At 64.8% G+C, this 115,343-nt stretch carries 95 protein-coding genes and 1 riboswitch (2 of these 96 cut by a window edge); of the genes, 52 read left to right on the plus strand and 43 right to left on the minus strand.

Annotation, left to right across the window (positions count from 1 at the left end; translation table 11 throughout):
• Positions 1-465, plus strand: partial view of a cytochrome c gene (locus DBR47_RS18620; protein ID WP_231512392.1) — the 3' portion only. 12 nt of this gene lie to the left of the window's left edge; 465 of the gene's 477 nt are visible here — the last part of the coding sequence; its start codon lies off the left edge, out of view; its stop codon occupies positions 463-465.
• A 57-nt stretch (positions 466-522) separates the two neighbouring features.
• Here DBR47_RS18620 and DBR47_RS18625 read toward each other — a convergent pair whose 3' ends face one another.
• The 5 genes from DBR47_RS18625 to DBR47_RS18645 all read right to left on the minus strand — a co-directional run bounded on the left by DBR47_RS18625 (position 523) and on the right by DBR47_RS18645 (position 4,785).
• Positions 523-867, minus strand: coding sequence for a PilZ domain-containing protein (locus DBR47_RS18625; protein ID WP_124452845.1), 345 nt, complete (start codon positions 865-867; stop codon positions 523-525).
• A 323-nt stretch (positions 868-1,190) separates the two neighbouring features.
• On the minus strand, positions 1,191-1,925 hold the full coding sequence (locus DBR47_RS18630) for an alanyl-tRNA editing protein (protein WP_124452847.1): 735 nt from the start codon (positions 1,923-1,925) through the stop codon (positions 1,191-1,193).
• Positions 1,926-1,953: 28 nt separating this feature from the next.
• Entirely contained in the window at positions 1,954-2,802 is an 849-nt protein-coding gene (locus tag DBR47_RS18635; protein WP_197047169.1) for a PhzF family phenazine biosynthesis protein, read from the minus strand.
• A gap of 2 nt (positions 2,803-2,804) precedes the next feature.
• Complete coding sequence (locus DBR47_RS18640; RefSeq protein WP_124452860.1) at positions 2,805-4,025, minus strand: PLP-dependent aminotransferase family protein; 1,221 nt, start codon at positions 4,023-4,025, stop codon at positions 2,805-2,807.
• A 94-nt stretch (positions 4,026-4,119) separates the two neighbouring features.
• Entirely contained in the window at positions 4,120-4,785 is a 666-nt protein-coding gene (locus tag DBR47_RS18645; RefSeq protein ID WP_231512393.1) for a LysE family translocator, read from the minus strand.
• Positions 4,786-4,850: 65 nt separating this feature from the next.
• Between DBR47_RS18645 and DBR47_RS18650 the strand changes: the two genes are divergently transcribed.
• The 3 genes from DBR47_RS18650 (at position 4,851) to DBR47_RS18660 (ending at position 8,345) form a co-directional block, all read left to right on the plus strand.
• Positions 4,851-6,278 (plus strand): PLP-dependent aminotransferase family protein, encoded by a 1,428-nt coding sequence (locus DBR47_RS18650; protein ID WP_124452862.1) that lies wholly within the window; start codon positions 4,851-4,853, stop codon positions 6,276-6,278.
• Positions 6,279-6,343: 65 nt separating this feature from the next.
• Positions 6,344-7,528, plus strand: coding sequence for a low temperature requirement protein A (locus tag DBR47_RS18655; RefSeq protein WP_124452864.1), 1,185 nt, complete (start codon positions 6,344-6,346; stop codon positions 7,526-7,528).
• Between the two features lie 22 nt (positions 7,529-7,550).
• Complete coding sequence (locus DBR47_RS18660) at positions 7,551-8,345, plus strand: fumarylacetoacetate hydrolase family protein (protein WP_124452866.1); 795 nt, start codon at positions 7,551-7,553, stop codon at positions 8,343-8,345.
• 41 nt (positions 8,346-8,386) lie between these two features.
• On the opposite strand, the gene DBR47_RS18665 is transcribed toward DBR47_RS18660, so the two are convergent.
• Positions 8,387-8,785 carry a hypothetical protein gene (locus tag DBR47_RS18665; RefSeq protein ID WP_124452868.1) on the minus strand — a complete coding sequence of 133 codons (399 nt, stop codon included), beginning with the start codon at positions 8,783-8,785 and terminating at the stop codon, positions 8,387-8,389.
• 165 nt (positions 8,786-8,950) lie between these two features.
• Here DBR47_RS18665 and DBR47_RS18670 point away from each other — a divergent pair, with 165 nt between their 5' ends.
• Positions 8,951-9,301, plus strand: a complete 351-nt coding sequence (locus DBR47_RS18670) for a DUF1428 domain-containing protein (protein ID WP_124452870.1) — start codon at positions 8,951-8,953, stop codon at positions 9,299-9,301.
• A 79-nt stretch (positions 9,302-9,380) separates the two neighbouring features.
• On the opposite strand, the gene DBR47_RS18675 is transcribed toward DBR47_RS18670, so the two are convergent.
• Positions 9,381-11,270 carry an ATP-binding cassette domain-containing protein gene (locus tag DBR47_RS18675; protein WP_124452872.1) on the minus strand — a complete coding sequence of 630 codons (1,890 nt, stop codon included), beginning with the start codon at positions 11,268-11,270 and terminating at the stop codon, positions 9,381-9,383.
• Between the two features lie 282 nt (positions 11,271-11,552).
• On the opposite strand from DBR47_RS18675, the gene DBR47_RS18680 reads away from it, so the two are divergent.
• The 4 genes from DBR47_RS18680 (at position 11,553) to yidD (ending at position 18,375) form a co-directional block, all read left to right on the plus strand.
• Positions 11,553-12,272: a choice-of-anchor J family PEP-CTERM protein gene (locus DBR47_RS18680; RefSeq protein WP_124452874.1), complete on the plus strand. Its 720-nt coding sequence runs from the start codon at positions 11,553-11,555 to the stop codon at positions 12,270-12,272.
• Between the two features lie 160 nt (positions 12,273-12,432).
• Positions 12,433-13,416 (plus strand): tripartite tricarboxylate transporter substrate binding protein, encoded by a 984-nt coding sequence (locus DBR47_RS18685; RefSeq protein WP_124452876.1) that lies wholly within the window; start codon positions 12,433-12,435, stop codon positions 13,414-13,416.
• Positions 13,417-14,973: 1,557 nt separating this feature from the next.
• On the plus strand, positions 14,974-17,802 hold the full coding sequence (locus tag DBR47_RS18690) for a pitrilysin family protein (RefSeq protein WP_124452878.1): 2,829 nt from the start codon (positions 14,974-14,976) through the stop codon (positions 17,800-17,802).
• A gap of 108 nt (positions 17,803-17,910) precedes the next feature.
• A complete protein-coding gene (gene yidD, locus DBR47_RS18695; protein ID WP_124452880.1) occupies positions 17,911-18,375 on the plus strand; it encodes a membrane protein insertion efficiency factor YidD in 465 nt (154 codons plus the stop codon).
• On the opposite strand, the gene DBR47_RS18700 is transcribed toward yidD, so the two are convergent.
• Both DBR47_RS18700 and DBR47_RS18705 read right to left on the minus strand, forming a co-directional pair.
• Positions 18,372-18,779, minus strand: coding sequence for a VOC family protein (locus DBR47_RS18700; protein WP_124452883.1), 408 nt, complete (start codon positions 18,777-18,779; stop codon positions 18,372-18,374). The two genes, yidD and DBR47_RS18700, sit on opposite strands and share 4 nt — an antisense overlap.
• A 13-nt stretch (positions 18,780-18,792) precedes the next feature.
• The gene (locus DBR47_RS18705; protein ID WP_124452885.1) at positions 18,793-19,773 is read right to left on the minus strand and encodes an AraC family transcriptional regulator; all 981 of its coding nucleotides are present in this window, start codon (positions 19,771-19,773) and stop codon (positions 18,793-18,795) included.
• A gap of 82 nt (positions 19,774-19,855) precedes the next feature.
• Here DBR47_RS18705 and DBR47_RS18710 point away from each other — a divergent pair, with 82 nt between their 5' ends.
• The 4 genes from DBR47_RS18710 (at position 19,856) to DBR47_RS18725 (ending at position 23,497) form a co-directional block, all read left to right on the plus strand.
• The gene (locus DBR47_RS18710; RefSeq protein WP_231512394.1) at positions 19,856-21,289 is read left to right on the plus strand and encodes a cytochrome P450; all 1,434 of its coding nucleotides are present in this window, start codon (positions 19,856-19,858) and stop codon (positions 21,287-21,289) included.
• A gap of 269 nt (positions 21,290-21,558) precedes the next feature.
• Positions 21,559-21,951, plus strand: coding sequence for a hypothetical protein (locus tag DBR47_RS18715; RefSeq protein ID WP_124452889.1), 393 nt, complete (start codon positions 21,559-21,561; stop codon positions 21,949-21,951).
• A gap of 305 nt (positions 21,952-22,256) precedes the next feature.
• Positions 22,257-22,859, plus strand: coding sequence for a GNAT family N-acetyltransferase (locus tag DBR47_RS18720; RefSeq protein ID WP_124452891.1), 603 nt, complete (start codon positions 22,257-22,259; stop codon positions 22,857-22,859).
• A gap of 128 nt (positions 22,860-22,987) precedes the next feature.
• Positions 22,988-23,497, plus strand: coding sequence for a hypothetical protein (locus DBR47_RS18725; protein ID WP_124452894.1), 510 nt, complete (start codon positions 22,988-22,990; stop codon positions 23,495-23,497).
• Here the strand turns inward: DBR47_RS18725 and fghA are convergent.
• From fghA to DBR47_RS18750, 5 genes are all read right to left on the minus strand, one after another.
• On the minus strand, positions 23,494-24,330 hold the full coding sequence (gene fghA, locus DBR47_RS18730) for an S-formylglutathione hydrolase (RefSeq protein WP_124452896.1): 837 nt from the start codon (positions 24,328-24,330) through the stop codon (positions 23,494-23,496). The genes DBR47_RS18725 and fghA overlap by 4 nt on opposite strands.
• Before the next feature lie 2 nt (positions 24,331-24,332).
• Positions 24,333-25,439 carry an S-(hydroxymethyl)glutathione dehydrogenase/class III alcohol dehydrogenase gene (locus DBR47_RS18735; RefSeq protein ID WP_124453191.1) on the minus strand — a complete coding sequence of 369 codons (1,107 nt, stop codon included), beginning with the start codon at positions 25,437-25,439 and terminating at the stop codon, positions 24,333-24,335.
• Between the two features lie 77 nt (positions 25,440-25,516).
• Positions 25,517-27,718 carry an FUSC family protein gene (locus tag DBR47_RS18740; RefSeq protein ID WP_197047152.1) on the minus strand — a complete coding sequence of 734 codons (2,202 nt, stop codon included), beginning with the start codon at positions 27,716-27,718 and terminating at the stop codon, positions 25,517-25,519.
• Between the two features lie 13 nt (positions 27,719-27,731).
• Positions 27,732-28,679 (minus strand): glutathione synthase, encoded by a 948-nt coding sequence (gene gshB, locus DBR47_RS18745; RefSeq protein WP_124452900.1) that lies wholly within the window; start codon positions 28,677-28,679, stop codon positions 27,732-27,734.
• Positions 28,680-28,720: 41 nt separating this feature from the next.
• The gene (locus tag DBR47_RS18750) at positions 28,721-29,902 is read right to left on the minus strand and encodes a benzoate/H(+) symporter BenE family transporter (RefSeq protein WP_124452902.1); all 1,182 of its coding nucleotides are present in this window, start codon (positions 29,900-29,902) and stop codon (positions 28,721-28,723) included.
• A gap of 225 nt (positions 29,903-30,127) precedes the next feature.
• On the opposite strand from DBR47_RS18750, the gene DBR47_RS18755 reads away from it, so the two are divergent.
• Both DBR47_RS18755 and DBR47_RS18760 read left to right on the plus strand, forming a co-directional pair.
• Positions 30,128-31,150: a serine hydrolase gene (locus DBR47_RS18755; RefSeq protein WP_124452905.1), complete on the plus strand. Its 1,023-nt coding sequence runs from the start codon at positions 30,128-30,130 to the stop codon at positions 31,148-31,150.
• Between the two features lie 248 nt (positions 31,151-31,398).
• Positions 31,399-32,169: a class II glutamine amidotransferase gene (locus tag DBR47_RS18760; RefSeq protein ID WP_124452907.1), complete on the plus strand. Its 771-nt coding sequence runs from the start codon at positions 31,399-31,401 to the stop codon at positions 32,167-32,169.
• Between the two features lie 65 nt (positions 32,170-32,234).
• On the opposite strand, the gene DBR47_RS18765 is transcribed toward DBR47_RS18760, so the two are convergent.
• The 3 genes from DBR47_RS18765 to DBR47_RS18775 form a co-directional block, all read right to left on the minus strand.
• Positions 32,235-34,118 carry a potassium transporter Kup gene (locus tag DBR47_RS18765; RefSeq protein ID WP_124452909.1) on the minus strand — a complete coding sequence of 628 codons (1,884 nt, stop codon included), beginning with the start codon at positions 34,116-34,118 and terminating at the stop codon, positions 32,235-32,237.
• Positions 34,119-34,255: 137 nt separating this feature from the next.
• The gene (locus DBR47_RS18770; RefSeq protein ID WP_197047153.1) at positions 34,256-36,298 is read right to left on the minus strand and encodes a prolyl oligopeptidase family serine peptidase; all 2,043 of its coding nucleotides are present in this window, start codon (positions 36,296-36,298) and stop codon (positions 34,256-34,258) included.
• Between the two features lie 123 nt (positions 36,299-36,421).
• Complete coding sequence (locus DBR47_RS18775; protein ID WP_124452913.1) at positions 36,422-39,379, minus strand: TonB-dependent siderophore receptor; 2,958 nt, start codon at positions 39,377-39,379, stop codon at positions 36,422-36,424.
• 123 nt (positions 39,380-39,502) lie between these two features.
• Between DBR47_RS18775 and DBR47_RS18780 the strand changes: the two genes are divergently transcribed.
• On the plus strand, positions 39,503-40,480 hold the full coding sequence (locus DBR47_RS18780; RefSeq protein WP_197047154.1) for a LysR family transcriptional regulator: 978 nt from the start codon (positions 39,503-39,505) through the stop codon (positions 40,478-40,480).
• On the opposite strand, the gene gshA is transcribed toward DBR47_RS18780, so the two are convergent.
• Positions 40,471-41,766 (minus strand): glutamate--cysteine ligase, encoded by a 1,296-nt coding sequence (gshA, locus tag DBR47_RS18785; RefSeq protein ID WP_124452917.1) that lies wholly within the window; start codon positions 41,764-41,766, stop codon positions 40,471-40,473. The two genes, DBR47_RS18780 and gshA, sit on opposite strands and share 10 nt — an antisense overlap.
• Positions 41,767-41,898: 132 nt before the next feature.
• Here gshA and DBR47_RS18790 point away from each other — a divergent pair, with 132 nt between their 5' ends.
• Positions 41,899-42,303, plus strand: coding sequence for a response regulator transcription factor (locus DBR47_RS18790; RefSeq protein ID WP_197047155.1), 405 nt, complete (start codon positions 41,899-41,901; stop codon positions 42,301-42,303).
• Between the two features lie 106 nt (positions 42,304-42,409).
• On the opposite strand, the gene amt is transcribed toward DBR47_RS18790, so the two are convergent.
• The 3 genes from amt to DBR47_RS18805 form a co-directional block, all read right to left on the minus strand.
• Complete coding sequence (gene amt / locus DBR47_RS18795; RefSeq protein WP_124452920.1) at positions 42,410-43,939, minus strand: ammonium transporter; 1,530 nt, start codon at positions 43,937-43,939, stop codon at positions 42,410-42,412.
• 66 nt (positions 43,940-44,005) lie between these two features.
• A complete protein-coding gene (gene glnK, locus DBR47_RS18800; RefSeq protein WP_124452922.1) occupies positions 44,006-44,344 on the minus strand; it encodes a P-II family nitrogen regulator in 339 nt (112 codons plus the stop codon).
• A 46-nt stretch (positions 44,345-44,390) separates the two neighbouring features.
• Complete coding sequence (locus DBR47_RS18805) at positions 44,391-45,146, minus strand: TorF family putative porin (RefSeq protein WP_124452924.1); 756 nt, start codon at positions 45,144-45,146, stop codon at positions 44,391-44,393.
• Between the two features lie 345 nt (positions 45,147-45,491).
• Between DBR47_RS18805 and DBR47_RS18810 the strand changes: the two genes are divergently transcribed.
• Positions 45,492-47,000: a YifB family Mg chelatase-like AAA ATPase gene (locus DBR47_RS18810; RefSeq protein ID WP_124452926.1), complete on the plus strand. Its 1,509-nt coding sequence runs from the start codon at positions 45,492-45,494 to the stop codon at positions 46,998-47,000.
• A 27-nt stretch (positions 47,001-47,027) separates the two neighbouring features.
• Here DBR47_RS18810 and DBR47_RS18815 read toward each other — a convergent pair whose 3' ends face one another.
• Positions 47,028-47,744 (minus strand): glycine zipper 2TM domain-containing protein, encoded by a 717-nt coding sequence (locus DBR47_RS18815; protein ID WP_124452928.1) that lies wholly within the window; start codon positions 47,742-47,744, stop codon positions 47,028-47,030.
• A 191-nt stretch (positions 47,745-47,935) separates the two neighbouring features.
• On the minus strand, positions 47,936-50,668 hold the full coding sequence (gene metH, locus DBR47_RS18820; protein WP_124452930.1) for a methionine synthase: 2,733 nt from the start codon (positions 50,666-50,668) through the stop codon (positions 47,936-47,938).
• A gap of 53 nt (positions 50,669-50,721) precedes the next feature.
• Positions 50,722-50,815, minus strand: a riboswitch (S-adenosyl-L-homocysteine riboswitch).
• 202 nt (positions 50,816-51,017) lie between these two features.
• Between metH and DBR47_RS18825 the strand changes: the two genes are divergently transcribed.
• Complete coding sequence (locus tag DBR47_RS18825; RefSeq protein ID WP_124452932.1) at positions 51,018-52,211, plus strand: hypothetical protein; 1,194 nt, start codon at positions 51,018-51,020, stop codon at positions 52,209-52,211.
• Between the two features lie 12 nt (positions 52,212-52,223).
• Here DBR47_RS18825 and DBR47_RS18830 read toward each other — a convergent pair whose 3' ends face one another.
• The 5 genes from DBR47_RS18830 to DBR47_RS18850 all read right to left on the minus strand — a co-directional run bounded on the left by DBR47_RS18830 (position 52,224) and on the right by DBR47_RS18850 (position 56,888).
• On the minus strand, positions 52,224-53,273 hold the full coding sequence (locus DBR47_RS18830) for a homocysteine S-methyltransferase family protein (protein WP_124452934.1): 1,050 nt from the start codon (positions 53,271-53,273) through the stop codon (positions 52,224-52,226).
• A gap of 112 nt (positions 53,274-53,385) precedes the next feature.
• Positions 53,386-54,117: a PEP-CTERM sorting domain-containing protein gene (locus DBR47_RS18835; RefSeq protein ID WP_124452936.1), complete on the minus strand. Its 732-nt coding sequence runs from the start codon at positions 54,115-54,117 to the stop codon at positions 53,386-53,388.
• 217 nt (positions 54,118-54,334) lie between these two features.
• The gene (locus tag DBR47_RS18840; RefSeq protein ID WP_124452938.1) at positions 54,335-55,087 is read right to left on the minus strand and encodes a ProQ/FINO family protein; all 753 of its coding nucleotides are present in this window, start codon (positions 55,085-55,087) and stop codon (positions 54,335-54,337) included.
• Positions 55,088-55,182: 95 nt separating this feature from the next.
• Positions 55,183-55,860 (minus strand): DUF4197 domain-containing protein, encoded by a 678-nt coding sequence (locus tag DBR47_RS18845; RefSeq protein ID WP_124452940.1) that lies wholly within the window; start codon positions 55,858-55,860, stop codon positions 55,183-55,185.
• Between the two features lie 20 nt (positions 55,861-55,880).
• On the minus strand, positions 55,881-56,888 hold the full coding sequence (locus tag DBR47_RS18850) for a fumarylacetoacetate hydrolase family protein (protein ID WP_124452942.1): 1,008 nt from the start codon (positions 56,886-56,888) through the stop codon (positions 55,881-55,883).
• Between the two features lie 65 nt (positions 56,889-56,953).
• Here DBR47_RS18850 and DBR47_RS18855 point away from each other — a divergent pair, with 65 nt between their 5' ends.
• From DBR47_RS18855 to DBR47_RS18905, 11 genes are all read left to right on the plus strand, one after another.
• On the plus strand, positions 56,954-57,994 hold the full coding sequence (locus DBR47_RS18855) for a DUF3108 domain-containing protein (protein WP_197047156.1): 1,041 nt from the start codon (positions 56,954-56,956) through the stop codon (positions 57,992-57,994).
• 151 nt (positions 57,995-58,145) lie between these two features.
• Positions 58,146-58,439, plus strand: a complete 294-nt coding sequence (locus DBR47_RS18860) for a DUF3567 domain-containing protein (RefSeq protein WP_124452946.1) — start codon at positions 58,146-58,148, stop codon at positions 58,437-58,439.
• A 182-nt stretch (positions 58,440-58,621) separates the two neighbouring features.
• Entirely contained in the window at positions 58,622-60,988 is a 2,367-nt protein-coding gene (locus DBR47_RS18865) for an ATP-binding protein (RefSeq protein WP_124453193.1), read from the plus strand.
• A gap of 21 nt (positions 60,989-61,009) precedes the next feature.
• The gene (locus DBR47_RS18870; protein WP_124452947.1) at positions 61,010-61,501 is read left to right on the plus strand and encodes a TIGR02281 family clan AA aspartic protease; all 492 of its coding nucleotides are present in this window, start codon (positions 61,010-61,012) and stop codon (positions 61,499-61,501) included.
• 5 nt (positions 61,502-61,506) lie between these two features.
• Complete coding sequence (locus DBR47_RS18875; RefSeq protein WP_197047157.1) at positions 61,507-62,451, plus strand: TraB/GumN family protein; 945 nt, start codon at positions 61,507-61,509, stop codon at positions 62,449-62,451.
• A gap of 65 nt (positions 62,452-62,516) precedes the next feature.
• On the plus strand, positions 62,517-63,302 hold the full coding sequence (locus DBR47_RS18880) for a PhaM family polyhydroxyalkanoate granule multifunctional regulatory protein (protein ID WP_124452951.1): 786 nt from the start codon (positions 62,517-62,519) through the stop codon (positions 63,300-63,302).
• 93 nt (positions 63,303-63,395) lie between these two features.
• Entirely contained in the window at positions 63,396-64,892 is a 1,497-nt protein-coding gene (locus DBR47_RS18885; protein WP_124452953.1) for an FAD-linked oxidase C-terminal domain-containing protein, read from the plus strand.
• Entirely contained in the window at positions 64,892-65,983 is a 1,092-nt protein-coding gene (glcE, locus tag DBR47_RS18890; protein WP_124452955.1) for a glycolate oxidase subunit GlcE, read from the plus strand. Before DBR47_RS18885 ends, glcE begins: the two co-directional genes overlap by 1 nt.
• Complete coding sequence (locus tag DBR47_RS18895) at positions 65,970-66,656, plus strand: class I SAM-dependent methyltransferase (protein WP_231512396.1); 687 nt, start codon at positions 65,970-65,972, stop codon at positions 66,654-66,656. The genes glcE and DBR47_RS18895 overlap by 14 nt, the downstream gene beginning before the upstream one ends.
• Before the next feature lie 15 nt (positions 66,657-66,671).
• The gene (gene glcF, locus DBR47_RS18900) at positions 66,672-67,928 is read left to right on the plus strand and encodes a glycolate oxidase subunit GlcF (RefSeq protein ID WP_124452957.1); all 1,257 of its coding nucleotides are present in this window, start codon (positions 66,672-66,674) and stop codon (positions 67,926-67,928) included.
• Positions 67,929-68,190: 262 nt separating this feature from the next.
• Positions 68,191-69,144 (plus strand): DMT family transporter, encoded by a 954-nt coding sequence (locus DBR47_RS18905; protein ID WP_124452959.1) that lies wholly within the window; start codon positions 68,191-68,193, stop codon positions 69,142-69,144.
• 1 nt (position 69,145) lies between these two features.
• On the opposite strand, the gene DBR47_RS18910 is transcribed toward DBR47_RS18905, so the two are convergent.
• Positions 69,146-70,615, minus strand: a complete 1,470-nt coding sequence (locus DBR47_RS18910) for a PLP-dependent aminotransferase family protein (protein WP_124452961.1) — start codon at positions 70,613-70,615, stop codon at positions 69,146-69,148.
• A gap of 152 nt (positions 70,616-70,767) precedes the next feature.
• On the opposite strand from DBR47_RS18910, the gene DBR47_RS18915 reads away from it, so the two are divergent.
• Positions 70,768-71,064, plus strand: coding sequence for a DUF2917 domain-containing protein (locus DBR47_RS18915; RefSeq protein WP_197047158.1), 297 nt, complete (start codon positions 70,768-70,770; stop codon positions 71,062-71,064).
• On the opposite strand, the gene pssA is transcribed toward DBR47_RS18915, so the two are convergent.
• The 6 genes from pssA to DBR47_RS18945 all read right to left on the minus strand — a co-directional run bounded on the left by pssA (position 71,061) and on the right by DBR47_RS18945 (position 75,781).
• Positions 71,061-71,684 carry a CDP-diacylglycerol--serine O-phosphatidyltransferase gene (pssA, locus tag DBR47_RS18920; RefSeq protein WP_124452965.1) on the minus strand — a complete coding sequence of 208 codons (624 nt, stop codon included), beginning with the start codon at positions 71,682-71,684 and terminating at the stop codon, positions 71,061-71,063. The genes DBR47_RS18915 and pssA overlap by 4 nt on opposite strands.
• A 27-nt stretch (positions 71,685-71,711) precedes the next feature.
• Positions 71,712-72,809 carry a nucleotidyltransferase family protein gene (locus tag DBR47_RS18925; RefSeq protein WP_124452968.1) on the minus strand — a complete coding sequence of 366 codons (1,098 nt, stop codon included), beginning with the start codon at positions 72,807-72,809 and terminating at the stop codon, positions 71,712-71,714.
• On the minus strand, positions 72,806-73,738 hold the full coding sequence (locus DBR47_RS18930; RefSeq protein ID WP_124452970.1) for an HprK-related kinase A: 933 nt from the start codon (positions 73,736-73,738) through the stop codon (positions 72,806-72,808). Before DBR47_RS18930 ends, DBR47_RS18925 begins: the two co-directional genes overlap by 4 nt.
• Positions 73,735-74,043 carry an HPr-rel-A system PqqD family peptide chaperone gene (locus DBR47_RS18935; protein ID WP_124452971.1) on the minus strand — a complete coding sequence of 103 codons (309 nt, stop codon included), beginning with the start codon at positions 74,041-74,043 and terminating at the stop codon, positions 73,735-73,737. The genes DBR47_RS18930 and DBR47_RS18935 overlap by 4 nt, the downstream gene beginning before the upstream one ends.
• A 19-nt stretch (positions 74,044-74,062) precedes the next feature.
• A complete protein-coding gene (locus DBR47_RS18940; RefSeq protein WP_124452973.1) occupies positions 74,063-74,665 on the minus strand; it encodes a hypothetical protein in 603 nt (200 codons plus the stop codon).
• A 222-nt stretch (positions 74,666-74,887) separates the two neighbouring features.
• Positions 74,888-75,781 carry a neutral zinc metallopeptidase gene (locus DBR47_RS18945; RefSeq protein WP_124452975.1) on the minus strand — a complete coding sequence of 298 codons (894 nt, stop codon included), beginning with the start codon at positions 75,779-75,781 and terminating at the stop codon, positions 74,888-74,890.
• Between the two features lie 130 nt (positions 75,782-75,911).
• Between DBR47_RS18945 and DBR47_RS18950 the strand changes: the two genes are divergently transcribed.
• Positions 75,912-76,712, plus strand: coding sequence for a head GIN domain-containing protein (locus DBR47_RS18950; protein WP_197047159.1), 801 nt, complete (start codon positions 75,912-75,914; stop codon positions 76,710-76,712).
• Positions 76,713-76,770: 58 nt separating this feature from the next.
• The gene (locus DBR47_RS18955) at positions 76,771-77,700 is read left to right on the plus strand and encodes a GGDEF domain-containing protein (RefSeq protein WP_124452979.1); all 930 of its coding nucleotides are present in this window, start codon (positions 76,771-76,773) and stop codon (positions 77,698-77,700) included.
• 10 nt (positions 77,701-77,710) lie between these two features.
• Here DBR47_RS18955 and DBR47_RS18960 read toward each other — a convergent pair whose 3' ends face one another.
• The gene (locus DBR47_RS18960; protein WP_124452981.1) at positions 77,711-78,364 is read right to left on the minus strand and encodes a hemolysin III family protein; all 654 of its coding nucleotides are present in this window, start codon (positions 78,362-78,364) and stop codon (positions 77,711-77,713) included.
• A gap of 85 nt (positions 78,365-78,449) precedes the next feature.
• Between DBR47_RS18960 and DBR47_RS18965 the strand changes: the two genes are divergently transcribed.
• The gene (locus tag DBR47_RS18965; protein WP_124452983.1) at positions 78,450-79,286 is read left to right on the plus strand and encodes an ABC transporter substrate-binding protein; all 837 of its coding nucleotides are present in this window, start codon (positions 78,450-78,452) and stop codon (positions 79,284-79,286) included.
• A 7-nt stretch (positions 79,287-79,293) separates the two neighbouring features.
• On the opposite strand, the gene DBR47_RS18970 is transcribed toward DBR47_RS18965, so the two are convergent.
• The 3 genes from DBR47_RS18970 to DBR47_RS18980 all read right to left on the minus strand — a co-directional run bounded on the left by DBR47_RS18970 (position 79,294) and on the right by DBR47_RS18980 (position 85,974).
• Positions 79,294-80,994 (minus strand): alkaline phosphatase family protein, encoded by a 1,701-nt coding sequence (locus DBR47_RS18970; RefSeq protein WP_124452985.1) that lies wholly within the window; start codon positions 80,992-80,994, stop codon positions 79,294-79,296.
• A 55-nt stretch (positions 80,995-81,049) separates the two neighbouring features.
• Positions 81,050-85,279, minus strand: a complete 4,230-nt coding sequence (locus tag DBR47_RS18975) for a two-component regulator propeller domain-containing protein (protein ID WP_231512397.1) — start codon at positions 85,277-85,279, stop codon at positions 81,050-81,052.
• Between the two features lie 92 nt (positions 85,280-85,371).
• Entirely contained in the window at positions 85,372-85,974 is a 603-nt protein-coding gene (locus DBR47_RS18980) for a diguanylate cyclase domain-containing protein (protein ID WP_124452988.1), read from the minus strand.
• 307 nt (positions 85,975-86,281) lie between these two features.
• Between DBR47_RS18980 and DBR47_RS18985 the strand changes: the two genes are divergently transcribed.
• The 8 genes from DBR47_RS18985 (at position 86,282) to DBR47_RS19020 (ending at position 95,711) form a co-directional block, all read left to right on the plus strand.
• A complete protein-coding gene (locus DBR47_RS18985) occupies positions 86,282-86,923 on the plus strand; it encodes an ECF-type sigma factor (RefSeq protein WP_124452990.1) in 642 nt (213 codons plus the stop codon).
• Between the two features lie 314 nt (positions 86,924-87,237).
• Positions 87,238-89,784 carry a protein kinase gene (locus DBR47_RS18990; protein WP_124452992.1) on the plus strand — a complete coding sequence of 849 codons (2,547 nt, stop codon included), beginning with the start codon at positions 87,238-87,240 and terminating at the stop codon, positions 89,782-89,784.
• Positions 89,785-89,787: 3 nt separating this feature from the next.
• Entirely contained in the window at positions 89,788-90,138 is a 351-nt protein-coding gene (locus tag DBR47_RS18995; protein WP_124452994.1) for a hypothetical protein, read from the plus strand.
• A gap of 151 nt (positions 90,139-90,289) precedes the next feature.
• Entirely contained in the window at positions 90,290-91,447 is a 1,158-nt protein-coding gene (locus DBR47_RS25510) for a transposase (RefSeq protein WP_197047160.1), read from the plus strand.
• Positions 91,369-92,271 (plus strand): ion transporter, encoded by a 903-nt coding sequence (locus tag DBR47_RS19005; RefSeq protein ID WP_124452996.1) that lies wholly within the window; start codon positions 91,369-91,371, stop codon positions 92,269-92,271. Before DBR47_RS25510 ends, DBR47_RS19005 begins: the two co-directional genes overlap by 79 nt.
• Positions 92,272-93,170: 899 nt before the next feature.
• Complete coding sequence (locus DBR47_RS19010) at positions 93,171-94,187, plus strand: methionine ABC transporter ATP-binding protein (RefSeq protein WP_124452997.1); 1,017 nt, start codon at positions 93,171-93,173, stop codon at positions 94,185-94,187.
• Between the two features lie 15 nt (positions 94,188-94,202).
• The gene (locus tag DBR47_RS19015; protein ID WP_124452999.1) at positions 94,203-94,868 is read left to right on the plus strand and encodes a methionine ABC transporter permease; all 666 of its coding nucleotides are present in this window, start codon (positions 94,203-94,205) and stop codon (positions 94,866-94,868) included.
• A 45-nt stretch (positions 94,869-94,913) separates the two neighbouring features.
• Positions 94,914-95,711, plus strand: coding sequence for a MetQ/NlpA family ABC transporter substrate-binding protein (locus tag DBR47_RS19020; RefSeq protein ID WP_124453001.1), 798 nt, complete (start codon positions 94,914-94,916; stop codon positions 95,709-95,711).
• A 694-nt stretch (positions 95,712-96,405) separates the two neighbouring features.
• Here the strand turns inward: DBR47_RS19020 and DBR47_RS19025 are convergent.
• A complete protein-coding gene (locus tag DBR47_RS19025; protein ID WP_124453003.1) occupies positions 96,406-97,338 on the minus strand; it encodes an RDD family protein in 933 nt (310 codons plus the stop codon).
• Positions 97,339-97,473: 135 nt separating this feature from the next.
• Here DBR47_RS19025 and DBR47_RS19030 point away from each other — a divergent pair, with 135 nt between their 5' ends.
• Positions 97,474-97,986 carry a molybdopterin-dependent oxidoreductase gene (locus tag DBR47_RS19030; protein ID WP_124453005.1) on the plus strand — a complete coding sequence of 171 codons (513 nt, stop codon included), beginning with the start codon at positions 97,474-97,476 and terminating at the stop codon, positions 97,984-97,986.
• Positions 97,987-98,055: 69 nt separating this feature from the next.
• Entirely contained in the window at positions 98,056-101,850 is a 3,795-nt protein-coding gene (locus DBR47_RS19035) for a response regulator (protein WP_231512404.1), read from the plus strand.
• On the opposite strand, the gene DBR47_RS19040 is transcribed toward DBR47_RS19035, so the two are convergent.
• Complete coding sequence (locus tag DBR47_RS19040; protein ID WP_124453009.1) at positions 101,781-102,782, minus strand: LysR family transcriptional regulator; 1,002 nt, start codon at positions 102,780-102,782, stop codon at positions 101,781-101,783. The genes DBR47_RS19035 and DBR47_RS19040 overlap by 70 nt on opposite strands.
• A 112-nt stretch (positions 102,783-102,894) precedes the next feature.
• Here DBR47_RS19040 and DBR47_RS19045 point away from each other — a divergent pair, with 112 nt between their 5' ends.
• The 3 genes from DBR47_RS19045 (at position 102,895) to DBR47_RS19055 (ending at position 107,568) form a co-directional block, all read left to right on the plus strand.
• Positions 102,895-104,016 (plus strand): YeiH family protein, encoded by a 1,122-nt coding sequence (locus DBR47_RS19045; RefSeq protein WP_124453012.1) that lies wholly within the window; start codon positions 102,895-102,897, stop codon positions 104,014-104,016.
• Positions 104,017-104,130: 114 nt separating this feature from the next.
• Positions 104,131-106,959, plus strand: a complete 2,829-nt coding sequence (locus DBR47_RS19050) for a 7TM diverse intracellular signaling domain-containing protein (protein ID WP_124453014.1) — start codon at positions 104,131-104,133, stop codon at positions 106,957-106,959.
• 42 nt (positions 106,960-107,001) lie between these two features.
• Positions 107,002-107,568, plus strand: a complete 567-nt coding sequence (locus DBR47_RS19055; protein WP_124453016.1) for a hypothetical protein — start codon at positions 107,002-107,004, stop codon at positions 107,566-107,568.
• Here the strand turns inward: DBR47_RS19055 and DBR47_RS19060 are convergent, their stop codons facing one another.
• Positions 107,569-109,644 carry a TonB-dependent siderophore receptor gene (locus tag DBR47_RS19060; RefSeq protein WP_124453018.1) on the minus strand — a complete coding sequence of 692 codons (2,076 nt, stop codon included), beginning with the start codon at positions 109,642-109,644 and terminating at the stop codon, positions 107,569-107,571.
• A 199-nt stretch (positions 109,645-109,843) separates the two neighbouring features.
• Here DBR47_RS19060 and DBR47_RS19065 point away from each other — a divergent pair, with 199 nt between their 5' ends.
• The gene (locus DBR47_RS19065; protein WP_124453020.1) at positions 109,844-110,281 is read left to right on the plus strand and encodes a cupin domain-containing protein; all 438 of its coding nucleotides are present in this window, start codon (positions 109,844-109,846) and stop codon (positions 110,279-110,281) included.
• Positions 110,282-110,285: 4 nt separating this feature from the next.
• Here the strand turns inward: DBR47_RS19065 and DBR47_RS19070 are convergent, their stop codons facing one another.
• A complete protein-coding gene (locus DBR47_RS19070) occupies positions 110,286-110,834 on the minus strand; it encodes a Crp/Fnr family transcriptional regulator (RefSeq protein ID WP_197047161.1) in 549 nt (182 codons plus the stop codon).
• An 89-nt stretch (positions 110,835-110,923) separates the two neighbouring features.
• Between DBR47_RS19070 and DBR47_RS19075 the strand changes: the two genes are divergently transcribed.
• The 4 genes from DBR47_RS19075 to DBR47_RS19090 all read left to right on the plus strand — a co-directional run.
• Positions 110,924-111,712 (plus strand): SDR family NAD(P)-dependent oxidoreductase, encoded by a 789-nt coding sequence (locus DBR47_RS19075; protein WP_124453024.1) that lies wholly within the window; start codon positions 110,924-110,926, stop codon positions 111,710-111,712.
• Positions 111,709-112,047 (plus strand): darcynin family protein, encoded by a 339-nt coding sequence (locus tag DBR47_RS19080; protein WP_124453026.1) that lies wholly within the window; start codon positions 111,709-111,711, stop codon positions 112,045-112,047. The genes DBR47_RS19075 and DBR47_RS19080 overlap by 4 nt, the downstream gene beginning before the upstream one ends.
• A gap of 296 nt (positions 112,048-112,343) precedes the next feature.
• Complete coding sequence (locus DBR47_RS19085; protein WP_124453028.1) at positions 112,344-115,067, plus strand: TonB-dependent receptor; 2,724 nt, start codon at positions 112,344-112,346, stop codon at positions 115,065-115,067.
• Between the two features lie 66 nt (positions 115,068-115,133).
• Positions 115,134-115,343, plus strand: the 5' end (the start) of a protein-coding gene (locus tag DBR47_RS19090) for a 2OG-Fe(II) oxygenase family protein (protein WP_124453030.1). The gene runs 492 nt beyond the window's last position; only the first 210 of its 702 coding nucleotides appear in the window; the start codon lies at positions 115,134-115,136; the stop codon falls past the right edge of the window.

The following is a 115,343-nucleotide window of genomic DNA, read 5'->3' on the forward strand; positions in this document are numbered from 1 at the left end:
ATGAAACCCAGCCTGATCGCTCTGGGCGCGGTACTCGGCCTCTGCGCCGCCCTGCCCGCCAGTGCCCAGTTCCAGAAAGCCGAGGACGCGATCAAATATCGCCAATCCAGCTTCACCCTGATGGGCACGCACTTCAGCCGCATCGCCGCCATGGCTCAGGGCAAGGTGGCTTTCGACGCCAAGGCCGCGGCCGAGAATGCCGACATCCTCAACACCATTGCCAAGCTGCCCTACAGCGCTTTTGGCGAAGGCACGGACAAGGGGGCACCGAACCGGGCCAAGCCGGAAATCTGGAAAGAGTCGGCCAAGTTCAAGGAGGCGGCCGACAAGATGGTGGCCGAGGTCGGCAAGCTGGACGCCGCGGCGCGCGGCGGCAATCTGGACCAGATCAAGGCCGCCGTGGGTGGCGTGGGCCAAAGCTGCAAGGCCTGCCACGACAACTACCGCGCCAAGGAAACCAACTGAAGCCGATGGGCTGATGCGCGGATGCCGGGTCGGCGCGGGCTGCCGCGCTGATCCGGCTCAGCCTTTGATGTACTGAGCCACCTCGGCCGCCGCTTGGGTGCTGAGGTTGAGGAACTGCAGGCTGATGCGGAAGCCGTCGTCATGGCGGGCCAGCACGCTGTCGATCACCCGCACCCGGCCCGACAAGGCAAAGGCGCCGGACGGCTTTTTGGGCAAGTTCAGCTGAAAACCGCACTGCACATTGGGCGGCGGATTGGCCGAGGCCACGATGCACATGCCGTTGACGCTGATGTCGATGGTGCGCACGGGAATGGGCGCCATGCCAGGGAATACCAGGAAGGCGAGCACGCGCAGGCTTTTTCTTTCCGCTCCGCGTTTTTCGGTTACCTGCTGCTCAGCCATCGTGTCATCGACCCGCTCTTGTTGTGCTCACAGGTGATAGCTTAGCTGAGCAGCGCGAGAGTGACTGCGGAAGGTTTCACGATTGCTTGGCAGCGCATGCCAATACCGCAGCAGCGGCTGCGCAATAGGTCTCAGGCTTCGCCTGGCTGGGCGAAGCCTAGGATGACCCGGCCGCTGGTATCGCGGCCAGGCCTTCGGCAGCCACGCATCGGCTTCCGCCGACGCGTGCGCGGCCTCAGCCCATGCGGGTCATCGCGGGGCTCTTCTGGTGATCACTCACATCCGCTGCGCGGATATGAGTGCTCCCCGAAGAAATCCGCCCCTCAAGCTTCGCTTGGCTCGGCAAAGCCGAGCACGACCCTTCGGGTCTTGGCGGATTTCTTCTCAATCTTGGTCACGATCAGCGCGCCGATCTCGGCGGTATTGGCCACATGCGTGCCGCCGCAAGGCTGCAGATCCACGCCCTCGATCTCCAGCAATCGAACCTGGCCCGTGCCGCGCGGCGGCTGCACGCTCATGCTGCGCACCAGGCCGGGGTTGGCGTCCAGCTCAGCATCGCTGATCCAGCGGTGCCGCACCGGATGCGCCTCGGCGATCAAGCAGGCCAGGCCGGCGGTCAACAGCTCTTTGTCCAGCGGCTCGCTCATATGAAAGTCCAGGCGCGCGTACTGCGCGGTGATGGAGCAGCCGTCAACCGGATGCGGCACCAGAGCGCAGAGCAGATGCGTAGCGGTATGGAAACGCATATGGGCGTGGCGGCGCGCCCAGTCGATGCGCGCCGTCAGCGCCTGGCCTGGGGAGAGCAAGGCCAGCAAAGCCTCCTGACCGGCAGCGGGCAGATGCAGGATCTCGCCGGCCTGCGCGCCCTTGCGGGTGTCAGCGATCTTCAGCACGGCGCCATCGGGCAAGAGGAACTCGCCCGCATCGCCGGCCTGGCCGCCGCCTTGCGGATAGAACACCGTGCGGTCCAGCAGCAGACCTTGCTCGTCGACGCGAACCAGGCGGGCCAGACATTCGCGCAGCTGCGCGTTTTCTCGGAACAAGTCTTCGCTGCTCATGACCGCCTTTCTTTTGCCGGACAGCTAACTACAAACGCACCTGGCCTTCGATCAGCGGCGTCACATCACCACCAATCCAGACCTCCTCGCCCTCGCGCTGCACATGGATGCGCCCGGCGCGACCCAGGGCCGCGCCTTGCGCCGCCACATAGCGGGCGGGCGCCAGCCCGGCGGCCTGCAGCCACAGGGCAATGCCGGCATTGAGGCTGCCGGTGACGGCGTCCTCGGGCACGCCCAGCCCGGGCACAAACGCACGCACCTCAAACTGCTGCGGCGAACCCGGAGGATGAGCCCCGACCACGCCGAGCTTGAGCCCGGCCATGGCCTGGAAGTCGGGCTTCAGCGCCAGCACGGCCTCGGCATTCTTGAGGCGCGCCACCATCCATTCGGGGCCGTTGTCCACCCATTGCACATCCAAAACGTCTTCGGCAGGCAGGCACAAAGCCTGCAAGACCTGGGCATGGTGCTCGGGCTCGACTGGGCCGGAACGCAGCAGGGGCGGCGCCGCAAAAGCCAGCCGCTCCTTGTTGCGATCGGCCGTGCGCTTGATGCGCACCAGGCCGATGCCGCACTCCTGCACCAGCATGCCCTTGCTCTTGGGCACGCCACCGCTGGCCAGCCAGCAATGCGCCGTGCCCAGGGTCGGGTGGCCGGCAAAAGGCAGCTCGCCACCGGGGGTGAAGATGCGCACGCGGTAATCAGCCGTCGCATCGGTGGGCGGCAGGATGAAGGTGGTCTCGCTCAGATTGGTCCAGCGTGCGAAGGCCGCCATGGCGGCATCGCTCAGACCTTCACCGTCGATGACCACAGCCAAGGGGTTGCCCCGCAAGGCCATGGCCGTGAACACATCTACTTGGGCAAAGCGACGGGACTGCAAACTCATGGAGTCACTTCACCCTGCGCATCCAAGGCTTCGCGCAGCACGCGACCCAGGATGGCCACGCCTTCGCCGATTTGCGAGGGGGTCAGCGTCACAAAAGAGAGCCGCAGCGCGCGTGGATCGGGCGAGGCCGCATAGAAGGCCGCACCCGGCACGAAGGCGATGCCGGCGTCCACCGCCTTGGGCAAGAGCGCCATCGCATCCAGGCCTTCGGGCAGGCGGATCCAGAAGAACATGCCACCCTTGGGCATCTGCCATTCGCAGCCGGCCGGCAGATGCTGTTTGATCGCCTCGGCCATGGCATCCCGATTGGCCTTGTAGAGGGCGCGGATGCGCGGCACATGTTGGTCGAGGAAACCGTTGCGCACCACCTCGTAGACCACGCGCTGGTTGAAGCCGGGCGTGTGCAGATCGGCCGCCTGCTTGGCTTGCAAGAGCTTGGGGTAAAGCTCGGGCGGGGCAATCATGTAGCCCAGACGGAAGCCGGGCGTCAGCACCTTGGAGAAAGAACCCAGATAAATCGAGCCCTCGGGCCACAGGCTGCTGAGCGAGGGCAGCGGCGGCTCGTCGAACCACAGATCGCCGTAAGGGTTGTCTTCCACGATGGGCACGCCGGCGCTGCGGGCTGCGGCCACGGCCTCCTGGCGGCGGCCGGCACTCATCACCCGACCGGTGGGGTTTTGGTAATTGGGCAGCAGATAGGCAAAACGAGTGCCCGGCGCATCATGCGGCAGGCGGGCCAGGGCCTCGGGCGAGACGCCTTGCTCATCGCTCTCCAAGCTGGCGAAGATGGGTTCATAAGGCGTGAAGGCCTGCAGCGCACCCAGATAGGTGGGCGTCTCCACCGCCACCGGCGCGCCGGCGTCGCAAAGAATCTTGCCGACCAGGTCCAGGCCTTGCTGCGAGCCGCTGGTGATCAGGACCTGATCGGGCGACACCGTCATGCCCAATGATGCCGAGCGCGCGGCCACCCATTCGCGCAGCGGCGCGAAGCCTTCGCTGGCCGCGTATTGCAAGGCCTCGCGCGGGTTGTGCGTCAGCACGCGGTCGCAGGCCGCCTTCAACTCTTCGACCGGAAAGGTGTCGCTGGAAGGCAGGCCGCCGGCCATGGAGAGGATGCCGGGCTTCTCGGTGACCTTGAGGATCTCCCGAATGATGGAGGGGTTCATGCGCGCAGCGCGGCGGGCAAGGTGGAAGGCGCTGGGGTTCTTGGACAACATCGAGCTTGTCTCCGTTTTTATGCAATAGGGCTTGGGGGACTTTGAACAGGTGCTTGATTGTGGGGCCTGGCGCCGACTTTGAAAGTCAGCGCACTCAGCCTTGCAACATGGGCCAGATCGTGAGCAGGAGTGCGGCGGCCATCACCGCGTTGAAGGCCTTGCGGCGCTCAGGGATGGCCAACCAACGGCTGAGCTTGGCGCCAGCATAGGCCCAGATACTCACGCAAGGCAGATTGACCGCCGCGCACAACAGGGCCAGAGCCCACAGGGCGCTCCCGCCCTCTTGCGGGCCGACAAAAGCGGCAATCGCACCCAGTGCCATCATCCAGGCCTTGGGGTTGACCCACTGAAAGGCGGCGGCGCCCCAGAAGCCCAGTGGGCCGGTGGTGCTGGCGGCGGCTGCCGCCGTGCCCTCGCTCGCAAGCGCGGGGCTGGGCGCGGCATCGGCCCGCCACAGCTTCCAGGCCAGCCAGACCATATAGCCGGCACCCAGTATCTTCAGGCCCAGATGCAATTCAGGCCAGCGCTGCAGCAAGGCACCTAGCCCTAAGCCGGCGGCCAGCAAGAGCAGCAAAAAGCCCGCGCTGATGCCCAGCATATGGGGCACGGTGGCGCGAAAACCGTAGTTCACGCCCGAGGCCAGCAGCATCATATTGTTGGGGCCGGGCGTGACCGAGGTCACCGTGGCAAAGGCCACTACGGCAATCAGCGTGTGCATCTCCATCATCGTGTGGCCCTGGGTGATCTCGGTTGCGAGCAAGTCTAGATTGCGCAGCAATACAGAACCAGTACACTTTGCCGTACATACAACGCCTCTGTATCGGCATGAGCACCAACACAGCCCTGTCCCGCAGTGCCCGGCTTTCGCTGGCCCAGCAGTTGGCCGCGCGCTATGCCGAACAGATCCAGCAACGCCTGATCCTGCCCGGCGCCCGCCTGCCCTCGGTGCGCGAGTGCGCCCGCCATCATGGCGTCAGCCCCTACACGGTGGTGGCGGCCTATGACCAGCTGCTGGCCCATGGCCTGCTCGAAGCCCGCAAGCAGCGCGGCTTTTTTGTGCGAGAACTCGCCGGCAACAACACCGGCGCCAGCCGTCAGCTCGGCAAACCCGCCCTGCCGCCCGCCCTGGGCGAGCCGGTGGACGCCAGCGCCTTGATACGCGGCATGTTCCAGGCCGATGCCAAGCGCGCGCCGGGCCTGGGCACCTTGCCCGGCGAATGGCTGGACCTGCCCATGATTCAGACCGCCATGCGCCAGGTGTTGACCCAGGGCAATGCACAAGATCAGCTAGCCCTGCATTACGGTGAGCCCGCCGGCGACGCCCGCCTGCGCCAGGCCCTGGCTCAGCGCATGAGCGACCTGGGCATCGCGGCCGAACCCAGCCAGCTGGTCACCACCGTGGGGGCCACCCATGCTTTGGACCTGATCACCCGCAGCCTCTTGCAGCCCGGCGACGCGGTGCTGGTGGACGACCCGGGCTGGGCCATCGAGTTCGCGCGCCTGAGCCAGGCCGGCATGCGCTTGCTGCCGGTGCCACGCGGCGCCGAAGGCCCCGACCTGGCGGTGATGGCCCAGCTGATCGAACAGCATCGCCCCAAGATGTACGTCACCGTCTCGGTGCTGCACAACCCCACGGGCAACAGCCTCTCGCTGGCCAATGCGCATCAGCTGCTCAGGCTGGCTGAAAGCCATGACCTGCTGATCGTGGAGGACGATACCTACGCCTTCCTGGCCCCCAACCACGCGCCTCGGCTCTCGGCCCTGGACGGTTTGCGGCGCACGATTTACGTCTCGGGTTTTTCCAAGATCCTCACCCCGGCCTGGCGGGTGGGCTATGTGGCGGCCAGCCCCGACAAGATCGCTCAGCTGACCCAGCTCAAGCTGATCAGCACCCTGACCACCAGCCCCATGCTGGAGCGAGCCGTCGCCCATTGCCTGGAAAAAGGCCAGCTGCGGCGGCACGCCGAGCGGGTGCTCGCCCGGCTGGACGCCGCCCGCCAGCGCAGCATGCGCCTGGCCGAGAGCGCGGGCTGCCGCGCCGTCACGCCGCCCACCGGCTTGTTCGGCTGGATAGACACGGGTCTGGACACCGAGAAGCTGGCCCAGCGCATGATGATCGAGGACTGGCTGATCGCCCCCGGCGCCCTGTTCAGCCCGACGCGCCGACCCGGCACGCTGATGCGCATCAACTACGCCACCTCGCAGGACGCGCATTTCTGGCGCCTGCTGTCGCGGCTGCGAGACGCGGGCTGACCCGGCTATCGCACCGTCCAGTGCGCACCGGAGAATGGGCAGCCAACGCAATGCCGGAGCTCCCGATGACAAGCCCTTCGCAAGCCCTGGCCACCGCCTCCACGCATTCACTGCGCCAGCGCGGCACATCCGGCCCCAAGGTCAGCTATGCCGAGCTGTTTTTTGACCTGGTCTATGTCTTTGCCGTCACCCAAACCTCGCACTATCTGCTGACCCATCTGAGTCTGGAAGGTGCTTTACAAACCCTGTTGCTGTGGTTTGCCGTTTGGTTGGGCTGGCAATACACCTGCTGGGTCAGCAACTGGTTTGACCCCGAAATGATGCCGGTGCGCAGCCTCTTGTTTGCCGCCATGCTGCTGGCCCTGCCGATGGCGGCGGCCCTGCCCTATGCTTTTGAACCGGGCGGCGGCTGGGTCTTCGCGGGCTGTTTTGTGACGCTGCAAGTGGGGCGCACGCTCTGGGTCTTGTTCATGCTGGGCGCAGGCCATGCATTGACACCCAACTTCCAGCGCATCCTGGGCTGGACCCTGATCGCCAGCGCCTTCTGGCTGGCCGGCGCCGCCTGCGATGACACCCATGGACGCATGGCGCTGTGGGCCCTGGCTGCGGCAAGCGAATACATCTCACCCATGTTTGGCCTGTGGCTGCCCGGCCTGGGGCGATCGCAAACCAGCGACTGGACGATTGACGGCGGCCACCTGGCCGAACGCTGCCAGCTCTTCATCATCGTGGCCCTGGGCGAGTCCATCCTGCTCACCGGCGCCACCTTCAGTGAAGCCAAAACATGGGACAGCTGGACTGTAGCCGCCTTTGCCTGCGCCTTCGTCACCGCGCTGGCCATGTGGTGGCTCTACTTCGACACCTCCAGCAAGGAGGCCAGCCACGCCATCGAGCACGCCGATGACCCTGGCCGCCTGGGCGCTTACTTCCACTACATCCACGTCCTCATCGTGGCCGGCATCATCGTCGCAGCGGTCGGCAGCGAGCTGCTGATTGCCCACCCACATGCGGCATTGGAGGGCAAGAGTCTGGCCGTCATGCTGGGTTCCTTTGTATTCTTCATCGCTGGCAACGCCTTGTTTCGCCGCATCGTGCTGGGTCGCTGGGCACCGTCCCTCATGTTCAGCCTGCTGGTCTTGCCCCTGCTGGCCTATATTGGGCATGGCTGGCCGCTGATCTGGGTGGCGGGCCTTTTGACCTTGCTGATCGCTGGCGTTGCCCTGTTCGACAGTTGTCTGCAAAGGCATTGAATTCCAGGTAAAGCAGAGTTGCATGAACAACACCAAGCCTCACACCCTGGCCGCCGCTCTGGCGCAAGCTTGGGCAGAAGGCCTGCTCTTGCCCGCCAGCGCCTGGCTTGCCGCCGTCCCCACCAGCGACGACGCCTATCTTGCCCAGGAACTGCTGGCCCACCACCTGGGCTGGGCCGATGTCACCAGCGGGCAGGTGCGCCATTGGAAGTCCGGCGGCCCCTCCCGAGAAGCGGCACTGACCCATGCGCCCCTGGCCCCCAGAGGCGTTCGGGCAGCCAAGGCGGGCCATGCGGACTTCAGCGATCTGCAGCTGCGCGAACCCGGCATCGAAGCCGAGATCGCCTTGCGCCTGGGCGAAGACCTCAGCCCCGCCCGCGCCGCCGCGCTGAGCTATGAGGACGCCTGCCAATTGATTGATGCCTACACCGTGTCGGCCGAGTTGGTCAGCTCACGCTGGCTGGAGGCTGGCGACGCACCGGCCCTGCTGCGGCAGGCCGACTGCCTCTCTCACGGCGGCCTGGCCTTGGGCGAATGGAAGCCCTGGCGAGCACAGGCGAGGCCGGATTGGCAGCGCCTGGGCTGCTGGATTCAACGCAATCAAGAGGCCCCCAAGCTGAGCCGTGGCGGCCATTCCCTGCAGGACCCCGCCTATCTGTTGCCGGGCTTCTTGCGCCATCTGAGCCGACGTGGCGCGACGGTGCCCGCCGGCACCGTGGTCAGCACCGGCGCCTGGGCCGTGCAAGCCGATCTGAGCGCGGGCGACCGCCTGCGCGTGGGCTTCGAAGGCCTGGGCGAATTGAGCCTGCAGCTCTGACTTGGAACTTGCGTCGCCGAGCTCGGCCGGCGGCCAAGTTCTTACCAAGCGAAGAAGCGATACAGCGCAAGCCCCAGCAAGAGCACATAGCTGCAAGCCAGGCTGGGCCGCAAGGCCTGGCTCAGGTATTGAGCCAGCAAGCCGCCCACGCCGGGTCTATGGATCAGCCACTCGCTGTGCAGCTGCATGCCCTGGCTCGGCAAAGCGCCTTCGCGCAGGCCTTGCTCCACCTTGAGCAAACGGTCGCCCAAACGTGATTGGTAGGTCTTGAAGATGGCCTCTTGCAACCACAGCAGCAGCAAGAGGGCCAGCACCAAGCGGCCGGGATTCAAAGCCAAGAACACACCCAAGGCAGCCAGCTTGTTGAACAGGGCCAGGAACTCGTACTGCTCATACTTGTTCTGCAGTGCCACCCATTCGCGTTGGAAGATTTCGTTCATTGCGGCCTCCGGTTTGAGATGCCGGAATTTACGTCACTCTGAAGCGGGCGGGGCTGGGACAAAGCGGCGGCTTCGGCTAGCCTATCGCCCTGGCCTTGCTTCGCAGCGGCTAGGCGCAGACCGACAGCCCGGCCCTTACCGCAAACAGTGTCAAGGAGAAACACCATGACTTACGTCGATGGATTCGTCGCCTCAGTCCCTAGCCTCAAGCGGGCAGAGTTTCTGGAACATGCGCAGGCCATGGGCCTTGTCTTCAAAGAATACGGGGCCATGCGCGTGGTTGATTGCTGGGGAGACGACGTGCCCCCAGGCAAGCTGACCTCTTTTCCGCTAGCCGTTCAGTGCAAGCCAGACGAGACGGTCATCTTCTCCTGGATCACCTGGCCATCGCGCGAGGTGCGCAACCAAGCCTGGGACAAGGTCATGGCCGATCCGCGCATACAGTCCGCAACGGCGCCACCCTTCGACGGCAAGCGGATGATTTTTGGCGGGTTTGAGGTGATTTCTGAGGTGTAGATGAAGGCGCTGATCCGCTCAGCGCCAATCTTCCGAGGGCGAGAAGCGAGGGGCAGATCGGCGCCCCTCCAGTTCTTGCTTACTTCGCGTCCAGCACTTCCCAGCGCTCCATCAGCGCCAGCAGCTGCTCGTCGATTTCACCGGCACGGGCGGTCACCTCGGCGATGCGGGCAGCACCTTGGCTGTACAGCTCGGTGCCGTTCAACAAGGCATTGAGCTGCGTTTGCTCGGCTTCCAGCTCGGCGATTTTCTTGGGCAGCTCATCCAGCTCACGCTGCTCTTTGTAGCTGAGCTTTTTGGGCTTGGCCACGACCAGGGCGTCGGGCGAGGCCGCCGGTGCTGGCGCAGGGGCCGGTGCGTTGACCACAGGAGTCGGCTCGTTCTTGGCGCGCAGGGCTGCGGCCCGCTTGCTTTGGATCAACCAGTCTTGCACGCCGCCTTCGTACTCGCGCCAGCGCCCATCGCCTTCGCTGACGATGGTCGAGGTGACCACATTGTCCAGGAAGCGGCGGTCGTGGCTGACCAGGAAGACGGTGCCGTCGTAGTCGGCCAGCAGCTCTTCCAGCAATTCCAGGGTTTCGATGTCCAGGTCGTTGGTGGGTTCGTCCAGCACCAGGACGTTGGCGGGGCGGGCGAACAGGCGCGCCAGCAGCAAGCGGTTGCGCTCGCCGCCCGACAAACTCTTGACGGGCGAGTTGGCACGCGCGGGTGAGAACAAAAAGTCGCCCAAATAACTCTTCACATGCTTGCGCTGATTGCCGATCTCGATCCACTCGCTGCCGGGGCTGATGGTGTCGGCCAGGGTCGCGTCCAGGTCCAGCACATCGCGCATCTGGTCGAAGTAGGCGACATTGATCTTGCTGCCCATCTGCACCTTGCCGCTGTCGGGTTCCAACTGGCCGAGGATCATCTTCAGCAGCGTGGTCTTGCCGGCGCCGTTGGCACCAACCAGGCCGACCTTGTCGCCGCGCAGAATGGTGGCGCTGAAGTCGCGCACGATGCTGCGGCCGCCATAGCTCTTGCTCACCCCGTCCAGCTCGGCCACGATCTTGCCGCTGGCGCCGCCGGTGTCGATGTCTAACTTGACCTTGCCCTGCACATCACGGCGCGCGGCATGCTGCAAACGCATGGCCTCCAGGCGCTGGATGCGGGCCACGCTGCGGGTGCGGCGGGCTTCCACGCCCTTGCGGATCCAGATTTCTTCTTGCGCCAGGATTTTGTCGAAGCGCGCATTGAACAAGGCCTCGTTCTCCAACTCATAGGCCTTGGCCGCGGTGAAGGCGGCGAAGTTGCCGGGGTAGCCGCGCAGCTGGCCACGGTCCAGCTCAACAATGCGATTGGCCACGTTGTCGAGGAAGCTGCGATCGTGGGTGATCAGCAGCAGCGAGCCCTTGAAGCTGTTGAGCAGCTCTTCCAGCCAGGTGATGGCGTCCAGGTCCAGATGGTTGGTGGGCTCGTCCAGCAGCAGCACATCGGGCTGAGCCACCAGGGCGCGGGCCAGGGCCACACGCTTCTTCAAACCGCCAGAAAGCGAGCCGACGATGCGCGAGCCGTCCAGATTCAAACGGTGCAGGGTCTCTTCGACACGCTGCTCCCAGTTCCAGGCCCCCAGGTGTTCGATGCGCTCGGCCACCCACTCCAGATCGTCCTCCGGGTCATGGATCTCGTAGCGCTCGCGCAAGGCCTTGGCCTCGGCCACGCCTTCGCTAACCACGTCAAAGATGGTCGCCTCTGGCCGCAGCTCGGGCTCTTGCGGCACATAGACGCTGGTCAGGCCCTGCTGCAGCTGCAGCAGGCCGTCGTCGAGCTTGTCGATTTGAGCCAGGATTTTCAGCAGCGACGATTTGCCGGTACCGTTGCGGCCGATCAGGCCGACACGCTCACCCATTTCGAGTGAGAAGGAGGCGCCATCGAGCAGGGCAACATGGCCGTAAGCGAGATGGGCGTTGGAGATGGATAGGACTGCCATGCCCCGATTGTCGCCGCAGCAGCGAACTTCGCCGCCGCCGGCCGAACATCCTGGCTTGCGCTCAATAAATAACGTCTATTTGGCGCGTCATGACACAAGGGCAAGCGCCCCCACTTTGACTTAGGGGGTGGGCGGGTTTTCACGGGAATGTAAACAACTGTGAATTGACTCCAATGAACTGCCCGCTCCGAGTTCATGCGTTTCCATCGAATGAAACAGCCACCTACCAAGGCTGGTCGGAGCAAGGACAAAAGCCTCAATCCAGTCCACGAGAGGAATCATATGTTTGCATCCAAGACCATTGCCCGTTTTGCCGTCCCCGCTCTGCTCGGATCGCTCGCCTTGGCGGGTACTGCTTCGGCCGCCAGCATGACCGAGGGCTTCGATTCGATGACGCCTGCTGGCTGGACCGTCAAGAACAACAGCGTGCCCTTGGGCTCCACCAGCTGGTTTCAAGGCACCACCTCTGTGTTCACCTCCCAGGCGGGTGCAGCCAACTCCTATGCCGGCGTCAACTACAACAGCACGGCAGGCGCAGGCGATATCAGCAACTGGCTGATTACCCCGACCATGAGTTTCAACAACGGTGATGTGGTGAGTTTCTACACCCGCACGGCCAGCGGCTCGATCTGGCCTGACGCCCTGGAACTGCGCTTCAGCGCCACGGGCGGCACCAATGTGGGCAGCACCGCCACCAGCGTCGGCAGTTTCACCAATCTGCTGGTGAGCATCAACCCTGCACTGGACGCGGGCGGCTACCCTGAGGATTGGACGATGTACACGGCCACCATCAGCGGCCTGTCGGGCACCACCAATGGCGCGCTGGCGTTCCGTTACGTTGTGGCCGATGGTGGTCCCTCGGGCAACAACTCCAACTACATCGGTATCGACACCTTCTCCATCACCGCCGCCGTGCCGGAGCCCGGCACCTACGCCCTGATGGGCCTGGGTCTCTTGGGCCTGGGTCTGCGTGCGCGCAGCAATAGCCGCAAAACCAAGTAGTCCGGCGCGCTCGACGCTTTTACCTCAACCCGGCTCAGGCCGGGTTTTTTATTGGCGGCTTGCCAAGGCTTTGATTCCCGCGCCAAACGCCTGGGAACTGCCAGAATCATCAGCCGAGGGAGGCCTGCGGCCACCGTTGCCAATAGAAAGCAATGACGATATGAAGCGTAGAACGATTCTGAGTGCCAGCGGCCTGAGCCTGCTGGCCGGCACACCGATGGCCAGCCTGGCCCAAAACAAGGCCAAAGCGGCACCCCCGCCGCCGCTGGACTTTTTGCGCCTGCTGGTGCCCGCCTCGCAAGGCGGTGGTTGGGACCAAACCGCCCGGGCCATGGGCGGCGCCCTGCAAGCCAGCAAGCTGGTCGACAAGGTGGAATATGAATACAAGCCCGGCAAGGGCGGTGTGCCCGGCCTGGCTTACTTCGTCGAGAAGTACGCCCGCCAGCCCAATACCCTGATGCTGGGGGGCATGGTCATGCTGGGCGCGATTGCGCTGAACCGCGCGCCCATCGATATGAGCCGGGTCACGCCGGTGGCCCGCCTGACCTCGGACGCCCTGGTCATTCTGGTACCCAAGAACTCCAAGCTGCGCAGCCAGGCCGAGCTGAACGCCCGCATCCGCAGCGACGCCGCCTCGATCCGCTTCGGCGGTGGCAGCGCTGGCGGTGTGGACCATATGCTGATGGGCATGATAGGCCGCGCCCTGCAGGTGGACCCGACCAAGCTGCGCTACCAAGCCTTCTCGGGCGGCGGCGAGTTGGTGGCCGCCTTGCAAAAGGGTGAGCTGGATGTGGGCATCAGCGGCTACTCCGAGGCGATGGAAGCGATCAACAGCGGCGCGGTGCGTGGCCTGGCCATCTCCAGCCGGGCCGATGCGGCCGGCCTGCGCTCCTTGCGCAGCCAAGGTGTGGCCACCGACCTGGCCAATTGGCGCGGCGTCTTCGCCCCCCCGGGCCTGACGGCGGCCCAGACCGAGCGACTCACCCAGCTGGCCACGGCCTTGAACAGCAGCAGCGCCTGGACGGCCGAGTTGCAGAAGAATCGTTGGACCAATGCCTTCATGACCGGCAAGCCTTTTGCCGAGTTGCTGGAGACCGAGCAAACCACCGCCCGCGTGGTCTTGCACCTGCTCAAGCTGGGCTGATTGAAGGAAAAAGCCGGGCTTCCGGGCTGCTTCTTATTCGGGCAAGCCAGCGCAAGGCCGATGAACAGGGGCTTTTCGGCCCCCTCTCCAAGCCCCATCCCCAAGCTTGCCCACAGGCTCTGTGGACAGAGCCAAACCCGCTTGCGCGATAGTCGCCCAACAAGGGGCGACAGCCGCCCTTCATCGGGCGATTGGCAATCGCAGTCGCCTCAATTTTCAGCAAGGTAAGCCCTGCGACCAGACCCCAAACAAACGTCACCGGCGCGAAGCTGCGCTTTGCCTTCATTTGAAGCAAGCCAGGGAATCGGCGATGAATAGGGCGCCCTACAACAATCTCCAAGGGACATCCCTAACCTTGCCCACAGGCACTGTGGACATCACTCCGGCACATCAAGTGCGCCTATCGCCCAAGCTAGGGCGAATGTCGCACCCGCAAGACCTGACCCCAACAATCCACCGCCTCTTGCGCTGCTGCGTTTTTACGCGAATCTAAGTCAGTCACGCTTGTCCACAGCGGCCCCTGAGGCCCGATCTACCCACCAGCGAGCTCACTGCCCAAAATTCCAGCAAGCCAGGGAAATCACGATGGATAGGGGCATCTGCGACACACTCCAAGGCCCGTCCCCAAACTTACCCACAGCGACTGTGGACATAAAGACCCAAAGCTTGCGCGATAAGCGCCCCATACGGGGCGACAACCGCCCCAGGTCGGGCGCTGCTCGCGCAAATCGGGAAACTTAGTCCACAAGAGCCGGGCGAGGCATGCAACCCCCTGGCGGACATGCTGCAAAAACAGGCAGCGCTTCAGCGCGCGAGGACTCAGGCCCCATGTGGCTCAATTTTCAGACGCCCAAGCGGCCTGCCCGCATTTGATGCAGGCCAGGGAATCATCGATGGGCAGGGGCTTCTGAGCGATTCCCACACACGCGTCCCCAAACTTGCCCACAGCCTCTGTGGACAGACACAACGCCGAGCGAGGACGATTTCAATTGAAATCGACGCTTTTGCGCGCACAGCGCACCTTCCGATGCCTGGCCTCCCGAGTGCCATCGCCAGACCGCTGTTCGAGCGAGTCAAACGGCAGGAAATGGCTGCGGCACTGGCCGGATTGGGGGCTGGCGCGTGAGCCGCGCGCGCTACATGGGCGTCAAAAACAAACGCAATTCGGCCGCGGCCCGGTCGGCTGCCGCATATTCAAGCAAGGCGTTGGCGAGCCCATGAACAGGGGCTTGGGCGCGATTCCATCGCAACACTCCCCAAGCTTGCCCACAGGCACTGTGGGCAAAGCGACTCTGAATCTGCGCGCCTGCCGCCCCGCCAAGGGCGATTCACGCACTAGGTGAATCCTGCGCAAGCAGGGCTGAGCGAGTGGGAGCGCCCGGGTTCTGAGGCCGGTCCAAGGCCAGGCAGTTGGATGCCCAAACCAGGCATGCCCGACGCGGGCGGGACTTGTTCGGCCCTGCTCTAAGCCTCCCTATACTGGGCCGGCCCGTCCATCCTGACGGGGCCAGAACCTGAGCTTTGAAGCCAAACGATCCCTATCCGCGGAGTCCATTGATGCGCCTGAGAACCACCTCGTACCTGATTGCTGCTGCCCTGGGCAGCTTGGCCCTTTACCCTGCCGCCAGCGCCTGGGCGCAAACCAGCCCGGCAGTGGCCAAGGCCGCCGCCCCTGTCGCCGCCGCAGCGGCACAGAAGACGCAAAAGCATGCGACGGTGGAAGGCATCACCGAGTACCGCCTGGCCAACGGCCTGCGCGTTTTGCTGGCCCCCGATGCCTCCAAGCCCACCACCACGGTCAACATCACCTATCTGGTCGGCAGCCGCCACGAGAACTATGGCGAGACCGGCATGGCCCACCTGCTGGAACATATGGTGTTCAAGGGCACGCCCTCGCGCGGCAACATCATGCAAGAGCTGGGCAAGCGCGGCATGCAGTTCAACGGCACCACGTTTTACGACCGCACCAATTATTTCGAGACCTTCCCGGCCAGCGAAGAAAACCTGACTTGGGCGCTGGAGATGGAAGCCGACCGCATGGTCAATAGCTATGTCGCCCGCAAGGATCTGGAGACCGAGTTCTCCGTCGTGCGCAATGAGATGGAGTCGGGCGAGAACAACCCACAGCGCTCGCTGTGGCAAGCCATGGCGGCCACCGCCTACGACTGGCATAACTACGGCAAGAGCACCATCGGCGCGCGCACCGACGTCGAAGGCGTCAAGATCGAGAATCTGCAAGCCTTCTACCGCGCCCACTACCAGCCCGATAACGCGGTGCTGCTGGTGTCCGGCAAGTTCGATGCGGCCAAGACCTTGGCCCAGATCGAGCAGGTGTTCGGCGCCATCCCGCGCCCGACGCGCCAGCTGCAGCCCACCTACACCCTGGACCCGGTGCAAAACGGCGCCCGCGAGGTCAGCGTGAATCGCGTCGGCGACACCCAGCTGGCCGCCGTGCTGTATCACACGCCCGCGTCCAGCCATGCCGATTCGGCCGCCGTGGCTGCGCTGGCCGAGATCCTGGGCAACTCGCCCAATGGCCGCCTGCACAAGCTGCTGGTGGAAGGCAAGAAGGCCGTCTCGGTCGCCCCATGGAACTTCGAGCTGGCCGAGCCGGGCTACCTGATGTTCATGGCCGAACTGGGCAAGGACCAGAAGCTGGCCGAGGCCCGCAAGGCCTTGCAGGACGCGCTGGAAAACCTCAAGAAGAACCCCATCACCGAGGCCGAACTCAAGCGCGCCAAGGCCAGCTGGCTGAGCGACTTCGACAAGACCTTGAACGACCCGCAACGCCTGGGCGTGCAGCTGTCCGAGTCCATCGCCTCCGGCGACTGGCGCCTGTTCTTCCTGGCCCGTGACCGCATGGAAGCACTGACCGTCAAAGACGTGCAGCGCGTGGCTGAGAACTACTTCAAGGAAAGCAACCGCACCTACGGCCAGTTCGTGCCGACCAAGGCGCCGGATCGCGCCGTGCTGCCCGCGCCGGTCGATGTGGCCAAGCTGGTGGAAGGCTACCAAGGCCGTGCCGCCGTGGCCGAGGGCGAGAACTTCGACGTCAGCCCCGCCAATATCGACAAGCGCACCCTGCGTACCGCCCTGCCCAATGGCATGAAGCTGGCCCTGACGGCCAAGAAGACCCGGGGCGAGACCGTGCAAGGCGTGCTGCGCCTGGACTTCGGCGATGCCAAGAGCCTGTTCGGCCAAGCCACCGCCTCCGGCCTCACCGCCGAGCTGCTGAGCCGCGGCACGGCCAAGCTGAGCCGCGCCGAGCTGGCCGCCAAGCTGGACGAGTTGAAGGCCCGCCTGAACGTCTCGGGCTCGGGCCAGAGCGTCAACGTGCAGTTCGACACCGTGCGCAAAAACCTGCCCGCCCTGCTAGAACTGCTGCGCGATGTGCTGCGCACGCCCAGCTTCCCGGCCCAGGAATTCGAGCTGGCGGTGAAGGAAAGCCTGACCGCCATCGACGCCCAGCGCAGCGAGCCGCAAGCCCTGGCCTCGCAGGCCTTGAGCAAGGCCCGCGACGTCTACCCAAAGGGTGATGTGCGGGCCTTCCAAAGCTTTGACGAGAGCGCCGCTCAGCTCAAGGCTTTGAAGCTGGAAGATGTGAAGCGCTTCTGGAGCCAGTTCTACGGTGCCGACAATGCCAAGCTGGCCCTGGTGGGCGACTTCGACAACGCCGAGGTGCAAGCCCAGCTCAAGACCCTGTTCGGCGACTGGAAGAGCAAGAGCAAATACGCCCGTCTGAGCAGCGAGTCGGCCCCGGCCAAGCCCGGCGCCATCCAGCTGGAAGCGCCCGACAAGGCCAATGCCTTCTACATCGCCCTGCTGCCGCTGACGCTGAAGGACGACGCCCCCGACTATGTGCCCCTGGCCATCGTCAACAAGGTGCTGGGCGGCGGCGTCAAGTCGCGTCTGCTGGACCGTCTGCGCCAAAAAGAAGGCATCAGCTATGGGGCAGGCAGCCAGCTGAGCGCCGGCAGCTTTGAGCCCGTGGGCGCCGAGATTCTGTTCGCCATCTACGCGCCGCAGAACCTGGAGCGCCTGAAGACCGGCGTTAGCGAAGAGCTGAGCCGCCTGGTCAAGGACGGCATCAGCGAGACCGAGTTGGTGGACGCCAAAAAGGCCTTGCTGGAGCAACTCAAGATTGGCCGCGCCCAGGACGTCGCCCTGGCCGCCGGCCTGGTGAGTCAGCTGCACACCGGCCGCACCATGGCATTCACCGCGGAGCGCGAGGCGCAGATCGAGAAGATCACGTTGGACGAGGTCAACAAGACCCTGCGCCGCGCGATTGACCCGGCCCAGTTCCTGCACATCTACGCGGGTGACTTCGCTGGTGCGGCGAAGAAGGCGGCGGAGGCTGCGGCTGCTGCAGCGCCCGCCAAGCCTTGATCCAAGCTCCTCAAACGAGCTGAGCCACGGCCCGAGCCGTGGTCCCAAGGCCGAGTGCCAAAGGGACCGCGCCTCGGGCATTTTTTCGCCTTGCCCCTTGAGCTCACCATGCGATTGTTCGCCCTGTGCCTGATCCGCGCTTACCAGCGCTGGCTGTCCCCGCACAAAGGCTTCAGCTGCGCCTACCGCGTCCACTGCGGCCGTGCCAGTTGCTCGGCCTTGGGCTACCGGGTGATAAGGCGTTACGGCTGCTGGCAAGGCCTGGCCCTGCTGCGCCAACGCTTGCAGCTGTGCGGCCTGGCGCATCGCCGCTATGGCGTCTTGCCCTCACCCCGTCTCAGTCTTGCGGGGCAGCGCGGGCTCTGCGATCCGGGCTGCGATCTGCCTTGCGATCTTCCCGGTGGGCACACGTCTTGCGACGTCTGCGATGCCTTCAGCTGTTTCGACTGCTGCGACTGGCCCAGCCGCAAGACCCATCGAAGGCAAAGCCCGCGTGAGCGTTGGGCGGAACGGCGTCGGCATTTGCCGCCCAAGAAGTCCCCCAATCAAGCACCCACGAAACCACTTCTTTAGCGCGCGGGCGGCCCTTTGAGCTCGACGCCATTGCCCTCGGGATCGCACAGGTAAATCGAAGGGCCTTCCCCTTCCGCGCCATAGCGGGACTCCAGCTTGCCGGCCTCCAGCCCATGCTGCAGGAGGTGCGCGCGAATCTGCGCCTCGTCAAAAGACTCCAGCCGCAGGCAGAAGTGATCGAGATTGCGTCCCTCGGGCCCCGGCGCTGCGCCGCCGGCTGCCCCCAGCTTTCCCTCAAGGCTGATCAGGTCGATCAAGGCATTGCCGGCCCGCAGCTGGAACAGGCCCAGCTCGGCTTGCTCGCGCTCCGGGCTGCAGCCCAGCACCTCGCAGTAAAAGCGTCGCATGCGCTCGACATCGCGCACGCGCAGCACCAGATGGTCCAGGCCACGAATCTTGATCATCGGCGGCATGCTCCTAACTCCAAATCCGATAGGCCCAAAACGCCTCATGCGTCTCTATGCGCTGGCGCAGCGCCTCGGGGCTGAAGCCGGTGACACGGCGAGTCTCGCGGCAGAGGTGCGCCTGGTCGGCATAGCCGGATTCATAGGCCAGATCGGTCCACACGACCTGGCCGCGTTGCAGCGCCTCACGCACGCGAAAAAAGCTCTGCTCCGCGCGGCTGACGGACTGCAGCTGGCGCAGCGATTGCCCGCTCCACTGCTTGATGCGGCGCTCCACCTGGCGCATGCTGCGCCCCTTGCCCGCCGCGATGGCGCGCACGGCCAAGGCCTCCATCCAGTCGCGGTAACGCGGCATATCGTGGCCACCCTCGCTGCGACATTGCTGCCAGCGCGGCTGCAGAAAATCCTCAAACACCCGCACCCGGCTGGCGTCATCGGGCGCGGCCAGCACCGCCGCCGACATGGCCTGCCAATCGGCGCCCAAGTGTTCATGCAAGAGCAGCACCGAGTCCTGGCATTGCTGCAGGTCCAGGCCGGTCAAGACCTTGAAGGCATCGGGCATCAAGACCACCGCAAAGCTATAGCCCGGGCCGATGGCGCGGAACTTGGTGGGTCGGCTGTGCGGGCCGGCCAGAAAAGGCTGATCGGGCAGCATGCGCAGACCGCGCTCCAACTGCCCAGACTCCTCGCCCGGCTCGCACAAGACCTCGGCACACTGGCCCTGTAAAAACCAGGTGATGGTGCAGACAGGCGAGACCGGGAACCAGGTGCTGCGCTGAGCCGGGCTCAGCGCCGGCGCGCCGCGCAAGTCGCGCACCATATAACCGCGCACGCAAGAGCCTAGGCTCAGGCGCGGCGGCAGCAGCAGGGCACGGGTGAAGGGGCTGATGGCCACGTCCCCCAAATCCTGCTCGGCGTGCAGCTCGGCCAAGCTCATCACAGAGCGGGCCAGGGGATCAAAGCGCAGCGGCGCGGAGGCGTTCTCGTGCAACATGGTGGGCCTCAGTGTAGGGGTGCTGCGAGGCCCCGAGAAGATGTCGGATTCGTTCAATACGGGCGCGACGGGAAGGCGCAGCATGGCGAACATGAACAGCAGCCATCCGCACACCACCGGCCTTGCCGGTCAAGCACCAGCCACGATTCAACAACAAGGCCTGCCACCCGGCCCGCCCTGCCGCTTCTTTGGTCTGCCCGAGTTGCGCGCCATGGGCCCGGACTATCTGGGTTTTCTGCAAGCCCAGCAGCGCCAGCATGGTGATGTGGTCTATATGCGGCTGGCGCAGTACCGCGACTACAGCTTCTTCCACCCCGAGCAGGTGCGCGAGCTGCTGGTGGCAACGCACGAGGGCCTGATCCGCTGGGAGCGCGGCATCGAATGCATGGCCTCGGCCCATGGTCATAGCGTCTTGATTGCCGAAGGCGAGGCCTGGGCCCGCAAGCGCCGCATGCTGCAGCCGGGCTTCAGCCCCAAGAAGGTGGCGGCCTTTGCCTCCCTGATGGTGCAAGCGAGTGAAGAGGCCTTGGCGACTTGGCCTCAGGAGGCCGTGGCCGATTTGCCCTTTGAGCACGCCATGACCCAGCTGACCATGGATGTGATTCTGCGCACCCTGTTCAGCAGCCGTGCCGACGCTCAGGCGCGCGAGGCCGAGCAGGCCTTGCGCACGCTCAGCGTGATCGCTTATCGCGAAATGTTCTGGCCCCTCAGTGCGCCGCTGTGGGCGCCTTGGAAAGCACCCAAGCGCCGCGCCCTGAAGGTCTTGAACCAGCTGATCGAAGGCCAGATCGCCGCCCGCCGCGCCCATCTCGCCGCTGGCGGCGAAGACCAGCCCGACCTGCTCGATATGCTGCTCAAGCTGCAAGACGAGAACGGCCAGCCCTTGAGCGATGCCGAGCTGCGCGATGAATGCATGACCACCTTTTTGGCCGGGCACGAAACCAGCGCCGGCGCCCTCACCTGGTGGGGCTGGTGCATGGCCACGCATCCAGACGCTGCGGCGCAAGCCGCCGCCGAGGTCGATGCCCAGTTGGCTGGCCGCAAACCCAGCGTGGAGGACATCGCGCATATGCCCTTTCTGGGCCAAACCATCAAGGAAGCCCTGCGCCTCTACCCACCCGCGCCCGCCCTGCTGACCCGCCGCAGCAGCCAGCCGCTGGACATCGCCGGCTGGCATCTGCCCAAGGGCAGCATGCTGCGCATCACGCCCTATCTGATGCATCGCGATGCACGCTGGTTCCCCGAGCCCGAGGCCTTCAAGCCCGAACGCTTCGGCCCCGAGGCGTCCGAGATCCCGCGCGGTGCTTACATGCCCTTCGGCGCCGGGCCCCGCGTCTGCCTGGGCCAGCATTTCGCCCTGACCGAGATCACCTTGATCGCAGCCCTGCTGCTGCAGCGCTATCGGCTGGAGCCTGTGCCGGGTGCTGAAGCGCCTCGGCCGACGCTGAACATCACTTTGAGGCCGCATGAGCCGCTGCGGCTGCGCTTGCGGAGGCGGGGGACTGAAAAGAAATGACAAAGCGGAAGATAAGCAAGGAAAGATCCATCCCAAGCTGCCAATCGACGCCAGCAAGTCCGAAAGTCAACAGACGACTTTGGTAGAGGACCTGATGAAGGGCCAAGGCGACCGGGAGTTGACTGACTGTTTTTGCGATATGGTTGGCGCGGAATCTTGATTGTCTCGTTCATTTTCCGTTCGTCTCCCTTCAGTTCAGAGATTCGAACTCCGAGAGCAAATTCAAAATTCAGACCACTTTGGCAAGGTACATCAAGGAGTGATTGTTCATGTCTAAGCCCATGCTTTGGTTTCTTCTTGCCTCCTCGATCCTAGTAGGCTGTGCAGCAGAACAGAAGGCATACACAGGGCCAAGAAATCTCAAATCTGCTATTGCAGCCTTGCCGCCTGAGTCAGTGGCTTGCAAAGTCGAAGGCGTGAAGCGCATGGGCAATCCAGATCCTGCCGAATGGGTTGCAGTGACACAAAAGGTCAAGCGCTCAGGGTGGGTGGCTGTTCGGTACTCAATGGTGGGCGGTCAAGTTGTAGACGCAAAAGTTGAAGCAAGCTACCCAGCTGGTTTGTATGAAGAATTTGCGATCAGTCACACAAAGAAGAACAGGAATCCTGCTGCGCCAGATGCCTCTAACTGCATCACAACGTTGGAATTTACAGTTTCCTGAACCACGCGCGGACTGAGCCACGTCGAGGACTTGTCGCAGGCTGCGGAATACCGTAAATGACATCCGTCAAATTCAGCCACGATCAGCCACAGCACTTTGTTGGATCCTGAACGCCGGACGCTGATGTGAACAGGGCCCTGCCACCAACGAGAGTCGCCTATCGTTCAAAATCAGCTGACAGACTCGGGCAGCGACACAAAGCTCGCGGTGAAAAGTTTGTTCGCAAGACCAAGCAACTGACACTGCATGCGGCCCGAGACCCCAGTTGTTATCCACATCATCCGGCCACAGACAACATAACGAAGATGTCCTCGCCCCTCGATATCCAACAAGGCTTCCCCGACGCTGCACGACACCAAATTGCCGTGCTGTACGACGCCGCATTCGGCGCCAAGCTCGGTATCGCCATTCCAGATGCGAAGCTCCGTTTGCAGATATTGGCTGAAGCCTTCGATCCCTCTCACGCCTTCGTCGCCATCTCCGGGACGCAAATCTTGGGCGTCGCCGGCTTCAAGTCGCGGCACAGTTCGCTGACCGTGGGCATCTCATCGAGCCTGCTCCGCAAGAGGCTCGGGTTGTTCGGCTGGCTGCGCGCGCTCAGCATCCTGGCGCTCTTTGAGCGCAAGCTCGGCCCGGATCAGCTCTTGATGGACGGACTCTGCGTGGCGCCAGAAGCCCGCGGCAGTGGCATAGGCAGCCAGTTGCTGGATCGCCTCAAACAGTTTGCGGCTGAGGAGGGCTACCGCACGATCCGTCTGGACGTGATCGACACCAATCCAGGCGCAAGGCGCTTGTATGAGCGGCTTGGCTTCGTGCCAAGGACCAGCACGCACTTTGCCTATCTGCGTTGGCTGCTTGGTTTCTCTGCCGCCACCACCATGGAGTACCGCCTCGCACCGGCGGCCTGAATCGCCGGTCCACTTGAGTTGCGGGGCCAGCAGCCTTCAGCCTGCGTCGCTGGAGCGCGCCCAAGTCCAGGCATGGCGATATGCTTGGCCTTGTTTCTTTTCATCCTGCCCTCAACAAGGATAGCCCCATGAAAGTTTGTCAGCCCCGTCGCGTCGCGCTCTCGGGCGCCCTGCTCCTGAGCTTGCTGAGCAGCGGTAACAACTGGGCGGCTGACACTTCGCCCGCCGCAGGCCTGCAACGCTGCCGCGCCCTGGCCGACAGTGCCGCTCGCCTGACTTGCTACGACGCCCTGGCCGAGCAAAGCGCCAAGGCACCTGCCGCAGCAGCGGTGGCCGGCGCCGCCGCGATGGCAGCGCCTGCCGCCGCCCCCGAAGCCACCCAAACCTTTGGCCTGCCGGTGCAGCGCCAGAACGAGCCCGATGTGATCAAGAGCCAGATCGAGGGTCTCGTCGAAGGCTGGGGCCCGGGCAAGACCTTCACCCTGGCCAATGGCCAGGTTTGGCAGGTCAGCGACGGCAGCCGCGCCGTGCTTTATCTGAAGAGCCCCAAGGTGGAGATCCGCCGCGCCGCTCTGGGCACCTTCATGCTGGAGCTGGAAGGCACGAACGAAACGGCGCGGGTCAAGCGCCTGCGCTAACTCAAGAGCTGCGCCGCATGATGGCGCAGATGGTCTTCGACAAAGCTGGCGATGAAGTAATAGCCGTGGTCATAGCCCTTGTGCCAGCGCAGGGTCAGGTCTTGCCCCACTTGCTTGCACGCCGCCTCAAAGACATCGGGCAAGAGTTGCATTTCCAGCAGGAATTTGTCTGACATGCCTTGGTCGATCAGGATGCTGCCGGCGAAGGGCGCACAGGTCTGCGCCGCCATCAGGGCGCTGGCATCGTGGGCTGCCCAAGCCGCCGGGTCGGCGCCCAGATAGCCGCTGAAGGCCTTCTTGCCCCAGGCGCATTGGCTGGGCGCCGCGATGGGCGCAAACGCCGAGACCGAGCGGAACTTTTGCGGGTGGCGCAGGGCCAGGGTCAAAGCGCCGTGGCCGCCCATGGAGTGGCCAAAGATGCCCACCCGCTCGGCAGGCAGGTCCAGCTCCACCAAAACCTCGGGCAGAAGCTCCTCGGTCAGATAGCTCTCCATGCGCCAGTGCTGGGCCCAGGGTGCTTGGCTCGCGTCGAGGTAGAAGCCGGCGCCCACGCCAAAGTCCCAGCTCTCGGCCTCGCCGGGCACATTCGCGCCACGCGGGCTGGTGTCGGGCATCAAGAGGGCCAGACCCAACTCGGCCGCCACCCGCTGGGCACCGGCCTTGATGGTGAAGGTCTCTTCGGTGCAGGTCAGGCCGGCCAGATAGACCAGCAGGCCTTTGGCCTCGGGTGGCACAAACAAGGCATAGCGCATGGGCAGGCCGATCTGGGCCGAGTCGTGGCGGCAGAACAATTGCTGGCCGCCAAAACAGGCATGCGCGGACAAGATCTCCATGCTCAGAACTCCACCACCGAACGAATCGATTCGCCACGCTTCATCAAATCAAAACCTTCATTGATCTGTTCCAGCTTGAGCTTGTGGGTGATCAGCTCGTCGATCTTGAGCTTGCCGTCCATATACCAATCGACGATCTTGGGCACATCGGTACGACCGCGCGCGCCGCCGAAGGCGGAACCTTCCCATTTGCGGCCGGTCACCAGTTGGAAAGGCCGGGTGCTGATCTCGGCCCCGGCCTCGGCCACGCCGATGATGATGGAGCGGCCCCAGCCCTTGTGGGTGCACTCCAGCGCATCGCGCATGACCTTGGTGTTACCGATGCACTCGAAGGAGTAGTCGGCACCGCCGTCGGTCAGCTGGACGATGGCATCCACCACATTCGCATGTTCTTTGGGGTTGATGAAGTGGGTCATGCCGAAGTCACGCGCCATCTTCTCGCGTTCGGGGTTCAGGTCCACACCGATGATTTTGTCGGCCCCCACCATCTTGGCGCCCTGGATCACATTGAGGCCGATGCCGCCCAGGCCAAACACCACCACATTGGCGCCCGCCTCCACCTTGGCGGTGAACAGCACGGCGCCCACGCCGGTGGTGACGCCGCAGCCGATATAGCAGACCTTGTCAAAGGGTGCGTCCTCGCGGATCTTGGCCAGGGCGATGCCGGGCACGACGATGTGGTTGGCAAAGGTGGAGGTGCCCATGTAGTGAAAGATGGGCTTGCCGTCGATACTGAAGCGCGAGCTGCCATCGGGCATCAAGCCCTTGCCCTGGGTCGGGCGAATCGCCTGGCAAAGATTGGTCTTGCGCGAGAGGCAGAACTTGCACTGACGGCACTCGGGTGTGTAGAGCGGGATCACATGGTCGCCCGGCTTGAGCCAGCTGACGCCCTCGCCCACTTCCAGCACGATGCCCGCGCCCTCATGGCCCAGGATGGCCGGAAAGATGCCTTCCGGGTCGGCGCCGGAGAGGGTGTAGTAATCGGTATGGCAGATGCCGGTGGCCTTCACCTCCACCAGCACCTCGCCGGCGCGGGGACCGTCGAGCTGGACTTCTTCAATCGTCAAGGGGGCACCGGCCTTCCAGGCCACGGCTGCGCGGGTTTTGATCATGGTTTGACTCCGAGGGGTGTTCAAAAAATAGGGATTGGGCTCAGCATAAACGCTGATCTGCTGCGGGCCTATGCCTAGGATTGCAGTCCTCGGGCGCTCGGCAGGGCCTCATGCAGCGATTCGATGGCGGCGCTGAGCAAGGCCGCCTCGCGTCGAGCCAGGGCTAAACGACGGCGCAGCCAGGGGCTGAGGTCTTGCTGGCTTAGGTGCTCCGGCCAGGCGGCTGCCGCCAGCTCGGCATCGGCGATATCCTCGGCTTCATTGCCAACTCGCTCGGGCAGCAAGGCCCGCTCCCCTGCATCGCATTGGCGCAGGGAGTGCAGCAAGCCGGGCACGCTGGCGGCCAGATCCAAGGGGGCTTGCGCCGCATCCAGGCGCTCACGGCGGCGGCTCAACAACTGCTGCAAAGCGCCCAGCAAGGCCATCAGGCGGTAGCCATGGCTGAGCACCGCCTCGATCTGGGCCTCGGGCAGGTGCACGCTGCGCGGCTCCACCCTTGTGCGCTGGGCGGCCGCGGCCAAGGCGGCCAGGGCCGTGTAAGCCTGCTGCCGACTCAGGCGCTGCGCCAACTGCTGCTCGGCCGTGGGCGCCCATTGCAAGACATTGCGGGCATGGCGGCCCAGGGCGGCGCGCAGCTGCTGGTTCAGACGTTGCAAGGAGCGGTACTCCCAGGAGGGCAGCACAAAGCAAAAAGCCCAGGCCAGCAGGGCGCCGATGACCGTGTCGGCCAAGCGCTCGCCCACGGCCGGGCCATGGCCTTGGCCTGCCGCCAACAACAGAGGCTGCAGCAAGGCCATCAGCGTGGCTGCGGTGGCCGCCACCCGGTAGCGCTGGTTCACATAAGCATGGGCCACGCCCACGGCGAGCACAAAGCTCAGGGCCAAGAGCCAATGCTGGCCCGTCTGCGCCAAGGCCAGCACCAGCAGGCAGCCGATGACGGTGCCGATGATGCGCTCATTGCGGCGCGACAAGGTCTGCTCCAGATTGCCGCGCAAGACCACGGCCACGCTGAGCACCAACCAATGCGGGTGCGCCGCCCAAGGCAGGGCCAGGCCCAGGGCATAGGCGAGCGACAGGGCCGCCGCACCGCGCAAGGCATGGCGCATCACACCCGATTGCAGGCTGAGATGAGGCTTGAGCGCCGCCAGCGGCCAGCCCTCGGGTGAGACGAAGAGCTGCAGCTGCTCGCGCGTCCAGGCGTTCTCGCGGTCGGGCCCGGCGCAGCGCGCCACCATGGCCGCGATATCGTCAAACATATGGCCGACACGGCTTTGCAAGGCGTCGACCAGATGGCGGCGGGCATCCTCTGGCGGCGCAGGCACGGCGGCTAGGCGCTGCGCTAGATCGCGTCGCCATTGCTGGGCCGACACCGCAGGCAGGGCCGCGCCGGTTTGCAGGTGTTGGGCCAAATGCTCCAGCGCCGTGGCCAGGGGCAGCAAGGCATCGGCCAGGCTGGCGCGCCAGGCCTGGGCGGCGGCATCCTCACCCAGCAGATGCACATCCAGGCGGCTGGCCAAGAGCAGGTCACGCAACTCGATCAGGCCCAGCACCAGATCGATCTGGCAGCGGCTGTGCACCGAGGGGCGGGCGGCAAAGACCTGATCGCGCGCGGCCTGCAAGGCATCGGCCAGCAAGACATCGTCGGCAATCGAGGCGCGGATGGAGGCATCGCTGGCCGACACCTCGCCGCGTATGCGCAGGGCTCGTGAACGCAGGCGCTGCACACAAGCCCGCATCGCTTGCGCCACCGCCAGCTCGCGATAGCGCCGGCGCAGCAGTACAGCGCAGGCGCGCGCCCACAAGGCATACAACAAGGCGCCGGCCAGCACCCAGCCCGCATGCTGCCAGGCCTCCAGGGCGCTGCTGGGCGCCGCCCAGGCCATGGCGAACACCAGGGCCAACACGCCGGTGAAGGACAGCGGCCCGGCCCGCAAGCCCCAGGCCATGCACATCAGGGTGCCGAAGGCGATCAGCGCGATCAGCAGCGTCATGCCGATAGGCGAGGACCGCGTCAGGCCCACGGCCAGGGTCACCAAAGCCGCCAACAAGGCCGCGGGCAAGACCCGCCGCCAGACGCGCTGCGGCGGATTGGGCACATCCGGCAGGCTGGCGCAGACCGCGCCCCCGGCCGCGGCCATGCCCACCGGCAGGCCGAAGACCAGGGCGAACAAGGCTTGCACCCCGGCCACGCCCAGGGCCACAAACACGCCGTTCAGCTGCGCCGCGCTGAGCCGGCGGCCCAGCACGGTGGCGCGCAGCGAGGAGGCGTTCAGCATCAGCGCGCCAGCTTCAGGCCGCAGCCCGCTCCAGCGCATCAACAAACATCTTGGCCACGTCAAAGCCCGTCTGGTCGGTGATCTCCTGGAAGCAAGTCGGGCTGGTGACGTTGATCTCGGTCAGGCTGCCGCCGATCACATCCAGGCCCACCAGCAGCAGGCCGCGCGCGGCCAGGATGGGACCGACGGCGGTGGCAATTTCGCGGTCGCGCTCGCTGATGGGCTGCGCCACCCCCTTGCCACCGGCCGCCAGATTGCCACGCACCTCGCCGCCCTGCGGAATGCGGGCCAGGCAGAAAGACACGACCTCGCCGCCTATCACCAGCACCCGCTTATCGCCCTGCACGATCTCGGGCAGATAGCGCTGCACCATCACCGTCTCGGCGCCGTCCTTGTTGAGGGTCTCGATGATGGAGCCCAGGTTCAGACCGTCGGCGCCAACGCGGAAGATGCCCGCGCCACCCATGCCGTCCAGGGGCTTCAAGATGATGTCTTGGTGCTCGGCGTGGAAGGCCCGAATCACTGAAGCCGAGCGGGTCACCAGGGTGGGCGGGCAGAACTGCGGGAACTCCATCAGCGCCAGCTTTTCCGGGTGCTCGCGCAGGGCCGCGGGCTTGTTGAAGACGCGTGCACCCTCGCGCTCGGCCTGGCCCAGCAGATGGGTGGCGTAGAAGTACTCGGAATCGAAGGGTGGGTCCTTGCGCATCAGCACCGCGCCCGTCTCGGCCAGCACCAGCTCCTGCGTGGCAAGCACGGTGAACCAATCTTTCGCGTCACCCGTCAGGGCCAGGGCGCGTGCCTTGCGCGCCACCACCCGCCCGCCGGAGCGCCAGGCCAGATCGTCCACCTCGCAGGCCCAGATCTCGTGGCCACGTCGGGCGGCCTCGCGCATCATGGCGAAGGTGCTGTCCTTGTAGGTCTTGAAGTGTTCAATGGGATCGGCGACGAAGAGCAGTTTCATGATGAGGCAAGTCCGAAAAAGAGAAATGAATTCGCGTGCTTTTACTTGGCTCGCAAGTGTTGCAGCAAGAGCGCCACGCTGCCCGCCACCACGCCCCAGAAGGCCGAGCCTATGCCCAGCATATTCAGGCCCGAGAGCGTGACCAAAAAGGTCAGGATGGCGGCGTCGCGATGTTTGACTTCGGCAAGGGCGCTGCTCAGACCACCGGCAATTGTGCCCAGCAAGGCCAGGCCGGCAATCGCCGCGACCAACTCGCGCGGGAAGGCCACCAGCAGGCCCACGACGGCGCCGCCGGCCAGACCCAGGGCGATGTAGAACAGGCCAGCACAGGCCGAGGCGAGATAGCGCCGGCCCGGATCTTCATGCGCCTCGCGGCCCATGCAGATGGCGGCGGTGATGGCGGCCAGATTGAAGGCATAGCCGCCAAACGGAGCCAGCACCAGACCGGCAAGACCTGTCACCGTAATGCTGGGTGAGACCGGCGTCTGATAGCCCGAGGCACGCTGGGCCGCCACGCCGGGCAGATTCTGCGAGGCCATGGTGACGAGGAAGAGCGGCAGGGCCACGCCGATCAAGGCGGCCAGGCTGAAACTGGGCGTGGTCCAGACCGGCTGGGCCCAAGCCCATTCCACTGCGCCCAATTGCAAGCGCCCCTGCAGGCCCGCCACCGCCACGCCCATGGCCAGCACGCCGGGCACGGCATAACGCGGCCACCAGCGCTTGCCCAGCAAATAAGCCAGGGCCATGGCCAGCACCAGCGCCGGCGCCGTGCGCACCGTCAACACGGCGTCCAAGCCAAAGCGGGCCAGCACCCCGGCCAGCAAGGCCGAGGCCACGGCCAGGGGAATGCGATCCATCAGGCGCTCAAACCAGCCGGTGAGGCCGAACAAGACGATCAGGGCGCTGCAGACGAGAAAGGCGCCAATGGCCTCCGCCATGGGAATTCCGGAGGTGGCGGCGATCAGGGCCGCACCGGGGGTGGACCAGGCCGTCAGCACCGGCTGGCGGCTCCACAGCGAGAGCGCGAGGCTGGTGACACCCATGCCCAGACCCAGGGCCCACATCCAGGAACTGGTCTGGGCCGGCGTGGCGCCCAGGGCCTGCGCGGCCTGGAAGACGATGGCCACCGAGCTGGTGAAGCCCACCAGCACGGCGACAAAGCCGGCCACCAGGGCGGAGAGGGAAAGCTCGCCCAGCCAAGTCTTGCAAATGTTTGCTGTCATGCACGGCAGCATAACCAAGGCAAGCTTTGCATCAGAGCGGCTAACAAAACTCTCAGGGTCGCGTTGGCTGCCAATTCGTATGTCGCACCCGCAGCCTCACCGGGTCAGAAACCCCTGGACGAGCGGCCTACACTTTTGACATTAGGAACCAAGGCGTATGACCGCAGACTGCCTTGGGCAATCCGAGTCGATCCGCGATCGAAATGAACTGAGGCGCATTTGTCCATGCACACCCATTCCAAAGCGCCCGCTTCCAAGCTTGCGCCAGAGATCAAGAAGTACCTGGAAGCGTCCTTCCCGAGCCATCTGCCAGGCGCAACCGTGGCCATCCTTCAGCATGGGGAACTCATTCACAAGTCAGCGTACGGCCTGGCAGACGTGGGCCGAGGTATTCCGATGTCGCTTGACTCCATCCACCGTATCGGCTCCTTGACCAAGCAGTTCACCGCCGCCGCCATCATGCTGCTGAACGAGCGTCGGCTGCTTTCTCTCGACGATGCGCTGACCCAGCATCTGCCCAACTGCCCGGCGCAATACGAAGGCATTCGCCTGAGGCACTTGCTCAACCACACCGCGGGTGTCGTTTGCTTTACCGAAGTCGAGGACTTTGAAAGCGTCGAAGCCTCTGAGCTGTCGCAGCAGCAGGTGCTGGCCTTGTTTCAGAACGCCCCCTTGCTGTTCCTACCCGGGACCCAATTCTCGTATAGCAATTCTGGCTATTTTCTGCTCGGCCTGGTGATCGAGCGCGTTGCAGGAAGGCCTTTGACGGAGTTCTTCCATGACAACATCTTCTCGCCTTTGGGGATGCGATCCACCGCACTGGAAGGCCACCTGGGTATCCGGCCGATCCAGGGCTACACCCAAGAGCCCGACCTGCAACTGGCGCCGCCCATCAGCATGGCCATCCCCTTTGCTTCCGGCGCGCTGGTCTCGACCATTGACGACCTGATTCGATGGGAAGCCAGTGTGGGATCTGCGAGCCTGTTGCCTGCTCAGGCGTGGCAAACGATGTGGGCGCCCACCGTGCTGCCCAGTGGCGAGACCTGCTTCTACGGCTATGGCTTCGAAAGACGCAGCATTCAAGGCTTGACCGTGATCGAGCATGACGGGGCCATCAGCGGGTTTAACTCCTACAGTGCCCGCACGCCCGATCGAAGCCTGTTCGTTTGTTTGCTCAGCAATACCGACTCGGGCGATCCGTCGGCCATAGAAGTGGGCGAGGCCCTCATGCTTGCGCTCGCAGCGTGAGGCAGGCAACGAAGAGTTCGCGCGTTGATTCCTTCTTCCCCGCTTTTGCGTGGGATGTTGGCGCGCTCGCCGGATCGGGCTCGACGAGGCCGGACACCAAGGCCCAGGCCTGAGCTTGCCGGGTGCCCGCGCAATCGCGCCGGCTCTTGCAGACCCGCCCTGGGAAGCGTGAAAAATTATGAGAAGCGGGCGAAAGATCGCATTTCTACTGACCCAGTCGGCGCCTTCTCGAGCGCAAACTGCGGGCCATGTGCCGTTTTCTTGCCTATCTGGGTCCATCCATTTTTCTGGATGAGTTGGTTTGTACGCCGCGCCACTCCCTGGTGCGACAGTCGCTGCGGGCCGACGAGGCCAAGGCCGTCACCAATGGCGATGGTTTTGGCATCGGCTGGTATGGCGAGCGCGCCGAGCCCGGTATCTACCGCGAGGTGATGCCGGCCTGGTCGGACGAGAACCTGCTGGCCTTGTGCAGCAATGTGCGCTCCCGCCTCTTTTTCGCCCATGTGCGCGCGGCCACCGGCACGGGCATCGCGCGGCAGAACTGCCACCCCTTCCACTACGGCCCCTACCTCTTCATGCACAACGGCCAGATCGGCGGCTATGGCCAGCTGCGTCGGGCCATGGAGTCACGCCTGCCGGATCATCTCTACGCCCAGCGCAAAGGCGCGACGGACTCGGAGCTGCTCTTTCTGATGATCATCAACCGCATGGAGATGGGCGAGACGATTCCCCAGGCGGTCAGCCAGGTCCTGAACGAGACCCTGGCCATGATGCATGTGCTGCGCATCGACAAGCCGCTGCGCTTCTCCGCCGCTCTGGCGGATGGCAAGGAGGTGCATGCCTTCCGCTTCTCCAGCGATCTGCATGCGCCCACGCTCTATCTGCATCGCCAGGGTGAGCATGGCCAAGTGATCGCCTCCGAGCCGCTGGAAGACGGGCACGAGGGCTGGGAGCTGATCCCGCAGGGCACGGTGGTGCACCTGACGGCCGAGGGGCATCGCTGCGAAGACTTGATCTAAGCCCAGGCGAAAAAAATCACCCGGCGCCTAGACGGCGTGCGGGTGATTTCTCATTTTGGTAGGACTTAGATCTCGACCTTGGAGCCCAACTCCACAATGCGGTTGGTCGGCAGGTGCAGGAAATCAGCGGCAGCCGCGGCATTGCGGTGCATGCTGGCGAACAACTTCTCGCGCCACAGCGCCATGCCCGAACCGATGGTGGGGATGACGATGTCGCGGGAGAGGAAGTAGCTGGTCTCCATCTCATCCAGATGCACGCCGTGCTGCTTCATCAGCTTCAAGGCCTCGGGCACATCGGGCTCGTTCTTGAAGCCGAAGTTCAGGCTCACCATCCAGCAGTCATTGCCCAGCGGCTCGTAGCGGACCCGCTTGTCAAAGCCGACCCAGGGCACTTCGTGGTGCTTGACGGTGACGAACAGGTTTTGCTCGTGCAGCACCTTGTTGTGCTTGAGGTTGTGCAGCAGGGCGTTGGGCGTCACACCGGCCTCGGCGGCCAGGAACACGGCCGTGCCGGCCACCCGCGTGGGCGGGTTGATGAAAATGGCTTCCAGAAAGCTCTTCAGGTCGATGGCGTCCTCGCGCAGCTTGTCGCTGAGTTGGCGGCGACCTTGCTTCCAGGTCAGCATCAGGGTGAACATGCCGATGCCAATCATCAGCGGGAACCAGCCGCCCGCCACCAGCTTGAGCATATTGGAGGCGAGGAAGGTCACGTCGATGATGAAGAAGAAGCCGGTGGCCAAGAGGCACAGAGGCAGCGGGTACTTCCAGCCATGGCGGATGACGAAGAAGGTCATCACCGTGGTGATGGTCATATCGATGGTCACCGCAATGCCGTAAGCGCCGGCCAGCTTGCTGGAGGAGCCGAACAAGACCACGGCCAGCACGATGAAGACGAACAGACCCCAGTTGACGAAGGGCACATAGATCTGGCCCGTGTCACGCACCGAGGTGTGCAGGATGCGCATGCGCGGCAGGATGCCCAGCTGCACCGCCTGCTTGGTGACCGAGAAGGCCGCCGTGATCAGGGCTTGCGAGGCCACGATGGCCGCACAGGTGGCGAGTAAAAAGAGCGGGATCTCCGCCCAAGCAGGTGCCAGCAGGAAGAAGGGGTTCTTCACGCCCTCGGGGTTGTCCAGCAGCATGGCGCCCTGGCCAAAGTAGTTGAGCACCAGGGCGGGCATGACGATGCCATACCAGGCGATGCGAATCGGTTTGCGGCCGAAATGGCCCAGGTCGGCGTACAGCGCCTCGCCACCGGTCACCACCAGCACGACAGCGCCCAAGGCCACAAAAGCCACCCATTTGTGCGCCAGGCAAAACGCCACGGCATAGGCCGGATTGATGGCCACCAGCACATGGGGGTTGTCAAAGATATGCGGCAGACCCAGGGCCGCCAGGGCGCCAAACCACAGCACCATCACCGGCCCGAAGGCCCGGCCAATGCCGCCCGTGCCGAAGCGCTGCACAGCAAACAAGCCGGCCAGCACCACCAGGGTCAGCGGAAGTATGGCGTCATGGAATTGGGGCTGGTAGACGTCGATGCCCTCCACCGCGCCCAGCACCGTCATGGCCGGCGTGATCACCGCATCACCGTAGAAGATGGCGGTACCAAACAAGCCCACCAGCAGCAGGCCGCGCCGCAGCTGCGGCTTGTCGTTCACCGCATTGGTGGCCAAGGCCAGCATGGCGATCAACCCGCCCTCGCCGTTGTTGTCGGCGCGCAGGATCAGCAACACATATTTGATGGAGACGATGATGGTCATCGTCCAAAACAGCAGCGAGAGCACGCCCAGGATGTTGTCGGCCGTTGGGGCTACATGGCCGCCATGGAACACTTCTTTGAGTGCATAGAGTGGGCTGGTACCGATGTCGCCATAGACAACACCCAGCGCACCCAGGGTCAAACCGGCCAGAGCCGACTTGGATTGGGGCGTGTTATTGGAACTCACGTGATTGCAGACGGGCCCCACAGAGCCCGCTCAAGCCAAAACGGGTATTTTGCCCCTCGTTTGCTGCGTCGCATCAAAACTTAGACCCCATCGTTGCTGAAGTCCCGGCCTGTCTCTGCATTTGGGGGCTTGACGCTTCAGCCCGGCTGCAGCAGAGATTTGTCCAGCACCCGGCGCACAAATTCCAGCGTCGCCTGGTTCAGGTACTCGCGGTTGCTGGCCTTGGTGAAGCTATGGCCTTCGTCTTCGGCGGTCAAAAACCAGACCGGTGTGCCGTTGGCGCGCACCGCAGCCACCATCTGCTGCGCCTCGCCGTACGGCACCCGTGGGTCATTGCGGCCATGGACGACGAACAAGGGCTTGCGCACCTCGGCGGCGCGGCTCAGCGGCGAGATGCGCTGCAAAAACGCCCGCATGGCGGGGTCGCGTTCGTCGCCATATTCGGCGCGGCGGTTGTCGCGACGATAGCTTTCGGTGTTCTCCAAAAAGGACACAAAGTTGGCAATGCCCACCCGGCAAATGCTGCCGGCAATGCGTTTGGACTCGTGGGTAGCCACCGCCAAAGACATATAGCCCCCATAACTACCGCCGGCCACCACCACACGGTTGGCGTCCATATCGGCACGGCTCGCAATCAAATCCAGCAGGGCGCTGATGTCCTTGACCGAGTCTTCGCGGCGCAGGCCGTTGTCCAGGCCGAGAAAGCGCTGACCGAAGCCGTCCGAACCTCGCACATTGGGCAGGATCAGATGCATGCCCAGCTCTTCCACCAGCTGCCGCATCAGCCCCGACAGATGGCCGGGCCGCGATTGCGAAGACGGCCCGCCATGGATGCTGATGTAAACAGGCCGGGGCCCGGTGAAGCGCGCCGGCGGGGCGATATGCAGGCCGGAGATTTCCAAGCCGTCAAAGCTCTTCCACTGCAGGCTGGCGTATTCTGGCCCGGCGGCCGACGCCTCATGACCGGCCCAGAGCTGCAGCTCATCGGTCTGGCTGTTATAAGCATAGATGCGCCCCGGGCTCTGCGCCGAGGCATGTTCAAAGCCCAGCAAGGGCAAGCTGCCATGCCAGCGCAGCGTGCGCATCACACCGGCCGGCAATTGGCTGGCGATGCGGCGCGGCTGCGCCTGGGCTTGTTGAGGGTCGAACAAGCGCAGCACCGAAACGCCCTGCTCATTGTTCAGCAAGGCCAAGGGGCGCCCATCGGCTCGGGGCGGCACGGCCAGGGCCTCCAGATCCGACTTCATCTCACTGAGCCAAGGCTGGGCCTGACCGCTGGCCAGGTCCAGGCGCACCAGATGGCGGTAGTCCGACTTGAGCGCCTGCCTGCGCCACAAGGCATTGGCAGGCGGCGCTACGGGGGCGTCTTCGGTCTCGACCTCGGCATTGGCCGCGTCCTCGTCCTCCGCCTTAGCCTCGGCGGCGCCCAGAGGCCGCCCAGGCTTGCCATCGAGTTCATAGCGCAAGAGCTGGCTGCGCTTTTGCACGGTGCGCTTGATCACGATGCTGCCGCTGGGGCTGACATTCAAGTCTGTAAAGCGCCCGCCCTCCACCGCCGCCAACTCGCGCGGCTGTGGCGGATTCTGCAGGGGGTCGACCCACATCAAGCGGCTAAAAGGGCGGGCCGCCTTGGCCCCGGCCTCGGACTGTCGATTCAGGCGCTCCCACAGATAAACCAGGCCGCGGCCCTGGGGCAGGAACTGGTAGTCGCTGACCCGCCCCTCATTGCCGCTGAGACTCTCGGGCAGCGCCAGTGCCTCGCCCTCCGCCCCCGGGCTCAGGCGATAGAGCTGGTAGGCCTCGTCCCCGCCTTGGTCGCGACTGAAGACCAGGTAGTCGCCGCGCTCGGGCTCCCAGCTGGCTTGGGCGACGGCATCTCGCCCTTCGGTCAAGACCATGGGCTTAGCGCCCGCGGCCTTGAGCAGATGCAGTTGCTGACGGCCACCGACTTGCGCCAACACCAGCATCTCCCGCCGCAATGGATGCCAATCGACAAAACGCGGGCTGGCCACCTCCTTGGCGGCCGGGCGGCTGGGCTGAGTCAGCGCCGGAATCCCGTCGGCCAGCAGGCTGGGGCCGGGCTCAAGGCGCCGCTCCTGCGCCCAAGCAGGACTCAGCACAGCGGCGAGGAGCAAGGTGCCGGCAAAACAGTTCCACAAGGGCTTCTGATACGTCTTCATATGCAAGCCAAACTCCGGAACAGCACGAGGCTGCCTAAAAAGAAGAAGGGTCAATGCCCAGGCACTGACCCTTTGCGACACCGAGCCCCCGAGTGAACCCAGGGGCGGCACGGCCATCAATCCTTATTCGAATGAATAGCTGGCGCTGACGGTGTAGCGACGACCCAGCTGATCGGTCGCGCCTTGATCGTAGTAGTTGAACACCGAAGGCACGCCGGAGCTGAAACCATAGGTGCCCATCACATTCAAGACCGTGGCCGACAGAGTCACATTCTTGAAGCCACGATAGGTGGTACCCAGGTCCAGCGACTGCTGCGGCGTGTTGTAGCAATAGCCATTGGCACGCAGCAAGGTGTTGGAGGCCGTGGTCGAGCTCAGGCAGGTATCGGTGGTGGAACGCTTCAAGCCGTCGGAATGCGAGATGCGGGCAAAGCTGTCGAAGTTGGCCGTCTCCCAGTTCAGCGTCAGCTTGACCTTGGTCTTGGGGACGTCCGAGTTGGTCGTGCCCACGGCGTAGGTCACATCGCTGGTGTCCAAGATTTTGTAGTCGTAGCGGCGGGTGTAGGTGCCATCGACCTTGAGCTTGAAGCGGCCCAGCTCGGTATCGGGGAAGCGCACGGTCAGGTCGTAGTCCAGGCCACCGGTCTTGGTCCAGTTGTAGTTGCCATATTGGCGCACCAGCATCAGGATGGGGCCGCTATTGTCCACACCGGGCAGCCAGGTCGTGGGATTGGGGTCACGCACGATTTGGGGGTTCGGAGCCGTCGGATTCTTAGCTGCGTCCTCCATGATGTCCACACCACGCTGGCTGCGGATCTCGTTCTGGCGCTCGAAATACCAGGCGTCCAGGCTCAGATCGACTGCCTTGGAAGGCGAGAACACCAGGCCCAGGGTGGCGGAGCGGGAGGTCTCGGGCTTCAGGTCGGGGTTGGCCGCGATGGTGGTGGCGATGCTGCCTGGGTTGGGCGTGCGCGAGGCAAAGCCCAGCACATTGCAATCGCGGCTATTGGAAGGATCGGCCTTGCTGACCGGCTTGGCAGGGTTGCTCACATCGCAACGAATCGGATCCACCACGGCATAGGAGCCGAAGGAGTGGAAGGACGAGGCGTAAGAGTTGCCGATCTGCGAGATCGAGGGCGCACGGAAACCCGTGGCCGCCGTACCGCGCACCAGCACCACCGAGGGCACCGCCATCCACTTGAAGCCCAGCTTGCCGGTATTGGCATTGCCGAAGTCGCTGTAGCGCTCGGCACGCAGGGCGGCTTGCACTTCCAGGTCCTTCAGCACCGGCAGACTCAACTCACCAAACAAGGCGGTGGAGTTGCGACTGCCCGAAGCGCCGTTGGCCACCAGGCCGATGAAGTCGCCGCTCTTGTAAGCGTCGTTAGGTACCGACTCCAGGGTCTCGCGGCGGAACTCGGCGCCCAGAGCTACACCGGCCTTGCCGCCGGCCATATCGAACCAGAGGCGGCTGGCGCGCAGGTCAACGGACGCAATGCTGGCCTTGCCATCAATGACGGCATCGGAGGCCACGCTGGCGATGGCCGCTGCGTCATTGGCCTTGGTAAAGCGATAGGTCTTGTCGGTGATGGCCTTGCTGAGCAGGGAGGCACGCAGCTCGTTGCCACGCACGCGGCTCATGTTCTGAGTGCTGTAAAGCAGGGCGCTGTCGATGTCCCAATCCCCCACCACGCCTTCAACGCCAACGGTAAAGCGCGAAGCTTGCAGCTCAGTGGTGTCTGTGCGCGGAATATCGGCAAAGCGATACAGCAGTTGCACTGCCTCGGGTTTGGCCCAGGCATTGGTCGGGTTGTCCGGATGGCCCACGGGCAAGACGATGGCCGGGAAGCTTTGCATGCTGCCGTCCAGCTTGGGCCATTGCACCGCATTCTTGGCGGTGCTTTGCGTGAACAAGCTGGTGGTCAGTGCGCGGGGTGTGAGCAGGGATTCGGTGGTGGTCTTGGACAGCATCACGTCGGCATAAGCCGTCAGGTCCTTGTTCACAGCGAAGGTGCCGCGCAGCGAGCCGCCAATACGGTCTTGCTTGGAGATGATTTCGGTGGCGCTGTCGAGGTCGTAACGGCACATGCCTTTGGGCATATTGGGTGTGCCGTAGTCCGTGCCGGTGCCAGCAGGCTGGAAGCCCGGCAAGCGCTGAGACAAGCCCTTGCCCACCAGCATATCGTCCGGGCAACCCGCCAGACTGCCAAGGAAGTTGACGCCGGAGGCGCTGTTATTGGCGACGCTATAGCCGTCGATAACGGTGCGGCCAGACAGGCTGGTCGGCACTCGGTAGAAATTGGCAAAGGGCGAGGCCGCCGAGCCGGGGGAGAAGCGGGACAAGCTGCCGTCCAGATTCAACACCTGGTCGGCCAAGGCCTGATCGCCTTGATTGCGCAGCTCGGTCGCCATGACGCGATCACGCTTGCTGACCTCCAAGCCACCGTAGATATTGAATCGTTGCGTGTCCAGATTGCCGAAGCCGAAGGCCGCATTGGCCGTACGTGTGCCGCCCACGCCGTCGTGATTGACGGTATAGCTGCCGCCCAATTCACCACCCACATAGTCCTTGCGCAGGATGTAGTTGACAACACCAGCCATGGCATCGGAGCCATACATGGCCGAGGCGCCGTCCTTCAGGATGTCGATGCGCTCCACCGCGCCCTTGGGGATGGTGTTGACGCTGACCATATTGCCGCGTCCGAAATTGACGTCCACCGCGGCGGCGGGCGCAATACGACGGCCGTTGATCAGGGTCAGCGTGCCTTGCGAGCCAAAGCCCCGCAGAGAAACCGTGGACAGACCCGAGACAAAGCCCGAGCTGGCACCATCGCCGATGGAAGAGCTGTCCACCGCGCTGACCGTGCGCAGCATCTCTTCGATGCTGGCGTAGCCCGACTTGCGGATGTCCTCGCGCGAGATGCTTTGCACCACGGAAGGCGTTTCCTTGTCGATCCGTTTGATCAGACTGCCCGTCACCTCGACGCGTTCGATCTTGGCGGGCGTGGTCGTGTCTTGGGCGAATGCTGTGGCGCAGCTGCTGATCAGGGCCAGGGTCAAGAGATTGTGGCGATGTTTCATGGGGTTCCTCCTCGCAGATACTTGTCGCGCCCACTCAAGGTCGGGTCACAAGCGAAGTCCGCACATTAAGAGCCCGCTAACAGGTATTTATGACATTTGGTTTGCTAGAGTGTTCCGATGGTTATGTTGAGCTCCCCCGCCGCTGATCCGCAACTGGCCGAGGCCTTTGTCGCGCGGCGCCTGAGCTTGCGCCATCTGCGCCTGATCCTGGCCTTGAATGAGGGGAAGAGCATCAGCGCAGCGGCCGAGTTGCTGCACGTCACTCAACCGGCCGTCAGCAAATCTTTGACCGAGCTGGAGCAAGGCCTAGGACAAACCCTTTTTGTGCGAAGAGGGCGCGGTTTTCATGCCACAGCCCTGGGCGAAAGGCTGATCGGCCTGGCAAGCAAACTGGAATCAGATCTGCGCCGTGGCAGCGAAGACGTGGCCGCCATCGTGCGCGGCACCCATGGGGAATTGCAGATCGGCGCCACCAATGCCGCCCTGCCCCAACTCTTGCCCGATGCCATGGCCTTGATGAAGCAAGAGCGCCCACTGGTCACCATCAGCGTGCGCACCCATGCGCTCAGCGATCTGATTGACGAGTTGCGCCAAGGTCGGCGCGATCTGGTGCTGGCGCGGGTGCCGCCGATCGAGATGCCGCCCGATATCGAGGGTCAGGTCTTGCTCAAGCAAAACGAGGTGGTGGTGATCAGCTGCGTCCACCCCCTGGCCAAACAGCGCCAGCTGGACTGGCAGCAGCTGCATCAGCTGGCCTGGGTCGGCCCCTTGCCCGGCACCCGCATGCGGGGCTTGATGGACCGCATGTGGCAAACCCTGGGGCTGGCGCCGCCCTGCAATTTGATCGAGACCGGCGACATCATGCTGGTGCTCAGCATGATGAAGCGCCTGCCCCTGCTGGCCATGATGCCCCAGCATGTGGCGCGGCTGGCGGCCCAGCAAGGCATCGTCAAAATCCTGCCGCTAGAGGCCAAGGTGGGCCTGGCCGATCTGGCCCTCTGGCATCTGCGCGAACCCCAGTCGGAACTGGTGGAACGGTTCAAGACCTTGTTGCAGCAAGTCGCCCAGGACTACATCCGGCGCGAATCCGCTCAGGCGTAAACCTCCGCCTCCGGATCAGTGACCTCCAGCTCATAGCTGGCCGCCAACATGCCCAGACGGGCGATCACGCCGTACATATAGAAGCGGTTGGGCGCACTCGCGCCAGGCTTCTCGCCCGGGCGCGGCAGTTGGGAGGACTGCGAGAAGGCCAGGGGCACATAGCTGGCGCCGGGAGCGTTGAGGTTCTCGTCCATGCCGCGGTCGGCATGAATGCGGTAGAAGCCACCCACCACATAACGGTCCATCATATAGACCACCGGCTCGGCCACGGCGTCGTTGACCCGCTCGTGCGTCACCACGCCTTCTTGCACCAAGACCTGGTGCACGGCCTGGCCGTCCTTGATGACGCTCATCTTGTTGCGGCAGCGGCGACTCAGCTCCTCCACCTCCTTGGCATCGCGCACAGTCATCACGCCCATGCCATAGGTGCCGGCGTCGGGCTTGACGACGACGAAAGGCTTTTCCTGAATGCCGTATTCCTTGTACTTGCGGCGGGTCTTGCTCAGCACCGCATCCACATGGGTTTGCAAGGCCTCCAAGCCCTGGCCCTCGCTGAAGTCCAGACCTTCCACCGGCACCGAAAGCGGGTTGATCAGCCAGGGGTCCATGCCCAAGAGCTTGGAGAACTTCTTGGCCACATCTTCGTAGGCCTTGAAATGCTGGCTCTTGCGCCGCAGGGCCCAGCCGGCGTGCAGCGGCGGCAGCAGGTATTGCTCATGCAGATGCTCCAGCACGCGCGGGATGCCTGCAGAAAGGTCGTTATTGAGCAGAATCGTGCAGGGGTCAAATCCCTTCAACCCCAGGCGGCCGCGGGTGCGCAGCAAGGGCTCGACCGTCAGGCTGCTGCCGTCGGCCAGGGCCAGCTCGGTCGGGCCGGTGACGGATTCGTCCAAGCTGCCCAGGCGCACATTCAGGCCGGCCTGGGTGAAGATGCGAATCAGCGTCGCCACATTGCTGAGGTAGAAGCTGTTGCGGGTGTGGTTCTCCGGGATCAGCAGCAGGTTTTTGGCCTCGGGGCAGATCTTCTCGATGGCCGCCATTGCCGCCTGCACGGCAAGAGGCAGCATCTCGGGCGTCAGATTGTTGAAGCCACCGGGGAAGAGATTGGTGTCCACCGGCGCCAGCTTGAAGCCGGCATTGCGCAAATCCACCGAGCTGTAAAAGGGCGGCGTGTGCTCCATCCACTCCAGGCGGAACCAGCGCTCAATCGCCGGCATGGACTCCAGGACGCGCTGTTCCAATTCGTTGATCGGGCCTGTCAGTGCGGTAATAAGGTGGGGAACCATGGCGGCGGGTGCTCGGGTGGGGGTGAAGCTATTCTAGAGATGGCAGCACATTGGGCCTTTATCGAAGAAGCCAAGCCCCAAGCCCGCAGTAATAATGCGAACGTGGCGCACCGCGCCTGCCTTTCACCACCTATGGCTTCGAAAATACTCGTCATCGAAGATCAGGCCGAGATTCGCCGCCTGATCCGTTGGTCGCTCGCTGAAACCGATCACCAAGTTCAAGAGGCACCCAATGGCAGCCTGGGCTTGGCCATGGCTCAGACGCTAAGGCCGGACCTGATTTATCTGGACGTGATGATGCCCGGCGAACTGGACGGCATCGCGGTCTGCCAGCAACTGCGCCAAGACCCGGCCACCGCCGGCCTCTTGATCGTCGTCCTCAGCGCCGATGCCAGCCAGGACAACAAGGCCCGCGCCCTGGCGGCCGGTGCCAACTTCTTCTTGCCCAAGCCCTTCAGCCCGGCCAAATTGCTGGAGCTGACCCAAGTGCTCTTGCGCAACAAGACCCAGGCCCCGGTGGATCCCGAGGCCCCCTGATCTCAAGCCCAATGTGAAGAAAGCCTGCCTGGCAAGATGCCGGGCAGGCTTTTGGCTTGTCTAGGCAAGGCCGGCAGGCTGCCGACCCTTCCCACTTGGCGAGGGCTTACTTGTGATAAGCCGTCTCGCCGTGCGAGCTGATGTCCAGACCTTCGCGTTCTTCTTCTTCGGTGACGCGCAGGCCTATCGTCAGGTCGACGATCTTGTAGGCGATCACCGAGACGATGCCGGACCAGATCACCGTCACACCCACGGCCTTGGCCTGCACCCAGACTTGCGAGGCGATGGAATAAGCATCCGGCGTGATCATGGAGGCCGTCACCCAGTCGCCCACGGCGCTGGGGCCACCCAGGGCGGGGGAGTTGAACACACCGGTCAGCAGCGCACCGATGATGCCGCCCACGCCGTGCACACCGAACACGTCCAGCGAGTCATCCGCGCCCAGCAGCTTCTTCAGGCCCGACACACCCCACAGGCAGGCGAAGCCGGCGATGGCGCCGATGATCAGCGCACCACCCACACCGACATTGCCGGCCGCGGGCGTGATGGCCACCAGACCCGCCACCGCACCGGAGGCCGCGCCCAGCATGGAGGCCTTGCCCTTGTGCAGCGCTTCACCGACCGACCAAGCCAGCACCGCCGCAGCCGTGGCCACAAAGGTGTTGATGAAGGCCAGGGCGGCAAAGCCATTGGCTTCCAGGGCCGAACCGGCATTGAAACCAAACCAGCCCACCCACAGCAGGGAGGCGCCGACCATGGTCAGGGTCAGGCTGTGCGGGGTGAAGGCTTCCTTGCCGTAACCGACCCGCTTGCCCACCATATAAGCACCCACCAGGCCAGCCACTGCGGCGTTGATGTGCACGACGGTGCCGCCGGCGAAGTCCAGGGCGCCCCATTGCCAGATCATGCCGGCCGTGCTGTTGACCTGATCGACCACGGCCGCGCTGGTGTAGGCATCCGGGCCGGCCCAGAACCAGACCATATGCGCGATGGGCAGGTAGCTGAAGGTGAACCACAGGGCCAGGAACATCAGCACGGCGGAGAACTTCACCCGTTCGGCAAAAGCACCGACGATCAGGCAGCCGGTGATGCCCGCAAACGTGGCCTGGAAGGCGGCAAACACGATCTCGGGAATGACCACGCCCTTGCTGAAGGTGGCGGCGTTGGCGAAGGTGCCGGCGACGTTGTCCCAGATGCCCTTCATCATCAAGCGATCGGTGCCGCCGATGAATTTATTGCCCTCGGTGAAAGCTAGGCTGTAACCGTACAAGACCCACAGCACGACGATCATCGAGAAGGCCACCATCACCTGCATCAGCACCGACAGCATGTTTTTGCTGCGCACCAGGCCGCCGTAGAACAGGGCCAGGCCGGGCACGGTCATCATGATGACCAGCAGGGTGGACAACATCATCCAGGTGGTGTCGCCCTTATTGGGCACCAGCACGGGGGCGGAGGCAGCTTCTGCCGCGGCGGAGGCTGCAGCCACAGGGGCCGAAGCCGCCGCTGCTTCGGGCGCCGCAGCTGTGGCGACGGTCGCAACCGCAGAGGCGGCTGCCGAGGCGGCGTCCTGAGCCCAGGCCGCGGGGGTCAGCACCGCTGCCGCCAGGGCCAGACAGGCAAAGAGTTTCTTCATTTGAAGCTCCAAAAGGGAGAGATAGCGAACAAGTGATGAGTGGGGTGGTGAGGCGAGCGCTGCTGCTTAAAGCGCTTCCTTGCCCGTCTCGCCGGTGCGGATACGCACCACCTGATCCAGCGGCGACACAAAGATCTTGCCGTCGCCAATCTTGCCGGTCTTGGCGGCGGTCTCGATGGCTTCGATGACCTGATCCACCACGGCGTCATCGACGGCCGCCTCGATCTTCACCTTGGGCAAAAAGTCCACCACATACTCGGCGCCACGGTAGAGCTCGGTGTGCCCCTTCTGGCGGCCAAAACCCTTGACCTCGGTGACGGTCAGACCTTGCACGCCGATGGCGCTGAGGGCCTCGCGCACCTCGTCAAGCTTGAAGGGCTTGATGACGGCTGTGATCAGTTTCATGATTTGTTTCCTCGCAGATCTCGTTAATGGCAAAGGTCTTGGTGCTTCAGAAGGTCTTCTTGACCGACACCACAAACGCCGTCTTGCCCAGGTTCTTCAGCGAATCCATGCTGGAGCCGCCCTGGTAGGCCTCGGTGTCGGTGCCGATCACGGCGGCGCCGAAGGTGAAGCCGGCATAGTCCTTGTTCAGCGTCAGCGCGTAATCGGTGTAGCTGCCGGCGTCGTTGTTCTTGAGCTTTTGGTAGCCGATATGCGGGGTCAGGGTGAAGCCCTCGCCCAGCTCAAACGTGGCCGAGACATCCAGATAGCCGCTGCCCTTGCTGTCGGCCGTGCCAAACAGATTGGTGAGGCTGTGGGAGTACTTCGCAGTCACCGGGCCGAAAGTGGCGGCCGCGTAGATCTCGGTCGTGTTGGCGCTGGGGTTAAGGTCGTTTCCGGGGTATACATAACTCAACAAACCCACGTCAAGCGTCAAGCCCTTGGCGACCTCGGTCTTGTAGCCGCCGTAGAGGTCGATCTCGACATTGGCGCCGCCGTTGTAGGGGGCGTCCTTGATCCACTTGATGGTGGAGCCCCAGGCGCCGATGTAAAAACCGCTCTCGGCGGCGTAATCCACGCCGCCTTGCAAGGCGGGCTGCAAGCGGGACTGGGCAATGCCGCGGTAGCGGTACTCGCTGGCCAGGCTGAGATTGAAGCTCAGGGGGCTGGCGGCGGGCGCGGCCGCTGCCGGCGCCTCCTCGGCATGGACCGACAGAGTGCTGGACGCTAGGGCGAGGGCAAGCAGGGCATACACAGTCTTCATCGCGGAACTCCTGGCAAGGTTTTGGACAAATACAAAGGGAGGGGCTAGCAAGCTGAAACGATTTGCTTCAAGCACAGCAGCTTCCGTGCCAACTCCCCGTCGGCCCAGGGTTTCACCTGGCGACGTAGCGCCAAGCATGGGCGGCGCCCCATGACAAAAGACTGCACCCTGCTTGGCGAAAAATTCACCAAAGCGCGGTGTAGCCGGTCGAAGGCACAGCGCCTGCAAGCGCATTCTTTTGGTGCATGCACCGCTTGCGGGCGCACGATGGCGAGCGGGGCTCGCCCGCGCGAGCTGCAAAAGGCAGAATCGGCCCGACATGGTGCAGACCGAGAGGGAATCCCTATGTCTCTGGCCCTGGTTCACAGCCGATCTTTGGATGGCATCAGCGCGGCGGCCGTCAGCGTGGAGGTTCATCTGGCCAATGGTCTGCCGAGCTTCACCCTGGTTGGCCTGGCCGAAACCGAGGTCAAGGAGTCGCGTGAGCGGGTGCGCGCCGCCCTGCAGAACAGCGGCCTTTCCTTCCCACACAACAAGCGCATTACGGTCAATCTGGCTCCGGCCGAAGTGCCCAAAGAAGGTGGGCGCTTCGATCTACCGATTGCCCTGGGCCTGCTGGCGGCCAGCGGCCAGATCGATGCGCAAGCACTGGCCGGGCTGGAATGCGCGGGCGAACTCTCGCTCAGCGGCGAGCTGCGCCCGGTGCGCGGCGCCCTGGCCATGAGCCTGGCCCTGCGGCGCGAGGGCTTGCCGCGCCAGCTGCTGCTGCCCCAGGCCAGCGCGGCCGAGGCCGCCTTGGTGGAGCAGGTGCAGGTGCTGAGCGCCCATCATTTGCTAGAGGTGGTGGCGGCCCTGCAGCCGGGCAGCGAGCAGGGCCTGGCGCAGGCCAGAGCGCAGGCGGCAGCGCCGCCACTCAGCGGCCCGGATCTGCGCGATATCAAAGGCCAGGCCGCCGCCAAACGAGCGCTGGAGATTGCGGCCGTAGGCGAGCATTCGCTGCTTTTGGTGGGCCCGCCGGGCACGGGCAAGTCCATGCTGGCGCAACGTTTGAGCGGGCTGCTGCCGCCACTGGACGACGAGCAAGCGCTGGAGTCGGCGGCGGTGCTGAGCCTGGCCGGCCAGTTCCAGCCCTCGCGCTGGGCGCAAAGAGTGATGCGCAGCCCTCACCACACCGCCTCGGCCGTGGCCCTGGTGGGCGGCGGCTCACCGCCCCGGCCGGGTGAAATCTCCCTGGCCCTGCATGGCGTCTTGTTTCTCGATGAATTGCCGGAGTTCAATCGCCTGGCCCTGGAGGCCTTGCGTGAGCCGATGGAAACCGGCCGCATCCTGATCTCGCGCGCGGCGCGGCAGTCCGAGTTCCCGGCGCGCTTTCAGCTGATCGCGGCGATGAACCCTTGCCCTTGCGGCAACGCCGGCAATCCCTTGCGCGCATGTCGCTGCTCACCCGATCAAATTTCGCGTTACCAAGCGCGGCTGAGCGGCCCGTTTCTTGATCGCCTGGATCTCTTGATCGAGGTCCTCATGGTGCCCCCGGCCGAGCTGGCCGCCCTGCCCGCCGGTGAGAGCAGCGCCTCGGTGGCGGCGCGCGTAGCCGCCGCGCGGGCCTGGGCCCATGAGCGGCAGGGCTGTAGCAACGCGCGCCTCACGGTCGACCAGTTGGACAAGCTCGCCGCCCCCGAGCCGGCCGCCCTCGCCTTCTTGCAAAAGGCGGCGGAGAAATTAGGCTGGTCGGCACGCAGCTACCACCGCGTCCTGCGGGTGGCCCGCAGCATCGCCGACCTGGCCGGCAGCACCCGCCTGAACCCAGCCCATATGGCCGAGGCCATCCAGATGCGGCGCGGGCTCAGGACCTAAGCGAGACAAAGACGCTGAGGCCTGAAATTACTGGCGGATCAACTCGCCATCGCGCACCCGCACGACTTCATCCACCTTGACGCCGGGATCGTTGGCGAACTCAAAGCTGCGCGTGCTGGCGTCGGAGAAACCCACTTTCACCAGCCAGACTTGCTGGGCTTTGTGCTTCTTCTCCATCTCATTGCCGAAATAGCCCCCGGCCGCAGCACCACCCACGGTCGCCAGCTTCTTGCCATTGCCGCCGCCGATCTGATTGCCCAGCAAGCCGCCGATCACCGCACCGCCCACGGCACCGAGGCCACTGGCCTCACCAGCGCGCTGTTCCTTGCGAACCGACAGGACGGTGGCGCACTCATGGCACAAGGCCGGCTTGGCCTGAGCCACCGGCACCTGCTTGGCCGCTGAGGCCCCATCGCTTGTGGCCGCCTTGTCGTTCTTCTCAACTGGCTTGGCCACGCTTGGATGTTTCGTTTGAGACTTGAGCGGCACGGCCACCGGCTTGGCGCTGGACTCCCCCGTTGGGGTCGCCTGCGCACGAGGTAAAGGGGTTAGAGCGGAAGAGGCTGCGGCGCCTGCCCCAGCCACTTCGGCCGGCGACAGGGTCGCAGCCTCGCTGCTTGCCGAGGGGATGGCACTCAAATCCTTGCTGGACTGCGAGCGCCCCAGGGCATATACGCCGGCCAGCAAGGCGGCGAGCAGAGCGATAGCGATAAAACGTTGGGATGTGCTAACAGAGCTATTCATGGGAGAGATGGGGGAGAAATTGCATTCGCAGCTCGAATGGAACCGCGTTCAATTTCCAGCATGCCACGGTCGATTCAAAAAACAGTCCACCGAAATGATGAGCATGTAAGCACTTGCAATCAAGCCCTGCAAGCGCCCCCAACTTGAGCCGCGTCAATCTTTCTCCACATCCCGCTCGCCGCCTCAAGCCCTCATAGCAGGGGCGCCAGCGCGCGCTCGGCGGCGAGCTTGTCCAGCGCCATGCGCCGGCCCCAGTCCGCCACCTGATCCGCCGCGATGCGACCCACATTGAAGTAAGCCGCTTGCGGGTGGGCAAAGTAAAAGCCTGAGACGCTGGCGGCCGGGGTCATGGCCATGGATTCGGTCAGGCCCATGCCCACCTCTTCGGGCGCCAGTACGCGGAAGACCTCGCGCTTGACCAGATGGTCCGGGCAGGCCGGATAGCCTGGCGCGGGGCGGATGCCACGGTACTTCTCGGCGATCAAGTCCTCGGCCGTCAGCGCCTCGTCGGCGGCATAACCCCAGAACTCGGTGCGCACGCGCTGATGCAGGCGCTCGGCAAAGGCTTCGGCCAGGCGGTCGGCCAGGGCCTTGAACATGATGGCGGAGTAGTCGTCCAGATCGGCGATGAACTGAGCCTCTTTCTTCTCCACACCCAGGCCCGCCGTTACGGCAAAAAGACCGATGTAATCCGGCACGCCGCCCTTGGGCGCGATGAAGTCGGACAGGCAGCGGTTGGGCCGCTTGACACCATCGACCACCGGTCGCTCGGACTGCATGCGCAGGCCATGCCAGGTCATCAAGACCTCGCTACGGCTCTCATCGGTGTAGATCTCGATATCGTCGTCATTCACCTGGGCGGCCGGGTAAAGGCCAAACACGCCATTGGCCTGCAGCCAGCGGCCGGCAATCAGGCGCTGCAACATGCGCTTGCCATCGCTGTAGACGCGCTGGGCCTCGGTGCCCACGATCTCGTCCTTCAAGATGGCCGGGAAGGGGCCGGCCAGGTCCCAGGTCTGGAAGAACGGGCCCCAGTCGATGTGTTCGGCCAGCTCGGCCAGGTCGTAGTTGCGGATGAGGCGGCGGCCGATGAACTGGGGCTTGGGCGGCTGGTAGCTGGCCCAGTCCATCTGCGCCTTGTTGGCGCGCGCCTGCGCCAGCGTGACCATGGGCGTCTGCTTCTTATTCGCGTGCAGCTGCCGCACTTGCTCATAGTCGGTCTTGAGTTCGGCGATGAATTTGGCGGCACGGTCGTCCGAGAGCAGATCGCTGCACACGCCCACGCTGCGCGAAGCGTCGGGCACGTAGACCACCGGGCCCTCGTAGTGCGGCGAGATCTTGACGGCCGTGTGCACGCGGCTGCAGGTGGCGCCGCCGATCAAGAGCGGCGTGCCGCGCGAGCTGAAGTACTCGTCGCGCTGCATCTCGGCCGCCACATGCTGCATCTCTTCCAAGCTGGGGGTGATCAGGCCGGAGAGGCCGATGATGTCGGCGCCCTCGGCCTTGGCGCGGGCCAGGATGTCCTGGCAGGGCACCATCACGCCCATATTCACGACCTCGAAGTTATTGCACTGCAGGACGACGGTGACGATGTTCTTGCCGATATCGTGCACATCGCCCTTGACGGTGGCGATGACGATCTTGCCCTTGGGCTTGGCTTCGGCGCCGGCCGCGATCATGGCCAGCTTCTCGGCCTCGATATAAGGCAGCAGATGGGCCACGGCCTGCTTCATCACCCGCGCCGACTTGACCACCTGGGGCAGGAACATCTTGCCCGCACCGAAGAGATCGCCCACCACGTTCATGCCGGCCATCAAGGGGCCTTCGATCACATGCAGGGGGCGGCCGCCCTTGGCGGCAATCGCCTGCCAGGCCTCTTCGGTGTCGGCGGTGATGAACTCGGTGATGCCGTGCACCAGGGCATGGCTCAGGCGCTGATCCACATCGCCCGCACGCCAGGCCAGGCGGGCGGTGTCATCGATGGCCATGCCCTTGGCGCGCTCGGCCACCTCGATCAGGCGTTCGCCCGAGTCGGCGCGACGATTCAGCACCACATCTTCCACCCGCTCGCGCAACTCGGCGTCCAGATCGTCGTAGACGCCCACCATGCCGGCGTTGACGATGCCCATGTCCATGCCCGCTTGAATCGCGTGGTAGAGGAAGACGGTGTGGATGGCCTCGCGCACCGGGTCATTGCCACGGAAGCTGAAGGACACATTCGACACGCCACCACTGACCTTGGCGCCGGGCAGGTTTTGCTTGATCCAACGGGTGGCTTCGATGAAGTCCACCGCGTAATTGTTGTGCTCCTCGATGCCGGTGGCGATGGCGAAGATATTGGGGTCAAAGATGATGTCCTCGGGCGGGAAGCCGACCTCGTCCACCAAGATCTTGTAGGCGCGCTCGCAAATCTCGATCTTGCGGGCATAGGTGTCGGCCTGGCCCTGTTCGTCGAAAGCCATCACCACGGTGGCGGCGCCATAACGGCGCACCAGCTTGGCCTGGCGCTTGAACTCGGCCTCGCCCTCCTTGAGCGAGATGGAGTTGACGATGCCCTTGCCCTGGATGCATTTGAGGCCGGCCTCGATGACGCTCCATTTGGAGCTGTCGATCATGATGGGCACGCGGGCGATCTCGGGCTCACCGGCGATCAGGTTCAAAAAGCGCACCATGGCGGCCTGGCTGTCCAGCATGGCCTCGTCCATATTGATGTCGATGACCTGGGCGCCGTTCTCTACCTGTTGGCGGGCCACCGCCAGGGCGTCCTCGAACTGACCGTTCAGGATCAGGCGGGCAAAAGCCTTGGAGCCGGTGACATTGGTGCGCTCGCCCACATTGACGAACAAGGTGCCCGCACCAATTTGCACGGCCTCCAGGCCGGACAGCTTCATCGCAGGAGGGGTGGGCTTGGCAGACAACGACATGGCGGACCTCAAATTTCGGGGGGCCGCGCGCTCACCGCGACCCAGACAAAGGGATTCGGTGAGCGTCGTTGCTGGGCGGCACCCACGGTGCCTGCCCTTGTTCAAGCCTGGCTCACCCGGGGGTGAGTCGCAACGCTCCTTGAACCAGACGCCGATTTTATGCTCAGCGCGGCCCAAAGCTGCGGCTAAGTCAGCGCTAATCCGGCCCTAATCCTCAAGCTGTGCAGCGCAAAGGCCGACAATCTATCGGTGATCATGGCTTGTCGGCCTGGATCGCGTACAAAGCCACCACCGTTACACCCCAAGGGCTGCCCCAGGCCCGTCTTCCCTTTGCCACTGCGAGCTCGATTTGGAACTGATCCCCTTCCCCGCCCTTGCCCTGCGCTTTGGCCAAGCCCTGCCCTATGCCATCCGCGACGCGGAAGGCAAGCTCTTGGTCGCCAAGGGTCAGGTCTTGCAGGACAGCGAGGCGGTGCGGGAGATGATTGCTCGCGGCGTCTGGGTGCGGGCGGTCGAGACCAAGGAGTATCAAAAAGCCCTGGCCCACAAAATGGACACCTTGATGCACCAGGGCGCGGCTCTGGGAGAAATCATCAAGGCCGAGGCCGACTTTCGCCCCGAACGCGCTGGCACGCGGGTGGAATTGGGTCAGCAAGAGGCCTGGGCCGACTTTCTGGTCAACGCGGCCAGCTTTTTGCGCGAGCCCCGGGTGGACGATTTCCGCCCGCGCTTTCAGCTGCTGCATCAAGAAGCCCTGGCCCGGGTGCAGCGGCAGCCCGATGAGGTCTTGATGCTGCTGATCTTCAACAGCAGCCTGGACTTTCATCAGTACAGCGCCCGCCATGCCTTGCTCAGCATGGTGCTGGCCGAACTCTGCGGCCGCCAGCTGGGCCTGCACGAGGAGGAGCAACTGGCCCTCAGCCAGGCCGCCTTGAGCATGAATATCGCCATCACCGCCACCCAGGACCGCCTGGCCAATCAGATCGACCCGGCGGCGGATTACCAGCGCAAGGAAACCCTGGGCCATGGCGACCGCAGCGCCGAACTGCTATTCGCCCTGGGGGTGCGCTGCGAGCTGTGGCTGCAAACGGTGCGCCTGCACCACGAGGCCGGCCCGGGAGCGCTGGAAGGACGCGCTCCGGCCGAGCGCCTGGCACGCCTGCTGCGCCGTATAGACAGCCTGGGCGCCAAGCTGAGCCCGCGCCGCTCCCGCCTGGCCTTGTCGGCCGCGGCGGCGGTGCGCTCGGTCTATCTGGACGAGTTGAAGCAGCCCGATGAAGCCGGCGCGGTGCTGGTCAAAACCTTGGGCCTTTACCCGCCCGGCAGCCTGGTGCGACTGGCCAATGGCGAGGTAGGCATTGTGTTCAAGCGCGGCCACAGCGCCACCGAACCCTGGGTCGCCGCCCTGCTCGGCAAGAGCGGCAACCCCTTGAGCGAGCCGGTGCCCCGCGACACCCGCCTGGCCACCCAAGCCATCAGCAGCAGCTTGGCGCCGCACGAGATGAAGCTGCTGGTGAATATGGAGCGGCTGCTGCGCCTCTAAGCCCGGGCTGCCTCAGAGCAAGCTGCTGAAGAACTTTTCCCCGCAGACCCGCGGCTTGTAGGCCGAAACCTGGGCCGCAATCGCGGCGATATGCGCGGGGGTGGTGCCGCAGCAGCCACCGGCGATATTGAGGAAGCCGCTCTTGGCGAACTCGCTCATCAGGCGGCCGGTCACATCGGGCGTCTCATCAAAGCCGGTGTCGCTCATGGGGTTGGGCAGGCCGGCATTGGGGTAGCAGCTGATGGCCGTGGCGCCGGCCGCCTTGGCCAGCTCCTCGATATAAGGCCGCATCAGCGTGGCGCCCAAGGCGCAGTTGAGGCCAATCGCCAAAGGCTTGGCATGGCGCACCGAATGCCAGAAAGCGGTCACGGTCTGGCCCGAGAGGATGCGGCCCGAGGCATCGGTGACGGTGCCGGAGACGATCACCGGCAGGCGCTCGCCCGTGTCTTCCATCAACTCGTCCAGGGCGAAGATGGCGGCCTTGGCATTCAGGGTGTCAAAAATCGTCTCGACCAGAAACAGGTCCACCCCGCCCTCCAGCAAACCCTTGGCCTGCTCGTAATAAGCGGCGCGCAAGGTGTCAAAGTCCACATTGCGAGCACCGGGGTCGTTCACATCCGGGCTGATGGAGGCGGTGCGGGGCGTCGGGCCTAAGGCGCCGGCGGCAAAGCGGGGTTTGTCGGGCGTGCTGTATTTGTCGCAGGCTTGGCGAGCGATACGGGCGGCGGCCACATTCATCTCATAGGCATAAGCCTCCAGGCCGTAGTCTTCCTGCGCCACCGAGGTGGTGCCGAAGGTATTGGTCTCGATGATGTCGGCGCCAGCGGCCAGGTATTGCTCGTGGATCTCAGCGATCACGTCCGGCCGGGTCAGCACCAGCAGATCGTTATTGCCCTTTAAATCCTTGGCATGGTCGGCGAAGCGCTCGCCGCGGAAGTCCGCCTCGCCCAGTTTGTAGCGCTGGATCATGGTGCCCATGGCACCATCAAGAATTGCGATGCGCTGCTGCAGGATGGCGGGCAGGGCCGCACCACGGGTAAAGGCGGGAGACGAGATATTCATGCCCGCATTGTAGAAACGAAGCACAAAGCCCACAAAAAACGCCCGCAGCCATGACGGCGGCGGGCGTCAATCACTCACAAAGAAAAGGGCTCAATACCCTTGAGTAAGCGTCTCAGCGGGCGTTGCGGCGGCGACGCGCCACACCCAACATCACGGCTGCACCGGCCAGCATCAGCGCATAGCTGGAAGGCTCGGGCACGGCCGCGGCCACGCCGTTGATGACGAAGGGCAGTTCACCCGTCAGGCCCGAACCCGTATCGGTCCAGGTGGCATAAGCACCGCCAGTCACGGCCTGCATGGCATTGCCTGTGCGTGCATCCGAGGTCGGCGGCTGCCAGGGGCCGGAAGCCAGCGAACCGGTCAGGCTCCAGCTCAGCCAGTAATGGCCGGCGCCCAGGGTGAAGTCGGTGACATCGGCTTGCGCCTTGTAGATACCGCGCTGGGTATTGGTCAGCGTGGTGGCTGTCACCCGATAGCCCTGCAGGCCGCCGTTGGTCAGGCTGGTCACGCCCGAGGCCACGATGGTGCCGGTGTTGGCATCACCCAGATGGATGGCCCAGGTGGCTTGTTGGAAGGTGAAACTGGTGGAACCGGTTTGGTAGCCGAAGAAGTCCAGGCTGCTGATATTCCAGCTACTGCCGGCGGCAATGGTGAAGTCATCGGCCACCGAGTTGCCGGCGCTGGTTTGGTTGCCCAGGCCCAAGGTGGTGGACGGCGAGGTCAAGACGGACTTGCCGCTGCTGTCCACCACCGGGCCGTTGTTATAGAGCTCGGCCGCCTGGGCCGCACCAGCGCTGATTGCCGCTGCGGCTGCAGCAAGCGTCAAGAGTGCAAATCGTTTCATCGTCTGTCCTTTGGTCGTCGCCATCGATTCAACAAAGCCCAGCAAGCGCTGTCGGACCGCGGTCCTCGGGCTTGACTGGAGGCTGACACGCACCGGGTGAAACAACCCCAGGGCAATGCGAGTTAACACAATAGCAACAAAGCAGGACGACGCTAACCCCCTGTTCTTGGCCCAGGAAAACCCCAGGATCCAAGCCGCCGAGAATAAGCGTTAGGCCTTAGCGGCCAGGGCGATTACGAGGGCCACGTGGGGCGCGGTCGGCACCTTTGTTGTCGCGCGGCTCGCGGGCGTCGCGTTGGTTCGGCCGTGCGTTGCGCGGTGCGAACTGCGGACGGGCTTCACGCGGCGGCTGAGCGGCGCGCTCGGCCTTGGCGATTTCCAGCAGACCTGGCAGCTCGGCTTCCGTCACGCCCTTGAGCGCACAGAAATTGGCCAGGGTCAGGGTGGTGCGCTCGTAGTCATGCAAGAGGCCGGCACGGTTGCGAGCCTGGGCCTGCTCCAACTCCACCCGCTCTTGCTGCACAGCGCGGCGACGCGCCAGCTCTTCGCGGGCGGCCGTGCGGTGCTCTTCGCTGAGTTCACCGGCCTGATTGCCGTCCAAATCGAAACGATGGGTGGCACGGCCCAGGGCGATCAAATAACCCGTGTTGCCGGTGTAGCGGCGCAGAAAGCCCGAGAGCTGGGCCTTGCTGAACTGGCCCGGCGCACGGGCCTGGATATCGACCTGAACACGCAGCTTGACCGGCTTGAAACCATTGCCGCCGAACAGGGCCGGGAACAAGGTCTTGAGCTTGGCGGCAACGGCGGCAGGCGACAACTCAGCGGCCGCCGGCGCAGCGGCAGCGCTTGCCGTCTCGACGGTCTCGCCAGCCTCAGGCGCGGCGTCGGGCTGGGCAGCAGGCAGCGAAGTCAGGTCGTCCGAATTCAGAGGGGACGTCGAATCCGGCGTCACGGTGGAAGTTTCATTCATGGGCTGCGCGCAAACACTTCAAGAAAAAGTTCAAGCCCCTATTGTCCACTGCCTTGAGGCAATTTATTGCGCGCGGTGCGGCGTGGCTTTTTACCTCAGCCAAAGACTTTCTTAAGCAAGGCGCTGCCCGTGCCCACCGGGTCCTTGCGGATCTTGCGTTCCTCCTCGGCAATCATCAGGAACAAACCGTCCAGGGCCCGACCCGTCACGTATTGCTGGATATTCGCGTCCTGACCGCGAATCAGGCCCAGACCTGCAGCCTTGCCGGCCACCGCGTTGTATTTGTCGGCCAGGGCCACGCGCTCGGTGGCCTGGGTGACGATGGGCAGAAACTTCTGCGTCAGAGGTTCGCGCGTTTTGCCGGCAAAGAATTGCGTCGCCGCATCGTCCCCGCCTTGCAAGATGCGCAGGCCATCCTCCACGCTCATGGACTTGATGGCCGAGAGCAGCAGCGGCTTGGCGGCCGGCACGGCGGCCTCGGCCGCACGGTTCATGGCTGTCACCAACTCGTCCACCTGCTTGCCCTGACCCGTCATCTTGAGCAGATTGGCACCGTCCTTTAGGTAGCCGGGCAGCTCGATGCGCACGGCGGAGTTGCCCAGAAACCCATCTTTGCGACCCAGGCCATCGATGGCCACCGCCGCACCACGCTCCAGCGCGGCACGAATGCCCGAGGCCGCATCGCCTTCGCTCAAGCCCGCGGCCCGCGCCCAGGGCGCCAGAGCCAGAGTCGCGCAAGCGGCGGGTACAAAAAGCAGGGAACGACGTTGCATGGCTTTCTCCTCGGCAAAGTTCAAACACTGGCTTCGACTGTAGCTTCGTGCAGGGAGACCACGTCCTGATCGATGGCGCCAAACACGCTCAGCCCGTCGCGGCCCTTCATCTCGATGCGTATGCTGTCGCCGAACTTCATGTACTCCGTTTTGGCTTCACCGCTCTCAATCGTTTCGATGGCCCGCTTTTCCGCAATGCAGCTGTAACCATGGCTCCAGTCCTTGTTGCTGACGGTGCCGGAGCCGACGATGCTGCCGGCACGCACATTGCGGGTCTTGGCGATGTGGGCGATCAGCTGACCGAAATGAAAGCTCATCTCCGGCCCGGCCTCGCACTGGCCGACCTTGCGGCCGTTCCACATCGATTGCAGGCTTAAGTCCACCCGCCCGCCGCGCCAGGCAGAGCCCAACTCGTCGGGCGTCACCGCCACCGGGCTGAAGGCGGTGGCGGGCTTGCTTTGAAAGAAGCCAAAGCCTTTGGCCAACTCGGCCGGGATCAGATTACGCAGGCTCCAATCATTGGCCAGCATCAGCAGGCGTATGCCGTCCAGGGCCTGGTCCGGGCTGGCGCCCATGGGCACATCGCCGGTGATGACGGCCAGCTCGGCTTCGAAGTCAATGCCCATAGCCTCGGAGGCAAAACGGGCCGGCTCACAAGCGCCCAAAAAATCATCGCTGCCGCCCTGGTACATCAGGGGGTCGAGGTAAAAGCTCTCGGGCACCTCGGCGCCGCGCGCCTTGCGCACCAACTCCACATGGTTGAGATAGGCCGAACCATCCGCCCACTGATAGGCCCGCGGCAGCGGCGCCATGCATTGCTTGGGTTCGAAGTTGAAGGCATGGCGCAGCTTGCCGTGATTCAGGCTGATGGACAGCTCCTCCAGCTGGGGCGACAAAAAGCCCCAGTCGTCCAGCACCTGCTGCATGCGGGTGGCGATGCCATTGGCGTAATGCGCTTGGCTGAGGTCGCGTGAGACAACGACCAGCTGGCCGTCGCGAGATCCGTCGTGATAGGTCGCAAGTTTCATCGGAGCTTGGGCTTGAATTCGAAAGAAGGGCAAAGCAATGGCAGCATTGTCCAATGCGCCGCATCATGCCCTCTCGAATCACGCCGGCCCAGCCCGCCAAGCGCCAGGCCCTACGGGTCCTGGGCTATGCCCTGGGCCTGAGCCTGCTCGGGCATGCCGGCCTATTGCTCTTGAATTCCGAAGCCGAACCCGCCCGGGACACGAGCGGCAGCAAGGCCCAACTCCCCGCGCTCAGCGCCAGCGCCGCCGCAAGCAAAGCGACGCCTCTGGGCAGCGTGCAAACGCTTCCGGCAGCCGCCAACAAGCCAGGCCCCGAGCCGCCGCTTAAACCTGCGCAGAGAAATCCGTTGGCGAGTCCAAGCCCGGCACCGAAGCCAGCCGCCCTACCCAGCCAAGCCAAATCGCTGCAGGAATCGAATCCACCGAGCGGCACGCCCGCGCCCGCGCTCACCAGCCTGCCCAGCGGGGAATGGCATTACCAGCTCAGCCAACAGGGGCGCGAGGGCCAGGCCGTGCTGCGCTGGGATCTGCAGGCCGACGGCGCTTACGTCCTCAGCTTGGAACGCGAACTGGCCGGCCGCCCCCTGCCAGGCTGGCGCAGCCAGGGCCGGATGGACGCCCAAGGCCTGGCGCCGCAGCGCTTTGTGCAGACGCAAAGAGGACGCGAGCGCGCGGCGCTCAACTTCCGCCGGGAGGAAGGCGTGCTGAGCTTCTCGGCCAGCGAGGACTTGCTGCCGCTGGAGCCCGGCTTGCAGGATCGCCTGAGCTGGTGGCTGCAGCTCGCAAGCCTGGCGCAAAGCCAGCCCGAGCGCTTCAGGCCGGGGCGTGAAATTGCCCTGCGCGTGGCCGGCCTGCGCGGCCAGCCGCAGGACTGGATCTTCGAGGTGCTGCCCATGGAAGCCAAGGGATCCAGCCCCTTGCTGCATCTGCGCCGCCAGGCCATCAACGAATACAGCGGCGAGATTCATCTCTGGCTGGACCCGGCTCGCCAATATCTGCCTGTCCGTGTGCTTTTTCAGTTACCCGACGAGCGCGGCTGGAGTCTGCAGCTGATGCCTGCCCCGCCTGGGGAAAACTCGGCCCCCGATTCCAGGGAGGCACCGTAACTTTTTTGCATAGGCAACACAAATATTCTTGCGACAAGCCGCCGAACAGGGCTGGGTTCTGACACTATTTGTTCACGGCCGGAGCTTAGAGATGCCGATAAGGCTTGAAACTGCAGCTGCTGGCCGCAATTGATGCTGAAAGGAGCTTTCCATGCACATGCTTTACAACTCCCCCAGCTTCAGTGTCGTCAAGTTCGACATTCAGGTGGCCGAGCCCCAGCTTGGAGAATTCTTGACCGCCAATCCCGAGCTGCAACTGCATCGCGGGGGCTACGAGATCGTCGACAAATTCAGTCGCAAGGAGATCTTTATCGAAGGCGCCCTGGCCCAGCAGTTCCAGGACGGGGTCGAGGCCTTGATCGAGCAAGATCCCAGCGAAGAAGACCTCGATGACTTCATCGAGAGCTATGCCAGCATGGGGCATCAGCCGGTGGTGATGCACTGAGTCATCGCGCCCACCCACCATCTACCGTGACCTAGCACCGACAGTTGTCAGGTGATGGCAATGGGCTCTTGTACTGCGGGCGCCGCTAGGCCAAGATGCGGCAGCGCCACGCGGTCTGTGGCGAGTTGTCCACGAGGGATGCCATGGTGAAGCGCATTGCAAGCTCCCCCACCCCGCCCGCCATGACGGCGGCGGCCAAGGGTGCCGGGCGTTCGCGATCAAATGCCGCGAACGCCGCCTTCAAATCCGAGAGCAAGTCCGAAAGCGCCGTGCTGCCCTCCCCCGGGCTCAAGCAGGCCCCGGTCTTGGACCGCATGTGCTCGCAATTCGTGCTGACGCTGACCGTCAAGCATGCGGGCAAATTCAATCTGCGCCGTGACTTCAACGGCCTGCTGTCCTTCACCGGCCGCCATCTGGTCTGGCCGGTGCGGGTGCTGGGCCGGCTGCGTGAGTACCTCAAGCAGCGCTGCCAGGGCAATGAGTTGTGGACCGGCCACGAGGCCCTGAGCCACGAGGCCTTTCTGGAGCGCTACGGCGTCTGGACCGGCCCCTTCACCGAGTCCACCCTGTTCTTCTATCTGGACGAATACGTCAAGGACGCGCCCAAGGACATGCTGGCCCTGCTGGCCACCACCAGCGAATGGCTGGACCGCCAGCTTAAGCGCGAGTCCACCCTGGTCGAGACCAATATCGACGCCCTGGGCAATCTGCTGCAGCTCAACCCCGCCGAGCGCGCCCTGCTGCTTTACGGCACCTTGGCGCGCTACCAGCGCGAGCTGCGCGGCGCCCTGGTGGAGTTCAAGGTCAATACCGCGCAAGAGGCCTTTGCCACCATCGCGGCCGTGGCCGGGGTCAATGCCCAGGAGGTGGCCGAGGCCTTGCGCGCCGGCTCCCGGCTGGAGCGCATTGGCATGGTGGAGAACCTGATCTCCGAGCACAACATCACCGACCTGGCCGATCTGATGAAGGTCAGCGACCAGTTGCCGCCGGTGCTGATGCGCGAATACAAGGGCCCGCACGACCTGATGGCCGTGTTCACCCGCCCCGCGGCCAAGAGCCCCTTGTGCGCCGCCGACTTCGACTTCGTGGCCGAAGACTTGAGCGTGCTGGAAAGCCTTTTGCGCCAGGCCGTGTCCCAGAAGGGCTTGGGCGTCAACATCCTGCTTTACGGCCCGCCTGGCACCGGCAAGACCGAGCTGGCCAAGGTGGCCGCCCAAGCCGCCGGCCTCGATCTCTACGAGGTGGAATACGCCGATCGCGACGGCAACAGCCTGTCGGGCCGCGACCGCTATCGCTCCCTGCAAATCAGCCAGGTTTTCTTGAAGGCCAGCGCCCATGTGGCCTTGCTGTTTGACGAGGTGGAGGATGTGTTCCCGCCCCTCTCAAGCGACACCGCCCAGCTGATGGCGCGGCTGGACTCCAGCGTCGAGGCGCCCACCTCGGGTTCGGTCAGCGGCAAGGCCTGGGTGAACCAGATTCTGGAAACCAACCCGGTTCCGGTGATCTGGGTCACCAACCGCATCGAGCAAATCGACCCCGCCTTCCGCCGCCGTTTCCAATACCACCTGGAACTCAAATCCCCACCGCCTGGGGCGCGCTTGCGCCTAGTGACCACGGCGCTGTCCGATGTGGAGGTCAGCGCCGACTTCGCCGCCCAGCTGGCCGAGCGGCGCGGCCTCACGCCGGCCCAGGTACGCACGGCGGTGCGCTTCGCCCAACTGGCCGGCCCGGCCGAGGACTGCGAGCGCCTGATCCTGCGCCAGCTGGAGAACGCCGACAAAGCCCTGGGCCATCTGAACCACGAGCGCGGGGCGCGGCCCATGGTCACGCAGTACGCGCTCGATCTGCTCAACTGCGAATCGCGCTTCGAGATCCCCCGCATCGTCGCGGCCCTGCAAAAACGCAGCAGCGGCAACCTCTGTTTCTACGGCCCGCCGGGCACCGGCAAGACCGCCTTGGCTGAGCACATTGCCCAGTCGCTGAAGCGGCCCTTGATGATCCGCCAGGCCAGCGATCTGGCCAGCAAATTCGTCGGCGAGACCGAGCAAAACATGGCCCGCATGTTCGAGGCGGCGGCGGCCGAGGGCGCGGTCCTGCTGCTGGACGAGGCCGATAGCTTTTTGCGCAGCCGCCGCATGGCCGAGCGCAATTACGAGGTCTCCGAGGTCAACGAGATGCTGGCCGGCATGGAGCGCTTTGCCGGCATCTTCATCTGCACCACCAATCTGTTTGAAGACCTGGACGAGGCCGCGCTGCGCCGCTTCGCCTTCAAGATCCAATTCAAACCCCTGCTGCCCGAGCAACGCGAACGCATGTTCCGCCGCGAGGCTTGTGGGGACGATGCGGCCGTGCTGGATGCCATGCAGCGCGAGCGCCTGACGGCCCTGGACCTGCTCACCCCGGGCGACTTTGCCGCCGTGCGCCAGCAGGTGGAAATCCTCGGCGAGGCGCTCAGCCCCGATGAGTTCCTCTCCCAATTGGAAGCCGAGCACCGCGGCAAACCCGGCGTGCGCTCCAGACGAAACATCGGCTTTGGCAGCTTGCACTGAAAAATCTGGCAATCTGTCGGCATGAGTGCTCCTGCCGAACTCCCCAGCTACTTCAAACTCGCCACCCTCTGGCTGCTGCTATTCCTCGCCGTCTTCCTCGGCTTCAAGGCCTGGGAACACCAGCAGCAGCAAAGCCGCATCACGATCAATGAAGGTGAGATCCGCCTGCAGCGCGGCCCCGACGGCCACTTCCACTGGCCGGGGCGGGTGAATGGCATCGCGGTGGACTTTCTGATCGACACCGGCGCCACCCGCAGCGCCCTACCCCAAGCCCTGGCCGAGCAAGCCGGTCTGGTCTCTGAAGGGCGGGTCGCCTCCAATACCGCAGGCGGCATGGCCCAGGGCTACAAGGCTCGCGCCACACTGGACTTGCAAGGCGGGGTCAGGGCCGAGCGCCTGAGTGTGACCGTGCTGCCCGCCCTGGATGCGCCCCTGCTGGGCATGGACATGCTGTCCAAGCTCAGCTTCACCCAAGAAGACGGCCTGCTGCTGATACGCGCCGCCCAACCCTGATGCCCATGCAAACCCCTGTTCTCCGCCTGCTGCGCGCGGCCCTCTTGCTGCTGCTGGCCAAGACCGGCTGGGCCGCGCCCGCCTGCCCACCGCAGCCGCAAGCGCCCACGGCCGCGCAGATCCAAAGCCTGGCCGCCAGCGCGCCGGACCGTGGCTTTCTCTACCGCTTGCGACGTGACGGGCATGACTCCTACCTCTACGGCACCTTGCATCTGGGCCGCATGGAATGGATCTTCCCCGGCCCGCAGCTGCGCAAAGCCATGGGCCAGGCGGAGCGTCTGGCCCTGGAGCTGGACCTCAGCGACCCGGCCACCTTGCAGGCGCTGACGCAGCCGCCCGCCCACGCCAAGCCCATGCCACTCACGCCCGATCTGCGTCACCGCCTGGCCGCCCAGAGCAAGGCGGCTTGCCTGCCCGACCAAGGCCTGGGCCAGCTTCACCCCTTGCTGCAGCTGAGCCATTTCGCCGGCCTGGTGGCGCGCTGGGACGGCATGGACCCCGCCTTTGGTCAGGAGCTGATGCTGAGCGCCTGGGCCGGCCAGCGCGGCCTGCCCATCAGCGCACTGGAGTCGGTCGAAACCCAGCTGCAGGTGCTGATCCCCAGCGACCCCGAAGAGGCCCAAGCCCATCTGCGCAAAGGCCTGGAGCAGCTCGAAAAGAAACAGCTACGGCCCATGCTGCGCCGTCTGGCCCAGGCCTGGGCCAAGAGCGATCTCGACACCTTGGCCGGCTACGAAACCTGGTGCCAATGCGTGGCGGACGCCAAGGACCTGGCCGAGCTGCGCGAACTCAACGATGGCCGCAACCCCGGCCTGGCCCGGCGCATCGCCGAGCTGCATGGCCAGGGTCAGGTCTTGCTGGCCGCGGTAGGCAGCCTGCATCTGACCGGCGAGCAAGCCCTGCCTCGCCTGCTGGTGGATTTAGGCTTTGAGGTGCATAGACTGCACTAGCTCAGGCGTCGTACCATCGGACCGCCCTTTCTTCGCCACTTACAAAGACATCAGGAGCAAACCCCATGGCCGACAGCAGCAGCTTCAGCAAATTTGTCCCAGGCTTTGATTTCTTGCAGGGCTTGGTCAAGGGCGCCGGTGCGGCCCTGCCCGGCATCGGTCAATGGGTCGCACCCACGCTCAACCCCGAGGAGCTGGGCAAGCGCATCGAAGAGTTGCGCACCGTGCAGTTCTGGCTGGAGCAAAACGCCCGCATGCTGGGCGCCACCATCCAGGCCCTGGAGGTGCAGCGCATGACCTTGTCCACGCTGAAGTCCATGAACGTGCCCCTGGCCGAGCTGAGCAATGCGCTCAAGCTGCCCGCCACCGATGCCGCCACCCCCGCCGCTTGGCCCGGCGTGCCGCCGGAGATTCTGGCCGCTGCAGCCAAGGCCATGCCCACGGCACCCCCCGCCGCCAAGGCGTCGACCGCCAAGCCCGCAGGCAAGGCCAAGGCGGCCGAAGCCGCCCTGCCTGGCGCTGTCGACCCGCTGCAATGGTGGGGCGCTTTGAGTCAGCAGTTCACCCAGCTGGCCGCCACCGCCATGAAGGACTCGGCCACCGATGCGGCCAAGAATCTGGCCGGTGCCATCGTCAAGCAATCCTTCGATGCCGCCGGAGAGACCCTGCGCAAGGCCGCCAGCGTTCCCGGCGCCGTGGCCGGCAGCATGGTGGATACCATGGCCAAGTCGCTCGCGCCCAAGGCAGGAACCAAGACCGCTGCGGCCAAAACCACGCCGCACAAGCCGGCGCTGCGCACAGCGGCCAATGCCGCGACCAAGACCCCGGCAGCGCGCAAGCGCAAGAGCTGAGCAGGCCTTGAGTCAAAGCCAGACGGGAGCCGAGCAAGCCTGCCGTCAGTTTGCGCCCGCCTGGCCCGCTACAGTCAGGCCAGGAGAGCCCGCGTGAATCCAGCCCCCACTTCAGTCGACCCCGCTCAGCGCTATCAGGCCCAAGCCCGTCTGGTCGAGGCATTAAGTCAGGAATTGCCCGCCCATGCCCTGCTCTGGCATGCCGAGGACACCGTGCCCTATGAGTGCGATGGCCTGACCGCCTATCGCCAACGCCCCCTGCTGGTAGCCCTGCCGGAAACCGAAGCCGAAGTCGCCGCCGTGCTGCGCATCTGCCATGGCTTGCAGGTGCCGGTGGTGGCGCGCGGCGCGGGCACGGGCTTGTCGGGCGGGGCCATGCCGCATGCCGCGGGCGTGACCCTGGGCCTGGCCAAGTTCAAACGCATTTTGCAGATCGACCCCTTGGCCCGCACGGCACGGGTGCAATGCGGGGTGCGCAATCTGGCCATCTCGGAGGCGGCTGCCGCCCATGGCCTTTACTACGCCCCCGATCCCAGCAGCCAGATCGCCTGCACCATAGGCGGCAATGTGGCCGAGAACTCCGGCGGCGTGCACTGCCTCAAATACGGCCTGACCCTGCATAACGTGCTGCGTGTGCGGGGCTTCACCATGGCCGGCGAGGCCGTCGAGTTCGGTTCCGAGGCGCTGGACGCGGCCGGCCTGGACCTGCTCAGCCTGATCGTCGGCAGCGAGGGCATGTTGGCCGTCATCACCGAAGTGCTGGTCAAACTGACGCCCAAGCCCCAGCTGGCCCGCTGCATCATGGCCAGCTTTGACGATGTGCGCAAAGCCGGTGAGGCGGTGGCGCAAATCATCGCGGCGGGCATCATCCCGGCCGGCCTGGAGATGATGGACAAACCCATGACCGCCGCAGTGGAGGATTTTGTGCACGCCGGCTACGACCTGTCGGCCGAGGCCATTCTGCTGTGCGAGAGCGATGGCACGCCCGAGGAAGTGGCCGAGGAAGTAGGCCGCATGAAGGCCGTGCTGACCGCCAGCGGCGCCACCCGCATCGAGATCAGCCAGGACGAGGCCCAGCGCCTGCGCTTCTGGAGCGGACGCAAGAACGCCTTCCCCGCCTCCGGCCGCATCAGCCCCGATTACATGTGCATGGACTCCACCATCCCGCGCAAAAATCTGGCCGCCATCCTCCTGGCCATCGCCGAGATGGAGAAGAAATACCAGCTGCGCTGCGCCAATGTCTTCCACGCGGGCGACGGCAATCTGCACCCGCTGATTCTGTTTGACGGCAGCGACCCCGACCAGCTGCGCCGCTGCGAGGAGTTCGGTGCCGAGATTTTGGAAACCAGTGTGGCCTTGGGCGGCACGGTAACCGGCGAGCATGGCGTGGGCGTCGAGAAACTCAACAGCATGTGCGTGCAGTTCTCGGCCGAGGAGCGCGAGCAGATGTTCGGCATCAAGCGCGCTTTTGACCCGGCCGAGTTGCTCAACCCCGGCAAGGTCATCCCCACCCTGCACCGCTGCGCCGAGTACGGCCGCATGCATGTCAGCCGTGGCCTGCTGGCCCACCCCGATCTGCCGAGGTTTTGATGCTGCAAGAACTCCAGGAACGGGTGCGTGCCGCCGCCGCTGACAAGCGCAAGCTGAACATCCAAGGTCATGGCAGCAAGGCCTTTTACGGTGAAACACCCCAGGGCGAGCCGCTCAGCCTGGCGGGCTTCAGCGGCATCAGCAGTTATGAGCCGAGTGAATTGGTCGTCACGGTCAAGGCCGGCACGCCCATCGCCGAGCTGGAGCAGGCCCTGGCCGAAAAAAACCAACACCTGGCTTTTGAACCCCCACGCTTCCTGGGCCAAGACGGCGGCCAAGGCACGGTGGGTGGCATGGTGGCTTGCGCGCTGAGCGGCCCGGCCCGTATGAGCCAGGGCGCGCTGCGCGAGCATGTGCTGGGCCTCACCTTGCTGAACGGCCGCGCCGAGCTGCTGAACTTTGGTGGCACGGTGATGAAGAATGTGGCGGGCTACGACGCCTCGCGTTTGATCGCGGGCTCGCTAGGCATTCTGGGCGCAATCCTGGAGGTCTCGCTCAAGGTCTTGCCAAGGCCGGTAGCCCAGGCGACCTTGCGTTTCGAGATGGACCAGGCCCAGGCCTTGCAACAACTCAATCAATGGGGCGGCCAGGCCCTGCCCTTGAACGCCAGCGCCTGGTGGGAAGGCGCCCTGGTGCTGCGCCTGGCCGGGGCCCAGGCCGCCGTCGATTCGGCCGTGAAGAACTTGGGCGGCGAAGCGATTGCGCCCGCCCTGGCCGAGCCTTTTTGGACCGGCTTGCGCGATCACAGCGATGAGTTCTTCAAAGGGGCCGAGCGCGCGGTGGATGGCGGCGCCAGTCTCTGGCGCTTGTCGCTGCCGCAAACAGCGCCAGCATTGGCCCAGGTGCATGGCGAGCAGCTGATCGAATGGGGCGGCGCCCAGCGCTGGCTCACCACCGCCATGCCGGCGGCCACCTTGCGCGAGGCCGCCGCACAGCTGGGCGGTCATGCCACGCTGTTCAGGTCTCAGGACAAGCGCTGCGGCGCTTTCGCCCCGCTCTCGGCACCCCTGCTGCGCATCCACCGCGAATTGAAAAAGTCCTTTGACCCCCAAGGCATCTTCAACCCTGGACGACTGTATGCCGAGCTCTGACGCCGACATCTCCCGCCACCAACATATGCCGCGCTACTACGCCCAGCGCGCCAAGGAATACGAGCGGGTGTTCGACAAACCGCATCGTCAGCCCGATCTGGCGCGGCTCAAGCTTTGGCTCACGGAGCAGTTCAGCGGCCGCCATGTGCTGGAGATCGCCACCGGCACCGGCTACTGGCTGCCCGCCGCCACGGCCCAGGCCTTGAGCTGGCTGGGCACCGACATCAACCCCGAGGTGCTGGACGAGGCGCGCGCCAAGGCCCTGGACTTCAACAAGGTCACATTCCGCCTGGCCGACGCCTACGCGCCTGGCATCGTGGCCAACGGCGAGGCCTCGCCCTTTGACGCGGGCTTTGCCGGCCTGTGGTTCTCCCATGTGCCCATGAGCCGTCAGCGGGAATGGCTGCAAGGCCTGCACAGCCAGCTGCAGCCCGGCGCGCGGGTGGTCTTGATCGAGAACCGTTATGTCGAGGGTGACAGCACGCCGGTGCATCGCTTTGATGCCGAAGGCAATGGCTATCAGTTACGCCGCTTGAGCGATGGCAGCGAACATGAAGTGATGAAGAACTTCCCCAGCGAGGCCCGCATGCAAGAGCTGCTGGCCGGCCTGGGCCAAGACCTGATCTGGCGCGAGCTGGACTATTTCTGGACCCTCAGCTACCGCACGGTTTAAGCGGCACTCACCACCATGCAAACCCAGCTTGCGCCGGAATTCAGCAACAGCCCCGAGGGCAAGGCGGCGGCCGCCATTCTGAGCCGCTGCGTGCACTGCGGCTTTTGCACCGCCACCTGCCCCACCTACCAGCTGCTGGGCGATGAGTTGGACGGACCGCGCGGCCGCATCTATCTGATCAAGCAGGTGCTGGAAGGCGCGGAGCCGAGCCGCAGCACTCAGCAACATCTGGACCGCTGCCTGACCTGCCGCAACTGTGAGTCCACCTGCCCCTCGGGCGTGCAGTACGGGCAGTTGCTGGACATCGGCCGCGGCATCGTCGAGGCCAAGGTGGAGCGGCCCAAGAGTGAGCAGGCGGTCCGCTGGCTGCTCAAAGAAGGTCTGACCTCGCCCGCCTTTGGCCCGGCCATGGCCTTGGGCCGCATGGTGCGCCCGCTGCTGCCGACCGCGCTGAAGGACAAGGTGCCCGGCCCGGCGCCGCGCGGCGCACATGACTGGCCCACCGGCCGCCATCTGCGCAAGATGGGCCTGCTCTTGGGCTGTGTGCAGCCCAGCATGGCCCCCAATATCAATAGCGCCACGGCGCGGGTGCTGGACGCCGCCGGCATTCAGACCCTGGTGGCCGACGGTGCCGGCTGCTGCGGCGCCATACGCAGTCATCTGAACGACCACGAGGGCGGCCTGAACGATATGCGCCGCAATATCGACGCCTGGTGGCCGCTGGTCGATGGCCTGACCGAACACGGCAAGATCGAAGCCTTGGTGATGAATGCCTCGGGCTGCGGCGTCACCGTCAAGGACTACGGCCGCGCCCTGGCGCATGACCCGGCTTATGCCGAGAAGGCCGCCCGCATCAGCGCCATCACCCGCGACCTGAGCGAGTTACTGCCCCAGCTGCTGCCGGCCTTGCAGGCTCGCCTGGCCGAGCAGCCATCGGCCGCCTTGCCCAAACTGGCCTACCACCCACCTTGCACCTTGCAGCACGGCCAACAGCTGCGCGGCGGTGTCGAGTTAGGCCTGCAGGCCCTGGGCTTTGACATCCGCCAAGCGCCTTGCGACGCGCACCTCTGCTGCGGTTCGGCCGGCACCTACTCGGTGCTGCAGCCCCAGCTGTCCAAACAGCTGCGGGATCAAAAGCTCAAATCCCTTGCGCCGCTGCAGGCGGACCTGATCGTCTCGGCCAATATCGGCTGTATCCAGCATCTGCAAAGCGGCAGCGCGGACACGCCCGTCAGGCATTGGGTTGAGGTCTTGGCCGATCAGCTCAAGTAATCCGCTTGTTCGACATGCGCCCAAACAAGGGCAAACGATGAGCCCACTGTCATACCGATTTCAGAGAATAGGGGCTGAACAACGGGGGGAGGAGCCCCAAGCTCTATGTTTAGGGCCCCCGCGCAAGCCAAGCCATGACGCTCAGGCCTCATCGCTAAGCCAGCACAGGACGGACCGGATACCGCCGCAGCGGTATCCGGTCATTTTTTTGCCCGCGACTCGGGCCCTCGGGTCCTGCGATTGACAAGGCACACTGCAAGCCATGTGGACAGGTCTCTTCTTCGCCTTGGCTGCCGGCCTTTTGTGGGGTCTGGTCTTTGTTGCCCCCTTGTTATTGCCCGACTACCCGGCTGCCCTGCTGGTGGTGGGTCGCTATCTGGCCTTCGGCCTGATCGCCCTGCCCCTGGCCTTGCTGGACTGGCGCAGCCTGCGCGAGCTGCGCCTGGCCGATTGGCTTGCGGCAGCCAAACTCAGCGCCATCGGCAATTTCCTCTACTACCTCTGCCTGGCCGCCGCCATCCAGCGCGCGGGCGGGCCCCTGCCTACCGTCATCATCGGCACCTTGCCGGTGGTGATCGCCCTCTGCTCCAACCACCGCAACCGCGCGCGTGACGGCCATCTGCCCTGGGGCCGGCTGGCACCTTCGCTGCTCTTGATCGTCTTGGGCATTGCCTGCGTCAACCAGACCGAGCTGCAACGCCTGGCCAACAGCCCGAACGGCGATCTGCGCAAATACCTAGAAGGCGGACTATTGGCCGTCGGTGCCGTGGCCTGCTGGACCTGGTACCCCATCCGCAATGCCGACTGGCTGCGCGAGAACGCCGACCGCAACCCGCGCGTCTGGGCCACGGCCCAAGGCTTGGTGACCCTGCCCATGGCCTTGCTGGGCGGGGGGCTGCTCTACGCCGCCCAAGGCCTCGGCCTGCCTCTGTTGAGCGCCGACTTCGCCCTGCCCTGGGGCCCACGCCCGGCCGCTTTTGTGGGACTGATGCTGGCCGTGGGCCTGCTGGCCTCCTGGGTGGGCACGCTGTGCTGGAACGAGGCCAGCCAGCGCCTGCCCACCAACCTGGTCGGCCAGCTGATCGTGTTTGAAACCTTGGCCGCCCTGGCCTATGCCTTTGTGCTGAGCGGCCACGCGCCGGCAGCGCTGACCCTATTCGGCATCGCTCTGCTGATCGCCGGTGTGCTCTGGGCCCTGCGCATCAAGCCGCAATAAATCATGCCGCCGTCGCGAGTTTTGTCTCGTCCAGCATCAGCTGCGCAATGGCACCGATGCGGCGCAAGGCCGCCGGGTGCTCGGGCCCCCAACGCCCGCCCACGCCCAGGCGCACAAAGGAGCGAAAGCGCGGGCTGGTGCTGAAGAGCTGGCCGGGGGCGATGCAGATGTTCTCCTGCAAACAGGCCTCGTACAGCGCCACCGCGTCCAGGCCACCTGGCAGCTCCAGCCAAAGGATGTAGCCGCCGGCCGGGTCGGTGACCCGCGTGCCCTTGGGGAAGCTCTGGGCGATCAAGCCGCGCGCCTCGTCCACCCGCGCCGCAACGGTAGCGCGCAACTGGCGCAGGGCGGCCTCGTTGCCGGCTTGAGTGAGCAGATCGGCCAGGGCTACTTCCAGCACCGCCGTCTGGGCGCCGGACTGCACGTCCTTGATCTTGCGCAGCACGGCCCCCCATCGCCCCGCCTCCACCCAGCCCAGGCGCAAGCCCGGTGCCAGGGTCTTGTTGAAGGAGCCGCAGAGCATCACATGGCCCGTCGTGTCATAGGACTTGACGGCCCGGCGCTTGTCTTCCTGCTCGGCCAGATCGTTGTAAATCACGTCCTCGATCAAGGCGATGTCGTGGGTGGCGACCAGCTGGGCCAGACGTTTGCGCTCGGCCAAGGGCATGCAAGCACCCAGGGGGTTAGACAAGGTGGGCACGACGAGCACGGCCTTGACGTCTTGCGTCTCCAGTGCCAGCTGCAGGGCATCAACCGAGATGCCGTGGCGCGGATGGGTGGGGATCTCCAGCGCGCGCAGATGCAGGCTTTGCAAAATCTCCAGAAAACCAAAGTAGGTGGGCGACTCCAAGGCCACCACATCGCCGGGCTGGGTGACCGCCTTGAGGCACAGGGTGATGGACTCCATGCAGCCATTGGTCATCACCACATCGTCGGCATGCAGGGAGCAGCCCAGATTGAGCGCATGGCGAGCCACGGCACGGCGGGCTTCCGCGCGGCCGGCCCCGATGGGATAGGCGCAGAGCAGATCGCGGTGCCGCTGCACCGCGCGGTTGAGGGTGCGGCGCACCCGCTCCTGGTCGAACATCTCCGGCCCCGGGCAAGCGGCGCCGAAGGAAATCATGTCTTGCTGCATGGCCAGGCCCAGCACCTCGCGGCCCAGCTCGCCCATCGCCACCTGGCGCGACTGCACGCCGGGGCGGGACTGGCGAGGCTCGGGCAACTCGGCGGGTCGGCTGGCGACGAAATAGCCCGAGCGTGGCCGCGCCGTGATCAGGCGCGCATCCTCCAGCCAGTGATAGGCCTGCACCGCGGTGGACTGGGACACGCCCTCTTGGCGCGCCAGCTCGCGCACCGAGGCCATGCGCTCGCCCCGCGCCAACGTGCCCGAACGGATGCTGCGCGCCAGGCGATCGGCGATCTGCAGATACAGGGGTTCGGTGGATTCAGGCGCGACGAGATGGGTATTCATGCCCCATTCTGTACGGTGCAGCCGCGCACGGACCAGTACAGATGAGCGCCAAGCCGGCCAACACAGTACCGCCTTTGTTCCTGCCTGTGCGGTACAGACTGGCGCTGCTCTGCGTCTGTTGCGATGCCCGGCCAGCGCGCAAGCTGCAAGCCATGGACATCTCACTCAGAACCGCAAGAACAGCCGCGCTGCCGGGTTCACAGCGCCAGACCACAAGCCCCCAAGCCTTGAGCTTGGCCGTGGAGCAGGCCCCGAAGGGCTTGCGCTTGCGAGCCTGGGAGTCCGCCCAGCTGCGGGTGCGCAGTGGCACGGTGTGGCTGACCCAGGACGGAAAGCCGGACGATCTCTTCTTGGTCGTCGGCCAACAGCTCTTGCTGCTGGGCCCGGCTTGCTATCGCCTGGGCGCACTGGACCGTTCAGGCGCCGAGCTGACCCTGCAAAAAGCCTAGATTTTTGGAATGCGAATCCGGCTCACCATCAGCGAGCCCGAGACGGCATACATCAACACCAGGGGGTGCAGATAGAAGCCAGCGATCTCCAGCTTGCCAAACCAGAGCTGGTCACCTAAAGCGCCCTGCCAGGCTGCCACGGCCAGAGCGATGACCAGGACCAAGGAGGTCGGGATGGGCGTGCCCTCAAAGTACTTGACCTTGTTGCCCCCGGCGCTCAAAGCCTCGGCGGTGATATTGAAACGGGCCAGGCGCGAGACGCCGCAGGCCACGAAGAAGACCAGGATGATGCGGTCGTACAAGCCCTGCATGCCGCAGCCATAGGCGATCACCGCCGGGGCCACGCCGAAGGAAATGATGTCGGCCAGAGAGTCCAGCTCGCGGCCCAGGATAGATTGCTGCTGGCGCCAGCGCGCGATGCGGCCGTCCAGCACATCAAAGACCAGGGCCACGGGAATCAGCCCGCAGGCATAGAGCAGGTGCAGAACCTCGCCGGTCTGCAGATAGGTCATCACCGAGAACAGGGCGCCCATGCCGGCGAAGGCATTGCCCAGGGTGAACCAGTCGGCGAGGTGGAACTCGCGGATCATGGCGAAGGGTTTGTTCTTGCGTTCAGTCATGCGCCAAAGCATAAGCGATGCACAAGACTACACCGGCGCCGCGTCCTCAGGCTCGCGCCGCAAGGCCTTGGTCGCTAGATGCCGGATCAAGAGCCCCAGGGGCATGCGCATCCAATGGGCGCGCAGATAGAGCAGGCGCCGCGCCGCGCCCGTCCAAGCATCTTCGCTGCTGGGGTGATCGGGCTGCAAGGCGCGTAGAAACAGGCCATCCATCCAGGCCAGTGTTGCGGTGTCGGGCGCTACATCGCGCAGGCTGCGCAAAGCCTCGCGCGGCACCGGCGTCTGCAGGATTTTGGCGCTGTAGCGCAAGGCATAGAACAGCACCCGGCCCAGGCCCAGCGCGCGCGCGCGCGCCTGCAGATCGCCCCAGAAATTCAGCTGGCCGCCGAAGTGGCGCAGCAAGGCGTCGAGGTCGACCAGATCGCGCAGGCCTTTGTCGAACTCGCCGTCCAGAAACAGATGGCAGGCGCTGTGCAACACCAGGTCCACATCGTCCAGGCGGTACAAGCCCGGCCAGCCAGCAATGGGCACAGCCTGAGCCAGCAGCAGCTTGGCGTCCACGGCCAGGCGGCTGGTCAGGGGCAGGATGTTGTGGTGCACATCGATGACGGTGTCGCGGCGCTGGTGGCGCATGGGCGGGATCTCGTGCATCCACTCGCGGTAGTAGCGCTGGTCGTAGGCATCGTGGTGGACGTTCTGCCAGCCCTCGGCCTGCAAGGCGTATTCCACCGCTTCCAGCTGCGGGCGCGGCACCAGAATGTCCACATCGGCGAACAAGCGGTTCTGGGCCGCCGGCAGGCCGGCCATCACATAGGCAGCCCCCTTCAGCAGCAGGACGGGGGCGCCCAGATCATGCAGGGCATGGGCGATCTGGCCGACCTCCCAGCGCACCGCACGCTCCTGGCTGTCCACCACTTTTTGCACCGAGTCAAAGTGACGCCGCGGGCCGGCCGGCACCTGGCTCAGCAAGCCGGCGCGCTCAAAGCCCAGGGCCAGGCGGGCCAGCAGATTGGCGCGCCTCGCCTGCTGCAACAAGGTCTCCCAATCGCGCACATCCCACAGCAGGCAGGCGGCCGGGTCGACCAGGGCACGGCTGAGCAGGCTGATGCCGGAGCTGGCGCTCATCGCAAGGGCTCCTTGGCATCGGCCAGGGCGGAGAAATAAGCGCAAGCCTGTTCCAGATCGCTGTACTCAAAGCGCAGGCAGTCGGCCGCCGCCACGCCGTCGCAAAGCGTGTCAAAGCCTTGGCGGCCATGCAGGTGGTAGTTGAAGGCGTTGTCCACCAAGGCCATCAAGGCCTCGCCGCGCGCCAAGGGCATGGGGTTCAGGGCGCTGCCGGCCATATAGCGAGGGAACACCACCCAGCCCAGGCGGGCGCGTTCGGTGTCGCGCTGCACACTGGCCGCCGGTGGCCGCATATGCGAGACCGTGCCCTTGACCGTGTCTCGGGTCAGCGGCCCGAAACGCGCCTCGGGCGCAAAAGCCTTGATCACGTCAATCGACTTGTTCTTCAAGCTAACGGGCCGAGCCAGCGGCACCAACTCGCCGCTCACAGGATCAATCAGCGTCAACTCGTCCGACAAAAGCCGCCAGCCGCGATTGACCAGGCCGGCGCACAACGTGCTCTTGCCCGAACCTGGCGGCGCGGGCAGCAGCATCGCGCGGCCGCCGCGCTCTACCACCGCGGCGTGGATGATGATGTATTGATGGCAGTGCGAGGACACGCACCAGTTCAGCCCCCACTCCATCATGGCCGAGGCATGAGGCAGGGCCATGGGCTTGAAGGGCTTGAGCGCGTCGAACAGAAACTGCGCCTGGGGCCGCAGCCAACGCCGCAGGCCGCTGACGGCATCGATGCGCACATCGAAGTCGCAAAAAGGCTGTGGCTGGCCAGCGAGCAAGGTCTCTTGCTCGGCATACAAAGTGGCGAGGGCGCCGGCCACCGAGTCGAGCTGGGAGGCGATGCGCAGCCAGAAAGGCCCGGTGCGCAGCACCAGACCCGGGCCACGCAGACGAGCGCTCAGCTCGGCAGGATCAAGTGCCGCCAGCTTCACCGCAGCACCGGCTCAAGCAAACCCAGCTGCTCAAAATAATGGAGGCTGCGTTCCAGCGACAGGCACAAGTCTTCGTCTTGCTCCGACTCGCCCAACAAGGCCTGGGCAAGCGCCTGGGCCGACCAAGGCCGCGCGTCCTGCTCGTTCAGGAACTGCAGCAACTCATGACCGCTGGCCGAAAGAAGATGGGTATCACCGCTGGCCGCGTTGAAGACCAGGAATTGATCGTCCAGCTGCCGGAAGCACAAGGGGCTCCCGGCCTGCAGCCGCCATTGCAGAGGCGGCGCTGCCTGCGCCTCGCTCATCAATCAGCTTCGCCTGCGCTCAGGGGAAGGTGACCGCAATGCCCATGGTGTATTGCAGGTATTTGATGATTTTGCTGGCCGACCAGATGGCTTCGCTGCCGGGGCGGAAGTTATTGCCCAGATAGCCGGTCCAGACGGCGCGCACCTGGGTGGCGCTGGGCACGGTGGTGGAAGCGGTGTTCAACAAGGCGGCCACCACGAGTTGGGCGATCAGCTTGTCATTGGCCGTGCCGGTCGTCGGGCCGGCCAGCACTTGCTCCAAAGTCAGCGCGGCATACAGCGTGGTGCCGGGGAAGGCGGTGCCAAACAACATGGCGCGGGTGTAGCCAGCAGGCCAGGTCACGCCAGCGGCGACCCAATCGGCTGGGCGCTTGCGGGTGCCGCAGGCCGGGTCGGCGGCTTGGCCCACCAAGCGGCTCACATTGGCCGACTGAAAACCGGTCGGGCCATGGCATTCAATCGCGCCCAGCACCGGGCGGCTGGTGATGGTCAAAGCAACGGGAGCGGCGGCCAGGCCGCCCTTCAGCAAACGCCTCCTGGCCTCGCGGCGAGAGGCGGCCGCATCGCCCACAGGGGATGCAGCGGAGCCAGGCTCGCGCGGATTTTCGGACGGATTGTTCATGACATCTTCTCCCAAGTGACGATCAGCCCCTCGCTCGCAGCCGGGTCACTGAGGTCAAGCAGCTTCAACTTTGGCGAAGTGTTTCATACAACACCTCGGACAGCCACCTCCATCACCCCCCTTGAACGGGTGGTGATTGGATTCAAACGGTAAAACTACATGATCCAGGCGCGGATTTGATGAAGAAATCGCGACTTCTGGCCTTTGTACTGAAAAACCCCTTCAAACGGGGCCGGCGGCGAAAGTATCGCAGGCCTTCAGCTCGCCCGCCTCCAGGCCGCGCCGGAACCAGCGCACCCGCTGCTCACTGCTGCCGTGGGTGAAGCTTTCCGGCACCACCGTGCCCTGGGAGCGGCGCTGCAAGGTGTCGTCGCCGATCTGGGAGGCGGCGTTCAAGGCCTCTTCGATATCCCCTGGCTCCAGGCGCCAGCCCCTGCCTTCCTGGGACAGCTTGGCCCACACGCCAGAGTAACAGTCGGCCTGCAACTCCAGACGCACGCTCAGGGCGTTGTAGTCTTTCTCTGAAACCCGTTGGCGGGCCTTGTCCATCTTGGCCGTCGTGCCTTGCAGATTTTGCAAATGGTGGCCGACCTCGTGGGCAATCACATAGGCCTGAGCGAAGTCGCCCGGCGCCCCCAGGCGATCCCGCAAGGTGTCGTAGAAGGCCAGATCGATGTAGACGCGCTGATCGGCCGGGCAGTAGAACGGCCCCATGGCGGCCTCGCCCGTACCACAAGCAGTTGGCGTGCGCCCACGAAAGAGCGTCAGGCGCGGGGCTTGATATTGCTGCTGGCGAGCAGCGAAATAGTTCCCCCAGACATCCTCCGTGCTACCCAATACGGAGCGAACAAACCGCCCCCCCTCGTCAGTCGGAGGCGGGCCGGGCTGCGGGCTCACCTGGGTCGGCGCCTGGCCTCCCCCGTCCATGCCTCCGAGCAGACCCAGGACCGTCATGGGATTGATGCCAAACGCCCAAGAAGCCAATAAAGCGATGACGATGCCGCCGATGCCGATGCGGCCACCACCCAAGCCAATCCCGCCACGCCCGCCACCGCCGCCTCCGCCATCGCGCAGGTCGTCCACGTTGTCACTTTCTCGCTGGCCTTCCCATTTCATGCAGGGCTCCTCGGGTGAAATATTTGCCGTCTGTGCCGCGGATTGTGCATCCCGTCGCGTGCATCTTGGCTCGGAGCGACGGCGGCCAGACACTGCGCCCATTCTTCACCGCTTTGAGGACAAGACCATGATGAAAACACTGAGCTTGTGTAGCGCCTTGCTGTGTCTTGGCGGCAGTGCCCTGGCCGCCGACGCTGGCATTGAATGGAATCTGCGCATCAAGAACAACGGCAATAGCTGGACGGCCAGCTTCAGCGGCCCGATGGAATACGGTGCGCCGGGCAAGCGGGTGCGCGGCTCCGGCGTGATCGTCGAGAAAGCACGCACAATCAGCGCCTTCAGCAAAATCCGCCTCGACGGCCCCATCGACATGCGGCTCAGCCAAAGCGGGGTCGACGCCGTCAAGGTCTCGGCGGACGACAACCTGGAACCCCTGATAGAAACCGTGGTGGAGGGCGACACTCTGGTTTTGCGTCTGCAGAAAGGTGCCGGCCTGAACACCCGCCATGCGCCCACGGTGCTGGTGGAGAGCAAATCCCTGCAGGCGCTGACCATCAACGGCTCGGGCGATGTGAGCATGGACAAGTTCAAGGGCGATAAGCTCAACCTGAGCTTGGCCGGCTCTGGCGATCTGCGCATCGGCCTGCTGGAGGTGAAGGAGCTGATTGCCAGCGTCTCGGGCTCCGGCGATGTAGAGGTGGCCGGTCAGGCCGACAGCCAGCAATGGCAACTGCACGGCTCGGGCGATGTGAACGCACGCAGCCTCAGCGGACGTAGTGCGCAAGCCCAGCTGACGGGCTCGGGTGATATGTCGATCGGCGTGACCCAAAACCTGGACGTTACCCTGCGCGGATCGGGTGATCTGCGCTACGCCGGTCGGCCCCAGTTGCGACAAACCGTCACGGGCTCGGGAGAAATCAGCAGCCGCTGAGGCAAATCCGGCAAAGCACCCCCCGGATTGCCGCAGAATGCGGTGCATGGAGGTGCCGATGACCGATGCCCGTGCGCCGCATTCTGACGATTTAGACAGCCTGGCCAGCACCTTGCTGAGCTTGCATGAGGACAGCCCCCTGCTGGTGGCCTTGTTCGATGCCGAGGACGTGCTCCGCTACGCCAACCCGGCCTTTCGCCAAGCCTATTGCGTCGAACCCGATGGCCGCCTGAGCTGGGCCGACATGATGCGCGACAACCATGCCCGCAAATGTGGCGCCGCCATCGAGACCAAGAACATCGAGAACTGGATCGCCTCGGTGCGTTCGCGCCGCGGCAAGCTGGCCTTTCGTGCCTTTGAGGCCGATCTGGCCGACGGCCGTTGGATTTGGATGACCGAAACCACCCAGCGCCAGGGCTGGATGCTGTGCGTGGCCAGCGACATCAGCTCGCTGCGCCAGGACAGCCGCGCCCTGCGCCAGGCCCATGGCAAGGCCTTGGCCGCCGCCCAGACCGATGCGCTCACCGGCCTGAGCAACCGCCGTCACGGCATGCAGTTGCTGGAGGCGACCCTGCACGACAGCGAGCTCTGGCCGCTCTGCCTGGCGGCGCTGGACCTGGACGGCTTCAAACAGATCAACGATGGCCTGGGCCATGCGGCCGGCGACGCGGTGCTGAGCGACTTCGCCCGCCAACTGCAGGCCGGCAGCCGGCGCGAGGACGGCTGCCTGCGCCTGGGCGGCGATGAGTTCTTGCTGATCCTGCCCTCGGCCGGCCTGCCCCAGGCCGAGGCCATCATCGAACGCTTGCTGGAGCGGGTGCGGCGCGCCCGCCCCATCCCCACCGCGCCCGAGCAAGGCTATAGCTGCTCGGTCGGCCTGGTACAGGCCAACTGGGGTGAAAGCGGGGAGGCATTGATCGCCCGCGCCGATGCGGCCCTTTACCGGGCCAAGCAGGCCGGGCGTAATCGCCTGGAAATCGGCGACTGAAGCCGGGCGCTCAGGCGGCCGTCGGGCCGGCTGCGTACCAAAGTGCCGCGAAGAAGTGGCAAGCACTGCCGGCCAGCACAAACAAATGCCAGACGAAGTGGGCGTAGCGGATGCGGTGATCCAGCAAGAACACCACCGCGCCCAAGGTATAGGCCAGGCCGCCGGCCACCAGCCAGGCCAGGCCGGCGCTGTCCATGCGGCCGATCAGCGGGCCCATGGCGATGATGACCAACCAGCCCATGGCCAGGTAGAGCCCGGTGGACCACAGCGGGTGACGCAGGCGGTTGAACATCTTGGCCGTCACGCCGATGGCAGCACTGGCCCAGACCAGGGCGAACAGCGTCCAGCCCCAGCCACCGTGCAGCACGCCCAGGGCGAAAGGCGTGTAACTACCGGCGATGAAGAGGTAGATCGCCGCATGATCCAGGCGATTCAGCCACAGCTTGGCGCGGCCCTCGGGCACGGCGTGATACAGGGTGGAAACCAGATAGAGCAGCATCATGGTCACCGAGAACACACAGGCCGCCACCACATTGCGGGTCTCACCCTGCTGCGCGGCCGAGTAAGCCAGGATGGGTAGCGAGGCCACCGCCAGCAAAAAGCCCAGGCCGTGGCTGATCGCATTCGCGATCTCTTCGCCAAAGGATTGATTTCGTGTCGTCATACGGGCATTCTGCGCCTGTCATGTGGCAAAACATGTCACAAAGCCTGGCTTTGCCTTGCGGCCTTACAAAGATTTGCAGTCCATCTTGAACTCTCGTCTTGTGTCCTCGCTTCCCCCGGCCGACAGCCGGGTCCTACGCCGCCGTCTCCTGGCAGCCGCCGCCCTGCTGCTGACCCGACCCAGCCTGGCCCAGGACGGCGGCGCCGCCGAAGAAGGCGGCGGCGGTGGCGAAGGGGTTCTGGTGATGATGGAGGAGTTGCAGCCCTTTTCCTTTTTGGACGAGCAGCGCCAGCCGGCCGGCTATGCGGTGGAGTTGGCGCGCGAGCTGCTGACGCGGGCTGATCTGCCCGGCAGCTTTGAGATCGGCTCCTGGACCCGGGTGCTGGCCAAGGGCCGCGGCCGCGGCGCGGTGCTGATCCCGGCCATCGTGCGCCTACCCGAGCGGGAGAAAGAGTATTACTGGCTGGGCAGCATCGCGCGGCGGCGTGGCATGGTCTACCGGCTGAAGCGCCGGCGGGAAGTCAAGCCGCGCAATTTCGAGGAGCTGCGCCATTACCGCACGGCGGTGGTGATAGGCGACGCCTCGGAGCGCGAGATGCTCAGGCTGGGCCTGGATCCCAGCCAACATCTGGACCGCTGCGCCGACTACGCGGTGGCGCTGCGGCGCTTGTTCGCCGGGCGGGTGGATCTGCTGTCCATCAGCCAGGGCGTGGCCCCGACGGTGCTCAAGCAGCACGGCTACCCCTTCGAGGCGATGGAGCCGGTGCTCAAGCTGCCCGAATCCCTGCCCTCCATGGCCTTGAGCCTGGCCACCGACGCCCCGACCCGGCAAAAACTGCAGCGGGCGTTTGACGCCATGAAGCGGGACGGCCGCATGGCGGAGATTGCGGCGCGCTATCCCACGCTGCCGCAAGAGCCCTGAGGCGAACTCAGCGCGCAGCAGGCTGAGGCTGAGCCGTGGGCAGAGGCAAGACCTGACCCTGGGCCTGCGCAGGCACGCGCAGCTTGAGGATCTTGGCCAGGGTCGGCGCGATATCGGCCACTTCCACCGGCGTCTTCACCTCGCCTTGGCCGACCCAAGCCGGGCCCCAGCTGAGGATGGGCACATGGGTGTCGTACTCATAAGGCGTGCCGTGCGAGCTGCCGCCCACGCGCGAGCCAAACAACCAGCCCGGCTTGACGACCACCTGCACCGGCGCGGCGCGCTCCGGGTCCCAGGACTTGCGCATGGCCTCCAGATACGGGGTCTTGCGATCATCGCTGCGCAGCTGCGCCTCGGTGAAGACATCGGCCACGCCGGGGAACTGCAGCAGCACGGCCTTGGCCTCGGCATACACATCGGCCGGCTTCAAGCCCTTCTGGGCGATCAGCTTTTGATCGAACAAAACGCCAGCGGCCGAGAAGGCGGTGGCCCAGCGGCCCTCGCCGAACTTCTTCACCAGGCCGGCATTGACCCAGGCCATCATCTGGCTGGGGTTGAGGCGCTCGGCATCGCGGCCTTGGCTCTTGGCCCATTCCGGCGTGTCGGCAAAGCCGTGGTCGGCGGTCAGCACAACCATATAGTTACCAGCACCGACCTTGCCGTCCAGATACTGGAAGAAACCTTGCAGATAGCGGTCCAGATGCAGGAAGTGGTCGTGCGAGAGGCGCGACTCGGGCCCGAAGGCATGGTTGATGTAGTCGTGGCTGGACAGGCTGACCGACAGGATGTCGGTCTTGGCGTCCACGCCCAGCTGCTCACCCTCCAGGGCGGCGCGGGCAAAGGCCAGGGTCAGCTCATCGCCAAAGGGCGAGGGCAGGATATTGCCGTAGAACAGCGGGCCGGGCTTCTCATGCTTATCACCCAGGATGGCGGGCAGCTTGTTGCCATTGCCGCCGGCGTACTGCCAAAACTGGCCGTCCGGCACCGAACGGGCATAGGCCGCCTCGGGCAGCATCGGTGCCCAAGTTTTGCCGAAGAAGGCATCGGCCGGTTTGGCGGCATTGAAGTCCTTCACCCACTGCGGGTGGCTGGCCATGTAATAGGTGCTGGAGGCGAACTGGCCCGAGGCGCCCATATACATATAGGCCACGCCCTTGTGGCCGGCCGGCAGGATGGCGCCGCGATCCTTGCCCGAGACGGCAATCACCTTGGAGGCCGGGTCGGCCGTGCGCAGCACGTCGCCCACCGTCTCCACCTTCAGATTGCGCGGGCTGGTGCCGGCCAGGGGTTCGGTCTTGTTCTCGATATAGCTGTAGGCCGCGTCACCGGTGCAATACACCATCTCGCCGCTGACCGGGTCGCGCCATTCATTGCTGATGATGCCGGTGCGCTGCGGGTAGGCGCCGCTGAGCATGACCGAATGGCCGGCCGCCGTCACCGTGTGGCCATGGCCGTAATGGGCGTTGGCAAACCAGGCGCCGCGATCCAGAAAGCGCTTGAAACCATCGGGCTGCAGCTGATCGCGGTAGGCCAGCACCTGGCGCATGGGCAGGCCGTCGATGACCATGAAGACGATGAGCTTGGGCGGGGCGACTTGGGCGGCGGCGCTGGCCACCGGTTTTTGCTCAAGACTGGGGGTGGACGAACAGCCCAACAGCGCAAAAGCCAGGGGCAGGGTCGAGAGAATCCGGGGGGCAAATTTATACATGGTCGGAACGAGCTGCGATCAAGCCCCAGAGCTTAGTTCATTGCGAGGCTCCCACTCAGGGCGCCGTCAAGGGAATACGGATTTCAAAGCTGGTGCCCTCGCCCGGCTCGCTGCGCACCGTGATCGTGCCACCCAGCACCGCGTTGACGATGTTGTAGCTGATGTGCAGGCCCAGGCCGCTGCCGCCCTGGCCCAGCTTGGTGGTGAAGAAGGGCTCAAACACATGGTTCAGGCTTTCGGCATTGATGCCGCAGCCGTTGTCATGGAACTCCAGCCGCAGCCAATCGCCCTGCTGCAAGTTATTGGCCGGCAGGCGCTGGGCCGTCAGGCGCATCTGGCCCTGGCGCTGGCCTTCCAGACCATGCACGATGGCGTTGAGGATGAGGTTGGTCAGCACCTGGCCCAGCGGGCCGGGGAAGCTGTCCATGCGCAGATCGGCCGGCACGTCCAAGTGCAGCTCATGGCCGTCCTTGCGAAGGCGATTGCCCAGGGTCAGGGCCAGTTCCTCGCAGAGACCGCGCAGATCGAACTGGCGCCGCTGGTCCGAGGTTTGGTCGACCGCCAGATGTTTGAAGCTGCTGATCAAGCTGGCCGCGCTGCCCAGGCTGCGCACCAGCAGGCTGCTGGAATCCTCGGCGCCCTGGCAATAGCGCTCCAGCTCCGAGCGTCGCAGCGCGCCGCTCTGCACTGTGGCCAGAAAGCGTTTGGTGTTGTCGCGCAAGGTGCTGGCCATCAAAAGGCTGTTGCCTATCGGCGTGTTGAGCTCATGCGCCACACCCGCCACCAAGGACCCCAGCGCCGCCATCTTCTCCTGCTCCACCAGACGGGCCTGGGCCAGTTGCAGGCGGCGGTAGGCCTCGGCATTGTCCAGCGCCACGGCGGCGTAGGCGCCCAGGGTGCGCAGGATGTCCAGATCGCCGTTGTCGAAGGCGCGCGGCCGCTTGTTCAGCACGCTGATGACGCCGATCACCGCGCCCTTGATCATCATGGGCACATAAATGGCCGAGCGCGACAGCGCCGGCTCCGCCCCGTCTTGCATGGTGATGCGGCTGGCTTCGGTGGCACCGGGCAGCACCAGCAGGCGGTTGTCCTGGCCCAGCTCGTCGAGCAGCAGCTCGCGGCCGTGCAAGGCGCATTGCACCGCGGGCTGCTCCACCGAGTCCAGGCTGCGCTGATAGGGCAGCAAGGGCTCGCCCTCTTGCATCACATAGTCGAAGGCCACCACCCGCGCCTGCCAGTCCACCAGACCGACGCCAAAAGCATGGGCGTCGATCAGCTCGTTGACATGGCGATACAGGGTTTGCTGGATGGCCTCCAGCTCCAGCGAGGCGGTGATCTGCCGGCCGATCTCGCTCAGCAGGCTGATGTCACGCCGCGCCTTCTCAGCCGCCACCCCTTGGGCCACGGCCAGCTGCTTTTCGTGCGCCAGCTGATGCTGCTGATCCAGCAGCTGCTGGGTGCGCGAGCGCACCTCCCGCTCCAGCCACTCCCGCGACTGATTCAAGACCCGCACCCGCAGGTGGTAGGCCGTGGCCAGCAGCAAGAGCACCAGCAGCGCCGCGCTGGCACGCGCCCACCAAGTGGCCCAAAACGGCGGCGCCACGGAAACGCTCAGCAGTTCGCGCGGCTCGCCCCACAAACCATCGGGGTTGGCGGCCTTGGCCAGCAGGCGGTAGCGGCCGGGGTCCAAATTGGTATAGGTCGCAAGACCCGCATCCCCCTCGCCATAAATCCATTCGCGGTCAAAGCCCTCCAGCATCCAGGCGTAGCGATTGAGCTTGCTCTTGTCGAACTGCAGGGCCGAGAGCTCAAAGCTGATCATGTTCTGCTTGTAGCTCAGCGCCAGGCTGCGCGCCTGGTGCAAGGGCCCGGGGATGCCCACATCGGCCAGCGTCAACAGGCCGTTCGCTCGCGTGTCGGCCGCCGGTGCAGGGGTCGAGCTGGCCTGTGCCTCGGCCCACAACGCGCCCTCTGCCCCGCGCCCATGGGCATGGGGCAGCAGCGAGTGGTTGAACACCCGCAAATCGCTCAGCACCAACTCGGGCTTGAGCGGGTTGTCATGCAGCTGATCCGGCCGCACCCTCAGCACGCCGGGCGGCCCGCCCAGATAGATGCTGCCGTCCGGCCCACGCGCCGCGGCGCCGAACTCGAAGCCCCCGCCAAAGCGCGCGAAACCTGGATAGAAGCGCGCCCGCCCCTGGGCAAGTTCGACCCGGGTCAGACCCAGCTCATTGCCCAGCCAGAGATCGCCATTGCTGGCATCCTGAATCGACTCGAAGGAGGAGGCGGGCAGACCCGGCAAATCGGCCATGGATTTGAGCTCCCAGCTCTCACCCCGGGCCACCAACTCGAACAAGCCCTGGGGGCTGACCAGCCAGATGCGCCCGCTGGCATCCTGGCGCATGCCCTGTACCGCCAGACGCTTGGGCTGGGGCAGCACGGCATTGGCCTGCAGCGGCTGTGAGAAGCGTTCGGTCATCGGGTTCCACAGATGCAGACCGCCCTTGGTGCCCACCCACAGCCGGCCTTCACGGTCCTCCAGCAGGCAGTCCACCGTGTCGCTATTCAAGCCGGAGCCGACATCGGCGCGGAACACCCGCATGCGCTGGTCTGCGCCCTCGAAGCGGTACAAGCCCGCCGCACTGCCGGCCCACACCGTGCCGCCGTGGTCGCGCAAAAGGCTGCTGATGGACACCTTGGCCAGCATCTCCTTGCCCTGCAGCAAGGGCTGACTGCGGCCACGCTTGAGGTCGTAGCGCAGCACGCCGTTTTCACCGCCGACCCATAGCGAACCGTCATTCATGGGCAGCAAGGCCTTGATCAAGGGCATGGGCAGGCGCTCCAGCGGGATGCGCTCGCTGCGCCCGCTGGCCAGATGCAGGCGGTTCAGGCCCCCGCCATAGGTGCCCACCCACAGAAACTCATCACCGTCCGGCGCCATCGCCGCCACCAGCGGCCAGGACAGAGTCTGCGGCTCGCCGGGCAGGCTGATGTAGCGGCTGAAGCCACCCGAGCCCAGATCGGCAATGCTCAGCCCCGCCCCCCAGCTGCCCACCCACAGGCTGCCGCTGCGGTCCTGCATCAGGGAGCTGACCATGTCCGAGGCCAGGCTGGTGGGCACCGCGTCGTGGTGAGTAAAGAGCTGGGTCGTCTCGCTGCCCTCGCGCCAGCGGCGCAGGCCGGCGCCGCCATCCCCGTTGGTGCTCATCCAGATGCTGTTTTCAGCATCGCGCAAGATCCCCACCACGGCGGTGCGCGGCAGCTTCAGGCGCAAGGACAAGGGGTCAGGTCTTGCCGGCTGTCCACCCGGCTGCAAGCGCCAAATCTGCACCCCGCCGGCCAAGCCCAGCCACAAACGCCCCTGGCCGTCCAAGCTCAGCACCAAGGGCAATTGCTGCGTCGCGCTCAAGGCCTCGGCGCCCAGGCCCTGGCGCGTGTCGATCTGCTCGCCCAGGCTTTGATCGGCCCGCACATGCAGGGCGTAAGAGCCCTGCAATATCCACACCCCGCCCTGGCCGTCGCTCATCATGCGGCGGATATGGCCGGAGGCCGGGTTGGCCGTGCCCTTGGGCGGCGTCCAGGGCCGGTACTCGGCCCGAGCTTTGTCAAACAGATAGAGCCCGCCCATATGGGCCACCCACAGGGTCTGCCCGCCCGCCGGGGCCAGGCCCACCACCTGCTGGCCGCGCGCGCTCAGCTCGGGGGGCGAGGCATGGCGGCGCAGGCGGTCGCTGCGCAAATCCACCTGGTTGAGCCCGCCGTCGGTGCCCACCCACATGCTGGCCGTGGCTTCGTCCTCCAACAGCACCTGCACGACGGGGTGGCTGAGCGAGTCCGCGCGCTCCAGATCGACACCAAACTTCTTGAAATGGCGGCCGTCATAACGCAGCAAGCCATTGGTCGTGCCGATCCAGATCAGGCCTTGCCGGTCCTGGTAGGTGGTGGCCACACTGAGGCTGGGCAGGCCTTCTTCGGCGCCCAAGCGGGTGAAACTCAGATCCAGCAGGGCCGTGGCGGCCTCGGCGCTTGCTGCCGTGGCCGCCAGGCTCAGGCCGCCCAAGGCCAGGGCACTGCCCAGGAAGGCCGAAGTGGCCGGGGCCAGCAAGGCTGCCAGCAAGGCCAGGGCTCGCAAACCCTTGCCGCCCATGCCTCGCACCGCCACACAGGGTTGGGGCAGCAAACTGGGGGGCGGCGTCGAGACAAAAGCTCCGGGCACAGGCATCAAACCGTCAAATCCAAAAGGCATGGGCTTGACAGCGTAACGCCCCGGAGCGGGGTCAGACAATCCGGCCTAGCCTCACTTCGCCAAAAGCGGGCGAAATAACGGCCTTTCAGATCGGCACCGCACCTTGCAAGTGCGCACAAGCCGTTGGGGAATCAGTTGGGGCGTTGGCCGCGGCGCTCGTCCGGGGTCTGGCCCTTGGGCTCGGCATGCAGGGCCGCGTCGGCCGCTTGCAGCAACTCTTGGGCGCTGAGGCGGGGGCGCTCGCGGTCGCCCTCACGGCTGCCGCGCTCGCTGCGCGCCCAGGCCATTTGCAGGGCCAGGGTCAGGCACTCATGGCGATGCTCGTAGGCGCCGCTCAGCTGCTGTTGCAAGCGCTGTTGCACGACGCCGGGCTTGGCCCCTGCCATGTTTTGCAGCAGCACGCCGAAACGCCGGGCGCCGATCTGCACCACCACATCGCTGCTGCGCACCCTTGCCCGCAGGCGCTCGCCCATGGCCGTCAGCACCGCCTGGGTCTGTTCGGCATCGGCCTCGGTCGCCGCTTCCACCACCCGCAGGCTGCGTACGCTCAGCATCAGCAAGGCCGGCTCGGCCCCGCTGCGCCGGGCGCTGCCCAGCTCACGGTTGAGCAGGCTCGCAAAGCCCTCCAGCGTCGGCACCCGGATGACCTCGGGCGGTGCCGGCCGCAGCCGCAGGGGCAGAGGCACGCTGACCACGAAGGGGCTGATCTCGGGCTTGGAGCTGTTGATGAACATGGCGCTGCGTCTCTTTTGGCTTGCGGGACACGTTTAAAGATGAGGTGAGGGCGCCGCCAGCGACGCATGTTCTCCGAACGCGGCCTCCCCAGACCTTGCGTCAATGTCACGCCCTCATTCTGTAAAACGGAATCCCGCCGGCAAACCCGACATGCGGCTCGCACAAATTTGCAAATAGCTGTGGCGCCATCACTTTCAGCCGCTAGAGTGCCTAACTTGCCAGATATGTAACAAGGGCGGGTAAGCTTGTTTTTCTAAAGCAAACGCCCCCACCAAGGGAGGCCCGGCCAGCCCGGGAGCCAGTGACGTGAGGACCAGCGACGACCTGCCGCCTGCCGCCAAAAGCAATGCCCAAAGCGGTGCTGCCATGAGCGATGCCAGTGAAATTACCCAGCTGCTGCGTGCCGCCAGCGCGGGTGATGCCCTGGCCGGCGAGCGCGTCATCAGCCTGCTCTATGCCGACCTGCAGCGCCTGGCCCGCAGCCGCCTGCGCCAGGCCGGCAATGCCGGTGGCCTGACCCTGCTGGACCCGACCGGCCTGGTGCATGAGTCCTATCTGCGCCTGCAGCAAGGCGGCAAGGGCGGGCTGGACTTCCCGGATCGCAAGCATTTTTTGTCCTACGCCGCCCGGGTGATGCACAACATCGTCATCGATATGGTGCGCTCCCGCCAGGCTCAGCGCCACGGCGGCGAGTTCGAGCAAGTGACCTTCAGCACCACCATCGCCGGCCTGCCCGCGGTGCAGAACGATGCGCAGATCCTGGGCGTGCACGAGGCGATGGAAGAGCTGGCGGCCTTTGACCCACGCCTGTGCCAGGTGGTGGAGATGCGCTACTTCGGCGGCCTGACCGAGGGCGAGATCGCCGAAAGCCTGGGCCTGACCGAAAGAACCGTGCAGCGCGACTGGCAAAAAGCCCGGCTGTATCTCTCCATCGCGATGCAGAAGTAGCCTGTTCAACAAACAGACTGACAGACAAACAAATAACCAGACAAGAAAGATCTCAAGGCATGCGGGAGATAGACAAAGCACGCTGGCCCCAGCTGAGCCCTTTGCTGGACGAATTGCTGGACCTCGACGAACCCAGCGCCCGCGCCGCCCGCCTGCAGCACTTGCAGGCCCAGCACCCCGAGCTGGCCCAAGACCTGGCCGAGCTGCTGCGCCGCCAAGCCGAGCAAGACGCGGCCGACTACCTGGCCTCGCCCGCCCTGCTACACCTGCCCCCCGCCGCCGAACCCGGCCCGCAACTGGCCGCCGGCCAAAGCGTGGGCGCCTACACCCTGGAGCGCATCATCGGCCAGGGCGGCATGGGCTCGGTCTGGCTGGCCCGCCGCACCGACGGGCGCTATGACGCGCAGGTCGCCATCAAGTTCCTCAGCAGCGGCCTGGCGGGAAGAGGAGATGCGGGCCGCTTTGCCCGCGAAGGCCAGATCCTCGCCCGCCTGGCCCACCCGCAGATCGCACGCATGCTGGACGCTGGCATCGTGCAGCTGGAGAGTGGCGCCAGCGCCGGCTCAAGCCGCCTGCCCTATCTGGTGCTGGAGTACATCGCCGACGGCCAGCCCATCGACCGCTTTTGCGAGGCGCAAAAACTAGACCTGCGCAGCCGGGTCGAGCTGTTCCAAAACGTGCTGGCCGCCGTGGCCCATGCGCATACCCGGCTGATCCTGCACCGCGATCTGAAGCCCTCCAACATCCTGGTGACACCCAAGGGCGAGGTCAAGCTGCTGGACTTTGGCATCGCCAAGCTTTTGGACGAAGGCGAGGACGAGCAGGCCCTGCCCAGCGGCACCGCCTCGGAGCTGACCCAGCAAGCCGGCCGCGCCTTCACCCCGCGCTATGCCTCGCCCGAGCAGGTGCAAGGCGCTGAGGTGACGACCGCCACCGATGTATACGCCCTGGGCGTGCTGCTCTACCTGCTGCTGAGCGGCCGCCACCCCACGGCCAGCAACGAGAACGAGGCTAGCACCACGCCACTGGAGCGCATGCGCGGCATCGTGGAGGTGGAGCCCAAGAAACTTTCCGACGCTGTTCGCGCCCAAGGTGGAGACGGCGCGAAAAAAGCCGCTCGCGAATTGCGCGGCGACCTGGACACGATCGTCGCCAAGGCGCTCAAAAAAGCGCCCGCCGAGCGTTACGCCAATGCCGCTGCCTTGAGCGAGGACTTGCGGCGCTGGCTGGCGCATGAGCCGATTGGCGCGAGGCCGGATAGCGCTTATTACCGGACGGCGAAGTTTGTGAGGCGGCATCGGTGGGGGGTGGCGGCAGGCACCTTCGCCAGCCTTGCCGTTGCAGCGGGTGCCGGCCTTGCCGTCTGGAAAGCCCAGGAGGCGCACGAGCAGCGCATGCAGGCCGAAAGCCTGATCGAGTTCATGCTGGGCGATCTGCGCAAAAAGCTGGAGCCTGTGGGGCGCTTAGATGTGCTGGATGCGGTGGGGGAAAAGGCGCTGGGCTATTACTCGCAGCAGGACGCGAGGAGTGCGTCGGCTGATTCACTGGGGCGGCGGGCGAGAGCCTTGCACTTGTTGGGAGAAATGGCGGACGCACGGGGTGAATTGGACCGGGCCGAACAATTGTTCAAACATGCGGCGCAGAGCACGGCTGAACTGTTGGCTCGGGATCCAAACGACGAGACTCGCATCTTCGACCACGCACAAAGCGTCTATTGGATGGCCTATGCCGCTCGTCGGCGGGGTGATTTACAGGCCGCTGCGGGACAATTTGAAGGCTACCGGCAACTCGCCACACAACTGACCACATTGAACCCCGATAAGTTGGAATGGCAGATAGAGCGCGCAGCTGCTGAATCCAACGTCGGCATTCTTCAGCTAGAGCGAAACAAGCCAGTTGAAGCCAAGCAGGCGCTCGCAAAGTCGAGCGAGGTTTGGCGACAAGTGGTAGCAAAAAGACCCGAAGCTCGGCTGGACTACGCTTCCACTTTGGGATGGCTGGCGAATGCACACCAGGCATTGGGGGAGTATTCTCAAGCGCTGAAATCCCAATCGGCCAAGGCTCAGCTGTTTGATGATCAAACCGACGCGTCTAGAAATAGTGAGGTCCGCCACATTCGAGCCACGGCCTCGTTCTACATCGCTCAACTCCAATTGCTACTGGGCGACCTCGACGCCGCATTGAGTAAGAGTCAAGAGGCCGTAGTCCGCCTGCGAGAGCTGCAAGCACTGGAACCCGGCAACCTGGAGTGGCTCCAGCATCTTTGCTTTGCCGAACTTCTTGCAGCGGAGATTCATCTTGCAAAGAACGACTTTCGGGGGGGGCGAGCAGCTTTCGCCTCTGTACAGATTGGTGTTGATCGCCTTTTGCGCCAAGATGCCAAGAGGCTTACATGGCAAGTAAAGCTGAAGGGAACTCAGCTGGTTTTGCTAACCAGACTGGCTCGATTGGAAGGCAAGCTCAACCAAACTCCGGCGCTACTCAGTTACTTAGACGGCATACAAGCGCTGGAAGACAGTGGCAAAAAGCTGAAGCCAGAGAATCACCGCGTGGTAGCCGAAGCCCAAATACTGGTTGGCGACTCCTTGGCTGAATCTGGCAAACAACTCGAAGCCAAAACCAAATGGCTGCAAGCGGAGGACCGCCTGAAAGCTCTGGTCGCGAACGGCGATCTAGACTCAATGGCTTTACAAGCTCTCGCACTGCTGAAATTGAATCGGCCTCAAGAAGCGCTTCGTCTTGTCGAAACACTATCGGCCACGACGTATCGGCACCCACGCTATACCGAACTGACTGCGCTTTTACAAAATCAAGCAAACTCAGTACCGGCCAGTGTGGCCAACAAGCAAAACGGAGGATAAATCATGACGACGACTCAAAATGATCCGGCGCTGACCATCACGGTTGATGTCTTGAAAGAGGGAAGCAAAACCAGTGTGGTTTGCTCGCCCGAAGTTCTGACGGTCACCGACCGCAATTCACTGATCGTTTTCAATCTAGTGAACCCTGACTACGAGTTCCCAAACAGCGGCGCCATCGTCTTTGCTGATGGTGCAGGCGAGTTCCCGAACAGCTGGTATCTCGACCCGGCCTATGTCGCCGTGCGCGACCGCCGCCTGACCACGGGCGAGTACGCCTACACCGCGACCGTGCAACACAAGCAAACAAAAGAACAGCACTCCGTTGACCCGGTCATTAAGAACATGAACGAGTAAGGAGCGGCCTCTGGGCGGCCTCTGGGACATCCGGCCTCTGGGACATCCACCCATCTGAGGAGGACGCCTCTGGGACATCCATCCATTTGAGGATGCTCCCCCTCCATTTCCCGGCACCATGAGCGCATGATCTTTCGGGAGATCACGCCTCATGACCCGCGCTCGCCAATCCTTGGTTGACCTGTCCCTCACGCCCTACTACCACGTGGTGGGTCGTTGTGTTCGGCGGGCGTTTCTGTGCGGAGTCGATGCCTACAGCCAGCGCGACTACAGCCACCGCAAGGCCTGGGTGGTGGACTTGCTAAGCAGGCTTGCTGCGGGATTTGCCGTCGATGTGGCCGCGTATGCGGTGATGTCCAACCACTACCATTTGGTCTTGCGACTGAATCCGGAGCATGCTGCGCTTTGGTCGGAACAAGAGGTCGCCCGCCGCTGGCAATGCTTCTTTGGCCAGCATGTGCTGGTCAAACGCTATTTGCAGGGCGAGTGCAAGTCGGCCGCCGAACAAGCCGGGGCGCAAAAATTGCTGCAGCTGTGGCGCGAACGGCTGGCCAGCCTATCTTGGTTTATGCGCGTGTTCGACGAGAAGCTGGCGCGGCAGGCCAATGCGGAAGACGGCTGCAGCGGCCGTTTCTGGGAAGGGCGCTTTCGCAGCCAGGCCTTGCTGGACGAGGTGGGCTTGCTGGCCTGCATGGCCTATGTTGATTTGAACCCGGTACGCGCAGGCATTGCGCCGACGCCGGAGGCCAGCGAATTCACCTCGATTGAGCAGCGCATCCAGGCTGTGATGAGCGAAGAGCAGGTCACCAAGGCCGCTGCAATCAAGGCAGCTAAAAAAGCCAAGACTCAAGCCCCAAGGCCTCGCCTGATGCCTTTCATGCCCGAAGGCCTGAGCAAGGCCAAGCCCTCGGCCAGACAACTGCCTTATCAGCTGCAAGACTATCTTGAGCTGCTGGACTGGGCCGGCCGAGTCCAGCGGCCGGGCAAACGAGGCCGTATTGCGGCGGAAGCACCGGCCATCCTGCTAAGGCTGGGCCTGGAGGCGGAGCGCTTTCGGGCGCAGTTGCAGAGCCAGTACAGCTTTCGAGGCTCCGTGGTGGGGCGCCGCGCGAGCGCGCAATCGGCCGCCAAGCAGCAGGGCCGGAAGTTTTATCGCGGCGTGCTGTTCGGGTCTGCCATGGCTCAGCCCGTGAACTCAGTTCAAGACCCGCCCTACGGTAGGCTTGAGGGATGGAACCAGAAAAACAAAACAAATCCCCCGCCTCATCGACGGCCACACCGTCCAGCCCCGAATTCGGCAAACCCCTGAGCGGCTGGCGGCTGCGTTGCTACACCGTCATTTTTGAGGCCGACACGCGGGCCGGGCGGCGCTTTGATCTCTTGCTGATCCTGATGGTGCTGCTGAGTGTGGCCCTGGTGATGCTGGAGAGCGTGGGCAATTTGCGTGGCCGCTACGGCCCCTGGCTCACCGGCTTTGAGTACTTCTTCACCGCGGCCTTCACGGCGGAATACGTTCTGCGCCTGCTTTGCGTGCGCAAGCCGCTGCGCTATGCGCTGAGCTTTTACGGCATCGTCGATTTGATGGCGGTGCTGCCCACCTACCTCGCGATTTTTGAGCCCAGCTTGTATGCGCTGGTGGATGTGCGGGTGCTGCGCTTGCTGCGGGTGTTCCGCATCCTCAAGCTGCACGCGTATATGCAGGAGTACATCAGCCTAGGCCGGGCTTTGCGGGCGAGTGCGCGCAAGATTTTTGTGTTCTTGTCGGCGGTGCTGATGGTGGTGCTGATCATGGGCACGGTGATGTTCATCGTCGAGGGGCCCGAGCACGGTTTCACCAGCATCCCGGTGGGGGTGTATTGGGCCATCACGACGTTGACGACGGTGGGCTATGGCGATTTGACGCCCAAGTCTGACTTAGGCCGCGCGATTGCCTCGCTGATGATGTTGATGGGCTGGGGCGTGCTGGCGGTGCCGACGGGCATCGTGACGGCCGAGATGAGCGCACAGCGCTTTCAGTTCCCACCCAAGACGACGACGCGGACCTGCCATGAGTGCCTGACCGAGGGGCATCTACCGGACGCCAAGTTTTGCCGCAATTGCGGGGCGAAGTTGCCGAGGTATCAGGCGGAGTGAGGCGCTGCGTTTGGGCTTGTGTTGAGTCAGGTTGAGTAACTTTCAGTTGGGTTGATCGGTGCTTGGGGTGCGGGGATTTCGCCCCCGCGGGCGACCTCCTTTCTTGGGCGCCCAAGAAAGGAGGCAAAGAAACCGCCCCGAATGCCTGGCCCCTGCGGGGTCCGCTGTGTGCCAAGTCGCTTGCAAGCGACTTGTCCTTCGGCAGGCGTCAGACAAGCCACTTGGCTTGTCTTCGGTCCTGCCTCAGTGCGTCGGCTTCAACGGCCCGCGCCGAACTCACTGCGCTACGCTCCGTTCAAACATGCGGCGCGAGCTAGAAGTTGAGGGCGCTGCGCGCCGCCCGTTGAATCCTGCGCTCCTCGCCCAGGCAACACGGGGAACCCCAACCCCACTCGGCTCGCTGCGCATCGCCTCGGTCAAATACCTAACTCCACTCCAATGCGGCGCGCAAGCGCGCCGCCCCTCAAGCCGATGCGTAGCGAGGCGTGACGGTATTCAAATCCCGTTGAGACTGGGTGAGGAACGGAAGCTTCGCTGGGCGTCGCGAAGCGACTTCGTGAACTGACTTCGCGCCCCTTGTTTGAGCGGAGCGTAGCGCAGCGAGTTGGGCGCGGCCCAGTGAAGCTGAGTACCGCAACGAACCCCGCAGGGGCCAGGCGTCGGGTCGCCTTTTTTGCCTACTTTTTTGGCGAAGCAAAAAAGTAGGTCGCCTGCGGGGGCGAATTCCCCGCTGGGCCTTGGCACTAGCACGACCTCACCAACAAACCACAAATCCGCCAATCGCCCAGAATTTGCTTATTACCAATGAGTTCTTGGTAAATCTAGGGTTTTCACTAGGATTGCGGCCTTACCCCAAAAGGTCGGGCAGATCGCCCCACTCAAGCCGCTCCTCCCTCCCCGTGATCGAACTCCAAGACATTCATAAGCGCTACGGCAAGCCAAACAGCGCCCCAGAGCAAGTCGTCACCGCGCTTGACGGCATCAGCCTCAGCGTCAAGGCCGGTGAGGTGTTCGGCATCATCGGCCACTCGGGCGCCGGCAAGTCCACCTTGCTGCGCGTGCTCAATCTGCTGGAGCGGCCCGATAGCGGCTCGCTGCGCGTTGCCGGCCAAGACCTGCTGAGCCTGAATGACGCCCAGCTGCGCAGCGCCCGCCAGCGCATCGGCATGATTTTTCAGCACTTCAATCTGCTGGGCTCGCGCACCGTGGCCGAGAACGTCGCCTGGCCGCTGCGCATTGCCAACTGGCCCACCGAGCAGATCGCCCCGCGTGTGAACGAATTGCTGGCCCGCGTGGGCCTGGCCGACCAAGGCCACAAATACCCGGCCCAGCTCTCGGGCGGGCAAAAACAACGCGTGGGCATTGCCCGCGCCCTGGCCACCGGGCCTGAGCTGCTGCTGTGCGACGAAGCCACCAGCGCCTTGGACCCGCAAACCACCCGCGCCATCCTGGACCTGCTGGCCCAGCTGAACCGCGAGCTCGGCCTGGCCATCGTACTGATCACCCACGAGATGGATGTGGTGCGCCGCATCTGCGACCGAGTCGCGGTGCTGGAGGCCGGCAAAGTTGTGGAGATCGGCGCGGTGGCCGAGGTCTTTTTGCACCCGCAGCACGTGGTGACACGCCGCTTTGTGCAAGAAGCCGAGAAGATCGACGAGAACGATTTGAACGAGGACTACGCCCACGTTCCCGGCCGTCTGCTGCGCCTGACCTTCCAGGGCGAGCGCACCTACGAGCCCTTGCTGGGCGAGGTGGCGCGGCGCAGCGGCATCGACTTCGGCATCTTGCATGGCCGCATCGACCGCATCAAAAGCACACCCTATGGCCAGCTGACGATTGCCGTCACCGGCGGTGACCTGGCAGGCGCCCAAGCCCTGCTGGCCGAGCGCGGCGTGCGCGTTGAAGTACTCCGCTAATTGAACGAATCCATCATGACCGAAATTTTGCTGAGCATGGACTGGGCCGAGATCGGCCTGGCCAGCGTCGACACCTTGCTGATGCTGGGCGGCGCCCTGCTCTTCACCGGCCTCTTGGGCCTGCCCCTGGGCGTGCTGCTGTTCCTGCTGGACCGTGGCCAGCTGCTGGACTCACCGCGCGCCTACGGCCTGCTCTCGCTGGTGGTGAACGTGCTGCGCTCCCTGCCTTTTGTGATCTTGCTGATCTTGCTGATCCCGTTCACCCTGCTGGTGACGGGCACCTCGCTGGGCGTGGCGGGTGCCATCCCGCCGCTGGTGGTGGGGGCCACGCCCTTCTTCGCCCGCTTGGTAGAAGCCGCCTTGCGCGGCGTGGACCGGGGCATCGTCGAGGCCGGCCAGGCCATGGGTGCCAGCCCGCGCCAGATCGTCACCCAAGCGCTGTTGCCAGAAGCACTGCCGGGCATTTTGTCGGCGCTGACGGTGACGGCCATCACCCTGGTGGGCTACACGGCCATGTCGGGTGTGATCGGCGGCGGCGGCCTGGGCGACCTGGCCATCCGCTTTGGCTACCAACGCTTCCAGACCGAGGTGATGTTGGTCACCGTGGCCCTGCTCTTGATCCTCGTGCAGCTGCTGCAGATGCTGGGAGATTGGGCCGTGCGCAGGCTCAATCACCGCTGAAATTCTTTCTGTTTTGAATCATCACCACCTGAAGGGAATGAACCCATGAAAAAGAACAAGCCATCCGCCGTCATCACCGCCGTCCTGAGCGCCGCCCTGCTGAGCTTGGGCGCTAGCGCGTGGGCCGAGAAGCTGAGCATCGCCGCCACTGCCGTGCCGCATGCCGAGCTGCTGGAATTCGTCAAGCCTGGCCTGGCCAAGCAAGGCGTGGAGTTGGAGGTCAAGGTCTTCACCGACTATGTGCAGCCCAATGTGCAGGTGGCCGAAAAGCGCCTGGACGCCAACTTCTTCCAGCACAAGCCCTATCTGGCCGAGTTCAACAAGGGCAAGGGCGCAAACCTGGTGGCCGTGGCCGCCGTGCATGTGGAGCCATTCGGCGCCTACTCGACCAAGCACAAGAGCCTGGCCGACCTGCCCGTGGGTGCCACCGTGGCCCTGCCCAATGACCCCACCAATGGCGGCCGCGCCCTGGTGCTGCTGGCGCGCGCTGGCGTGATCAAGCTCAAGGACATCAACAACATCCTGGCCACCTCCAAAGACATTGTTGAGAACAACAAGAAGCTGAAGTTCCGCGAGATCGAAGCCGCCACCCTGCCCCGCATCCTGCCGCAAGTGGACCTGGCCCTGATCAACACCAACTACGCCTTGGAAGCCAAGCTGACCCCGGCCAAGGACGCCCTGGCCATCGAAGGCGCCCAATCGCCTTACGCCAACTTCCTGGTCGCGCGTGCGGACAACCAGAACAGCGATGGCATCAAGAAGCTGGCCGCTGCGCTGCAAACGCCTGAGGTGAAGAAGTTCATCGAGACCAAGTACAAGGGCGCGGTGGTGCCGGCGTTTTGAGTTTGACTAGTTCCCAGATCCAGCCGGATATTCACCTAGTCTCGCTAATGCCAATGCCCAGCGGGGATTTCGCCCCCGCAGGCGACTCACTTTTCTTGCTTCGCCAAGAAAAGTAAGCAAAAGAAGGCGACCCGACGCCTGGCCCCTGCGGGGTCCGTTGCGGTGCTCAGGTTTGCCGGGCCGCGCCCAACTCACTTCGCTACGCTCCGTTCAAACAAGGGGCGCGAAGTCAGTGCTTGAAGTCGCTTCGCGACGCCCGACAAACCTTCCGCTCCTCACCCAGTCTCAACGGGACTGAATACCGTCACGCCTCGCTGCGCATCGGCTTGAGGGGCTGCATGCGCCGAGCGCATGCAGCGTTAGCTGCGGCGACATCGAGGCGACGCGCAGCGAGCCGAGTTGTTTTGCATTCCCCGTCCTTGCCTGGGCGAGGAGCGCAGGGCTTGCTGGGCGTCGCGAAGCGACTTCAAGTTCTAGCTCGCGCAGCATGTTTGAGCGTAGTGAACGCAGTGAGCGAAGCGAGTTCTGCGCGGGCCAGCAAGACCGAGCACCGCAGCGAACCCCGAAGGGGCCAGGCATGCGGGTCGCCTTTTTTGCCTACTTTTTTGGCGAAGCAAAAAAGTAGGTCGCCCGCCGGGGCGAACTCCCGGCTGGGCCCTCGAAACAGACCAACGCCCCTAAAAGCGCCGTAGCTTCAAACCGCCTCCGGCAAGGCCAAGCGCTTACCGCTCCGCGCATCGATCACCACCGTGTGCGCCGTCTTGTCCTGAATGGCCTGGCGGTTGCTGTCCCAGAGCAGCTGCAAAAATCCCGTCATGCCGGTGGCCATGCCCGCCGCATAACCGCCGTAACGCTTGAAGCAAATCATCGGTGTCAGGGGCTTGCCAGTCAGCTCCACCACGCGCAGGCCCAGCAACTTCTTGCCCAGGGTCTGCCCGCTTAAAAGCACCGGCAGGATGGAGAAATACAGCAGGGCCCAGAAGTAGCTCAAGCCCACCTCGTTGACCAAACGCTTGAACTCGGCGCGCGGGTCGAAATGATGCTGATCGAGCTGCGCTTGCTGTGCCTTGACCTGCGCCTCCAGCTTGGCAATGCGTTGAGCATCGCTTTGCTCAGCCCTGCCGGCCGAAGCAGCGGGGCCAGGCAGCGCTGCCGCCACCGAGGCGGCCGACGCCGCCGAGGCCACCGAATCCGGCAAACCCGCCAGCGCCGCCTGGGCCGTCGCCAGAGCGGCGGCGGTGGCAGCGGCCGCTTCTTCGTCTTCGGCCTCAGATCGCCTCGCGCTGGGCTCGCGCCAATCCTCCCAGGCTTGCTGGCCACCCAAGGCCAGGCTGATGAACAGCAAGACCCACAGCCCGCGTCGGCGCCCGTCGCTCAAGACCTTGCCACCGCCACCGGGCCGGCGTATCCAGAGCAAGAGCGCCGAGCCGCCCGCCAGCAGCAAAAAGAAATTGCCCAGATTAGAGAGCGGTGCCAACACCGCCAGATCGATCGCCATGGCCCAGAAGCGTTGCTTGGGCTTGGCCAGGGGCAGGCCCAGGAGCTGCGGCGCCACATTGAGATCCTCGGGCGTCACCCAGGCGCGCGGGTCGTAGGCTGGCGTGGGTGAGGTGACAGAGGTAGACAAGATGAGATGAAGTCCGAGCCAAGGAGCCGCAAGCGTAGCGCAAGTGCAGCAGGCCCATGCTGAGGCCAAGCCGCTATTTACAAGCGGCCTGGGCTGCGATTAACTTGCCACATCCGCAGCCTTTGAGATGCTCATATGCCCCGATTCCGCGCCTGGCGCGCCCCGCTACTGGGCCTTTTTTTCCCGCTGCTGATGCAAGCCCAGGCCCTGGCCCTGGAGGCCCCGGAAGGCAGGGTGGTGCTGACCCTCAGCGGCAAGGTCGGCAGCCCCAACCAAGGCAAGAACGCCGCCTTCAGCATGGCCATGCTGGAACGCCTGCCCCAGCACAGCTACACGGTGCAAACCCCCTGGTATCCCACGCCCATGACCTTCACCGGGCCGCTGATGCGCGATGTGCTGGCGGCGGCCGGCGCCCAGGGCGAGAAGATCATCGCGGTGGCGCTGAACGACTACAAGACCGAGCTGCCCTTCAGCGACGCCATCAAGCTGGAACCCATCCTGGCCCGACTGCTCAATGGCAAGCCGATGGCGGTGCGCGACAAAGGGCCTTTGTTCATCATCTACCCCAGTCATCTGCATGCCGAGCTGAGCAGCCAGCTCTACTTCAACCGCTCGGCCTGGCAGCTGACCCGCCTGGTCGTGGAGTAGCGCGCCATCGACGCCGAAACGACGCCACCCAGCCACCCACTGCAAGGCAAGCGCCTGCTGGCCTTGCTGATGGTGGGCTTGGCCCTGCTGTACACGGCCATCGGCGTGGTGCAGCTGCGCCAGCACCAGGCGCTCAGCCATGTGTCTCAGCGCAGCAATCAGGAGGAGGCATTTGCGCTCTGGCAGCTGGAGATGGAGTACCAGCGCTTCAGCGAGGCCCTGACCCAGCGGGTGATGGCGCCCCAGGAGATGGGGCTGGACGAGCTGAAGCTGCGCTACGAGCTCTTCGTCAGCCGCATGCTCTTGCTGGATGCGCCCACCACCCGCGGCCTGCTCAGGGATCAGGCCCTGCTACACCGCAGCCGCGCGGAGATCGAGAGCTTTGTGCAACAAGCCGATGCCGTGCTGGGCGAGCAGGTGACCCAAGCGCCCAGCCATGCCCGGCTGCAAGCCCTGCGCGCGCCCCTGGCCGGCTTGCGCGGCGGCATCCACGATATGTCGCTGGACGCCGTCAGTGCGGCGGCCATGGCGGTGGACGAGCGCACGGCCCAGGTGCGCCAGCAGTCCATCACCACGACGGCGCTGACGGTCTTGCAAGGCCTGCTGACCCTGACCCTGATGCTGGCCATGATGCGCCAGTACCGCGCACGTTCGGCGGCCAAGGCCGAGGCCGAGGCGAACCGCCTCTCCCTGGTGGAGACGGCCGCGCGCCTGCAGGCCGAGAGCATCCAGCGCGCCGCCCGCGATGAGCTGCAAGCCATCACCGACGCCCTGCCCCTGCTGGTGTTCCGCCAGCAGCGCACACCCGGCCAACCAGCCCACTACACCTATGTCAGCGGGCGCGCCCAGGAGGTGCTGGGCGTGGACGCGAGCCAGTTGCTGGCGCAGTTTGAGCTGCTGGCCACGCTGATCCACCCGGAGGACCGCGAGCGCATTGCGGCGGCCTCGGCCTTCTCCGTGCGCGAACGCCTGCCCCTGCGCGAGGAATTCCGCATCTGCCAGCCAGGCGGCAGCGAACACTGGGTCTACTGCGAATCGCTGACCCGCTTGCAGGAGGACGGCCAGCTGATCTGCACCGGCTATATCCAGCTGATCGACGAGCAAAAACGCCGCGAGCGGGCGCTGACCGAGATCACCGAGCAGCAGCGGGTGATCTTCGAGAACGTGCCCTCGGGCCTGATCTTCTCGGCCGATGGCGCGATCCGCCAGTACAACAGCAGCTTTGCCGCCATGCTGGGGGTGGAGGGGGCGAATCTGATCGGCAGCTCGGCCAGCATGTTGTTCCCCGACCGCCATGCCCATGAGCAGTTCAACGCCCAGGCCGTGCCCCTGCTGGAGCTGGGGCTCAAGGTGGTGGTGGAGCGCGAGTTCTGCCGCATCCGCGGGCCCAATTTCTTTGGCCGCATCGTCGGCAAACGGGTGCCGGGTGGCGAGTACAGCAAGGCCACCATCTGGGTGCTGGAGGACATCAGCGAGCAAAAGGCCAGCGAGCGCGAGATGCGCCGCGCCCGCGAGATGGCCGAGGAAGCCACCCGCCTGAAGGGCGACTTCCTGGCCAATATGAGCCACGAGATCCGCACGCCGATGAACGCCATCATCGGCCTCTCGCATCTGGCGCTGAAGACCGAGCTGAACCTGCGCCAGCGCGACTACCTCAGCAAGATCCAGCAGTCCAGCCAGCACCTGCTGGGCATCATCAACGACATCCTGGACTTCTCCAAGATTGAGGCCGGCAAGCTGACGATGGAGCAGCTGCCCTTCGAGCTGGACGCGGTGCTCAATAACGTGGCCAATGTGACGGCCGACAAGGCCGCGCTGAAGGGCCTGGAGCTGATCTGCGATGTGGCGCCCGATGTGCCTCAGCAGCTGGTCGGTGACTCCCTGCGCCTGGGCCAGGTGCTGATCAACTACGCCAATAACGCGATCAAATTCACCGAGAAAGGCGAGGTGATCTTTCGCGTGCGCCGCCTGCCTGCGCCCGCCGCGCCCTCGGACTTCGGCCCCGACGAGCTGCTGCTGAGATTCGAGGTCAGCGATACCGGCATCGGCCTCGCCCCCGAGCAGATCGGCCAGCTCTTCCAGAGCTTCAGCCAGGCCGACAGCTCGATCTCGCGCAAGTACGGCGGCACCGGCCTGGGCCTGGCCATCTGCAAATCCCTGGCCGAGGCCATGGGCGGCGAGGTGGGGGTGCAAAGTCAGCTGGGCCAGGGCTCGCTGTTCTGGTTCACCGCCCGGCTGCGCCTGGGCGAGGCCATGCCGCGCCGCAGCCTGCCGCGCCACGAGGCCAGCGCCAGCCGCCAGGTGCTGGTGGTGGACGACCACCCCAATGCCGCCGCCGTGCTCTGCGGCCTGATGCAGGCCCTGGGCTACCAGGCCCAGGCCGTGCATTCCGGCGCCGCCGCCCTCAGCGCCCTGCAAGCGCGGGCTGGCGGGCCGCAGGCATTTGAGCTGGTCTTGCTGGACTGGCAGATGCCCGAGATGGACGGCGCCGCCACCTTGCGCGCCATCCGCCGCCTGCATCTGCAGCCGCTGCCGCACTGCATCATGGTCAGCGACTACGGCCGCGAAGACGCCATCCGCAGCGCCCAGAACCTGGGGCTGAGCGAGGTGCTGGTCAAACCCATCAACGGCTCCTCCCTGCTGGGCGCCATGCGCCGCATCGCCCGCAGCCCGCCGGTGCACGGCGACGCGGAGCATCCACCCCAGGTCTTCAGCGGCTTCGGCAATCTGGACGAGCTGGGCGCCACCGAAGAGCTGCGCCCGCTGCGCGGCGCGCGCATCTTGCTGGTGGAGGACAACGAGCTGAACCAGCAGGTGGCTTGCGAGCTGCTGGGCGATGTGGGCTTTGTGGTCGATGTGGCCAGCGACGGCCTGCAAGGCGTGCAAAAAGTGGCCCTGGCCCGACGCGATGCCCGGCCTTACGACCTGGTACTGATGGATATGCAGATGCCGGTGATGGACGGCATCCACGCCACCCGCGAGATCCGCAAGGACCCGCACAACGCCGCCCTGCCCATCGTCGCGATGACGGCCAATGCCATGCAGGTCGATCGCGAGCGCTGCCTGGCCGCGGGCATGAACGGTTTTGTGGCCAAGCCCATCGAGCCCGAGCAGCTGTGGCGGGCGCTGAGAACCTGGGTGCGGCCCCGTCAAGGCTTGGGCCTGGGCTCGCAGGCCGCCGCGCAAGAAGCGCCCGAGCTGATCCATCTGGACCTGCGCCCGACGGGGGCCAGCCTGGATCAGCTGGCGGCGGTGGAAGGCTTGGATGTGGCCCAGGGCCTGCGCCTGGTGGCTGGCAAGGAGCGCCTGTATCGCAGCCTGCTCGGTCGATTCATCGCGGGCCAGGGCGGCGTGCCGGCCGCCATCGCCGAGGCGCTGCAGGCCGGCGACCGCGCCGCCGCCGAGCGCCTGGCCCACACGCTCAAAGGCCTGGCCGGCAGCATAGGGGCGAATGGCTTGCGGGCTTTGGCGGCCCAGGTGGAGCTTGCCGTGCGGGAGCAGCTGGGCCAGCTGCCGCAAGACTTGCAAGCCCTGGATCTGGGCATGCGCGAGCTGCTGCAAGCCCTGGGCCCGGTACTGCAGACGGCGGAAGCCGCGCTGCCCCTGGCGGCCGAACCCGGCCAGGCGCAAGCACCGGCGAACGCGCCGGAGCAGGCAGTGCAGGCCTTGCGCCAGCTGCAGCGCCTGCTGCGCGACTGCGATGCCTCGGCACTGGAGTTTGCGCAAAGCCAGGGCCCGGTCTTGCGCGCCCTGCTGGGGCGGCGCAGCGCGGAGCTGGAAGAGCTGCTGCTGGACTACAAGTTTGACTTTGCCTTGCGCTTGCTGCGCGCGGCAGCCGCCGACGAAGGCCTGGTGCTGGACTGAGCCCGGGGCGTGGCGGCCGCGGCCTCGCCCAGCAAGGCGATAAAAGCCTGCAAGGCCGGCGTGCTTTGCTTGGCCCGGTGCACCACCCAGTAGCAGGGTCGGCTGCAAGCGGGCAGGGGCGTGTTGAGCACCTGCAGCTGGCCGGCGGCCAGCGCATCGGTCAAGACCCAGCGGGACAGACAGGCCAGGCCCAGGCCGGCCACGGCCAGGCGTTTGATGGCCTCGGAGCTGTTCAGCTCCACGCTGCGTTGATAAGCATGCAACTGGGGCAGCAGCCATTGATCGGTGGCCTCGCGGGTGCCGGCACCGGGCTCGCGCAAGAGCCAGAGCTGCTCGCGCAGCAAGCGCAGGCTTGGCGCTGGTGCGCCGGGCTTGGCCAGCAAGGCATGGCTGGGCGCCGCCACGATCAGCAACTCGTCCGACAACCAAGGCTGCACCGCCAGGCCGGGTTCGTGGCAAGGGCCTTCGATCAGGCCGATGTCCAGCTCGAACTGGGCCACGGCGCGGCAGATCTGCGCGGTATTGGCAATGCTCAGGCGCGAGGCCCAGGACGGGGCCGCAGCGACTTGCTGTTGCGCATAAAAGCGCGCCAGCAGATCGGGCAAGACATAGCTGCCCAAGGTGGTGCTGGCGCCGATGCGCAAGGCTTGCGCCTGCACATCGCTGCGCTGGGCCAGGGCTTGCACATCGGCCGCTCCATCCAGCACGGCCAGGGCCCGCGGCAGCAGGGAGCGGCCGTTCTCGTTGAGTTGCAGGCGCTTGCCGACGCGATCGAACAGGGGCAGGCCCAGCAAGCGCTCTAGCTCTGTGAGCGCCGAGCTGGTGGCCGACTGCGAGAGCGCAATCGCCTCAGCCGCCGCCGTGGTGCTGCCGCTGCGCGCTACCGCGGTAAAGACCTGCAGCTGCCGCAGGCTTAGATGCAAGGCCGTCATGCCCGCTCCTTATCTATTCAGTCGCTAGATATTAACCAAACTAACTGTTTTACAGATGACCCGCAGATTCCTACAGTGAAGGCCAAGAAGAAAAACAGCCAAGGCCCCCCGTATGAATCCCTCTGCATCCTTCCCTCTTCACGGCAGCACCGGCACGCGCCCGCCACAGCAGCGCCAGCACAGCGGGAACCTTTCAGCCTGGCGCCGCTTGCTGCCCGGCCTGAGCCTGGCCGCCCTGATAGCCGCCCTGGCCCTGGGGCTTGGCGAGATCGCCTGGTTGAGTGAACACGGTCTCAGCGCCCTCAGCCTGGCCATCGTGCTGGGCATGGCGCTGGGCAATACCGTCTACCCGCGCATCGCCGTCCACAGCGGCGCCGGTGTGAACTTCAGCAAGGGCCCCCTGCTGCGCCTGGGCGTGGTGCTCTACGGCCTGCGCCTGACCTTGCAAGACATCGGCCAGGTCGGCCTGGCCGGTGTGCTGATCGACGCGCTGGTGCTGGGCTCCACCTTCAGCATCGCCTATCTGCTGGGCACGCGCTGGCTGGGGCTGAACCGCGAGACCAGCTTGCTGATCGGCGCGGGCAGCTCCATCTGCGGCGCCGCGGCGGTGCTGGCGGCCGAGCCGGTCGTGCGGGCCCGCGCCGAGCAGGTGACGGTGGCCGTGGCCACGGTGGTGGTGTTCGGCACCCTGGCGATTTTTCTCTACCCCGTCTTGCATCAGCTGAACCAGGGCTGGGCCTGGCTGCCCGGCGGCGAGCGCGGCTTTGGCATTTTCGTGGGTGCCACCGTGCACGAGGTGGCCCAGGTGGTGGCGGTGGGCCGCTCGCTCAGCCCCGAGGCGGCCGATGCGGCCGTGATCGCCAAGATGCTGCGGGTGATGATGCTGGCCCCGGTGCTGATTGCGCTGTCGGCCTGGATGGCGCGTGGCCAGGGCGCCATCCAGGCCGGCGCGACGGGCAAGACCCGTCTGGCCATCCCCTGGTTTGCCTTCGGCTTTGCAGCGGTGGTCGTGTTCAATTCCCTGCAATGGCTGCCGCAGAGCTGGGTGCAGGTCTTGAGCACGCTGGACACTTTTATGCTGACCACTGCGATGGCGGCGCTGGGCCTGAGCACCCATCTCTCGGTGATCCGCAAGGCCGGCATCAAGCCCTTGTTGCTGGGCCTGATTCTGTTCGTCTGGCTGGTGGCCGGTGGCAGCCTGATCCACCGCGCCTGTAGCCTGGTTTTGGCCTGATTGAAATCGGCCGACGCGGATGGGATGGCTTAGCATCGGGGTTCATGCAAACGGCCCACACTGGCCGCTTGCACCGTTTGACCGCCGCCGTTTGAAGCCCTGGGTGTTCGATCCATGCTCCACCCGCCTTGCCCACTGCCCTGCCCCGCTGAGGCCCAGCCCCTGCGCACGCTGGCCCGCCACGCCCTGCTGATTTGCTGGCTGCTGAGCGCCTGCCTGCTGCTGATGAGCAACGCGCTTGCACACCGTGAGGGCGGCCAGGGCCAAACCGTGTTCACCCCCGAGCTGCACTGGCTGTTGAAAAGCCCCAGCCCCGAACTGGATGCCTTGCTGGAGCAGCAAAACCCGGCCAGCAAGGAAACGCAACAACAGATCGACAAGGGCGTCCAGGCCTTGGCGGCCATGCCTTTGTCGGCCTGGTCCGGGCCCAAGGCCTTGCCCAATCTGGGCTACAAGGACAGTGCTTGGTTCCGCACTGTGATGCAGCTACCGCCTACGCCCGGCGCCTATCGGCCACCCAGCCGCTTTGCCGGCAGCGTCGAGGCCTTGAACGAGGTCGGCCCCCAGCATGACCATGAGGCCCGTGGCGAGGAGTGGCTGCTGGAGATCGCCAATCCGGTGCTGGACCAGGTCGATGTGTTTGTGCAGCTGCGCCAAGCCGGCGCAGCGCCGTCGCACCAAGCCCGCTTCAGCCACTGGCGGGTGGGTGACCGCTATCCCTTCGGCCAAAGGCCGATCCCGCACCGCAATCTGCTGATTCCCATCGAGGCCCAGCCGGGCGACGAGGTGCTGGTGCTGATGCGGGTCAGCAGCGACAGCGCCTTGCTGATGCAGAGCAAGTTCTGGCGCGCCGATGCCTTGCGCGCCCGCGATGCCAAGGTCTTCTTGGGCCAGGCGGCGTTCCTGGGCTTTATGTTCGGGATGTTTCTCTACAACCTGATCCTCTACATCAGCGCCCGGGAGCGCATCTACGCCCACTACGTGATCTGGGTGCTGAGCATCACCCTGTTCTTCTTCGCCGCCACCGGCCTGGGGGCCGAGTTTCTCTGGCCCGATGCGCTGCGCTGGAATGACCGCGCGCCGGTGATTCTGCTGGGTCTGGGCACCTTCTCGGTCTGGAACTTCGTGCACGACTACTTCCACGATGTGCCGGGCCTGCGCACCCCCAGCCTGTCGCCCCAGGCGATCGCGCTGGGCTATGTGCTGGTGCTGGGCCTGGGCTGGTTGCTGCCCTTCAGCTGGGGCGTGCTGCTGGCCATGGGCGTGGCGGTTTCGGTGATGTTCCGCACCCTGCTGCTGTCCGGGCGCGGCGCCGTCCAGGGCTACAAGCCGGCCTATGCCTTTTTGGCCGCCAGCCTGCCCATCATGGCCGGCGGCCTGCACCTGATCTTGCAAAGAGTGGGCCTGGTGGCGGTCACCGACAGCAACTTCTTCATGGCCCAGATCGGCGCCTGCCTGCAGGTGGTCTTGCTGTCCCTGGCCCTGGCGATACGCCTGACCCAGATGCGCGCCCTGCGCAAGGCGGCCGAGGAGATGCAGGCCTTCAACCGCGCCCTCGAGGCCTCCAACTTCGCCCTCGCCTCGGCCAATAAGGCGCTGGCCAATTCGGTCAATCTCTCGGAGGAGCGCAGCCGCGCGCTGGTGGAGATGAAGGAGCGCCTGCGCGAGGAGGCCGAGCAGCGCAACCGCGACAAATCGCGCTTTCTGGCCCATGCGGTGCACGATCTGAAGCAACCCTTGCAGGCGGTCGCGAATGCGCTCTCGCCGGTGGTGCGGCAGATCCGCACCGGCGCCACCTTCAATGCCATCGAGCTGGTCGAGCTGGCGCAAAAAGCCACCCGGGTGATGCGCGACCAGATCGGCGGGCTGATGGATCTCTCAAGGCTGGAGTCCGGCCTGGTCAACCCCAAGATCGAGGCCCTCAATGCCGAGGCCCTGGTGCGCGATGTGAAGGCCCAGCTGCATGACTACGCCCAATCCAAGAGCGTGACGCTGGAGCTGGAGTTGGGGCCGGGCACGCAGGCCCTGTCGATACGCAGCGACCGCCAGCTGCTGCGCCAGGTGCTGGTCAATCTGGTCAGCAACAGCATCAAGTACGCCGACCCGGCCAAGCCCGGCCAGCGCTTTGTGCGGCTGATCCTGAGCCTGCAAGAGGCCGGCAGTGAAGAAGACGAAGGCGCCTGGCTGCATGTGATCGACAACGGCCTGGGCATTGCCGAGGAGCATCTCTCCAGCGGCGCGGTATTCAAGCCCTTTGTGCAGTTCAACAACCAGCTGCCCGAGACCGAGAAGGGCGTGGGCCTGGGCCTGTCCATCGTCAGCGCCGTGCTGGCCCTGCTGCCCGGCCACCAGCTCAAGGCCAGCTCGCAGCTGGGCCTGGGCAGCCAGTTCAGCCTGCGCCTGCCCATCTCGGAGCAGGCCGCCCACCCCTGGCGGCAGGAGTCCAGCCTGCAGCTGGCGCACACCGAAGGCCTGGCTGGCGCCTACGTCTGGCTGGTGGAGGACGATATGCTGGTGCGCATGTCCACCGCCGCGCTGCTGGACTTCCACGGCGTGCTGCACGACGACTTCAGCTCCCTGGCCGAGCTGGAGTCCTGCCTGCCCACGCTGGAGCGCCAGCCCGATGTCTTGCTGAGCGACTTCCGCCTGCCCAATGGCAAGACGGCGCTGGACGTGTTGCGGGTGGTGTTTGAGGCCTGGGGCCTGGTGCCCACCGTCATCATCTCCGGCCAGGGCCTGGAGCAGCGCCAGCTGAACCAGGAGGCCGCCCCCATCGGCGAGGGCGTGGACACGATGATTTGCGCCGTGCTGAAGAAACCCGTGCCCCCCGATCTGCTGCTGGCCAGCCTGGCCCAGGCCTGCCAGCGCAACCCCATCCATGGCGGTGGCGAAGGCAGCGGCGGCGAGGAGCAGCCACTCAGCCAAGCCATTGCCGGGCTGTGAGCCCAGCCATCTACTGACCCAACAAACCTCCCGAGAACCTGCATGCCTGCTGAGACTCTGCCCACCTTGCCGCCGCGCCCCAGCTCTCCTGCCAGCAAGCGAGGCCTGGCCACTGCCCAGCTCTTGCTGCTGCTGAGCTTGGGGCTGGGCTTGGGCGGCTGTGCCCAGCTGGACGGCTTTGCCCAGGTCAAGCCAGGCCTGAGCACCGGCGCCGATGTGCAAGGCCGCTACGGCCCGCCCAGCCGCATCTGGCCCGAACCCGATGGCGGCCAGACCCTGGAGTACGCCAGCCAGCCCTTCGGCAGCCGCTGCCCCATGATCACGCTGGACAAGGACGGCCGCGTCACCCGCATCGTCGACGGCCTGGACCCGGCCCAGCGCGCCCGCATCCTGCCCGGCATGAAGCCGGAGCAGGTCAGCCGCATCCTGGGCCGCGAGCGCTCACGGGTCTACTTCGATCTCAGCGAGGAAGAGGTGTGGGACTGGAATATCCAGCCCGACCAGACCGGCTACCCCATGCGCTTCAATGTGCACTTCAAGCAGGGCCTGGTGTTTCGCACCAGCCAAAGCATGGTGTTTCCCAGCCGCTTCGGCTTCAGGGACGACTGATCAGAACTTGTAGCTCAGGCCCACATTGGGCATGAGGCCAAAGCCGACTTCCTTCTTGCGGGTCTTGTAGTCGGCCGAGTATTGATAGCCCTCCACATTCTCGTGGCCATAAGCATTGTTCAGCTCGAAGAAGTAGCTCAGGCGCGGTGAGACCGTCCAGTCGGCGCGCAGATCCAGGCGGTGATAGGCCGGCAGGCGCTCGGAATTGATCTCGCCGTAGACCGGCAGGATGCGCCCGGTCGAGTCCGTGCGAGTGCCCACCACCGGGGTATAGCGATTGCCGCTGTGATAACTCCATTTGGCGCCGTACTGCCAGCGCTCGGAGTGCTTGTAAGTCCCCACCAAATTGATCACCACCGGCTGGTCGTATTCGAAGCGGAACTGCTGGCCGGTCAAATCGTTTTTGCGCTGTGCGCGCGAAAGGCTGACCGAGGCCCAGCCGGAGAATTTGCTGTTGTTGATCGCGTCCTTCTTGACGAAGAGCTCCAGGCCGGTGGAGTCGCCGCTGCCGCCGTTGATGTAGTTGAGCGCCGGGTCACTGAGCCCAAAGCCGCTGATCTTCTTGACATAGGCCTCGGCCTTGACGGACCAGCCATCCGCCAGGCGCTGATTCACGCCCAGCACCGCCGCCTTGGCGCGCACATGCTCCAGCTTGGGATTGCCGATGCCGGGCAGCACCTGGGCGCCGTCGGGGAACTGATTGTGTTTGCCCAGGGCCAGGGTCAAGGTGGTGTTCTTCATCGCCCGCCACTCCAGGCCCAGGCGCGGCTCCACATAGTTCTGCTTGAGGTAGCCGTCACGGGTCAGGTGCAGGCCCAGGGTGGCGGCCAGATCGGAGCTGATTTGCCAGCGGTCCTTGGCGTAGAGATTGGCGTAGTTGACGGTCAGCTTCTCTTGCAGCTTGACGCGCTGGCCGCTGCTGAGGTCGCAGTTGGGATCGAACTCGGTGCAGCGTGGGTCCAGCATGTCCAGGCCCAGCTGGTACTTTTGCGAAAACAGAATCGCGCCCAGGGTCAGCTCATGGTCCTCGACCACGCGCAGGCGCAGCTGCTCGCGCAAGAAGAGGTTCTCGGTCTTGATGTCCACATCGGCCGCCAGACCCGCCTTGCTGCGATTGCTGGACGACCAGTGGCCCAGGGCCAGCTTGTTCGTCATCTGCGGATTGATGCGGCTGTCCCAGACCAGGGCCTGGGTATTGCTGCCGTACTTGGCCGAGGAGTCGCCCACCAGGGCCGGCTGCTGTTGACCCAGGCTGGTGTCGGCGGGCACCGAGTAGTCGATCTGATCGGCCGCCCCCAGGGCGTAAAAGCTCAGCTCATTGTCTGGGTTGAGCTGCCAACGGTAGCGGCCCTGGTAGTCGTGATACTTGGGGGCGGAGTAGATGACGCCGCTGTCTTCATCGGTCTGCTTGCCGCGCATGATGAGGTCGAAGTAGCTGCGCTTGGCGGCGAAGTAAAAACTCTGCTTGTCATTCACCGGGCCTTCGACCAGCAGATCGGCGCCGGTCAAGCTGGTGTTGATGCTGCCGCCGAATTTATCCGTTCGCGGCTTGCGCAGCTGCACATCGATGATGCCGCCGTGCACATCGTCGTACTCGGGGCCAAAGGCGCCGGTGTAGAGATCGAACTGCTGCACCAGATCGCTATGCACGGTGCTGACAAAACCGCCCAGATGGAAGACATAGCCCACCGGCAGAAAGTCGATGTAGTAGCTGTTGTCGCCGGGGCGCGAGCCACGGATGGCGGGCGCGGCATTGCCGTCGCTGGTGGCCACCACGCCGGGCAGAGACTGCAGGGCGCGCACCGGGTCGCCGCCCGAGCCCGCGACCTTGCTCAGCTCCTCACCGCTGATCTGCAGGCGGCCGGCCTGCACCCGGTTGCCGATAACGGCCACCGGGGCCAGCTTGGCGGGCTTGTCCTCAGTGCTCGATTTGGCGACCGGCTCCGCGGGCTTGGCCTCCTCGGCCTGAGCAAAACCGGCGGCGCCCAGTTGGGCGGCGGCCAGCAGGCCTAGGAGCAAGGGCTTGAGTGGGTGCAGCGGCTGCATGGGCCGACCGGCTTGATGTCTGATCTTCATGGGACTCCCTGGTGTGAACGGGGCGCAGTCTCTCAGGAAGCGACAAATGCAAGGGGAAGTAACGGGCAAGTGCCATGGCTTGGCCCGTGCGGTAGCGGAATCTAAGCCCCGCAGGAAACTCCGGGGTGCAGCGAGGGATGAAAAAAGTCATGCGGGGTCTAGGATGGGCCTCCCGCCCTTCACTGCGAAAAGGATTGTCATGAAAGCTTCTTCCAAACCGTTCGCCCTGGCCCTGCTCGTTCTCACAACAGCCGGTGGCGTGGTGGCACAAACGCCCACAAGCGCGGTCAACAGCCCGGCCCCGCCGGCCCTGACCCGCAGCCTGGTCACCAAGGCCGATGTGTCGGTACCTAACCGCGAGGCCGTGGTGGCGCGGGTGGAAATCGCCGCCGGTGGCGTGGCGGGCTGGCACACGCATCCGGGTGACGAGATCAGCTACATCATGGAAGGCGAAGCCACCTTGCTGATCGCAGGCCAAGCGCCCCGCAAGATCAGCGCGGGTGAAGGCTTTGTGATCCCTGCCGGCGTGGTGCACAGCGCCAAGAACGAGGGCAAGGTCGCCACCAAGCTGGTGGGGGTGTATGTGGTGGAAAAAGGCCAGCCCCTGGCCACCCCGGCCTCGGCACCCACACCTTGAGCGCCTAGCTTTCGCTCAGCCGGGCTCGAATGCGGCTCAGGCTCACCGGGGTGATGCCCAGATAGAGCGCCAGCTCCTTCAGGGGCAGGCGCGCAGCCAGGGCGGCGTCCTCGCGCAGAAAAGCCTGGTAGCGCTCGGGCGGGCTGAGCGTCAGCAACTCACGTTCACGTTGCTCCTTGCGCGCGGCGAACAAGCGCATGGCCCGGTACAGGGCCTTCATCCAGCCGGCGTCCCGCTCGGCCAGGGCCTCCAGCTCGCGATAGTCCAGGCGCTCCAGCTCGCAGTCTTCGAGTGCCGTGACGGCAAAGCTGCTGCGCCCCTGCGGCTGCAGGGCCGCCAGGCTGCCGAAGAACAGGCCCTCGTGGCTGAAGGACTTGATCCACTCCTCGCCATTGGCCTGGCGGTAGTGCAGCTTGAGCAAGCCGCTGCGCACGACATAGACGTAAGGGTGAATCTGCTCGGGCTCAAACACCACCTCACCCGCAGCCAGCTTCAAAGGCAGGATGCGCAGCTCGCGGGCATCCAGAGCCTGACCCGCCAGGGCTTGAAACAAATGCAGAGCCGCTCCGCTTGGGGCCCCTCCCTCACCCGACTTATCTTTTGTAAACGACATGCCTGCCCGGCCCTCCTAAGCTGCGCGCCATGCATTCCAACACAGGGCCAAGTGCCACCACCAATTTAGCCCCAGCCTGGCTGCTGACCGGCGCCAGCTCTGGCATCGGCTGGGCCATCGCTCGCCAGTTGGCCGCGCAAGGCGAGGCCGTGCTGGCCTGGGGCCGCAAGCCCGAGGCCTTGGCCCGGCTGCAAAGCACAACGCCCGGCGTGATCGCCACCCAGGCCCTGGACTTGGGGGATGAGGCTGCCTTGCGCGAGGCGGTTGAGGCCTTGCTGGAAAGCGGTCGACCCCTCAAAGGCCTGATTTACTGCGCGGGCCTGCAACACGATGTGAACCTGGATGAGGCCAGCTACGGCCCGCAAGAGATGGCGGCCGAGCTGCGCGTCAATTTGTGGGCGCCCATGGCCCTGTGCCAGCTGCTGCTGCCCACGCTGAAGGCGCAGGGCGGAGCCAGGCTGGTGCTGGTCAGCAGCGCCCTGGCCTTTGTGCCCAAGCGGCGCGCCGCCGCCTACAGCGCTAGCAAGGCCGGCCTGCACGCATTCTGCGAGGCCCTGCGCGCCCAGCTGCAAGGCAGCGAGATCGAGCTGATGGAGCTGATCCCGCCCCTGGTGGACACGCCCATGACGGCCGGACGCAGCGGCCGCAAGATCGCGCCGGAGGCGGTCGCCACAGCTCTTTCCAAGGCCTTGCAAGCTCGGCGTCTGTCAACCCAACTCTGGGTGGGCCCGGCGCGTGCCCTGCCCTTTTTGCTGCGGCTGGCACCGACTCGCACCCGCGCCTTTTTTCTCAAAGCCAGCAAGGAAACCCCGCCATGAATCACTGTTTTTTGATGGTCCAAGTCCTGCCCGCCTGGTTGCGCCTGTCGCGCAGCGAGCGCAATCGCTTGTTCGAGTCCGAGGTCTTGAGCCTCTTGCCCAAACACCCCGGCGTGAGCCTGCGCCACTTCGACTGCGAGGCCTACACCGCCCTCTGCAGCGATGTCCTGATGCTGGCCGTGCCCGATGCGCGCGCCCTGCATTTTTTCGTCGAAGCGCTGAAAGACTCCGCCCTGATCACCGAGCCTTACTTCGAGATACGCCAGATCATCCCGGCTTGGGAGGACGGCTTTCGGGCTTACGAAGCAGGTCAAGAGCCAAAAGTCATGCCATGAGTATTTGAGTGAACGCTCTAGTTCGAGGTTTGGATTCCAGCCCCCCATGAGCCGCCGCACAAAACAGGCCCAGGGCAGGGAAAGATTCCCTTTTTAATGCCCGCAAGGCCCGCCTTATTCGGGACAACCCACGATGCGAAAAGGCAACTCGAAGGGTTTGTCCCTGTGCTTGCTTGGAGTGGGCGGGGAGAAGAATTGGGCGCCGAACTTTACGGTCCGGAAATAAATGGGAGGTGGTCAAGGCGACCTCGCCTTCCCAACCCAATGCCGTTGACCAAACTTGACTGGAGCTAACGATGATCAAACGAACACGACTTTGCCAAGCCTTGGGACTCATCTACGCAAGTGGCTTGACGCTGATGAGCGCCGCCGCCGTAGCGCAAAACTCGCTGGAGCGGGTGGAAGTGACCGGCTCCTCCATCAAACGAATTGACGCCGAGACCTCGGTCCCCGTCACCGTCATCAACCGCGCCGCCATCGACAAGTCCGGCGTGTCCAATGTGCAGGAGCTGGTGAACACCTTGAGCTCCAACAGCGGCGGTGGGCGCTCCATGGGCGAGTCCATCGGCGACAGCGACGCCACCGGCCAAGCCGGCGCCTCCATGCGCGGCCTGGGCCGTGAACGCACCCTGGTGCTGCTGAATGGCCGCCGCCTCACCCCCTACCCCTTTGCCGGGCAGGGCGTGGACTTGAACGCCATCCCCCTGGCCGCCATCGAGCGCATCGAGGTGTTGCGTGACGGCGCCTCGGCCGTCTACGGTTCCGACGCCATCGGCGGCGTGATCAACTTCATCACCCGCAAGGACTTCCAGGGCGGCGACATCACCCTCTCCTACGAGTCGCCCGAAAAGAAGGGTGGCAAGGTCAGCGGCATCAGTGCCGGCTTTGGCTTTGGCGATCTGAGCAAGGACAAGTTCAATCTGCTGGGCTCGCTGAGCTACCAAAAATACGATGTGATCCTGGCCGCCGACCGCGACTTCGCCAAGACCGGCAACCGCCCCGATCTCGGCGTGGTCAAGTCCTCGGGCAATACCTTCCCGGCCAATGCCTATCTGAATGACAGCTATATCGACCCGGTGACCGGCAAGGACAAGGCCGGCTCCTTTGTTCCGGGCGTGTCGGGCTTCCCCAAGTGCAGCCCACCGGACAGCTTCCCGGGCGGTGCCAACTGCCGCTACGACTACACCAGCAAGATCGATATTTCTCCCGCCTCCGAGCGCCTGGGCGCACTGGCCCGCGCCACCGTGCAGGCCAGCAACGATCACACCTTGTTCGCCGAATTCGCCTACTCCAAGAACGAGATCACCTTCGGCTCATCGCAAACCCCGTCCAGCACCACCGGCCGGCCCGACTACCTCTACCCGGCAGGCGGCAAGTACTACCCCACCGCCGCGGTGGACGCTTCTTTCCCTGGCTATCGGGGTGATTTGGTGATTGCCTGGCGCATGGTGGATGGCGGCCAGCGCCTGACCAAGACCACCAATGACATGACGCGCTTGCTCATCGGTGCCGAGGGCAATATCGCCGGCTTTGACTACAAGCTGGGCCTGATGCAGGCCAAGGCCAAGGCGGTGGAAACCTTCCTGACCGGCAATTTCTCCGACACCGAGTTGGTCAAGGTTTTGAAGACGGGCAATGTCAACCCCTTTGGCCCGAATGACGCGGCCGGCCTGGCCTTGCTGAAGACGGCCGAGCTGTCCGGTGAAAATCGCCGTTCGGAAACCACTACCAATGGCTTCGACTTCTCGCTCACCAAGGAGTTGTTCGCCCTGTCCGGCGGCAATGCCGCCCTGGCCATGGGCCTGGATCTGCGCAAGGAAAAGTACCTGGACGGCTACTCCGACATCGCGGGCTCGGGCGATATCGTCGGCGGCTCCGGCAATGCCGGCAGGGTGGAGGCCGAGCGCGCTTCGCAAGGCTTCTATGCCGAGCTGAACCTGCCGGTGCTGAAGACGGTGGAGTTGAATCTGGCCCTGCGTCACGACCGCTACAACGGCAGCAAGGGTGAGTCGCGCGACGGCAAGTTTGAAACGGCCGACGCCTCGTCCAACAGCCCTAAGCTGAGTGTGCGTTGGAACCCACTCAAGACCTTGTTGTTCCGCGCCTCGGTGGGCAAGGGCTTCCGCATGCCTGCGCTGGACAATCTCTACAAGCCCCGTGCCGGTACCAATCTGGGCGGCAATTTCAATGATCCCTACTACAACACGCTGGTGGGCTGCGCCAATAAGCCCAACCCCAATTACTGCGACACGCAGCTGACCGCGTACAACAACAGCAACCCCAAGCTCAAGCCCGAGCAGTCGAACACGTTGGCCCTGGGCATGGTGTTTGAGCCGGTCAAGGACATGTCCCTGGGCGTGGACTATTTCGATATCAAGATCACCGACGGTATCGACAATGTCACCGGCGACGACATCATGAAGGACTGGTACAAAAACCAGACCGGCCCCACCACCAGCAGCTCGGGCTATGCCTCGCGTCTGGTCTTGAATTCACAGGGCTATCTGGACTACGTCAATGCGTCGATCGAGAACGTCAGCAAGCAGCGTGTCTCGGGCTTTGATTTCAGCGCCAAATATCGCTTTATGACCTCGTTCGGCAGCTTCACGCCGGGCTGGGAAGCCACCTTGCTGACCCGCAGCAACAAGACCAATGTCGTCACCGGCGAGCTGGTGGAGACCCTGGGCAAGTACACCCGTGGCGGTCCTATCCCCAAACTCAAGCAGAACATTTCGCTGGACTGGGACGGCGGTGCTTGGGCGGCCGGCATCAACTACTTCCGCCAAAGCGACTATGAAGACTATGACCGCGTGAAACAGGTCAGCGCCTACGATCTGTGGAATCTGCAAGGCCAGTACAAGGGCTTCAAGAACCTGAACCTGACCCTGGGTGTGCGCAATCTGGCGGACAAAAAGCCGCCCGTCACTGTGCAGGAAGATTACTTCCAGGTCGGCTTCGACCCCACTTACGCCGATGTGAAGGGCCGCACCTTCTACGCGCGGGCAAACTACAAGTTCTGACCCTTTCTTCTGCATGAAGACTCAAGCAGGCCCTCGGGCCTGCTTTTTTTGATCGATAGGTGAGGCATGCACTACATCAACCCAAGCTTGGATACGGCCCAGCTGTCCGCCAACTTTCAGCGCGAAGGTCGGATCCTGATTCGCGACTTCTTTGAGCCGGCGGTCATCGATGCGCTGGCGCGCGCGGTCGACGGCATCGACTGGTCGCTGAGCTATCGCGATGCCCAGGGTGATCGCATGCTCTCGGGTGAGCAGCTGAGCCAGCTGAGTCCCGAG

It is taken from the genome of Paucibacter sp. KBW04 (assembly GCF_003852425.1).
Lineage (GTDB): Bacteria > Pseudomonadota > Gammaproteobacteria > Burkholderiales > Burkholderiaceae_C > Paucibacter_A.

Bases quoted from the DNA above. Each gene is read 5' to 3' on its own strand.
- DBR47_RS18760 (WP_124452907.1), top strand. From the start codon at position 31,399: ATGTGCCGTTTTCTTGCCTATCTGGGTCCATCCATTTTTCTGGATGAG.
- DBR47_RS18685 (WP_124452876.1), top strand. From the start codon at position 12,433: ATGAAGCGTAGAACGATTCTGAGTGCCAGCGGCCTGAGCCTGCTGGCC.
- DBR47_RS19075 (WP_124453024.1), top strand. From the start codon at position 110,924: ATGCATTCCAACACAGGGCCAAGTGCCACCACCAATTTAGCCCCAGCC.
- DBR47_RS18945 (WP_124452975.1), bottom strand. From the start codon at position 75,781: ATGAAATGGGAAGGCCAGCGAGAAAGTGACAACGTGGACGACCTGCGC.
- DBR47_RS18755 (WP_124452905.1), top strand. From the start codon at position 30,128: ATGCACACCCATTCCAAAGCGCCCGCTTCCAAGCTTGCGCCAGAGATC.
- DBR47_RS18680 (WP_124452874.1), top strand. From the start codon at position 11,553: ATGTTTGCATCCAAGACCATTGCCCGTTTTGCCGTCCCCGCTCTGCTC.
- DBR47_RS18880 (WP_124452951.1), top strand. From the start codon at position 62,517: ATGGCCGACAGCAGCAGCTTCAGCAAATTTGTCCCAGGCTTTGATTTC.
- DBR47_RS18790 (WP_197047155.1), top strand. From the start codon at position 41,899: ATGGCTTCGAAAATACTCGTCATCGAAGATCAGGCCGAGATTCGCCGC.
- glcE (WP_124452955.1), top strand. From the start codon at position 64,892: ATGCTGCAAGAACTCCAGGAACGGGTGCGTGCCGCCGCCGCTGACAAG.
- gshB (WP_124452900.1), bottom strand. From the start codon at position 28,679: ATGAAACTGCTCTTCGTCGCCGATCCCATTGAACACTTCAAGACCTAC.
- DBR47_RS18750 (WP_124452902.1), bottom strand. From the start codon at position 29,902: ATGACAGCAAACATTTGCAAGACTTGGCTGGGCGAGCTTTCCCTCTCC.
- DBR47_RS19080 (WP_124453026.1), top strand. From the start codon at position 111,709: ATGAATCACTGTTTTTTGATGGTCCAAGTCCTGCCCGCCTGGTTGCGC.
- DBR47_RS19050 (WP_124453014.1), top strand. From the start codon at position 104,131: ATGCTCCACCCGCCTTGCCCACTGCCCTGCCCCGCTGAGGCCCAGCCC.
- DBR47_RS18775 (WP_124452913.1), bottom strand. From the start codon at position 39,379: ATGAAACATCGCCACAATCTCTTGACCCTGGCCCTGATCAGCAGCTGC.
- DBR47_RS19020 (WP_124453001.1), top strand. From the start codon at position 94,914: ATGAAAAAGAACAAGCCATCCGCCGTCATCACCGCCGTCCTGAGCGCC.
- DBR47_RS19035 (WP_231512404.1), top strand. From the start codon at position 98,056: ATGGTGGGCTTGGCCCTGCTGTACACGGCCATCGGCGTGGTGCAGCTG.
- DBR47_RS18740 (WP_197047152.1), bottom strand. From the start codon at position 27,718: ATGCTGAACGCCTCCTCGCTGCGCGCCACCGTGCTGGGCCGCCGGCTC.
- DBR47_RS19055 (WP_124453016.1), top strand. From the start codon at position 107,002: ATGCCTGCTGAGACTCTGCCCACCTTGCCGCCGCGCCCCAGCTCTCCT.
- DBR47_RS18835 (WP_124452936.1), bottom strand. From the start codon at position 54,117: ATGAAACGATTTGCACTCTTGACGCTTGCTGCAGCCGCAGCGGCAATC.
- DBR47_RS18955 (WP_124452979.1), top strand. From the start codon at position 76,771: ATGACCGATGCCCGTGCGCCGCATTCTGACGATTTAGACAGCCTGGCC.
- DBR47_RS18865 (WP_124453193.1), top strand. From the start codon at position 58,622: ATGACGGCGGCGGCCAAGGGTGCCGGGCGTTCGCGATCAAATGCCGCG.
- pssA (WP_124452965.1), bottom strand. From the start codon at position 71,684: ATGACTGAACGCAAGAACAAACCCTTCGCCATGATCCGCGAGTTCCAC.
- DBR47_RS18910 (WP_124452961.1), bottom strand. From the start codon at position 70,615: ATGAATACCCATCTCGTCGCGCCTGAATCCACCGAACCCCTGTATCTG.
- DBR47_RS18625 (WP_124452845.1), bottom strand. From the start codon at position 867: ATGGCTGAGCAGCAGGTAACCGAAAAACGCGGAGCGGAAAGAAAAAGC.
- DBR47_RS18670 (WP_124452870.1), top strand. From the start codon at position 8,951: ATGACTTACGTCGATGGATTCGTCGCCTCAGTCCCTAGCCTCAAGCGG.
- DBR47_RS19085 (WP_124453028.1), top strand. From the start codon at position 112,344: ATGATCAAACGAACACGACTTTGCCAAGCCTTGGGACTCATCTACGCA.
- DBR47_RS18860 (WP_124452946.1), top strand. From the start codon at position 58,146: ATGCACATGCTTTACAACTCCCCCAGCTTCAGTGTCGTCAAGTTCGAC.
- DBR47_RS19005 (WP_124452996.1), top strand. From the start codon at position 91,369: ATGGAACCAGAAAAACAAAACAAATCCCCCGCCTCATCGACGGCCACA.
- DBR47_RS19060 (WP_124453018.1), bottom strand. From the start codon at position 109,644: ATGAAGATCAGACATCAAGCCGGTCGGCCCATGCAGCCGCTGCACCCA.
- DBR47_RS18715 (WP_124452889.1), top strand. From the start codon at position 21,559: ATGTCTAAGCCCATGCTTTGGTTTCTTCTTGCCTCCTCGATCCTAGTA.
- DBR47_RS18970 (WP_124452985.1), bottom strand. From the start codon at position 80,994: ATGTATAAATTTGCCCCCCGGATTCTCTCGACCCTGCCCCTGGCTTTT.
- DBR47_RS18830 (WP_124452934.1), bottom strand. From the start codon at position 53,273: ATGAATATCTCGTCTCCCGCCTTTACCCGTGGTGCGGCCCTGCCCGCC.
- DBR47_RS18660 (WP_124452866.1), top strand. From the start codon at position 7,551: ATGAACAACACCAAGCCTCACACCCTGGCCGCCGCTCTGGCGCAAGCT.
- DBR47_RS18815 (WP_124452928.1), bottom strand. From the start codon at position 47,744: ATGAATAGCTCTGTTAGCACATCCCAACGTTTTATCGCTATCGCTCTG.
- DBR47_RS18675 (WP_124452872.1), bottom strand. From the start codon at position 11,270: ATGGCAGTCCTATCCATCTCCAACGCCCATCTCGCTTACGGCCATGTT.
- amt (WP_124452920.1), bottom strand. From the start codon at position 43,939: ATGAAGAAACTCTTTGCCTGTCTGGCCCTGGCGGCAGCGGTGCTGACC.
- DBR47_RS18850 (WP_124452942.1), bottom strand. From the start codon at position 56,888: ATGAAACTTGCGACCTATCACGACGGATCTCGCGACGGCCAGCTGGTC.
- DBR47_RS18640 (WP_124452860.1), bottom strand. From the start codon at position 4,025: ATGTTGTCCAAGAACCCCAGCGCCTTCCACCTTGCCCGCCGCGCTGCG.
- DBR47_RS18805 (WP_124452924.1), bottom strand. From the start codon at position 45,146: ATGAAGACTGTGTATGCCCTGCTTGCCCTCGCCCTAGCGTCCAGCACT.
- DBR47_RS18690 (WP_124452878.1), top strand. From the start codon at position 14,974: ATGCGCCTGAGAACCACCTCGTACCTGATTGCTGCTGCCCTGGGCAGC.
- DBR47_RS18980 (WP_124452988.1), bottom strand. From the start codon at position 85,974: ATGTTCATCAACAGCTCCAAGCCCGAGATCAGCCCCTTCGTGGTCAGC.
- DBR47_RS18915 (WP_197047158.1), top strand. From the start codon at position 70,768: ATGGACATCTCACTCAGAACCGCAAGAACAGCCGCGCTGCCGGGTTCA.
- metH (WP_124452930.1), bottom strand. From the start codon at position 50,668: ATGTCGTTGTCTGCCAAGCCCACCCCTCCTGCGATGAAGCTGTCCGGC.
- DBR47_RS18655 (WP_124452864.1), top strand. From the start codon at position 6,344: ATGACAAGCCCTTCGCAAGCCCTGGCCACCGCCTCCACGCATTCACTG.
- DBR47_RS18840 (WP_124452938.1), bottom strand. From the start codon at position 55,087: ATGAATGAAACTTCCACCGTGACGCCGGATTCGACGTCCCCTCTGAAT.
- DBR47_RS18935 (WP_124452971.1), bottom strand. From the start codon at position 74,043: ATGAGCGAGGCGCAGGCAGCGCCGCCTCTGCAATGGCGGCTGCAGGCC.
- DBR47_RS18780 (WP_197047154.1), top strand. From the start codon at position 39,503: ATGTTGAGCTCCCCCGCCGCTGATCCGCAACTGGCCGAGGCCTTTGTC.
- DBR47_RS18720 (WP_124452891.1), top strand. From the start codon at position 22,257: ATGTCCTCGCCCCTCGATATCCAACAAGGCTTCCCCGACGCTGCACGA.
- DBR47_RS18725 (WP_124452894.1), top strand. From the start codon at position 22,988: ATGAAAGTTTGTCAGCCCCGTCGCGTCGCGCTCTCGGGCGCCCTGCTC.
- DBR47_RS18665 (WP_124452868.1), bottom strand. From the start codon at position 8,785: ATGAACGAAATCTTCCAACGCGAATGGGTGGCACTGCAGAACAAGTAT.
- DBR47_RS18895 (WP_231512396.1), top strand. From the start codon at position 65,970: ATGCCGAGCTCTGACGCCGACATCTCCCGCCACCAACATATGCCGCGC.
- DBR47_RS18630 (WP_124452847.1), bottom strand. From the start codon at position 1,925: ATGAGCAGCGAAGACTTGTTCCGAGAAAACGCGCAGCTGCGCGAATGT.
- fghA (WP_124452896.1), bottom strand. From the start codon at position 24,330: ATGGAGATCTTGTCCGCGCATGCCTGTTTTGGCGGCCAGCAATTGTTC.
- DBR47_RS19030 (WP_124453005.1), top strand. From the start codon at position 97,474: ATGCCCCGATTCCGCGCCTGGCGCGCCCCGCTACTGGGCCTTTTTTTC.
- DBR47_RS18925 (WP_124452968.1), bottom strand. From the start codon at position 72,809: ATGAGCGCCAGCTCCGGCATCAGCCTGCTCAGCCGTGCCCTGGTCGAC.
- DBR47_RS19065 (WP_124453020.1), top strand. From the start codon at position 109,844: ATGAAAGCTTCTTCCAAACCGTTCGCCCTGGCCCTGCTCGTTCTCACA.
- DBR47_RS18705 (WP_124452885.1), bottom strand. From the start codon at position 19,773: ATGTTGCACGAGAACGCCTCCGCGCCGCTGCGCTTTGATCCCCTGGCC.
- DBR47_RS19045 (WP_124453012.1), top strand. From the start codon at position 102,895: ATGAATCCCTCTGCATCCTTCCCTCTTCACGGCAGCACCGGCACGCGC.
- DBR47_RS18845 (WP_124452940.1), bottom strand. From the start codon at position 55,860: ATGCAACGTCGTTCCCTGCTTTTTGTACCCGCCGCTTGCGCGACTCTG.
- DBR47_RS18700 (WP_124452883.1), bottom strand. From the start codon at position 18,779: ATGATCAAGATTCGTGGCCTGGACCATCTGGTGCTGCGCGTGCGCGAT.
- DBR47_RS19040 (WP_124453009.1), bottom strand. From the start codon at position 102,782: ATGACGGCCTTGCATCTAAGCCTGCGGCAGCTGCAGGTCTTTACCGCG.
- DBR47_RS18995 (WP_124452994.1), top strand. From the start codon at position 89,788: ATGACGACGACTCAAAATGATCCGGCGCTGACCATCACGGTTGATGTC.
- DBR47_RS18960 (WP_124452981.1), bottom strand. From the start codon at position 78,364: ATGACGACACGAAATCAATCCTTTGGCGAAGAGATCGCGAATGCGATC.
- glcF (WP_124452957.1), top strand. From the start codon at position 66,672: ATGCAAACCCAGCTTGCGCCGGAATTCAGCAACAGCCCCGAGGGCAAG.
- DBR47_RS18855 (WP_197047156.1), top strand. From the start codon at position 56,954: ATGCCCTCTCGAATCACGCCGGCCCAGCCCGCCAAGCGCCAGGCCCTA.
- DBR47_RS18710 (WP_231512394.1), top strand. From the start codon at position 19,856: ATGGCGAACATGAACAGCAGCCATCCGCACACCACCGGCCTTGCCGGT.
- DBR47_RS18810 (WP_124452926.1), top strand. From the start codon at position 45,492: ATGTCTCTGGCCCTGGTTCACAGCCGATCTTTGGATGGCATCAGCGCG.
- DBR47_RS18905 (WP_124452959.1), top strand. From the start codon at position 68,191: ATGTGGACAGGTCTCTTCTTCGCCTTGGCTGCCGGCCTTTTGTGGGGT.
- DBR47_RS18650 (WP_124452862.1), top strand. From the start codon at position 4,851: ATGAGCACCAACACAGCCCTGTCCCGCAGTGCCCGGCTTTCGCTGGCC.
- DBR47_RS18940 (WP_124452973.1), bottom strand. From the start codon at position 74,665: ATGAACAATCCGTCCGAAAATCCGCGCGAGCCTGGCTCCGCTGCATCC.
- DBR47_RS18870 (WP_124452947.1), top strand. From the start codon at position 61,010: ATGAGTGCTCCTGCCGAACTCCCCAGCTACTTCAAACTCGCCACCCTC.
- DBR47_RS25510 (WP_197047160.1), top strand. From the start codon at position 90,290: ATGACCCGCGCTCGCCAATCCTTGGTTGACCTGTCCCTCACGCCCTAC.
- DBR47_RS18875 (WP_197047157.1), top strand. From the start codon at position 61,507: ATGCAAACCCCTGTTCTCCGCCTGCTGCGCGCGGCCCTCTTGCTGCTG.
- DBR47_RS18770 (WP_197047153.1), bottom strand. From the start codon at position 36,298: ATGAAGACGTATCAGAAGCCCTTGTGGAACTGTTTTGCCGGCACCTTG.
- glnK (WP_124452922.1), bottom strand. From the start codon at position 44,344: ATGAAACTGATCACAGCCGTCATCAAGCCCTTCAAGCTTGACGAGGTG.
- gshA (WP_124452917.1), bottom strand. From the start codon at position 41,766: ATGGTTCCCCACCTTATTACCGCACTGACAGGCCCGATCAACGAATTG.
- DBR47_RS19015 (WP_124452999.1), top strand. From the start codon at position 94,203: ATGACCGAAATTTTGCTGAGCATGGACTGGGCCGAGATCGGCCTGGCC.
- DBR47_RS18950 (WP_197047159.1), top strand. From the start codon at position 75,912: ATGAAAACACTGAGCTTGTGTAGCGCCTTGCTGTGTCTTGGCGGCAGT.
- yidD (WP_124452880.1), top strand. From the start codon at position 17,911: ATGCGATTGTTCGCCCTGTGCCTGATCCGCGCTTACCAGCGCTGGCTG.